Annotated in this window: 105 protein-coding genes and 1 tRNA gene (2 of these 106 cut by a window edge); 85 read left to right on the top strand and 21 right to left on the bottom strand. The window is 46.7% G+C overall.

The window, feature by feature from the left end:
• From FE296_RS09845 to FE296_RS09820, 6 genes are all read left to right on the top strand, one after another.
• Positions 1-1,535 carry the 3' portion of an S-layer homology domain-containing protein gene (locus tag FE296_RS09845; RefSeq protein WP_150364857.1) on the top strand. It extends 562 nt beyond the left edge of the window, so 1,535 of the gene's 2,097 nt are visible here — the last part of the coding sequence; its start codon lies off the left edge, out of view; it ends in the stop codon at positions 1,533-1,535.
• Positions 1,536-1,692: 157 nt separating this feature from the next.
• The gene (locus tag FE296_RS09840) at positions 1,693-2,118 is read left to right on the top strand and encodes a GNAT family N-acetyltransferase (protein WP_150364856.1); all 426 of its coding nucleotides are present in this window, start codon (positions 1,693-1,695) and stop codon (positions 2,116-2,118) included.
• Positions 2,119-2,158: 40 nt separating this feature from the next.
• Entirely contained in the window at positions 2,159-2,593 is a 435-nt protein-coding gene (locus FE296_RS09835) for a GNAT family N-acetyltransferase (protein ID WP_124113636.1), read from the top strand.
• Between the two features lie 108 nt (positions 2,594-2,701).
• On the top strand, positions 2,702-3,124 hold the full coding sequence (locus tag FE296_RS09830) for a hypothetical protein (protein ID WP_223868833.1): 423 nt from the start codon (positions 2,702-2,704) through the stop codon (positions 3,122-3,124).
• 175 nt (positions 3,125-3,299) lie between these two features.
• The gene (locus FE296_RS09825) at positions 3,300-4,520 is read left to right on the top strand and encodes an RtcB family protein (RefSeq protein ID WP_150364855.1); all 1,221 of its coding nucleotides are present in this window, start codon (positions 3,300-3,302) and stop codon (positions 4,518-4,520) included.
• Between the two features lie 210 nt (positions 4,521-4,730).
• Positions 4,731-5,909 carry a DUF4272 domain-containing protein gene (locus tag FE296_RS09820; protein ID WP_150364854.1) on the top strand — a complete coding sequence of 393 codons (1,179 nt, stop codon included), beginning with the start codon at positions 4,731-4,733 and terminating at the stop codon, positions 5,907-5,909.
• Positions 5,910-6,032: 123 nt separating this feature from the next.
• Here FE296_RS09820 and FE296_RS09815 read toward each other — a convergent pair whose 3' ends face one another.
• Positions 6,033-7,070 carry a LacI family DNA-binding transcriptional regulator gene (locus FE296_RS09815; RefSeq protein ID WP_017689723.1) on the bottom strand — a complete coding sequence of 346 codons (1,038 nt, stop codon included), beginning with the start codon at positions 7,068-7,070 and terminating at the stop codon, positions 6,033-6,035.
• 528 nt (positions 7,071-7,598) lie between these two features.
• On the opposite strand from FE296_RS09815, the gene FE296_RS09810 reads away from it, so the two are divergent.
• From FE296_RS09810 to FE296_RS09765, 10 genes are all read left to right on the top strand, one after another.
• Positions 7,599-8,981 carry an ABC transporter substrate-binding protein gene (locus tag FE296_RS09810; protein WP_411860572.1) on the top strand — a complete coding sequence of 461 codons (1,383 nt, stop codon included), beginning with the start codon at positions 7,599-7,601 and terminating at the stop codon, positions 8,979-8,981.
• Positions 8,982-9,106: 125 nt separating this feature from the next.
• Positions 9,107-12,034, top strand: a complete 2,928-nt coding sequence (locus FE296_RS09805) for an extracellular solute-binding protein (protein ID WP_150364853.1) — start codon at positions 9,107-9,109, stop codon at positions 12,032-12,034.
• A 75-nt stretch (positions 12,035-12,109) separates the two neighbouring features.
• Positions 12,110-13,021, top strand: a complete 912-nt coding sequence (locus tag FE296_RS09800) for a carbohydrate ABC transporter permease (RefSeq protein WP_047842211.1) — start codon at positions 12,110-12,112, stop codon at positions 13,019-13,021.
• A 2-nt stretch (positions 13,022-13,023) separates the two neighbouring features.
• Complete coding sequence (locus FE296_RS09795; RefSeq protein ID WP_105597902.1) at positions 13,024-13,887, top strand: carbohydrate ABC transporter permease; 864 nt, start codon at positions 13,024-13,026, stop codon at positions 13,885-13,887.
• 11 nt (positions 13,888-13,898) lie between these two features.
• On the top strand, positions 13,899-15,365 hold the full coding sequence (locus FE296_RS09790) for an NHL repeat-containing protein (RefSeq protein WP_150364852.1): 1,467 nt from the start codon (positions 13,899-13,901) through the stop codon (positions 15,363-15,365).
• Complete coding sequence (locus tag FE296_RS09785) at positions 15,346-15,966, top strand: YIP1 family protein (protein WP_150364851.1); 621 nt, start codon at positions 15,346-15,348, stop codon at positions 15,964-15,966. Before FE296_RS09790 ends, FE296_RS09785 begins: the two co-directional genes overlap by 20 nt.
• A 14-nt stretch (positions 15,967-15,980) precedes the next feature.
• On the top strand, positions 15,981-18,566 hold the full coding sequence (locus FE296_RS09780) for a DUF5696 domain-containing protein (protein ID WP_150364850.1): 2,586 nt from the start codon (positions 15,981-15,983) through the stop codon (positions 18,564-18,566).
• Positions 18,563-19,462, top strand: coding sequence for a carbohydrate ABC transporter permease (locus FE296_RS09775; RefSeq protein WP_124113644.1), 900 nt, complete (start codon positions 18,563-18,565; stop codon positions 19,460-19,462). Before FE296_RS09780 ends, FE296_RS09775 begins: the two co-directional genes overlap by 4 nt.
• Positions 19,463-19,490: 28 nt before the next feature.
• Positions 19,491-20,501: a carbohydrate ABC transporter permease gene (locus FE296_RS09770; protein ID WP_190945116.1), complete on the top strand. Its 1,011-nt coding sequence runs from the start codon at positions 19,491-19,493 to the stop codon at positions 20,499-20,501.
• A gap of 131 nt (positions 20,502-20,632) precedes the next feature.
• Entirely contained in the window at positions 20,633-21,595 is a 963-nt protein-coding gene (locus FE296_RS09765) for a glycosyl hydrolase (RefSeq protein WP_150364849.1), read from the top strand.
• Between the two features lie 151 nt (positions 21,596-21,746).
• On the opposite strand, the gene FE296_RS09760 is transcribed toward FE296_RS09765, so the two are convergent.
• Positions 21,747-22,013, bottom strand: a complete 267-nt coding sequence (locus FE296_RS09760; protein WP_124113646.1) for a SunI/YnzG family protein — start codon at positions 22,011-22,013, stop codon at positions 21,747-21,749.
• A gap of 230 nt (positions 22,014-22,243) precedes the next feature.
• On the opposite strand from FE296_RS09760, the gene FE296_RS09755 reads away from it, so the two are divergent.
• On the top strand, positions 22,244-22,813 hold the full coding sequence (locus FE296_RS09755; protein ID WP_124113647.1) for a hypothetical protein: 570 nt from the start codon (positions 22,244-22,246) through the stop codon (positions 22,811-22,813).
• An 89-nt stretch (positions 22,814-22,902) separates the two neighbouring features.
• Positions 22,903-23,511, top strand: a complete 609-nt coding sequence (locus FE296_RS09750; protein WP_124113648.1) for a DUF1349 domain-containing protein — start codon at positions 22,903-22,905, stop codon at positions 23,509-23,511.
• Positions 23,512-23,537: 26 nt separating this feature from the next.
• On the opposite strand, the gene FE296_RS09745 is transcribed toward FE296_RS09750, so the two are convergent.
• The 3 genes from FE296_RS09745 to FE296_RS09735 all read right to left on the bottom strand — a co-directional run bounded on the left by FE296_RS09745 (position 23,538) and on the right by FE296_RS09735 (position 26,112).
• The gene (locus FE296_RS09745) at positions 23,538-24,644 is read right to left on the bottom strand and encodes an MFS transporter (protein WP_150364848.1); all 1,107 of its coding nucleotides are present in this window, start codon (positions 24,642-24,644) and stop codon (positions 23,538-23,540) included.
• An 89-nt stretch (positions 24,645-24,733) separates the two neighbouring features.
• A complete protein-coding gene (locus FE296_RS09740) occupies positions 24,734-25,264 on the bottom strand; it encodes a TetR/AcrR family transcriptional regulator (protein ID WP_124113650.1) in 531 nt (176 codons plus the stop codon).
• A 77-nt stretch (positions 25,265-25,341) separates the two neighbouring features.
• Complete coding sequence (locus FE296_RS09735) at positions 25,342-26,112, bottom strand: DeoR/GlpR family DNA-binding transcription regulator (protein WP_150364847.1); 771 nt, start codon at positions 26,110-26,112, stop codon at positions 25,342-25,344.
• A 357-nt stretch (positions 26,113-26,469) separates the two neighbouring features.
• Between FE296_RS09735 and FE296_RS09730 the strand changes: the two genes are divergently transcribed.
• The 4 genes from FE296_RS09730 to FE296_RS09715 all read left to right on the top strand — a co-directional run bounded on the left by FE296_RS09730 (position 26,470) and on the right by FE296_RS09715 (position 29,884).
• Positions 26,470-27,435, top strand: coding sequence for a metallophosphoesterase family protein (locus FE296_RS09730; protein WP_124113652.1), 966 nt, complete (start codon positions 26,470-26,472; stop codon positions 27,433-27,435).
• Positions 27,436-27,477: 42 nt separating this feature from the next.
• Positions 27,478-28,335, top strand: coding sequence for a DMT family transporter (locus tag FE296_RS09725; protein ID WP_223868832.1), 858 nt, complete (start codon positions 27,478-27,480; stop codon positions 28,333-28,335).
• 212 nt (positions 28,336-28,547) lie between these two features.
• Positions 28,548-29,099: a nucleotidyltransferase family protein gene (locus FE296_RS09720; RefSeq protein ID WP_317889408.1), complete on the top strand. Its 552-nt coding sequence runs from the start codon at positions 28,548-28,550 to the stop codon at positions 29,097-29,099.
• 53 nt (positions 29,100-29,152) lie between these two features.
• The gene (locus FE296_RS09715) at positions 29,153-29,884 is read left to right on the top strand and encodes a YdcF family protein (protein ID WP_223868831.1); all 732 of its coding nucleotides are present in this window, start codon (positions 29,153-29,155) and stop codon (positions 29,882-29,884) included.
• Positions 29,885-29,984: 100 nt separating this feature from the next.
• Here the strand turns inward: FE296_RS09715 and FE296_RS09710 are convergent, their stop codons facing one another.
• The gene (locus FE296_RS09710) at positions 29,985-31,340 is read right to left on the bottom strand and encodes a M56 family metallopeptidase (RefSeq protein WP_223868830.1); all 1,356 of its coding nucleotides are present in this window, start codon (positions 31,338-31,340) and stop codon (positions 29,985-29,987) included.
• A 9-nt stretch (positions 31,341-31,349) separates the two neighbouring features.
• Positions 31,350-31,724, bottom strand: coding sequence for a BlaI/MecI/CopY family transcriptional regulator (locus tag FE296_RS09705; RefSeq protein ID WP_124113655.1), 375 nt, complete (start codon positions 31,722-31,724; stop codon positions 31,350-31,352).
• 167 nt (positions 31,725-31,891) lie between these two features.
• On the opposite strand from FE296_RS09705, the gene FE296_RS09700 reads away from it, so the two are divergent.
• The 17 genes from FE296_RS09700 to FE296_RS09620 all read left to right on the top strand — a co-directional run bounded on the left by FE296_RS09700 (position 31,892) and on the right by FE296_RS09620 (position 45,826).
• Positions 31,892-32,419, top strand: a complete 528-nt coding sequence (locus FE296_RS09700; protein WP_124113656.1) for a hypothetical protein — start codon at positions 31,892-31,894, stop codon at positions 32,417-32,419.
• Between the two features lie 114 nt (positions 32,420-32,533).
• Positions 32,534-33,427 (top strand): TIGR01777 family oxidoreductase, encoded by an 894-nt coding sequence (locus tag FE296_RS09695; RefSeq protein WP_150364844.1) that lies wholly within the window; start codon positions 32,534-32,536, stop codon positions 33,425-33,427.
• 149 nt (positions 33,428-33,576) lie between these two features.
• Positions 33,577-34,578 carry a beta-ketoacyl-ACP synthase III gene (locus tag FE296_RS09690; protein WP_150364843.1) on the top strand — a complete coding sequence of 334 codons (1,002 nt, stop codon included), beginning with the start codon at positions 33,577-33,579 and terminating at the stop codon, positions 34,576-34,578.
• Positions 34,568-35,860, top strand: coding sequence for an ATP-grasp domain-containing protein (locus FE296_RS09685; RefSeq protein ID WP_223868829.1), 1,293 nt, complete (start codon positions 34,568-34,570; stop codon positions 35,858-35,860). The genes FE296_RS09690 and FE296_RS09685 overlap by 11 nt, the downstream gene beginning before the upstream one ends.
• Complete coding sequence (locus FE296_RS09680; protein WP_124113659.1) at positions 35,857-36,852, top strand: NAD-dependent epimerase/dehydratase family protein; 996 nt, start codon at positions 35,857-35,859, stop codon at positions 36,850-36,852. The genes FE296_RS09685 and FE296_RS09680 overlap by 4 nt, the downstream gene beginning before the upstream one ends.
• Complete coding sequence (locus FE296_RS09675) at positions 36,846-37,706, top strand: MBL fold metallo-hydrolase (RefSeq protein ID WP_150364842.1); 861 nt, start codon at positions 36,846-36,848, stop codon at positions 37,704-37,706. Before FE296_RS09680 ends, FE296_RS09675 begins: the two co-directional genes overlap by 7 nt.
• On the top strand, positions 37,703-39,019 hold the full coding sequence (locus FE296_RS09670; protein ID WP_150364841.1) for a F390 synthetase-related protein: 1,317 nt from the start codon (positions 37,703-37,705) through the stop codon (positions 39,017-39,019). Before FE296_RS09675 ends, FE296_RS09670 begins: the two co-directional genes overlap by 4 nt.
• A gap of 79 nt (positions 39,020-39,098) precedes the next feature.
• Positions 39,099-39,995, top strand: coding sequence for an SDR family oxidoreductase (locus FE296_RS09665; protein ID WP_411860573.1), 897 nt, complete (start codon positions 39,099-39,101; stop codon positions 39,993-39,995).
• 214 nt (positions 39,996-40,209) lie between these two features.
• Positions 40,210-40,791, top strand: a complete 582-nt coding sequence (locus FE296_RS09660) for a DJ-1/PfpI family protein (protein ID WP_150364840.1) — start codon at positions 40,210-40,212, stop codon at positions 40,789-40,791.
• A complete protein-coding gene (locus FE296_RS09655; RefSeq protein ID WP_150364839.1) occupies positions 40,788-41,366 on the top strand; it encodes a GNAT family N-acetyltransferase in 579 nt (192 codons plus the stop codon). The genes FE296_RS09660 and FE296_RS09655 overlap by 4 nt, the downstream gene beginning before the upstream one ends.
• Complete coding sequence (locus FE296_RS09650) at positions 41,363-42,247, top strand: serine/threonine-protein kinase (protein WP_150364838.1); 885 nt, start codon at positions 41,363-41,365, stop codon at positions 42,245-42,247. The genes FE296_RS09655 and FE296_RS09650 overlap by 4 nt, the downstream gene beginning before the upstream one ends.
• Before the next feature lie 107 nt (positions 42,248-42,354).
• Complete coding sequence (locus FE296_RS09645; RefSeq protein WP_317889407.1) at positions 42,355-42,708, top strand: hypothetical protein; 354 nt, start codon at positions 42,355-42,357, stop codon at positions 42,706-42,708.
• 2 nt (positions 42,709-42,710) lie between these two features.
• A complete protein-coding gene (locus FE296_RS09640; RefSeq protein ID WP_150364836.1) occupies positions 42,711-43,427 on the top strand; it encodes a GNAT family N-acetyltransferase in 717 nt (238 codons plus the stop codon).
• A gap of 162 nt (positions 43,428-43,589) precedes the next feature.
• Positions 43,590-43,898, top strand: a complete 309-nt coding sequence (locus FE296_RS09635; RefSeq protein WP_167483519.1) for a GNAT family N-acetyltransferase — start codon at positions 43,590-43,592, stop codon at positions 43,896-43,898.
• A 67-nt stretch (positions 43,899-43,965) separates the two neighbouring features.
• The gene (locus FE296_RS09630; RefSeq protein ID WP_124113667.1) at positions 43,966-44,352 is read left to right on the top strand and encodes a hypothetical protein; all 387 of its coding nucleotides are present in this window, start codon (positions 43,966-43,968) and stop codon (positions 44,350-44,352) included.
• A gap of 115 nt (positions 44,353-44,467) precedes the next feature.
• Positions 44,468-45,250: a glutamate racemase gene (gene murI, locus FE296_RS09625; protein WP_150364835.1), complete on the top strand. Its 783-nt coding sequence runs from the start codon at positions 44,468-44,470 to the stop codon at positions 45,248-45,250.
• 24 nt (positions 45,251-45,274) lie between these two features.
• A complete protein-coding gene (locus FE296_RS09620; RefSeq protein WP_150364834.1) occupies positions 45,275-45,826 on the top strand; it encodes a histidine phosphatase family protein in 552 nt (183 codons plus the stop codon).
• A 71-nt stretch (positions 45,827-45,897) separates the two neighbouring features.
• On the opposite strand, the gene FE296_RS09615 is transcribed toward FE296_RS09620, so the two are convergent.
• Together FE296_RS09615 and coaA are read right to left on the bottom strand one after the other, a co-directional pair.
• Positions 45,898-46,260 carry a DUF423 domain-containing protein gene (locus FE296_RS09615; RefSeq protein ID WP_124113670.1) on the bottom strand — a complete coding sequence of 121 codons (363 nt, stop codon included), beginning with the start codon at positions 46,258-46,260 and terminating at the stop codon, positions 45,898-45,900.
• A gap of 64 nt (positions 46,261-46,324) precedes the next feature.
• Positions 46,325-47,254, bottom strand: coding sequence for a type I pantothenate kinase (gene coaA, locus FE296_RS09610; protein WP_150364833.1), 930 nt, complete (start codon positions 47,252-47,254; stop codon positions 46,325-46,327).
• 194 nt (positions 47,255-47,448) lie between these two features.
• Here coaA and FE296_RS09605 point away from each other — a divergent pair, with 194 nt between their 5' ends.
• The 7 genes from FE296_RS09605 (at position 47,449) to odhB (ending at position 55,341) form a co-directional block, all read left to right on the top strand.
• Positions 47,449-48,237 (top strand): DUF3891 family protein, encoded by a 789-nt coding sequence (locus FE296_RS09605; protein WP_150364832.1) that lies wholly within the window; start codon positions 47,449-47,451, stop codon positions 48,235-48,237.
• Positions 48,238-48,475: 238 nt separating this feature from the next.
• Positions 48,476-48,985 carry an 8-oxo-dGTP diphosphatase gene (locus FE296_RS09600; protein ID WP_150364831.1) on the top strand — a complete coding sequence of 170 codons (510 nt, stop codon included), beginning with the start codon at positions 48,476-48,478 and terminating at the stop codon, positions 48,983-48,985.
• 28 nt (positions 48,986-49,013) lie between these two features.
• Complete coding sequence (locus tag FE296_RS09595; protein WP_150364830.1) at positions 49,014-49,379, top strand: YybH family protein; 366 nt, start codon at positions 49,014-49,016, stop codon at positions 49,377-49,379.
• Positions 49,380-49,634: 255 nt separating this feature from the next.
• Positions 49,635-50,132 (top strand): GNAT family N-acetyltransferase, encoded by a 498-nt coding sequence (locus tag FE296_RS09590; protein ID WP_091014876.1) that lies wholly within the window; start codon positions 49,635-49,637, stop codon positions 50,130-50,132.
• On the top strand, positions 50,133-50,567 hold the full coding sequence (locus FE296_RS09585) for an NUDIX domain-containing protein (RefSeq protein ID WP_124113674.1): 435 nt from the start codon (positions 50,133-50,135) through the stop codon (positions 50,565-50,567). It abuts the gene before it with no gap.
• A gap of 623 nt (positions 50,568-51,190) precedes the next feature.
• Positions 51,191-54,064: a 2-oxoglutarate dehydrogenase E1 component gene (locus FE296_RS09580; protein WP_124113675.1), complete on the top strand. Its 2,874-nt coding sequence runs from the start codon at positions 51,191-51,193 to the stop codon at positions 54,062-54,064.
• Between the two features lie 5 nt (positions 54,065-54,069).
• Positions 54,070-55,341: a 2-oxoglutarate dehydrogenase complex dihydrolipoyllysine-residue succinyltransferase gene (gene odhB / locus FE296_RS09575; RefSeq protein WP_150364829.1), complete on the top strand. Its 1,272-nt coding sequence runs from the start codon at positions 54,070-54,072 to the stop codon at positions 55,339-55,341.
• Between the two features lie 134 nt (positions 55,342-55,475).
• Here the strand turns inward: odhB and FE296_RS09570 are convergent, their stop codons facing one another.
• The 4 genes from FE296_RS09570 to mnmL all read right to left on the bottom strand — a co-directional run bounded on the left by FE296_RS09570 (position 55,476) and on the right by mnmL (position 59,203).
• Positions 55,476-56,456: an alpha/beta fold hydrolase gene (locus tag FE296_RS09570; protein ID WP_150364828.1), complete on the bottom strand. Its 981-nt coding sequence runs from the start codon at positions 56,454-56,456 to the stop codon at positions 55,476-55,478.
• 41 nt (positions 56,457-56,497) lie between these two features.
• Positions 56,498-57,475 (bottom strand): type I phosphomannose isomerase catalytic subunit, encoded by a 978-nt coding sequence (locus tag FE296_RS09565; RefSeq protein ID WP_150364827.1) that lies wholly within the window; start codon positions 57,473-57,475, stop codon positions 56,498-56,500.
• 189 nt (positions 57,476-57,664) lie between these two features.
• Positions 57,665-58,249, bottom strand: coding sequence for a tRNA 5-(aminomethyl)-2-thiouridylate-methyltransferase MnmM (gene mnmM, locus FE296_RS09560; RefSeq protein ID WP_150364826.1), 585 nt, complete (start codon positions 58,247-58,249; stop codon positions 57,665-57,667).
• Positions 58,250-59,203 carry a tRNA modification radical SAM protein MnmL/YtqA gene (gene mnmL / locus FE296_RS09555; RefSeq protein WP_150364825.1) on the bottom strand — a complete coding sequence of 318 codons (954 nt, stop codon included), beginning with the start codon at positions 59,201-59,203 and terminating at the stop codon, positions 58,250-58,252.
• 439 nt (positions 59,204-59,642) lie between these two features.
• On the opposite strand from mnmL, the gene FE296_RS09550 reads away from it, so the two are divergent.
• Both FE296_RS09550 and trmB read left to right on the top strand, forming a co-directional pair.
• Positions 59,643-59,843, top strand: a complete 201-nt coding sequence (locus tag FE296_RS09550; protein ID WP_105597935.1) for a hypothetical protein — start codon at positions 59,643-59,645, stop codon at positions 59,841-59,843.
• A 152-nt stretch (positions 59,844-59,995) separates the two neighbouring features.
• Positions 59,996-60,751 carry a tRNA (guanosine(46)-N7)-methyltransferase TrmB gene (trmB, locus tag FE296_RS09545; RefSeq protein ID WP_150364824.1) on the top strand — a complete coding sequence of 252 codons (756 nt, stop codon included), beginning with the start codon at positions 59,996-59,998 and terminating at the stop codon, positions 60,749-60,751.
• A 127-nt stretch (positions 60,752-60,878) separates the two neighbouring features.
• On the opposite strand, the gene FE296_RS09540 is transcribed toward trmB, so the two are convergent.
• Positions 60,879-63,131, bottom strand: coding sequence for an AraC family transcriptional regulator (locus FE296_RS09540; RefSeq protein WP_150364823.1), 2,253 nt, complete (start codon positions 63,129-63,131; stop codon positions 60,879-60,881).
• Positions 63,132-63,537: 406 nt separating this feature from the next.
• On the opposite strand from FE296_RS09540, the gene FE296_RS09535 reads away from it, so the two are divergent.
• The 3 genes from FE296_RS09535 (at position 63,538) to FE296_RS09525 (ending at position 67,057) form a co-directional block, all read left to right on the top strand.
• Positions 63,538-64,443 (top strand): ABC transporter permease, encoded by a 906-nt coding sequence (locus tag FE296_RS09535; RefSeq protein WP_017689672.1) that lies wholly within the window; start codon positions 63,538-63,540, stop codon positions 64,441-64,443.
• A 96-nt stretch (positions 64,444-64,539) separates the two neighbouring features.
• Positions 64,540-65,403 carry a carbohydrate ABC transporter permease gene (locus FE296_RS09530; protein ID WP_370511436.1) on the top strand — a complete coding sequence of 288 codons (864 nt, stop codon included), beginning with the start codon at positions 64,540-64,542 and terminating at the stop codon, positions 65,401-65,403.
• A 100-nt stretch (positions 65,404-65,503) separates the two neighbouring features.
• Positions 65,504-67,057, top strand: coding sequence for an ABC transporter substrate-binding protein (locus tag FE296_RS09525; protein ID WP_411860571.1), 1,554 nt, complete (start codon positions 65,504-65,506; stop codon positions 67,055-67,057).
• A 140-nt stretch (positions 67,058-67,197) separates the two neighbouring features.
• On the opposite strand, the gene FE296_RS09520 is transcribed toward FE296_RS09525, so the two are convergent.
• A complete protein-coding gene (locus FE296_RS09520) occupies positions 67,198-68,349 on the bottom strand; it encodes an MGDG synthase family glycosyltransferase (protein WP_091032863.1) in 1,152 nt (383 codons plus the stop codon).
• A 50-nt stretch (positions 68,350-68,399) separates the two neighbouring features.
• Positions 68,400-68,927, bottom strand: a complete 528-nt coding sequence (locus tag FE296_RS09515) for a phosphatase PAP2 family protein (RefSeq protein ID WP_017689668.1) — start codon at positions 68,925-68,927, stop codon at positions 68,400-68,402.
• 711 nt (positions 68,928-69,638) lie between these two features.
• Here FE296_RS09515 and FE296_RS09510 point away from each other — a divergent pair.
• The 9 genes from FE296_RS09510 to FE296_RS32685 all read left to right on the top strand — a co-directional run bounded on the left by FE296_RS09510 (position 69,639) and on the right by FE296_RS32685 (position 78,476).
• The gene (locus FE296_RS09510; RefSeq protein WP_036610177.1) at positions 69,639-70,877 is read left to right on the top strand and encodes a glycosyltransferase family 2 protein; all 1,239 of its coding nucleotides are present in this window, start codon (positions 69,639-69,641) and stop codon (positions 70,875-70,877) included.
• A gap of 335 nt (positions 70,878-71,212) precedes the next feature.
• On the top strand, positions 71,213-71,707 hold the full coding sequence (gene infC / locus FE296_RS09505) for a translation initiation factor IF-3 (protein ID WP_017689666.1): 495 nt from the start codon (positions 71,213-71,215) through the stop codon (positions 71,705-71,707).
• Between the two features lie 24 nt (positions 71,708-71,731).
• On the top strand, positions 71,732-71,935 hold the full coding sequence (gene rpmI / locus FE296_RS09500; RefSeq protein ID WP_017689665.1) for a 50S ribosomal protein L35: 204 nt from the start codon (positions 71,732-71,734) through the stop codon (positions 71,933-71,935).
• 88 nt (positions 71,936-72,023) lie between these two features.
• Positions 72,024-72,383, top strand: a complete 360-nt coding sequence (gene rplT / locus FE296_RS09495) for a 50S ribosomal protein L20 (protein ID WP_017689664.1) — start codon at positions 72,024-72,026, stop codon at positions 72,381-72,383.
• Positions 72,384-72,963: 580 nt separating this feature from the next.
• Positions 72,964-74,004, top strand: a complete 1,041-nt coding sequence (locus tag FE296_RS09490) for a BMP family lipoprotein (RefSeq protein WP_124113683.1) — start codon at positions 72,964-72,966, stop codon at positions 74,002-74,004.
• Positions 74,005-74,301: 297 nt separating this feature from the next.
• The gene (locus FE296_RS09485; RefSeq protein WP_124115488.1) at positions 74,302-75,840 is read left to right on the top strand and encodes an ABC transporter ATP-binding protein; all 1,539 of its coding nucleotides are present in this window, start codon (positions 74,302-74,304) and stop codon (positions 75,838-75,840) included.
• Positions 75,833-76,912 carry an ABC transporter permease gene (locus tag FE296_RS09480; protein ID WP_036610168.1) on the top strand — a complete coding sequence of 360 codons (1,080 nt, stop codon included), beginning with the start codon at positions 75,833-75,835 and terminating at the stop codon, positions 76,910-76,912. Before FE296_RS09485 ends, FE296_RS09480 begins: the two co-directional genes overlap by 8 nt.
• Entirely contained in the window at positions 76,913-77,875 is a 963-nt protein-coding gene (locus tag FE296_RS09475; RefSeq protein WP_150364821.1) for an ABC transporter permease, read from the top strand.
• Between the two features lie 211 nt (positions 77,876-78,086).
• The gene (locus FE296_RS32685) at positions 78,087-78,476 is read left to right on the top strand and encodes a hypothetical protein (RefSeq protein ID WP_190945115.1); all 390 of its coding nucleotides are present in this window, start codon (positions 78,087-78,089) and stop codon (positions 78,474-78,476) included.
• A gap of 6 nt (positions 78,477-78,482) precedes the next feature.
• Here the strand turns inward: FE296_RS32685 and FE296_RS09465 are convergent, their stop codons facing one another.
• The gene (locus FE296_RS09465) at positions 78,483-78,926 is read right to left on the bottom strand and encodes a GNAT family N-acetyltransferase (protein WP_237176231.1); all 444 of its coding nucleotides are present in this window, start codon (positions 78,924-78,926) and stop codon (positions 78,483-78,485) included.
• Between the two features lie 603 nt (positions 78,927-79,529).
• Here FE296_RS09465 and ilvB point away from each other — a divergent pair.
• The 4 genes from ilvB (at position 79,530) to FE296_RS09445 (ending at position 84,695) form a co-directional block, all read left to right on the top strand.
• Positions 79,530-81,281, top strand: coding sequence for a biosynthetic-type acetolactate synthase large subunit (ilvB, locus tag FE296_RS09460; RefSeq protein WP_091032851.1), 1,752 nt, complete (start codon positions 79,530-79,532; stop codon positions 81,279-81,281).
• Positions 81,278-81,760 carry an acetolactate synthase small subunit gene (gene ilvN / locus FE296_RS09455; RefSeq protein ID WP_024628317.1) on the top strand — a complete coding sequence of 161 codons (483 nt, stop codon included), beginning with the start codon at positions 81,278-81,280 and terminating at the stop codon, positions 81,758-81,760. The genes ilvB and ilvN overlap by 4 nt, the downstream gene beginning before the upstream one ends.
• Before the next feature lie 261 nt (positions 81,761-82,021).
• Entirely contained in the window at positions 82,022-83,014 is a 993-nt protein-coding gene (gene ilvC, locus FE296_RS09450; protein WP_036669754.1) for a ketol-acid reductoisomerase, read from the top strand.
• A 139-nt stretch (positions 83,015-83,153) separates the two neighbouring features.
• Positions 83,154-84,695, top strand: coding sequence for a 2-isopropylmalate synthase (locus FE296_RS09445; RefSeq protein ID WP_150364820.1), 1,542 nt, complete (start codon positions 83,154-83,156; stop codon positions 84,693-84,695).
• Positions 84,696-84,960: 265 nt separating this feature from the next.
• Here FE296_RS09445 and FE296_RS09440 read toward each other — a convergent pair whose 3' ends face one another.
• Positions 84,961-85,941 carry an aldo/keto reductase gene (locus tag FE296_RS09440; protein WP_036669756.1) on the bottom strand — a complete coding sequence of 327 codons (981 nt, stop codon included), beginning with the start codon at positions 85,939-85,941 and terminating at the stop codon, positions 84,961-84,963.
• A gap of 233 nt (positions 85,942-86,174) precedes the next feature.
• Here FE296_RS09440 and leuB point away from each other — a divergent pair, with 233 nt between their 5' ends.
• From leuB to FE296_RS09370, 14 genes are all read left to right on the top strand, one after another.
• Positions 86,175-87,260: a 3-isopropylmalate dehydrogenase gene (leuB, locus tag FE296_RS09435; RefSeq protein WP_017689651.1), complete on the top strand. Its 1,086-nt coding sequence runs from the start codon at positions 86,175-86,177 to the stop codon at positions 87,258-87,260.
• A gap of 277 nt (positions 87,261-87,537) precedes the next feature.
• A complete protein-coding gene (locus FE296_RS09430) occupies positions 87,538-88,077 on the top strand; it encodes a peroxiredoxin (RefSeq protein WP_036610146.1) in 540 nt (179 codons plus the stop codon).
• Positions 88,078-88,433: 356 nt separating this feature from the next.
• Positions 88,434-88,850 (top strand): hypothetical protein, encoded by a 417-nt coding sequence (locus FE296_RS09425; protein ID WP_017689649.1) that lies wholly within the window; start codon positions 88,434-88,436, stop codon positions 88,848-88,850.
• A 448-nt stretch (positions 88,851-89,298) separates the two neighbouring features.
• The gene (locus tag FE296_RS09420) at positions 89,299-90,405 is read left to right on the top strand and encodes a PAS domain-containing sensor histidine kinase (protein ID WP_150364819.1); all 1,107 of its coding nucleotides are present in this window, start codon (positions 89,299-89,301) and stop codon (positions 90,403-90,405) included.
• A 121-nt stretch (positions 90,406-90,526) separates the two neighbouring features.
• Positions 90,527-91,492 (top strand): AAA family ATPase, encoded by a 966-nt coding sequence (locus FE296_RS09415; RefSeq protein ID WP_124113686.1) that lies wholly within the window; start codon positions 90,527-90,529, stop codon positions 91,490-91,492.
• Between the two features lie 4 nt (positions 91,493-91,496).
• On the top strand, positions 91,497-92,612 hold the full coding sequence (locus FE296_RS09410) for a DUF58 domain-containing protein (RefSeq protein WP_150364818.1): 1,116 nt from the start codon (positions 91,497-91,499) through the stop codon (positions 92,610-92,612).
• Positions 92,609-93,922, top strand: coding sequence for a DUF4129 domain-containing protein (locus FE296_RS09405; protein ID WP_150364817.1), 1,314 nt, complete (start codon positions 92,609-92,611; stop codon positions 93,920-93,922). Before FE296_RS09410 ends, FE296_RS09405 begins: the two co-directional genes overlap by 4 nt.
• 83 nt (positions 93,923-94,005) lie before the next feature.
• Entirely contained in the window at positions 94,006-94,962 is a 957-nt protein-coding gene (locus FE296_RS09400) for an aldolase catalytic domain-containing protein (protein ID WP_047842252.1), read from the top strand.
• 289 nt (positions 94,963-95,251) lie between these two features.
• Positions 95,252-97,378: a bifunctional diguanylate cyclase/phosphodiesterase gene (locus tag FE296_RS09395; RefSeq protein ID WP_091032783.1), complete on the top strand. Its 2,127-nt coding sequence runs from the start codon at positions 95,252-95,254 to the stop codon at positions 97,376-97,378.
• Positions 97,379-97,539: 161 nt separating this feature from the next.
• Positions 97,540-97,610: transfer RNA gene (locus FE296_RS09390), tRNA-Gly, on the top strand.
• Positions 97,611-98,128: 518 nt separating this feature from the next.
• Entirely contained in the window at positions 98,129-100,021 is a 1,893-nt protein-coding gene (gene abc-f / locus FE296_RS09385; RefSeq protein WP_150364816.1) for a ribosomal protection-like ABC-F family protein, read from the top strand.
• Between the two features lie 409 nt (positions 100,022-100,430).
• Positions 100,431-101,465 carry a phenylalanine--tRNA ligase subunit alpha gene (pheS, locus tag FE296_RS09380; RefSeq protein WP_124113690.1) on the top strand — a complete coding sequence of 345 codons (1,035 nt, stop codon included), beginning with the start codon at positions 100,431-100,433 and terminating at the stop codon, positions 101,463-101,465.
• Positions 101,466-101,547: 82 nt separating this feature from the next.
• Positions 101,548-104,001, top strand: a complete 2,454-nt coding sequence (gene pheT, locus FE296_RS09375; RefSeq protein ID WP_150364815.1) for a phenylalanine--tRNA ligase subunit beta — start codon at positions 101,548-101,550, stop codon at positions 103,999-104,001.
• A gap of 138 nt (positions 104,002-104,139) precedes the next feature.
• On the top strand, positions 104,140-106,848 hold the full coding sequence (locus tag FE296_RS09370) for a cell division protein ZapA (protein ID WP_150364814.1): 2,709 nt from the start codon (positions 104,140-104,142) through the stop codon (positions 106,846-106,848).
• A 104-nt stretch (positions 106,849-106,952) separates the two neighbouring features.
• Here FE296_RS09370 and FE296_RS09365 read toward each other — a convergent pair whose 3' ends face one another.
• Both FE296_RS09365 and FE296_RS09360 read right to left on the bottom strand, forming a co-directional pair.
• Positions 106,953-107,345 carry a cupredoxin domain-containing protein gene (locus FE296_RS09365; protein ID WP_124113693.1) on the bottom strand — a complete coding sequence of 131 codons (393 nt, stop codon included), beginning with the start codon at positions 107,343-107,345 and terminating at the stop codon, positions 106,953-106,955.
• Positions 107,346-107,565: 220 nt separating this feature from the next.
• On the bottom strand, positions 107,566-107,925 hold the full coding sequence (locus tag FE296_RS09360) for a phage holin family protein (protein ID WP_017689637.1): 360 nt from the start codon (positions 107,923-107,925) through the stop codon (positions 107,566-107,568).
• 187 nt (positions 107,926-108,112) lie between these two features.
• Between FE296_RS09360 and FE296_RS09355 the strand changes: the two genes are divergently transcribed.
• The 4 genes from FE296_RS09355 to FE296_RS09340 all read left to right on the top strand — a co-directional run bounded on the left by FE296_RS09355 (position 108,113) and on the right by FE296_RS09340 (position 113,000).
• On the top strand, positions 108,113-110,479 hold the full coding sequence (locus FE296_RS09355; RefSeq protein WP_124113694.1) for an endonuclease MutS2: 2,367 nt from the start codon (positions 108,113-108,115) through the stop codon (positions 110,477-110,479).
• A gap of 71 nt (positions 110,480-110,550) precedes the next feature.
• Positions 110,551-110,970, top strand: coding sequence for a DUF350 domain-containing protein (locus tag FE296_RS09350; protein WP_223868827.1), 420 nt, complete (start codon positions 110,551-110,553; stop codon positions 110,968-110,970).
• 119 nt (positions 110,971-111,089) lie between these two features.
• On the top strand, positions 111,090-111,656 hold the full coding sequence (locus tag FE296_RS09345) for a hypothetical protein (protein ID WP_124113695.1): 567 nt from the start codon (positions 111,090-111,092) through the stop codon (positions 111,654-111,656).
• A gap of 129 nt (positions 111,657-111,785) precedes the next feature.
• Positions 111,786-113,000 (top strand): MFS transporter, encoded by a 1,215-nt coding sequence (locus tag FE296_RS09340; RefSeq protein WP_150364813.1) that lies wholly within the window; start codon positions 111,786-111,788, stop codon positions 112,998-113,000.
• Positions 113,001-113,094: 94 nt separating this feature from the next.
• Here the strand turns inward: FE296_RS09340 and FE296_RS09335 are convergent, their stop codons facing one another.
• Positions 113,095-114,315, bottom strand: a complete 1,221-nt coding sequence (locus tag FE296_RS09335; RefSeq protein WP_150364812.1) for an NAD(P)/FAD-dependent oxidoreductase — start codon at positions 114,313-114,315, stop codon at positions 113,095-113,097.
• Between the two features lie 97 nt (positions 114,316-114,412).
• On the opposite strand from FE296_RS09335, the gene FE296_RS09330 reads away from it, so the two are divergent.
• The 3 genes from FE296_RS09330 to FE296_RS09320 all read left to right on the top strand — a co-directional run.
• The gene (locus FE296_RS09330; RefSeq protein WP_091032761.1) at positions 114,413-114,646 is read left to right on the top strand and encodes a hypothetical protein; all 234 of its coding nucleotides are present in this window, start codon (positions 114,413-114,415) and stop codon (positions 114,644-114,646) included.
• 45 nt (positions 114,647-114,691) lie between these two features.
• Positions 114,692-115,087 carry a spore coat protein gene (locus FE296_RS09325; protein ID WP_124113698.1) on the top strand — a complete coding sequence of 132 codons (396 nt, stop codon included), beginning with the start codon at positions 114,692-114,694 and terminating at the stop codon, positions 115,085-115,087.
• A gap of 159 nt (positions 115,088-115,246) precedes the next feature.
• Positions 115,247-115,343: the start of an Lrp/AsnC family transcriptional regulator gene (locus tag FE296_RS09320; RefSeq protein ID WP_024628343.1), read on the top strand. Its footprint extends 404 nt past the window's final position; only the first 97 of its 501 coding nucleotides appear in the window; it begins with the start codon at positions 115,247-115,249; the stop codon falls past the right edge of the window.

Below are 115,343 nucleotides of genomic sequence, written 5' to 3'. Positions count from 1 at the left end.
CTTTGCCAAGTGTACAACAGGCTGTTGAGTTGGAAATCTTGAAAGGGGACAATGGAAACTTTGCGCCGAAGCGTTCTACTTCCAGACAGGAAATGGCCGTGATCGCATTACGCGCAACTGAAGTCATTCAAGCTCTTGATGAAGCTGCGAGTCAAGAGGGCGCCAATTCGGAATCCAAACCTGATGAGCCAGGAAAGGTAACCGAGGTACAGGGTACAACTTCAGGAGGCAATAACGCAGGGAACGGTACAGGAAACGCAAACGGTAATTCCGGGGCGGCACCAGGGAATGGAAATGGAGATGGAAATGGAAATGGAAATGGAAGCACCGGTGGTGGAGGTGGATCTGCGCCAACTACTCCGACGAATCCTTCCACTCCGTCCAATCCAGGTACGGGGAACAGGGCGCCACTGGTTATTAGCGGCGGTTTGCCTGATCAGGAACTTACACTAGATCATGCCGCATTGGACTTGAACGTCTCGACGTATTTTAGTGATCCAGATGGTGATGAATTGCAATTCAGTGTCATAGCCGGAGATGCAACCCTTGTTTCCTCTACTGTCGTAGAAAAAGTGATTCGACTTGTTCCACAGGCTGCTGGAGAAACAACGCTGACGATCAAAGCAGTTGACGTCCAGGGCGCAAGTGTTACGGCACAACTCAAGGTTAAGGTACAGGCCAATACGATAAGTCGCCAATTCCCTGATCCACATTTGGCTGGAGCTATTGCTTATTGGTTGCAAAAGGATGTGGATGATCCACTGACCAAAGATGAATTGGTGGAAGCACTCATTCAGACCAATGGAGGGTTGTATGCGAGAAATGCGGGTATTTCCGATCTGACAGGAGTCGAGATATTCAAAGGATTGAATGTAACCGAAATTGATCTGTCCGGAAACGCCATAAGCAAAGCGGATGCCTCTGGATTCGATCACTTGAATTGGCTTGATTTATCCGGTAACGAACTGACGCAGATTAATGTTACAGGATTGAATCAGCTGGAGTATCTGAAACTCGCGAATAATCGACTTGCTTTATTGGATGTGAGCGGACTAGATTCCTTACAAGAACTAGATCTGAACAGTAATGAGCTTGTTCATTTTCCCGTTGGAATTGCTGAATTGTCTAGTCTGCAATACTTGGATGTGAGTAACAATTCCATAACCCTGAGAGAAGAGCCTGACTTCACACTGCATCACACGTTGCTGCAACGTTTGGATATGTATGATTTTGATGATGCTCCCCCTGTACTGGTGGAGGCACCTGCGGGTAATATCGCTTATGTTCATGGAGATGAGATTGAGATCGACCTGTCCTTTATGTTTGAGGATGAAGATGACGCCAGGTCGACCCTCATCCTACTGGCTGACTCTCCTGATCCACAATTGGCAGATGTCAGAATGGATGGACAGAAACTATACGTTACTGCACTGGGGACGAGTAGTGAGCCTATTCGGATTGAGGTGAAGGTTACGGACCCTCTGGGCAAAGTTGGTGTAGGTTACGTGTACGTTGATCTGAGAGAAATAGAGTAGCGCATTTTAAAACAGCATATGTGAACTAATGCAAGTTACATCAACGTGCCTTCCTGTACAGAAGGTGCGTTGTTTTTATTTTGTAAGGGATAATTTTATGTTAAAATATGCAAGAAATGAATGAGGCTGTGAGTGATGGCGATAGGGGGAGAAGAGGATGTCCCGAATAAATATCAATCCAAGTACTTCAGAGGATTTAGAGTATGTTCGCCAGCAACTTATCGCATTTAATGCTGCACATGTGAGCGAGGAATTAAGGCATCGTTACGAAGAATTGAATTTCAATATCAAAAATGAGACCGGCGAGATTGTTGCAGGTGTGCTTAGTACACTTTGCTGGAACTGGCTGGAGGTTGATATTCTGTGGGTGGACTCTGAACAACGGCATCGGGGATATGGTTCACAGTTGTTGATTGAAGTTGAGCGAATTGCACGAGAGAAATCATGTGATTTTGTCATGTTGAACACTTTCTCCTATCAAGCACCGGAATTTTATAAGAAACATGGCTACGAATTAATCACAACGATCGAGAATGCACCGACTGGACACAGTCATTATTATTTTAAAAAGGATCTTACTTAAGACAAAGCATGTGAAATAGGACAAAATCAGGAGGGGTATGATGGTTACCATTAAAGGAATCGAACTTGAAGATTTACCAGCACTAAGCCAGCTATACAATGAGTTGATGGGAATGCCTACCAATGAACAGCAGATGAAAAAGATGTTTCATTACATACAGCAGAATGGTCATTATCATGTGCTTGGGGCATTTTACAATGGCAAACTGGTTGGGTCCGTCATGGGGGTTGAGTGTATGGATCTGGTGGGGCCATGCAAACCGTTCATGGTTGTGGAGAATGTGATTGTATCGGATCAGCTACGCAGGCAGGGCATTGGGCAGAGGTTAATGCTCCAGATTGAACGAATTGCAAAAGATCTGGGTTGTGCTTACATGATTCTGGTGTCTGGCGATCAGCGTAAGGAAGCACATATATTTTATGAGAAGTTAGGTTTCAAGGATGAGAAGGTTCAGGGTTACCGGAAGCATCTTTAAATATCCAAGCGGATGAAATTTTCTTACACAAGTGGAAGGATTACTTAAGGAACAGGGCGAATAAGGCATAGTCTTAACAAAGGAAACGAATAAGAGGGAGGCACTCTCGTGTTCAAAAAATGGGCTAATGTTTTCATGGTTCTGAGCCTGGTATTCGCCGTATGTTCCCCAACCTCCTATGCTGCTCCCAAAACGGTTAAGGTAACCGTGACGCTGGTGAGCGCAGAGCTTGTCGACAATAACTCTGTCGGTAATGAGTGGGCCATCGGAGCAAGTGTGAACGGCAAAGATCTAGAAGAGGGTTCATCGGTCACCTTAAATCTGAAGCCCACAGGTACGTTGAAACTGGAGGCCATCGCCGAAGAACAGGACAAAATTCCCGATTACGGGAGCAAAAGCACCAACGTCAAACTATCTTCGTTCTCCAAATCAACCAACAAGACGCTTTCCGTGGTGGTGACCGAGAACAGAGGTCGATATTCTGGTAACACAGCGACTTGGGCGTTCAAGTTTAAGATTAGCAAGAAGTGAATAGGAGCCAACCGTGAGAAAAGGGAGCTGAGCTCTCTTTTTTTATGCGTAAATAATTGGTGATCTAAAGGAAGACGACGTTTCGAGCCACGTTGATCTTTGTTAAACTAATGAGAACAACAGTTTAGAAATAAAAGATGTATTTTCAAAAAGTACATAGGAGGTTAACACAATTATGCGTATCGTAGATAACATTAAAGTCTGGGGGGAGCCGCTGGAGAACGCCGTAAGTCAGGCGGTGACTTGCTCAAAATATGGAGATGTATTGGGTGTGGCTCTGATGGCCGACCATCACAAAGGTTACTCGCAACCCATCGGTGGTGTTGTCGCTTATCGGAATATGATCAGTCCGTCAGGTGTCGGATATGATATTGCCTGTGGCAACAAGGCTGTGCGTACAAATCTGATGTGGGAAGATATTCAGGATCAGATTGTAACGATCATGGATGACATCAATTCGACCATTTCTTTCGGCGTGGGTCGTAACAATCCAACACCCGTGGATCATGAACTGTTCGACGACGCGAGCTGGAAGCTGTTTGATACCATTGAACCGGGATTACAACATAAGCTGAAAACACTTGCACGCAACCAACTCGGAACCGTAGGCAGTGGCAATCATTTTGTGGATATTTTTGTAGAAGAGGCCACGGGAAAGGTGTGGATCGCGAATCATTTTGGCAGCCGCGGGTTCGGTCACAAAGTGGCGAGTGGGTTCCTTAACCTTGCCGCAGGGCGTCAGTTCAGTGGCAAAGCGCCGGGCGAGTCCATGGATCAACCCCCTACGTTGTTTGACCTGAACAGCGAGATGGGTGATATGTATTGGGATGGAATGACTATGGCGGGCAGATACGCCTATGCAGGACGTGATTATGTCATTGAACAGGTACTCGGAATTCTCGGGGCAAGTGCTGAATACGCCGTTCATAACCATCACAACTTTGCCTGGAAGGAACAACACATGGGTGAAGAGGTAGTTGTGGTCCGCAAAGGTGCAACGCCACTGGCACCCGGGCAACTCGGTTTTGTTGGAGGCAGTATGGGTGATATCTCGGTAATTGTGGAGGGGATCCACAGCGAGGAGAACACCGAGTCATTCCGCAGCACCGTACATGGGGCAGGGCGCACAATGAGCCGGACCCAGGCGGCTGGCAAAATGAATTACAAGCTGCGCACACGCATGGGCGGCGAGATTAGCGAAGCACAGATGCATGAGGCGATTCGTGCCTATGGTGTCGAGCTGCGGGGAGCGGGCACAGATGAAAGTCCGTTTGTGTATAAGAAACTGCAAGACGTACTGAACGCACATGCGAATACGCTGAAAATCAACCATGTGCTGCGTCCCGTTGGTGTCGCCATGGCCGGAGGTAATGAATTCGATCCATACAAGGATTAGTCATATATGTTCAACTGAACATTTACACGATAACGGAGAGGGCAGAAATAACTTGAAGAAGCGGAGCGTTCGCCTTTAGCACCGGATTTCCCCTTTCAAAAAAAGGAATAAAAAAATCTGGGGATAACAGCGATCGGAAAGTTATTCTGCCATTGGAGTGCCAGTGTAAATATTCATTAGTGAACTATATATAGAGAGAGGGTGAACTTCATGAGAAATTGTGCGATATATGGCTCTCAGTTTGACCTGGATCAGCTGTTTGAAGTGATTCAATCCATTTATCCAGAGGGTATGATTGAACGCCGGGAAGACAAGACCCATATTCAAGTGACTCAGAAAAAATGGCTCAGTAAGAAAACCAAAGGCTTTAATATCATGACCAGCCAGACACATCCTGAGGAATTTACGACAATGATTCAGGGGATGCTTGGATTTTTGAGTCAGATTAAAGGGCGCAATGCTTCGCTCCAGGAAAAGGTATTGATCAAATGTTCCACATTGAATATGGTGGTTGGTATTGAGACGGAAGAGGACATATCGGAAGAATTCTTCGGCGAGTTGTTGCGGTTGGCTGATGCGCTGGATGCTGTTATCTTCTGGGGAGGTGGATCTCTGCTGAACGCACAAGGCCAGTTATTGCTGGATGTGAATGGAGAATCTGAGGTAGAGGATTACACGGTGACAGCGCACACCAGTTTTCTTGACGCTAACAGGCCTCTGTCGGAGTCTGGCATTCAACGTAAAGCGCGTTCAGAGCAACTGTTGACTGAACAAGGCATTCCGTATAATGCAAACTTGCCCGCAAGGGCCGGAGACGAGCACACCACGATTCGGAGTAAAGAGGAAGTTGCGCGTCGTGCGGTTGCCCTATGTCTTGCCGCGCTTAAAGGTGAGTGTCTGGGAGCCGGCGAAAGTACGGATGATACCGCAGCACTGGTTCAGGAAGTGATCGACAAGTATGAGGCGGAATCCTTTTTCTCACCTATAGAGAAGAGGTTTATCGACCAGCACGGAGCAGAGCAACAGGAGATTATTTCCTTCTCTTGGGGATATGAAGCCTACCACGTAATGTTATGGGCGCTTGGTTATGTGAAGGAACTGGGTGCACCAACGGAATTGTGTAACGTAGGGAAGGATGTCGGTTATTTGCAGCAGAAGGATAGTTTTACCGACTTTCTCTCCGATGCATCTCTGCGCAGCAAGAGCGAGATTCTGGATGAAGCAGATCTGATCTACCGTTACAACTGGGTATGCGTGGATAGTCGGGTGAATGACAGAACACCTCCAGCTGGCCTGAATGGCGGAGTGGCTTATGAACGTCACCGTGCATTGAACTGGCTGATCTGTTATCTGGATCAGGCGTGGGATGATGTGCGTACAGATACGTAGAACGGGATGATGTGACGACCTTTTGTAAATAAACAATATACATTAATTACACATCATACAACAATACAAATACCCCTATAACCGCACGAATACGGTTATAGGGGTATTTGATATTCTGCCATATTACCCACTATGCCTGCCAAACTGTTCACGAATAATGACATCAGCAAGAATCAACTTTTTCTCGACGTTGCTCTCTGGATTCGCAATGCGCCATAACATCTGATCCACTGCACGCGCACCGAGCAACTCCTTGTTCACATTGACTGTAGCCAGTAATGGGATATTGTCGTATAGATTATCAAATCCCGTGACAACACACTGATCGGGTACACGAATACCCATACTCTCAAGGGCTTCTATAGTGTATAGCCCATAGAAATCATTCGCACATACAAACACTTCAGGCAGGTTATCCTCACTGATCACCGAAGTGAACGTCTGGCGGAACTCATCCAATGCCTGATTACTCAACTCGGGAATCTGATGTATTTCCATCCCATGACCCATAAGCACAGAAGTGTATGCAATCCAGCGTTCATAGAAGCTATGAGCATCCCCGATATTGCCAACGAACTGGAATGTTTTGAAGCCCTTGCGGAGCAAATAGAGCATGATCTCGCGCATGGATGCAAAGTTATCGGTGAATATGCTGTCACTGTGAAAAACAGGGTCCAGATGATCGACCATCACAACCGGAATACTGAGCCGCTTAATTTCAAGAAGAATCGGGGTCGAGATCGAGCCAACGGTGATGATTCCACGAATTGCATCCGGATTGAGCAGGGTGAACAGCTGGTCTGCAGATGGTTCCGTCAAGGTTAGAATGTTAATCCCTTTTTGGTTCAGCTTGGAAGAAATCCCGTTAAAGACGGGTCCCCAGTATACGGAGTCCTGATTTTGGTATCGAACATTGGGAAACAAAATCAAGATCGTTCCGCTTGAACGTGTGTTCTTCGGTTCCTGAAGTTCATGGCTGTTATACAGTTCACCAGACAACATGCTGTTATCTTTGAAATATCCAAGTTTGCCAGCGGCTTTGAGAATGACATCCCTCGTTTGATCGCTAACTCCCGATTTTCCAGACAAAGCTCGTGATACCGCGAATTTCGACAAACCCGTAAAATGTGCAATCTCCTGAATTGTTACCTTTGTCTTCATCATACCATCCTTACACTCGTAGTTCTGCCGTATTCCTTATTTGGAGCGATATCCAACTGTTCCTAGTATAACATGATGTATTTCTCTTAATCTAATAACGGACAGTGAATTCAAAATGTTAGTGATGCACAGTATTTTAGGATGAACGTTCAACGTGACGGTAAGCATATTTTCAGATAGAATGACGAATTTTGTCTGATGAATTATTATTTTGTTATTTAATAAAAATAACAAAATAAACAAAGTTAGAATCATGGTTTAATAAGTTTGTACTTAGAGTCCTAGATATTGAATAAGCTGTAATACAGCTAAATTGTAGCTTTATCAGCATTTTATCAGAATAAATAGAAAATGTTAACAACAAAAATGTTGACGCTTACATTTTGCTGTGTTAAATTTTGTTTGTCAAAAACAAACAAGAAAATAACAAATGGTGGTGGTCGTTTATTTTCGATTGGTTGATGAGCGGGGTTAATGATTTAGAGTGGACCATGATTGGCATACACATTCGGGGAGGTTGTTAAAATCATGATGAGAAGATGGAATGTTCTACCTCTGATGTTATTGGCTGTGATTCTTTTTGTATCCGCTTGCAGTGGTGGGGGAACAACGCAGACGGGGACTGATGCAGAGGGAACAACGAATTCAGGCAACAGCACCGAAGTCGCTGAAACAGAGAAAGAAGACGTAGCGGAAGAAGTTGTGGCGGATGTGCCTGATCTGGGTGGACGTGTCATCAAGGTTGCGGCCTGGTGGGATCTGAAACCGGCGGGAGAGACGGCCTCGGATAAGGCCAGACTCGATAAAATTGCAGAGGTAGAGAAGAAATACAACGTAAAACTGGAGTTCGTCAACGTACCTTTCGAAGAATACATGAACAAATTCACAACGTCTGCACTAGCCGGCGAACCATTCGCTGACATCGTTCAGATGGAATACAAATCCGCACTACCTGCCATCCTCAAAGGGCAATTGTTGCCCATCTCCGAATTCACTACACCTGAGAACAACATCAATCAAGAGGCAAACCTGATTGCTAAATTCCCTGCTATTGCGGGCAACGAGTACGCCTTCGAATCTCCAACCAGCATCGGTCTGGGACTTCACTATAATCGTGACTTGTTCAAAAAACTGTCATTACCTGACCCGCAGGAACTGTATAACCAAGGCAAATGGGATTGGGACAAATTCATGGAACTCGCCAAACAGGCAACCAAAGATACCAATAACGACGGCAAAATTGACGTATACGGATTTTCAGGCTGGGCGCTTGATGTCGTTCGTCATTTTACCGCAGCCAATGGTGGGACGATCGTGGATGATACCAATAGCAAAGAAGGATTGTCCGATCCGAAAACGATTGAAGCTGCCGAATTTGTCAAACGCCTGTATAACGTGGAAAATGTCGTGAAGGTCAAAACCGGCGACAAAACCAATTGGGAGGAGAGCAATACGTTCAAGGATGGAGATGTAGCTCTGTTCACCGCTGCTGAATGGCAGTTGGGCGATCTCACCTTTGCTGTTGGTGTTGTACCGATTCCGAACGGGCCCCAGGGTAGCAAAGAGGTAACGTATGCAAACAACGCGGCATCGGCGAAGTTCATTCCAAAAGGTGTGGAAGATCCAAAGATCGTCTACCAAATCTATGAAGAGACCTTCGACATCCCGCAGATTGAAGAGTATCCAGGTCAAGATTATCTGGAGAGTCGTTATACCGATGAGAAGGATATCGCCATCATTCGCGAGCACATCGCCGGAACGGGCCGTATCTTGCTGGATGATGCCTACACGGGTTACCCTTTCGGGGATTATGTGAACGATATCATCAAAAACAATGCTTCCGTGACAGCAACAGCCGAGAAATACAAAGCACAGGCACAAGCTGCCATTGATAAACTCGGCAAACAATAACAACACTTATCACCAGCAAACGATTCAGGCAGGGGCTCGTGTCGGCAAGGTTGCACGGAGTCCCTTTTTCCTGAACCACCAAATCGGCATTGCTGGCATCAGCCTTGATGAGGAGGACTCGTAGGATGGCTGGAATTCTACAACGTAAGACATGGATATTGTCCACAGTAATCATCGTGGCGGCAGCCTGTATCATTCTATATGTAACTTCCGGCGCTGATGGAAAGAGTGCAAACATTCCACCTGGCAGTCTGCCTGCCATTGAAGTGGATGCAGTTTTGCAGCAGACCCGGCAGAAAAAGGGATACGAACAGTATCGATCCGGAACGGATCAGGCTACACAGCCGAATGTGGACATCACCATTGAAGCAGGAGATTACATAAAAGCCGAAGGTGAAGACGTCCGCAAACTGACTAATTATGAGGGAATGGATGGTGTATCTCTCCATACCGGAGAGACCGGACAAGTCGATTGGACCATTAACGTGCCGGAGACCGGGCTGTATAACCTGTCCGCGATCTATTTTCCCGTTGAAGGCAAGAGTTCAGCCATTGAGCGTGCATTGTACATTGATGGTGAACTTCCTTTTGCGGAAGCCGCCTATTTGCAGTTTGACCGGGTATGGGCCAATGAGAAAGATGTCGTGGAGCAGGACAATCAAGGCAATGACCTACGCCCGAGACAAGTGGAGCAACCACGCTGGATGGAAGAAACGTTTCAGGACTCCGACGGGTACGAACAGGCTCCATTCAAGTTTTATTTGGAAAAAGGGGAACACACGCTAACGCTAAAATCATCGCGTGAACCCATGGTGATTCGGTCCATTCGCCTTTTCAATGAGAAGACAGCCGTTCCTTACGCGGAGACTGCGGGTGCACAACAATCGGATTCTTCTGGGCAACCGAAGGATGTACTTATTCGCATTGAAGGAGAAGCCGCTGTTGCCAAATCTTCACCTACGTTATACCCGACCAGCGAAAGGTCAAGTTCTGCTGTATCTCCGTATAGCGCTTCCCAGGTACGCATTAATACAATTGGCGGCTTTAACTGGCGTTTGCCAGGACAATGGATTGAATGGGAAGTGGAAGTGCCGGAGAGCGGCCTTTATCATATCGGTTTTACCGCACAGCAGAATTTTGTCAAAGGCATCTATTCTACACGCAAACTGACCATTGACGGTGAAGTTCCGTTCGCAGAGATGGCCAAAGCACCTTTTCGTTATCAAAGTGACTATCGCATTGACGTCATGGGCGGCAAGGAAGCATACAAGTTTCAATTGGAAAAAGGAAAACATGTGCTGCGGCTGGAGAACAGCCTCGGAGATTTTGCGCCTCTTATCCGCAATGTGGAGGACAGTCTGTACAACTTGAACTCCATGTACCGACGCATTCTGATGATCACAGGCACGAAGCCTGATGAATTCCGGGATTATCGGGTGGAAAAGCAGATCCCGAACCTGCTGGAAGTATTCAGCGGAGAAAGTAAACGTCTCAAGGACGTGGCTGCACAGCTTCGTCTCCTGTCAGGACAGTCCAGTGATCAGGAAGCGTTGATCAAGACGATGGCGCTGCAACTGGACGAGATGATCGACAAGCCGGATACCATTCCAAGACGGCTTGCGGCTTATAAAACCAACACGGGTGGTCTCGGAACATGGGTGCAGCAGGCACGAGAGCAACCCCTTGAGATTGACGCACTGTACGTCACTTCGATTGACCAAGATATTCCCGGAACAGGCATGGGACCACTCGCGAAGCTTGGTCATGAAGCCAAGATATTCTATCATTCGTTCTTCATTGATTATAACCAGATCGGCAATGTAGCCACTTCAGAAGATCAGCGCACGGTAACGGTCTGGATTGGTAGCGGACGAGACCAGGCGAATACGATGAAGGCGATGATTGACAAGACCTTCACACCAGACAGTGGCATTAACGTGAATCTGAAGCTGGTCAACATGGGAACCTTGCTGCCAGCGACGTTGTCCGGTGAAGGGCCCGATGTTGCCATGCAGATCGGTAATGACCTGCCCGTGAACTTTGCGATGCGGAACTCGGCTGTAGATCTGACGCAATTCAGCGACTATAGCACCGTAGAACAGGAGTTCAGGGAAAGTGCAATTGTTCCGTATGCCTATGATTCGGGCGTATATGCCCTACCGGAAACACAGACCTTTAACATGCTGTTTTATCGTAAAGACGTGCTCGAAGAACTCGGACTTGAAGTGCCTCAGAATTGGGAGGATGTCGAGGCTCTGCTCGCGATTCTGAGCAAGAATCATATGGAATTTGGTATGCCGATTGTGACCCAGGCGAATATGCAGGGTGTTAATATTCCGCCGAACTCGCAGTATGCCACGATGCTGCTTCAGAACGGCGGCGCCTTCTATCGGAACGATGACAAGGAGTCGGATCTGGATTCCCGGATTGGGATCGAGACGTTCAAGCAGTGGACGGAGTTCTATACCGATTACAAGCTGGAGCGGGAATATGATTTTGCCAACCGTTTCCGGACAGGACAGATGCCTATTGGACTAACGGATTACACCATGTACAACCAGTTGTCCGTATTTGCACCGGAGATTCGGGGACTGTGGGGATTCGTTCCTGTCCCGGGAACCGTTCAGGCGGATGGAACCTTGAATCGGGACGTACCCGGTGGAGGCAGCGCGGTCATGATGCTGGAGGGTGCCAAGGATCAGGATGCGGCGTGGGCGTTCATGAAGTGGTGGACCAGTACACCGATTCAAGCTGAATTCGGGCGGGAGATGGAAGGACTGATGGGTGCCGCTGCCCGTTATCCGACGGCCAACATCAAGGCACTGGATTCCCTGCCGTGGCCTGCGGAGGATTACGCCAATCTCAAGGCGCAATTCGAAACGGTGAAGGGCATTCCTGAAGTACCCGGTGGTTATTTTACAGGCCGCCATCTATTCAATGCATTTTACAAAACCGTTGTTGGCCAAGTGGAAGCCAGGGAATCCATCATGGATTATACCCAATATATTCAGGACGAGATTCGCGTCAAACGTAATGAATTTGGTCTTCCGTAAGCAGAGGGAGGGTTAATCGTGCCACAAATATCACTCCGAGACGGACAAAACAGTCCTCCTGAGAAAGCGTCAAGGATGGGCATGAAATCGTGGTGGAGCTGGAAGCTCCAGGAAATGAAGGCCAGCAAACATTCCTATGTTCTGCTTGCACCTTATATGCTCCTGTTCCTCATGTTTACCGTGATTCCGGTTGTCATCTCGATCATACTCAGCTTCACCTACTTTAACATGCTGGAATTCCCGCGTTTTATTGGCTGGCAGAACTATACTCGCCTGTTTCTGGAGGATGATGTATTCCTGATTGCAATCAAGAATACGCTGCTGTTTGCCATCATTACCGGGCCGATCAGTTATATTGCCTGTTTTGTCTTCGCGTGGATCATTAATGAGTTAACACCGAAATGGAGAGCGTTCATGACGCTGATCTTCTACGCGCCCTCCATTTCGGGCAATGTGTATTTTATCTGGCTGATGATTTTCTCGGGAGATCGTTATGGTATTGCCAATGGGCTGTTGATCAAATGGGGTTTTCTGCTGGAGCCAATCCAATGGCTGAAGACGGAAGCCTACATTATGCCTATTCTCATTCTCGTGCAGCTATGGCTGAGTCTCGGAACCGGATTTCTGGCGTTTATCGCTGGTTTGCAGACGGTGGACCGGACATTGTACGAAGCGGGAGCGGTGGATGGGATCAAAAATCGCTGGCAGGAACTATGGTACATTACCCTGCCTTCGATGCGTCCACAGTTGATGTTCGGCGCAGTCATTCAGCTGACAACCTCGTTTGCCGTGGCCGATGTGTCGATCGCACTGGCCGGGTTCCCGAGTGTGAACTATGCGGCAGAGACGGTGGTCACCCACTTGATCGACTTTGGTACTACGCGGTTTGAGATGGGATATGCATCAGCAATTGCCACCGTACTGTTCATGATTATGGTGGGCACCAACTTGCTGGTACAGAAACTGCTTCGAAGGGTGGGAGAATAGCTATGGCTGCAATTGCGACAGGCAAAAAGCGGGTAAATCGCTCGCTATCGGGAAGTCTCTCCCTGTTTGCCCTTCTGCTCGTATTTGGTGCCTTCATGGTGCTGCCGCTGATCTATGCAATCAACAATGCGTTCAAACCATTGGATGAGATTTTCACCTTTCCACCAACGCTATTTGTCAAAAATCCCACGTTCAGCAACTTTTCAGATCTGCTGAATCTGCTGAGTGACTCGTGGGTACCGTTCTCACGTTATATATTCAACACGGTATTTATTACAGGCATCGGTATCGTAGGCCATGTGCTGCTGGCTTCCGCAGCTGCCTACCCGCTTGCCAAGCACAAGTTTCCGGGCAAAGTATTCATGTTCCAAGTGGTCGTACTGTCATTGATGTTCACACCTGCGGTGACGGCCATTCCGAACTATATGATCATGTCCTGGCTCGGATGGATTGACACGTACTGGGCTGTTATCATCCCGGCATTTGCCTATTCACTCGGGTTGTACCTGATGAAACAGTTCATGGAGCAGATCCCGGATGCGCTGCTGGAAGCAGCCAAGATTGATGGTGCCAGTGAATACCGGATCTTCTGGTCCATCGTCATGCCCAATGTAAAACCAGCTTGGCTTACGTTGATCATTCTGCTGTTCCAGATGTTATGGGGCAGTGATGGTAATGGGTACATCTACAGCGAGCAGCTTAAGACCCTACATTATGCAGCAGGTCAGATTATTCAAGGCGGAATATCCCGGGCAGGAGCGGGTGCTGCGGTAGCACTGATTTTGATGAGTGTGCCGATCACGCTATTTATTTTCTCTCAGAGTCGAATCATTGAGACGATGGCGAGCTCGGGCATGAAGGATTAAGGGGGAACGATATGGCACGCACAGTGAAAAGATGGCTTGTTCTCCTGGCGGCAGTATCTCTGCTGCTGGTGAATGCCGTGCCTGCGGCGGCCTCCCCGGCGCCGTATGAGAGCTATAACTACAACTACTGGAAAGAGGCTGTTCCTTCACCAGATGCCTATCTGCCCGAGCGCACCATTTCAGGCCGTGACCTCGGCATTAGTGAGTTCAAAGACCCCGGTGATGTGAACGTTTCACCCTCTGGGTTGATCTATATTTTGGATAGCGGCAACAATCGAATCATCGTATTGGAACCAGACTTTAAGCTGCTGAGTGTAATCGATGGATTCATGATGGAGGGCAGCAAGGAGACCTTTAACCTTCCAGGTGGATTGTTTGTAGATGAAGAAGAACGCATATACGTCGCCGATACGGGTAACGGTCGTGTGGTTGTCCTGGATGGAGAAGGGACGCTGATTCAAACCATTACGAAGCCCGAGTCGGATATCCTGTCGACCCAATTCCAGTTTCAGCCTTTGAAACTAACGGTGGACCATGTAGGCCGAGTGTACGTTGTGGCGCAAGGGGTCTACGAAGGGATTATGCAGTTTGACGAGAGTGGGAAATTTATCGGATATGTCGGTACCAACAAAGTGGAGCGGGACTACGGAGAATATATCTGGCGCATGTTATCGACCAAAGCCCAGCGCGCACAGATGGTTCTGTTTGTCCCGACGGAGTTCTCCAATGCGGATATTGACCACAAAGGATTTGTGTATGCAACGAATATTGATCCCGGCTCGAATGAACCGATCAAACGGCTGAATCCGTCTGGTGAAGATGTGCTGAAGCGGTTTGGTTATTACGACGTCAAAGGCGATATTCGGTTCCGTAACAATCCCGGTCCATCCAAACTGATCGATGTGAAAGTGCTGGGCGACGGCATGTACAGTGTACTGGATGCGACACAGAACCGGGTGTTCACGTACGACGATGAAGGTCATCTGCTCTACATATACGGCGGTAAAGGAAATCAGGTGGGCACGCTCAAAACACCTGTCGCGATTGAACAATCGGGTGAGCATCACTTGGTTCTGGATCGGGGAAAGAACAACCTTGTTGTCTATGAGCCAACCCGTTTTGGTGCCCGTGTGAATGAAGCGGTGGCCCTCCACTATCGGGGCGAGGACACGGAAGCCGTGAATATATGGAGAGAAGTGCTTAAGCTGAATGCCAACTATGATATTGCCTATATCGGCATCGGCAAGTCCTTATTAATGGAGAAGAAAAACGAGGAAGCGCTAGGTTATTTTGAACTTGGGATGGATCGCAAGAGTTATTCTGTGGCGTTTAAGAGGCATCGGCGGGAGATGATGAAGGAACATTTTGGTACATTCCTGACCGCTGCAATCGCGCTAATTGTCATTCTGATCCTGACCCGTGTGGCGGTTAAATGGAGACGGAGGAGGCAGGTTGATCGTGAAGCAGGATTTCATTAAGTTTCCGCTGCATCTCATTTTTCACCCCATTGATGCATTCTGGGACCTCAAGTCGGATAACCGGGGACGGCTGTTTGTTGCTTTTGCAGCACTCGCGCTTACCATTGTCATGATGATTTTGCAAAAGCAGTATGCAGGATTTCTCGTCAATTACATCGACCCTCGCACGATTAACAGCATCATTGAGATCGCCACAGTTGCGGTGCCTTTCTTTCTATGGTGTACGGCCAATTGGGCAGTAACAACCTTGATGGAAGGGGAAGGCAAGTTCAGGGAAATCGTTCTGGCAACAGGTTACTCGCTCATTCCGGTTATTCTGGTCTATGCCCCGATGATCGTGATTAGCCGGTTCATGGTGCAGGAGGAGACTGCTTTTTATTATCTGTTCAATAGCATTGCGTTTTTCTGGTTTGTACTGCTTCTGTTCATTGGCATGATGACGGTACACCAGTACACGGTGGTTAAAACAATCGTTACAATGGTGCTGACACTCATTGTGATGGGCATTATTGTATTCCTTGGCGCACTGGTCTTCAGCATGCTGCAACAGTTGTACGAATTCGGTTATAACATCTACCGCGAGTTGATTTTTCGGACCTAAAGGAGGCGGCATCCGTGAATAAAAGGCAACGAATATATACGGTGCTGGCTGGTGGTGCAGCTGTAATCATGATTGCAGCCGGACTGCTGTATATAAACAACAGGGGCATTCCTGCCGTAGAAGCCGCGGCTTATCTGGATGCAACAACCAAAGCCATGCCCGTCACGGAGGAACCGTTGCAGTTTCTTGGTGACTCTTCGCAGGGTGTGCCTGGTATGCAGCTGGTCGCCGAAGATCAGGGCTTGGCCCTGTACTATAACGAGGAGACAACGGAAATTGCCGTTCGTGACGGTAACAGTGGAGAGATCTGGTACAGCAACCCGAAAGAACGGACTGAGGACAGCCTCGCTTCCGCATATGAGAAAGAAGTGCTGTCGTCCCAGTTGAACGTGTCTTTCCGGGATTCGATGGGCACACTGGAGAACTTTCCGAATTTCAGTTCGAGTATAAGCAACAAACAATTCACAGTGGGTCAGATCGATCAGGGGATTCGGGTGAACTATACGCTTGGTGATACATCACTTGGTATTGATGCGCTGCCTAAACTGATTAGCAAACAGCGCCTGGAGGAGAAAGTACTTTCCAAACTGGACGCTACTGTCGCAAGGTACACATCTGCCCGATATTATCCAACCAAGAACAATCCGGATATTCTGGAACGGCTGGATGGACAGATTTCGAAGCAGCTTGTGCTGAACAAGATGTTGGGAGCCTTTGAGACGGCGGGTTATACCGCGGATGATCTGGCTTATGACAATCAGGAGAATGGAGTCGAAGGCGGAGGCGTGTCTGATAAGCCAAGCTTTGTTATTTCTGTGGAATACCGGCTGGATCAGGGCGCACTTGTCGTAACCGTTCCTTTGAGTCAAGTTCAGGAAAGTGGGCAATATCGCATTCGGAACGTTGATTTGCTCGCTTACTTTGGTGCTGCGGATACGAAGGGTAAGGGCTACATGCTTGTACCTGACGGTTCAGGCAGCCTGATCCACCTGAATAACGGGAAAACCCAAGAAGAACAGTATGTGCAGCGCGTTTATGGCGCAGACCCAAATGATAATTCACTCAGTCGTCCTCAGGTTAGTGAATCCGCGCATATGCCTGTGTTTGGTCTGAAAAACGGGGAGAATGCCTGGTTTGCAGTCATTGAAAAAGGGGATGGCATAGCCAGTATCTCCGCGGATATAGGAGGCAGGCAGAACAGTTACAATCACGTGCATGCGACCTTCTCCCTGCGGGGTGAGGATGAACTGGAGATGTACACCTCGCAGAAAATGCAGGAGATTCAGCTGCTTGGCGAAGAGCCTTACCGCGGAGATATTCAGGTCCGCTATCATTTCCTTCATGGAGAAGATGCCAGTTACTCGGGTATGGCCCGCCTGTATCAACAGCAGTTAATAGGGCAGGATGTACTGAAACCTCTCGCGGAACAGACAGAGTTGCCGTTTTATGTAGATGTACTTGGTGCAGTGGACAAAAAGGCTTCGTTCCTGAGCGTACCCTATCGGACCACTTTAGCCATGACGACGTACGAACAGGCTACTGAAATGGCGGCGAAGTTGCAGCAGGAAGGTGTAAACCGCGTGCAAATGCGGTATCAGGGATGGTTCGGCGGTGGCATCAGCCATCATACACCAACCCAGGTGAAGTTGGAGAGTGAAGTAGGCAGTCGTTCCGAACTGCAAGCGTTGTCCGCTAAGCTTGAGCAGTCGGGTGGAGCTTTGTTCCCGGATGTGGCTTTCCAGCACATTTATCACGATGATATGCACTTTGCTCCTTCCTCGGATGCAGCACGGTTTGTCACGAAGGAGACAGCAGAACTGTATCCGTACAATCCTGCACTTAATCGCATGGATCAGAGTAGGGACAGCTATTATTTGCTCTCAGCGGCCAAGCTTCCTTATGTGGTTAGTGAGTTTGCTGACAAATTCAATCAATTGGATCTCGGCGGGTTATCCCTTCGTGATCTTGGGCAGGTCCTGACTTCAGATTATCGGGATAGTCGGGTGATTCATCGGGAGACGGCGAAGCACATTGTGAAGGAGCAGCTGGGCAAGCTGGAACAGTCCTATCAGAACCTGATGGTATCCGCCGCAAATAGCTACGCTTGGGGTAGTGCACAACATGTTGTGAATGTACCCGCAGGGTCGAGTCGGTTCAATATTACCGATGAAGAAGTTCCTTTTTATGCGATGGTCATTCATGGGTACATGAACTACGCAGCATCTCCGATGAACACGTCGGGGGATCAGGATCTACGCAAACAGTTACTGCGCAGCCTGGAGCTTGGGGCAGCTCCGTATTTTCAATGGACATATGAACCATCATCCAAGCTGAAGCTGACGAATTATGATTCGGCCTACGCTACCGAGTATAGCTATTGGGTGGATGACGCTGTTGCCTTGTATAAGCAGGCCAATGAAGTGCTGGGAAAACTGGAGAATGAGCAGATCCTGAAGCATGAACGCATCCAGGATGGCGTGGTCCGGATCACTTATACGGGCGGTACATCCATCCTTGTGAATTACAATGCGGACGCAGTAACCGTGGATGGAACAACAGTTGACGGGATTGACTATGTGGTGGAAGGAGTGAACCGATGAGAACCATTCGATTATCGCTGAAGTCACGGAGAGCGCTGCTTGGACTTGCATTTATTTCTCCGTGGTTGCTCGGTTTCATCTTCCTCTTTGCCACGCCACTCCTGCAATCCATCCGGTTCAGCCTGAGTAACCTGTCTGTTGCTCCTGGCGGGTACGTTCTGGACTTCGTTGGATTTAAAAATTTCAAGGATGCGCTTCTGGTTGACGCGACGTTCAACCGGATTCTGGTCGACTCGGTTGGAGCGATGCTGCTGAATGTGCCGATGATTCTGTTCTTCAGTCTGTTCACGGCGACACTGCTTAACCAGAAGTTCAGAGGTAGGACGATGGCACGTGCGATCTTCTTCCTGCCGGTTATTCTGGCTTCCAGTGCAGTCGCAGCAGCAGAGTCTGCGGGATTAATCAATCTGATGGGAGATGCAAGTGCTGTCGATGCGGCCGCTGATGGTGGTGCCTCGTTCAATGTGGTATCCATTGTGCGGATGCTGGCGGATGTGGGATTGCCAATGGCCTATGTGGATTACATTGTAGAAGCCATCATGCGGATCTATGAGATTATTAGCAGCTCTGGCGTCCAGATTCTGATCTTCCTCGCTGCGCTGCAATCGGTGCCGGGATCGATGTATGAGGTTGCGAAGATCGAAGGGGCGACAGCTTATGAATCATTCTGGAAAATTACATTTCCCATGGTCAGTCCGTTGATTCTGACAAATGTCATCTATACGATCATTGATTCATTTGCCGGGAGCCCAGTCACACAGGCCATCTACCAAACCGCATTCAAAACCCAGAACTTTGGCTTAAGCTCGGCGATGTCCTGGCTGTATACACTGGTGATTGGCCTTGTACTGATCGTAGTGGGCTGGGTATTGTCACGGCGGGTTCACTACAACTGACGGTTAACATTAAGGGAGGCTTCAGATTATGGCTGCATCAGGGACAGATCGCATGGTGGTAGTTCCGAAGCAGAATTATCACATGCATCGGGTGCGAAACAAGACATCGGACCTTCTCTATTCCATATTCAGATATGCTTTGGTCATTGGTATTTCATTTATTATTTTATATCCGTTATTTCTCAAAGTTTCAGTTGCGTTCAAGGACAAACAGGATATCTACAATCCAACGATTTATATGATTCCTCAGCACTTTACGCTGGATAATATTCGGCTAGCGGCGCAAGTGATGGATTACCTGCCTCTGCTGGCGAACACGTTATTGTTTGTTACCATCACAACGCTTCTGACAGCGATATCCTGTGCACTTGCCGGATATGGCTTCGCCCGGTTTTCGTTTCCGGGTAGTAATGTGCTCTTCGTGCTGGTGATTCTTACGATTCTGGTGCCGACAAGTACGCTCATGGTGCCGATGTATCTGCATTTCCGCAGCTTTGACTTTATGGGTATCATCCAGTTGTTCACGGGAAAGAATGGCATCAATCTGCTGAATACGTATTGGCCTTCCATGATTACGGCCGCTACAGCGGGAGGGCTGAAGGCGGGGCTGTTCATCTATATCTTCCGGCAGTTCTTCAAGGGGATGCCGAAGGAAATCGAGGAGGCCGCACTGATTGACGGCGCAGGTGGATTCAAGACATTTGCCCGTATCATGTTACCCAATGCAATATCGCCATTGATTACGGTCATTTTGTTCTCCTTTGTATGGCAGTACAATGATACCTTCTATTCGGCATTGTTCATGAGTGAAAGTCCACTGATCTCGCTGAAGGTGGCTTCCTTACCTGCTCAGGCGAACCAGTTGATTCCGCAACTGATGGGCTTTGGCTCGAACTCGGGCATCAAGGCTGATCCGAATTATGTGGCGATGATCGTGGATACAGGCATTTTGCTTGCGATTGCACCGCTGATTATTTTGTACTTGTTTGTACAGCGTTATTTTGTGGAGAGCATTGAGCGCTCGGGCGTTGTGGGTTAAGCAGGTCTTTTATAAGGGTTGCAGTACATTTGTGATTTGATGATGTGATCCTGTGTTGTTGTTGTTGTTGTTGTTGTTGTTGTTGTTGTTTGAAGCGATAAACATGGTAAACCTAGTTGGAGGTGTTAGCGATGACGGTACGTATGATCAACAGTGCTCCGGTGAATGAAGCAGCGACATCCGAAGCGAGAGAACTAATGGCGTTCCTGGTCGAGCGTTATGGGATAGGGATGTTGTCAGGTCAGCAGGACTACAGCAATCTAAACTGGATTAATGAAAATACAGGCCGAAAGCCAGCTGTGATTGGCTTTGATCTCATGGAATATTCGCCATCAAGAACAGAGCGCGGTGCGGTCTCCCAGGAGATTCGGGATGCGATAGACTGGCACAAACAAGGCGGGATCGTGACGCTATGCTGGCACTGGAACGCACCGACGGATCTGATCGATGAACCGGGTAAAGAGTGGTGGCGGGGGTTCTATACGGACGCAACAACCTATGATCTTGCCTCCGCGCTAGCTGATACTGAATCGGAAACATATCAGTTATTGATTCGGGATATCGATGTTATTGCTACACATTTGCAAGAGTTGAAGGATGCTGGTGTACCTGTATTATTCCGACCACTTCATGAAGCAGAAGGTGGGTGGTTCTGGTGGGGAGCGAAAGGCCCCGAACCTGCCATACAGTTGTATCGGTTGTTGTATGATCGATTAGTGCACGAGCACGAGCTGCACAATCTCATCTGGGTCTGGAACTCGGAAAAACAGGAATGGTATCCAGGGGATGATGTCGTGGACATTGTGAGTGTGGATGTATACCCGGAAGCAGGAGATCACAGCCCATTGGCTGCACGTTACACTAATCTGTGTGAGCTTGTGAAGGACCGCAAAATTATTGCACTGGCCGAGAACGGCTCCATCCCTGACCCCAAGCAAATGAAGGAACAGGATGTACACTGGAGTTGGTTCTGTACCTGGACAGGTGGATTCCTGAGAGACGGGACGCATAATGAACTAACGTTTTTGAAGGAATTGTACCATAACAACGAGGTCATTACGCTCGATCAGTTACCGAAGTGGAGTTGGTTATAAGAACCCCACTTCCAACTTGAATTGGAATCAATGAAGCGTTAGTTATTCGCTGTAAGAATTCAGGCGAATACTCACGCTTCTTTCTGGTGGCGTACATATGTAAATGGAGCTATTCCTTGGAGAAACATAAAAATCCGTTTCGAACCACAATCTAGTTTGCCGGTTGTAGCATATCTCGGATATTGGGATATAAATTCACACTGTTCGTGAATAAGATATATGATTGATCAACCGTACGGATCAGAATCCTCTCGCTTGTGCCATTAACCGGACCGATTCGAATGGCGGATGGTTCGCTGCCACCGTATGTATCATCCAGAGTGACCGATGTGATATGTACAATTGGAATTTCGATTTTGGAGAACTGCCAGCGGATGACCAGTTGATCTTCTATTTTTTTGACGTTAACACCAAACATAATAAGACCTCCCTTTAAGCCTGCTGAAGATAAATACTTTTTATTAGTCTACCACTTATTGGTTAATACTTCCTTGATAATAGTGAATTTCCTCCGTGGAATTGAAATGCCCAAGTGTAACTTTATCCACGGGTAATATTTTGCTACAGATATTTCCATAAATGTTGGCATGATGTACACTATGACTAACGAATATGGATACGGAGCGATTTGTTGGAGGTGAGATTCATATGACAGACTTGAACGCGTATCATTATTTTGAAAAAAGTCTTGGTCCTTTCCGAAATCTCTCCAGCCTGTCTAATGAAGAAGCCGAAACAGTTACCCGACAAATCCGGCATGAAGGCCGGAATTTTGCCAGTCAGCGATCAGCAGATTATATGACCATCCGCAGAGCACTTGAACATAAAGCGTACGAGCAGTTTAAGGCCAAGGGCGGAACCCCCACCAAGCCATATCCCCACTATCTGACCCTCGGTGAATGTGAATGGCTGTCATCCTGGTATACCGAACCGGATCAAGTGTGGATTCCGTGGGAAGATCTGTCTGCCGAAGTTGTGAGCTTCACGTATGGAGACCTCTTTCCAACCATGCGTTATACAGATGATAGACCTTACCGTAAGCAGATCTACACCAAGGATGAAATCCTGGAAGTTATTCAGGCCTATGGTTGGCCTCAAGAATGGAACCGTAAAGGCGATCAAGGTCCGGAACGATATATTGAAGTACAAGTATGGGACGAGCGTATCATCCAACGGTACCGATCGGTGTACGATATCGGGGATGGAATATTTAAGTAAAACATACAGGATTAACCACGACATATACCGAATACAAATAGAACAATTGAGCAAGAAGAACTTATACTCCAACACAAAGGGTGTGCCACATGACGAATCTATTCGAACAATGTTCAGGTCAAACATTATCTGCCAATCTGGGATGGCTGAACGAGCCAACAGATTGGTCCATTGAAGACGGCAAAGTAACGATAACCGTTTCGCCGATCAGTGACTTTTTCATTGATCCGGGAGGTGAGCCGGTGAAAGCTTCAGCTCCATTTTTACATACAATAGTCAAGGGAGATTTCAGCATCGTCACTCAAGTACAGGTGGACATGAAAGAACAGTATGATTCGGGCTGCCTGATGGTGAGGGTGGACGATACGAATTGGGCTAAAGTCTGCTTTGAGTATTTTGAAGAACAGCCGTCTATTCTTAGTGTCGTTACTCGTGGTAACTCGGATGATTGTGTATCAGCATCTGTAGACGTCAGCAAGCCTTATTTACGTGTAGCCCGGGCAGGCAACAGCTTTGCATTCCATTATTCTCAGGATGGAGAGAAGTGGAAGCTGGTTCGTTATTTCGGCCTCGACTGCCCGGAAGAGATCAAAGTTGGTATTGTGGCCCAATCCCCCATTGGGCAAGGGACCACGGTTGCTTTTACAGACGTACAGCTTCAACATGGAGTGACCGGAAGTGTTCGCCGGGTAAAATAACAGGGATCAGAAGGTTGTTCTGTCATTTATTTCACCCGAATTAACAATCCAAACAGGCCGAGTACAGCAAAGGCCAGAAATGCCGTTGTATTGGAAAACACTTCGATCGTGTAACCTGCCATGGATGAGCCAAGGAATTGCCCAACACCCAGCGCGAGAAAGGCAAGGCTAATTCCGATGGACACATTTGGACTGAACAGTCTCGTCGCCCAAACGATAAATACACTGGTCAGGAAAATGTAGGTGCTCCCAAACATGATGGCAGAAATTATGCTGGCAGTCATGGATGGCAGAAGGATAACCCCAAGCGAAATAGCCAATAACATTATGCCAATTCGGTAGGACCACCCAATCTGGATCCGTTCAATAATGCGGCCAGCGCATCCGCCGAGTATGCCCATAACCCCCATCACAATCCAGAACAACACGGCTTCCGAATCGGAGGCCCCTTTCTCGTCTGTAAGGAAATTTCGGGCAAAGGTCCAGTAGATTGCAGAACTGAAACCTGTCAACAGACATGCCATGAGCAGAGCAGACCCAGGTCTGGTTGGTTTCATGCATGTCCAGAGAGATTTGGTACAAGGCAGTGTCTTGGTTGCTGGAATGACACGTCTGTTCCACAAAAGAACGACAACACCGATTGCAGCAAACAGGATATAGGTTAGACGCCAGTAATCCGTAAACAGCAAGTAGAGCGGGCCAGATACAACAATCCCGAAGCTGGTCCCTGTATTAATCCAGCTGTTGCCTCTTGCTTGTAGATTAGGAGCCAGTTCGGCATTCACTGCATTGCCAAGGGCCGGGGAAGCCCAGCCTGTGCTCAGACCAGCGAGAAATATGCTGAAAGTAAGCATCCATGCATTCTGAGATAGGGCAATGCCGGTTAAACCTAGCACTGCGCTGATTCCGGCCAGTTGGATGACATAATGATGTCCCTTGCGATTAATCAACAGGGGGGCAGTTAGAAGGGACAGACAGTAGGCAATATACGTGCCTGAGTTAATTGCGCCTGAGGCTGCATCATTTAATTGTAAGGCTTCCGAAATTTCCGGCATAAACAACCCATAACTGAATCGCCCGAATGCATAACATACAGCGATTAGTGCAATGCCTGGAAAGATAATTTTTTTCATTTAATCCACCGCCTTTTTAGATAGAACGATCATTATATTTCTTATGAAATAAAAAAGTGAGTTGAACTACTAACTCACCCGGAATGGTCTTACTTGAAACTGGTTAGCGTCATATGGATCAGTTCACGGCAGACGTCATTTACATTTTCTGTCTCAGCGAGTGCGGTGGAACCCTCCAGCAATATGGAGAATCTCAATAGATCACGTTCACTCGCAGCAGGCGCCAATGTATGAATTAAAGTTCGCATATGTCTTTTATGCGCATTGACAGTCTGGACGATGATATGATCTGCATGACCTCCAAATTCTTCCTTGGCGCGTAAAAATAAGCACCCTCTTGATTCGTGCTCCTTCAGCCATTTTGCATGTCCTTCAGCCAAATTGAGGAACATGGGTTGTGCTTTATTGTCAGCATATTGCCGAAGCTGTTCCAAATAACGCTGTTCGCGTCGCAGGAGCACCTGGACAATAAGATCATCCTTGGACTCAAAGTGATTGTATAACGTCATGATGGCGATCCCGGCATCCGTTATAATTCGTTTCAAGCCAATGGAATGGAAGCCGTGCAGATAGAACAATTCTTCAGCCACGTTCAAAAGCATTTCTTTTTTGCTGCTCATAATCAGGCATGTCCTCCTTTAAAATAAGATAGAACGATCATTATACCTTATAAAGGTATAAAAAATGGCTCACACTGTCAAATCGTGTGAACCGTTTCAATCTCCATTTGATGCAGGGCCTCTACCCATTCTGTCGAACATCCGGAGTCTGTAATGACCATTGATACGTGATTCATGGGGGAGATCTGTGCAAACGTGGATCGACCAAATTTGGTGTGATCGGCTACCAAAATGGACTCTTCTGCTCGTTCCATCATTCTGCGGGAAACAAGTGCTTCTTCCAGTAAATAGTCCGTTACACCATCCATTAACGAAACACCGCCGGCAGAGATGAATGCTTTGTTTACTTTGAACTGACTCAGCAATTCATGTGTGACTGGCCCCGTGGAAGCTTGTACCGCTGAATTGATTTCACCTCCGGCAAAAATGATTTTACCTGCAAAACCTTCCAGCGCACAGGTGAGGATTGGAACTGAGTTGGTGATGACAGTCACCTGTGAACGATTTCTTAGTTGACGCATGATCTCCAGTGTTGTTGTGCCATTGTCCAACATCACGGTTTCACCATCTTCAATCAGAGCGGCAGCTGCTAGGCCGATGCGCTGTTTCTCATTCATCTGAAGCTGCGCACGCTTTTGAAAAGGGGCTTCGATCATTCCTGAACGTACACGAACAGCTCCGCCATAGACTTTACGCAATTCGCCTTCCTTTTCAAGTCGATCCAGATCACGCCGTATGGTTTCTGTAGATACCTGAAACAGATCTGCCAAAGCCTGAACCTGAACTTTTCCTTGGGTAGCCAGACGGGTAAGAATAGTATTTTTGCGCTCCTCATACGTTAGAGACATACGTTGTCGAACCTCCTGTATTGCGTATACATATGTATTTTAAATTTATAATTCGTGTAGTCTTGTGGATTTATGTTGATTTATATAGTTTAAAAGGTCAAGCAAAGCTTGTCAATTTGCCGAAAGTTTACTTTAAATAAAATAAATCTGCACCATCTAAAATCTTGATTATTTTGTTATCCAAGAACATGGGACAGAGATGTGATGATGAAGTTAATGATGTATTGACAGTACTATCATGTGAAGATAAGATCATATAAAACAACATAATATCACAAGAAACAACATACAGAGTGTAACGAGATCAGAATTATATAACATGTATTTTTACTTACTACTAATGAGGGGGTCAAAAGAGTGAAGCGACAGCTGACTTTTCAAAAAAATGGAACGTTTAAAATCGTGCAGTTTACAGATCTGCACTGGAAAGACGGTCGTCCTGAGGATATCAGAACCCGGCAGTTAATGAATACCGTTGTTCAGGCGGAACAACCCGATCTGGTTGTGTTTACAGGGGATGTGATCTATACGGGGCCGGTGGATCAGGGGAAAAAGGCATGTGAGCATCCGGAGCAGGCTTTCCGCGAGGCCGTAGCAGTTGTGGAAGAGTGTGGCATTCCGTGGGCATTTGTGTACGGCAATCACGATACGGAAAATCGAATTACTCCCAATGGATTAATGGATGTCATTCAGGAACATGAGTATAACGTGACAGAGCCTGGTCCAAGCGAGATTGCAGGTATGAGCAATTACACGCTGGAGGTAGCCGATTCGGATGGGAGTCCGGCTGCAGTGTTATACTTCCTCGATTCAGGGAGTTATTCCACAGTTGAGTCTATTCCCGGCTATGACTGGATTCAGCCCAATCAGATCCAGTGGCTGATGTCTGAATCCATACGCGTCAATCCCGGCCGCAGCCGCGGGGATAAGCTACCCGCCTTGGCGTTTTTCCATATCCCGATTCCTGAATACCAGTCCATGTGGGACACGCAGATCTGTTATGGCAGCAAGTACGAGCCTGTCTGTTCTGCCCAAGTGAACTCGGGGCTGTTCTCTGCACTGCTGGAGATGGGCGATGTGATGGGAACCTTTTGCGGACATGATCATGTGAATGATTTTCACGGGAATTACCACGGCATTCGTCTCTCCTACGGGCGTTCGAGTGGGCACAGTACATATGGAAGGGAAGGCATGCTGCGCGGAGGACGTGTCATTCAGTTGAAGGCGGGACAACGCAGCTTTGATACATGGCTTCGTCTGGAAGACGGCTCTGTCGTGAAGGAACAGCCAGAACATCAACCTGAGAGCGCTTCAGCACAATAGATTATATAAAAGAGTAATGGAGTAGAGAGGAACGTTTTGATTATGATTTTACCTACAATGCTGGTACTGGCTTCCGGGATGGCTCATGCCGTCTGGAGCATGTTTACCAAGCGCAGTCTGAACAAAAGTGTGTTTTTGTGGTCCATTATGATGATTCCGACAGTTATATTGCTTCCTGTACTTATTATGGAGTTGGCACGTGAACCCTTATCCATTGCAGCCTATGCGCTGTTAATTCTGTCTATGGGCTTGCAGGCGTTGTACTCTTGGTTGTTGTCTCAGACCTACGAACTCGGCGACCTATCTCAGATCTATCCGATTATGCGGGGAACGAGCACCTTATTGGTGCCTCTAATTGGAGTTACTTTTCTTGGGGAAACCTTATCCTTGTACGGCTGGATCGGCATTGCGTGTATGCTGGGCGGATTTACGGTGCTCAGTGGCGTCGGAAGCAGAGATGTTACGATGGGCTCGCGTAGAACGGGACTGAAGCCCGTTCTTATGGCTTTATGTGTGGGTTTATGTACAACCAGTTACGTGTTCGTGGATAAACTGAATCTGGAACATATCTCACCCTTATCATTACTTGAAGTGACCAACATTGGTTTTGTCGCCGGATTAACGCCTGCGTTGCTGGCTTCTCGTCAATTGCGTCAGGAGTGGAAGGTGAATCGATCGACCATTATGCTTGGCGCGTTACTGAATCCGGGCTCGTACCTGTTGTTTCTGTTTGCGTTACAGCAGGCACCGATGGCAAGATTGGGTCCCCTCCGGGAAGTAGGCACGATATTTGCCGCATTCCTTGGTATTTTGCTGCTGAAAGAACAGCAGGGGAAAAAGCGTATTCTCTGTTCCATCGTTATTTTTGCCGGCATTTTACTGATTGGGATGTGGGGCTGACTTAAAAAAATGAATCAGATTTCTTCATGCAATCCCCTCAGGTGAATGACCTTAAGATGCATCTGTTCAGATGACACTTAGGGTGACCGCCTGAGGGGATTTGTTCATTTTATCGGAGACACCCAAACATGATATATTGGATGGAGGCACAGTAAGCAGGTAGAATAGATTGAGGGAGTGAGTAAAGCATCGGGAGTAAGGAGAAGGATCACTTGTTGCATGAGGAGAAATTCATCCGGGCAATTGCGGAGCACGAGCAATTAATGCATGACCTGCGGAGAGTCCGAGGTCTCCATCTGCCACAATGTTACATAGGTGCAGGATATATTCGCAATTATATCTGGGATGTTCTTCATGGATATGCTGTTCGAGAGCTGCATAGTGATATTGATGTTGTCTATTACGATGCGCAAGATCTGCGAGAGGAACGAGACATACAGTTGGAGTGTCAGCTTCGTGAGTTGACAGGCAATGCCAAGTGGTCTGTCAAAAATCAGGCCAGAATGCATCTGCGCAATGGCACAGATCCTTATCTTTCTACTGAAGATGCTCTTCGCTATTGGCCAGAGATTGTGACTGCCATAGGCGTACAGTTGGATGAAGAAGATCGGGTTAACATCTGCGCTCCTCATGGTCTGTATGATCTGTATGCGTTAATGGTTCGTCGAAGCCCGTTCTTCACGGATGCTGATTATTATAATCAACGCGTACAGAAGAAGTGCTGGCAACAACAGTGGCCCAAACTAACGATAATAACAGACTGAAAGATAAGTGATTTGCGGAAGTGCAGGTACAAGAAGGAGTGTCTACGGAATTGATGAAAAAGTTCTTACAGAAAAATGGACTGATCATTGATCTTGTCCTGTTGGCATGTTTTGTAGCTTTTCTGGTCTTTTGGGGCCAAAGGTTTGCGGTCATGTTTTTCGGAATGATCACGGTGGCTTTTATCGTGCTAAGACGGATTGACTATCAGAAGCATGTTATTCTGAAAAGGATTATCCTTACCGGATTTGGCGTGGTTGCCGTCTCCTTTGTCATTATTGAAGCACTTGTATTCACACAGCTTGGTGCGAATGATCCGGAAGAAGCGGACTATGTCATTATTCTGGGTTCAGGCATTCGGGGAACGGAATTGTCATTGACCCTCAAGCAAAGGTTAGATGCCAGTCTGGATTACATTCGAAGTCACCCTCAGACGCCGGTCATTGTATCGGGTGGACAGGGACCCGGAGAATCGATTCCCGAAGCGCTTGCCATGAAAAACTATCTGATTAAACAGGGAATTAACCCCGCCCAAGTCATTATGGAAGATCGCTCGACGAGTACACAGGAGAATCTGGCCTTTTCCAAAAAAATCATTCATGAATCCGGATTGGAGCACCCTGAGATCATGATTGTCACCAGTGACTATCATATGTTCCGTTCCAAATATATCGCTGCCAAGAACGGGTACGCGGCAGAATACGGCATATCGGCCCCGTCACCGGGATATTTGAAGCCGGTCAACATGATCCGTGAATATTTTGCTACGATCAAAACGTTTATCTAATGCACATGACAGAAAAACGGAAACAGGACGAAGCGGAGATCTATGATCTATGCTTCGTCCTGTTTGCATATAAGGATGGTTATTACTCCTTAACAATAGGTTATTTTTCTGAAGGAGCAGGTACAGTTACTGAAACCTTATCCCCAGGGAGAGCTACCATTTCAGAAGATGAGGCAGGAGAAGGAACGGTTGCGGCCTCGGAAGGGAGGGCTACCATCTCAGAAGATCCAGCAGGAGAAGGAACTGTGGCTGATTCTACAACTTGAGCTTCAGAAGGTTCAGTAGTCGAAGGAGCTGGTACATTTTCTGAAACTTCATCCTCAGGGAGAGCCACGATTTCAGGCGTTTCGGAAGCAGCGGGAGCAGTTACAGCTTCAGAAATTCCGGATTTAGATGGAGAAGCTGCGATTTCAGGAGTTTCAGATACGGAAGGAACAGGCACGGCTTCAGTAGCCTTGGCCTCTACTTTAACCGTATGGTTTGATGCCCATACTGCGGTAGATGTACTTACTCCTGTAATAAGCAATAGGGCCCCCATACTTAACATCCAGTGTTTCTTGTTCAGTTTCTTCACATTAAACATGTTCATCAATCTCCTTTTTAATTGTTTGCCTTCACCCGATAGGGACGAACAAAATTGAGCAGGCATTTTCTTGGTTCCCGCCATCACATTTAAAATTGTCTCACCATATCGTCTTCGTTCTTCGTGGGACATCTCTTTCACCACATCTTCATCACAGGCTAATTCGCTCCAGGTATGAATGTCCCGGCGAATCATATGAATCAGGGGATTGAACCAGTGCAGGGCACTAACCCCCAAGGTCAGAGCCTTGACCCACAGATCTTGATGTTTCAGATGTACTAGCTCATGATGAATCACCATCTTGATGTCCATCTTTACCGTATTTTCGGGTGGAAGATATATTGTTGGTTTAAACAAGCCGACCAGTATAGGGCTCCGTACTGCCGTGCTGTGAGCAAGCGTGATATTGCGTTGGAGCCCCAAAGCCTCTTTGATTAATGGCAGCTGTATAGCGGCTTCACTATCATAGAGAACTGGTGTACGTGTGCGTGATAGTTCATTCAAAAATCTCCGATAACAGTACACCTGCCATGCAGAAAAACCGATGACGCCAATGCTCCATATGCATAACAGGAACCAGGCTGTGCTTACAGAGATGATTTGTGCCGAGATAAATGTCCCTGCAAGTAAGCTTGTAGATGTTGCATGCTCCATACTCGGTACAGTTGATGTAGGAGGGAATGCAAAACCCAAAAGCCATGAAAGGCCAAGAGATACCGGGAGCAGATAGAACAAGAGAGCCATTTTACCGAGTCTGTAGAGCCACTTGGTCGGAAAAACAGATACAGGTATGAGTCGCAGTGCCAACATACATATAGCAACGATACTTCCAGCCACGGTCAGGCTGCACAGAATTTCAAAAAAGATGTTCATGATCTGCACCTACTTTTCCGAAAGCCATTTTTTCAGTTCTGAAATGTCATCGTCTGAAAGCTTATCACCGTCATACATGGCCGAAACCAAATTCTTAACTGAACCTTGATAAAGTCCATCAAGCACGTGCTGTGTTTCCTGTAGTTTGTAGTCATCTGGTTGTAGGAGAGGCTTATAATCATTGATTCTTCCACGCCTCGTCACGGTAAGAGCGCCTTTATCCACCAATCTGGACAGAAAGGTAGACATGGTCTGCGCTTTCCACGCTTTCCCTTTCTCAGCGAATATGTCTAAAAGCTCTGTCGAGGTGACGGGTGGATCGCATGACCATATAACGACCATTAACTCCATTTCTGTTTCGGATAATTTTTGAATCTGGTTCACAGTGAACACTCCTTAACATCGTTATGCGTCCATAACGAGCGTATTACTACACTACGTAGTACGTATAAACTACTACAACTTGTAGTGGATAGTCAAGTTATCCTGATAGATGATTGCCAAACCATGTTATAATATAGGTCATTAATAGAAGAACGATGTAGGAGTGAATGATCATTACAGCATATCAATTACCTGCTCTCTATGAGCAGAAGCGAGTTTCAATGCAAGAGATGGAAGAGATTGTACGCCTGTTGGCCCAAGCCCCGCTACTATATGATGATGGACAGAGCATTCAGGTTCAGGACTATCTGGGAGGATTGGAGGTTGAACTTGAGCATGAGCATGAGGTACGCCTTGCTGTGACTGAATTGTATGCACTGGCTGTTCAGGCCTGCCGCGCCTTCGCCGATCCATTGGCGTACGAACAACTTCAAGATGTGCTTGGGTTACAGGCTGAGTTATGGCAGGAGGAAGTGCTTACTCTTGCGAAGTGGATGGACTGGCTGAAACAGATCAGTGAAGGAAAAAGAACACTGCCCGATTACAATTTTACAGCCATGCTTGGGACTTTGCCGGACGGATTCATGATCCATGACTTTTATGATGAACTCCGATATCAACTGCAACAAAACCCTGCAAACACATGGGCTATCGAAGAGCGGAATCGCTTGTACACGGCGCTCGGTGCGAATTAAATCAAACCAACGGGCCACCAGCGGTGTTTAATCTAATATCTGTATTTTGCACGTATAGAAACAGGTTGATCTATTTCTTGCGAAATCTTTACCCAGTATGGGAAATGAGGGGATATCGTGAAAAAGGTTGTATTGGCTGGTGGAACGGGTTTTGTTGGACAGGATTTTGCCCAAAGGTTCAGGAAGCTGGGTTATGAGGTGCTGATTATCTCGCGTCAGCCCGGTCATATTGCCTGGGAGGATCGTACAGGGATCATAGAGGCACTGGAAGAAGCAGAGATGCTGATTAACCTGGCAGGTAAATCGGTGAACTGCCGTTATACGGATGAGAATCGCAAAGTCATTCTGGAATCCAGAACGCGTACAACACGTATTCTCGGCGATGCCGTCCTGGCTTGTAATCATCCTCCCGAACTATGGATTAATTCGAGTACGGCGACCATATACAGACATGCTGAAGATCGTCCCATGACGGAAAAAGAGGGCGAGATTGGCTCTGGCTTCTCGGTCGACGTTGCCAAAGCTTGGGAACAGGCTTTCTTTGAATTCAGTTTGCCATCTACACGTCAAATTGCACTGCGAATTGCGATTGTGCTGGGCGAGGGCGGCGTGATGGTGCCCATGACGAACCTGGTCCGTTTTGGCCTGGGAGGATCTCAAGGGGCAGGAACACAGCAATTCAGCTGGATTCATATCGAGGATCTGTTCCGCATGGTGATCTATTTGCAAGAGCATCCGCACTTAAATGGTGTGTTCAATGCGTCCTCTCCGCATCCGGTTACAAATCGGGAGCTCATGGCACGTCTGAGAGAACAGATGGGCGTTCGGATCGGGCTGCCTTCTCCTCGCTGGATGCTTGAACTGGGCGCACGCTTCATTCAGACCGAGACGGAATTGGTTCTCAAAAGTCGATGGGTCATTCCCGAACGACTGGAGAGGGAAGGCTTCACTTTCACATATGGAACGTTAGATACCGCTCTTGCCGAGATTTTGAATAAGAAGAAATGACACTTCATAAAAAAGAAAACACAACAGGAAGGGCAGAGGCATCTGCCCTTTATTATATATTTTAAGATTTACTTCATGGCGTTTCGCCATTTGAGGTAGTGTGTAAATTTCATTTAAATCAGTCAGACGAACAGAAAGAGGTTGGGGAAATGCAACTTAGAAGAGTAAGGATCGCAGGAACAGGGAAGTACCTGCCTGAACAGAAAGTCACCGATGAGGAACTGGATCGCCGCTTGGGCGTGCCTGCGGGCTGGGTTAGCAAAGCCACAGGCGTAGGTGTGCGACATTATGCTTCGGGTGAAGAAACCTCCTCTTTCATGGGTGCGCGGGCTGCGGAAGCTGCACTGGCGGATGCAGGATTACAATTCAGTGATATCGACTGTCTGGTGTGTACCAGTGGCACGAAGGAACAACCGTTGCCAAGTACGGCGGTGTTTATCCAGCAGGCCATGGGGCAGCAAGATTCGGGCGTACCTGCTTTTGATATGGATGCAACCTGCCTGAGTTTCCTGAACGGACTGGATGTGATCTCCTATATGGTAGATGCCGGACGTTACCGGCGAGTACTGCTCGTAGCCACCGAGATTGCCTCAGCGGGACTAAATTGGTCGGATAAAGAGAGTGCGGCCCTGTTCGGAGATGGAGCAGCCGCCGTTATTATTGAGCGTTCGCCTGAAGGGTCATCCTCACAGATTGTACATGCTTCCCTTCAAACCTACAGCCGAGGTGCTCGCTTCTCGGAGATAGCAGGTGGCGGTACACGGCTGCATGCTTCGAATTATAATGCAGATCAGCCTGAACCTTACCTATTTCATATGGATGGACAGGCCATCTTCCGCATGGCTTCCAGACTTTTACCCGGATTCATTGGTGGTATGTTGCAGGCTACCGGGAATCGGATGGAGGATTTCCAATTGGTGATTCCCCACCAGGGGAGTGCCATGGCGATGAGACTGATCCGCAAAAAGCTAGGCATTGCTGAAGATCGGTTTATGGACATCACACGAAATCACGGCAATACAATTGCGGCATCGATCCCGATGGGTCTGCATGAAGCGATTAGACAACAGCGGATTCAGCGGGGAGATCGGGTGTTGATGATTGGCACGGCTGCCGGATTATCATTGGGAGGACTCATTTTTGACTACTAGATCTGGGGAAACCGGACATCGTACAGCTGCTTCTCTTCGTGTGCTGCTTACAGGCGGAAGGGCTCCCGTGACGCTCGATCTGGCACGTATGCTTCATCGGGCAGGCCATCGGGTCTATGTTGCGGAGAGCGCCGTACGGCATCTGACCAGATCATCCCGTGCAGTGAAACAGTGCGCTGTGGTTCCATCGCCGCGTCATGACACACGTAATTATCTGGCGGAACTGGAACGGTTGGTACAGGATTGGCAGATTGACCTGCTGATCCCCATGTGTGAAGAAGTCTTCTATGTTGCTCAAGGGGCAGATAGACTGCGTGCATATTGTCGTGTTCTGGTTACAACTATGGAGCAATTACATGAGCTGCACCATAAATACGATTTTATCCGGCTTGCAGGTTCACTCGGTCTTCCCGTTCCCGATACGCGCTTGATCAACAATCAGCAGGAATGGATGGAAGTTCAGTCTGTTCTGGGAGAAGCAGGAGATTGGGTTTGGAAACCGGTGTATTCCCGCTTCGCAGCCAAAGTTCGCATGCCCACACGTTTGATCGATGACGCTGGGGCAGGGACTGCCCAGGAAGGACACACAAGCAAAAAGAAGCATCGACATTTACGTAACAATCCTCCGGAAGAAGGAGAATTATCCCCTGCTTCGCCTTGGGTTGCACAGGCCTACATTCCTGGTCAGATGTTATGTACATACAGCATAGCCCACGAAGGGCAACTGGTTGCGCACGCCACTTACGACAGCCGCTACCGCACAGGAAGCGTGGGGGCCAGTGTGTTTTTTGAACAGGTGGAACATGAGGGTGCCCTTGCATGGGTGAGACAATTTGTGCAGGCAACAGGTTTTAGTGGACAGATTGGGTTTGATTTTATAGAAGGTCAGGATGGGCAAGTATACGCGATTGAGTGTAATCCGAGGGCAACGAGTGGGATTCATCTGTTTCACCCCGGAGATGACTTGGTGCGTGCACTAACTGAACCGGAGACGTTGGTCAAGGAAGGAAGGATGATCACGCCCGCACGGGGCAGTAAAGCCATGCTCTTGCTTCCCATGTTGGGAAGCGGGCTGCAGCAGATCTTCGGCAAAGAAAAGTTCCGGGCATGGGTAGCTGCCTGGCGTGGAGCCCGGGATGTGGTCTATATGCGTAAGGATATCCAGCCTTTATTTGAACAATTTGCAGTGGTGCTGTCCGCCTGGCGTCTGGCAAGATCACAGAAATTCTCGTTGACTGAAGCTTTGACTCACGACATAGAATGGAACGGTGAACAACAATGAACAGAGCATTGGTTACAGGAGCTACGGGATGTCTGGGCAGGCATCTCGCGATACGACTTGCAAAAGAAGGATGGGAAGTCACGGGCATGGGCCGACAGCCCAAGGTTGGTGCAGAACTTGAGTCGGCAGGAATCCGATTTCTGAACGGAGATATACGGGATGAGGCGGCAGTAAATGAAGCGTGTACGGGGCAGGATGTGGCCTTTCACTGTGCGGCGCTGTCCTCACCATGGGGCAAGTATAGGGACTTTTATAGCAGTAATGTGGAAGGGACACAGAAACTCATGGATGGCTGCCTGAAAAATGATGTACAGCGATTCATACATGTCTCGACTCCAAGTATCTATTTTAACTACATACCGCGATTTAACGTACATGAGAATGACCCGTTGCCATCCAAACCAGCCAATCATTACGCAGCCACGAAGCTTCTTGCGGAGCAGGTTGTGATGGAGGGGCATGCGAAGGGACTTCCGTCGATCATGATTCGACCGCGAGCCATCTTTGGTCCATATGACCAGACGTTGTTTCCCAGAATTGTCGCGGCCAACGCGAAATCAGGCGTGCCGATGATTGGCGGGGGACAGGCATTCATCGATCTGACATGTGTGGATAATGTGGTGGACGCGTTGTTGTTGTGCCGTGATGTTGGTGCCACAGCACTCGGCAGAGCCTACAATATCTCCAATGGCGATCCAAGGGCGTTTAATGAGTTGGTAAGCAGCCTGTTTGGCATGCTGGATATGCCGCTGCGTCGCCTTAACATTCCTTATCGGATGGCATATGGTGTGGCAGCGTTGCTGGAGCGAGTCCATGGCTATATTCCTCGGTTGGGTGAACCCGCGCTGACACGGTATACAGTCGGCTCGTTGTCCATCCCGCAGACGTTGGATATTACGGATGCACGGGAGCAATTGGGATACGTCCCTCGGGTGTCTATTAAAGAGGGTTTACAACAATTTGCAGACTGGTGGAGGGCTGAATCATGCTGACGACAACTCCGGTAGAACTATATCTGGGTGCGGCAGGTTACTGTACACATCCAGAGTTTCTGACGCTGCGCGGTGGTCGGTTGAGATCGGTGCCTTTCCCGGCAGGTTTTGCCTGCATCATTCATCCCGTACATGGACCGATCCTGCTGGATACGGGATATAGCTCCCGCTTTTTCAAGGAAACGGCTCATCTGCCCAATGCACTGTATCGTCATATTACACCGGTGGTCTATCGTGAAGAGGATAGTGCCGTTCATTTTTTGGCTCGAATTGGGCTGAAAGCTTCGGATATCCGGTATATCATCCTCTCTCATTTTCACGGCGATCACATCGCGGGTGTACGAGATTTCCCGGAGGCACAATTCATCTATCTGCCAAGGGCTTATGATGCTGTGCGCTCACTTGGTCCAATTGCGGCTGTGAAGGCAGGTTATCTGTCCGGGCTGCTGCCTGAGGATTTTGCGGCCAGATCATTGCCAGTTACGCGTCAGCCTGAGCGGTGGACGAGAGCGGGGGAGGAGTTCCCTTTTGATGAAGTCTACGATATCTTTGGCGATGGCAGCCTGCTGGGGGTGGATGTATCCGGTCATGCGGAAGGCATGATGGGACTTCTGTTGCGTACAGAAGAACATGATTATTTCCTGTGCGCGGACGCGGTGTGGTCGAGTCGGGCTTTTCGTGAACAGCGCAGACCTCATGCGCTCGCGGGTATCATTATGTCTGATCGACAGGAATACCACCGTAACTTTGACAAGCTTGTCCAGCTGCATCAGCAGTTTCCCCACATTCGGATTGTGCCGAGTCACTGCCGAGAGGTACTGGACGCTTGGGGTACAGGAGGGCTGAAACGATGAGCAATACCCTTCGTATTGTGGTACATTATGCGCTTGCACGCGGGCTGCGAACATGGAAAACGCGAGAACAACTGGAGCGCTGGCAAGAGCGCCGGATTATTCGGCATGTCCATCAGATCCGTGCCCGATCACCGTTTTACCGAAAGTGGTGGGGTGGCGTGGACGTATCCAACTGGAGAAGCTTTCCGTTGATTGACAAATCAATCATGATGGAGAACTTTGATACACTGAATACGGTAGGCATTACCAAAGATGAAGCGTTGGCTCTAGCAGGTGAAAGTGAAGAAACGCGTGACTTCAAACCCTCCATTCAAGGCGTGACGGTTGGACTGTCTTCGGGCACGTCAGGGAACCGGGGGATATTTCTGGTGAGTGATCGGGAGCAGGATGCGTGGACGGGTACGGTGCTGGCCAAGTTGCTGCCTGGTGGACTGTGGAAACCTGCCAAGATTGCGTTTTTCCTGCGGGCCAACAGTAATCTGTATGAATCGGTGCAGCGCGGCAAGTTGCAGTTTCAGTACTTTGATCTGCTGGAGCGTGTGGAGAATTTGGTGAAGCGGTTAGAAACCTACCAACCTACCGTGTGGGTGGCTCCTCCATCCATGCTGCGTCTGTTGGCGGACGCCTATGTGGCAGGCCACCTGACTGCTGTACCGGATAAAATCATCTCTGTTGGCGAGGTGCTGGACCCCCTGGATCGCAAGGTGCTGGAGCAGGTCTTCGGACAGACCGTTCATCAAGTCTATCAGTGTACAGAAGGGTTCCTGGGTGCGACCTGTCGTTATGGCACGCTGCATTTGAATGAAGACATCGTGCATATTGAAAAAGAGTTCATTGATCCCTCCACCCGACGGTTCGTGCCCATTATCACAGACTTCTCCAGAACATCACAGCCGATCATCCGGTATCGGCTGAATGATATTCTGACCGAGGCGGCGCTGCCATGTGCCTGTGGTTCCCCGTTTACCACCATTGAGCGGATTGAAGGCCGCTGTGATGACACACTTTATTTTACACAACTACATACGGGTGAGGCGGTACCGATCTTTCCGGATTTCGTCACCCGTTCTGTCATAGCGGGATCGCCAGAGATTGAACATTATCGTGTGGTGCAGCAAGAGGACGGGACGATGGAAGTGTCGCTAGTACTTGGTGGAAATGCAGCACTGGGGCAAGTAAAGGCTGATGTGTTGCAGGAATTGAACAAGTTGGCAGACAGGATGGATTGTACTTTGCCAGAGGTGAGGTTCGTTCCGTATGCGTTCAAACCAGGGGTCACCAAGCTACGCAGGGTGGAGAGACAGCTTGATTGAGCTGGTGAGAAAATATTGCGGGAGAGCAGGTGGCTGAATGACAGTGGTGACATACAAGATAGGAGATGGACAGCAACGGATGCAGACAGAGAATCATAGAAATGAAGAAACGAAGGAAAAAAGAATATCAACATCCGGTGCATATGATCCCGTGGCTCTCATTACAGGCACATCCAGTGGCTTCGGTATGTTAACGGCCATTACTCTTGCCAAGCAGGGATACCTTGTTGTTGCCACAATGCGCGACCTGAATCGAAGAGAAGAGTTGGTCAGACTTGCAGGAGAGGCAGGCATAACAGAACGTTTGGTGTATGAGCAGCTGGACGTTACGGATTCTGAATCGGTGCAAGCAGCTATAACCAAAGTCGTTCAGGATTATGGGCGCATCGACATACTGGTGAACAATGCAGGATTTGCGGTTGGCGGGTTCATTGAGGAAGTATCGATGGAGGATTGGCGACGCCAGATGGAAACGAATCTATTTGGATTAATCGCCGTGACACGTGCGGTCCTGCCTGTAATGCGTGAACAGAAGCAGGGGTTGATTATTAACTTGTCCAGCGTAAGTGGCTTGTCCGGTTTTCCGGGGTATGCGCCCTATGCAGCCTCCAAATTCGCTGTGGAGGGATTCACCGAAAGTCTGCGGCATGAGATGTCTTCGTTTGGCGTTCGGGTGGTATTGGTTGAACCAGGCGCTTATCGTACGCCAATCTGGAATAAAGGTTTGGGTGAGATTCACCGGAGCGAAAACTCTCCATATAAGCATAAGCTGGATGCGGTTCTTCGTTATTCCAAATATGCGAGCGAGACGGCACCCGATCCACAGGAGGTAGCTGATCTGATTGGCCGAATTGCCCGGATGCGTGCACCAAGACTTCGATATGCTCTCGGAAAAGGTTCGCGTATGCTCATCATAGGTAAAGCACTGCTACCGTGGAAGTGGCTGGAGCGGATTATCGCCCGTGGTTTAAAATAGAGATTAGGCAGGAGCCAAAATTGTACAGTTTGCGAATGGGAGGGGTTAGCCATATTCGAATTCATCGTCATTATTTTACTTCTTGCGATTGTGGGTCTGCTCTTTCATATCAATAGCAAGCTGCCAGCGCGTGACCGGGTGAAGGAAGCGATGGAACATGATCGGAATCAGAAACATAATCAGGATGCTCCAAATTAAAACGCGGAGGTTACCAATGAAAATTGCATTCGTTTTGTTTGATGGACTGACTTTCCTTGATTTTGCAGGGTTTTATGATGTGATCAATCGGTTGAATTTCTTTGAACCTACCAAAGGAACGACGTGGGAAACCTGTGCCATGACAGATCAGGTCACGGATGAGTCTGGTCTAACGTTGAAGGTGGATCGAGTGAAGCCTGACCTGTCGGAATATGATCTCGTGTTTATCCCTGGAGGCATGGGAACGCGCAAGCTTCGATATGACGAAGCCTTCGTAGGTTGGCTGAAACAGGCTGAGTCTGTGCCTTTGAAGGTTTCCGTGTGTACAGGCTCTCTGCTGCTGGGTGCAGCTGGTTTTTTATCCGGTAAAAAAGCAACAACACATCCACATGCATATAATTTGCTTGAGCCGTATGTCACCGCGGTGATTCAGAAGCGGATTGTAAAAGATGGAAATGTAATTACAGCTGGTGGAGTAGCCACGTCCATTGATCTGGGGATTTATGTTGTTGGGTTGCTTGCAGGACAGGAAGCGGCAGCGAATGTAAAACTTCAGATCGATTATCCTTATGAGTTGCAGGGAGTGGTCGAAGAATGAATGAAGGCCGAAAGCAAGAGACCTATACCATTCGCAATATTCAGCGGGATGAAGCAGACATTTACTGGCCTTTGCGACTGGAAGCACTGAAAACCCATCCTGAAGCCTTCGGGGCTTCGTTTGAGTTGTCCATTCAACTCCCCATGAGTCAAGTGCATGAGCGAATACATAATGAACCGGATGATTATATTCTGGGAGCATACACAGAAGAAGGAACCTTGGCGGGAATGATGGGTTTCAAAAGAGAGTACGGCCTAAAGCTCAGGCACAAAGGCATGATCTGGGGCGTCTATGTTGCTCCGCCATATCGGGGGAGTGGGCTGGCTTCACGGTTGCTCCGCGAAGTGCTGGATCGGGGAAGACATCTGGAAGGTATCAAGCAGATTAATCTGAGTGTAGTGACAACAAATGAATCAGCCCGACGTTTATACGAGCGATATGGGTTTGAAGTTTATGGCATCGAGCGTAACGCACTGGAAGTCAATGGTCAGGGATATGATGAGGCGCATATGAATTACTTTTATACGGAGCATTCAACATTGAATGAAAATATCACAGCAGGAGGGGTTCTATGACAGATCATATTGAACTTGAGATCGACGGTGTTTCCTTTGTCTTAAAAGAGTCTCATTCTTTCGATTGGTTACAGCCCTTGGGTAAGGTTTTTCGCGTATTCGATCAGCAAGATTCAGGGAATCTCTCTTTTGGTATTGTGCAAAGGGATGGAAAGCGATTGTTCGTTAAATATGCGGGAGCACATACGATTCATGCGAATCATACGGGAAGTCCCCCGGAAGCCATTCGTAATCTGAAATCATCTGTTTCCGTATACGAAGATTTGGCGCATGACACGTTGATTCGACTAACGGATCATTTTGCAACGGATGAGGGCTATGCCTGTGTCTTCGACTGGGTGGATGGGGAGTGTCTGCACTCCCATTGGTATTTCCCACCTCCGGCCAAGTATGAAGATCCGCGTTCGCCCTATTATCGGTTCAGACAGCTTCCAGTGGAGACACGCATTCGGGCGACGGAGGAGATTCTGGATTTTCATATCGAGGTGGAACGAAGAGGTTATGTGGCTGTAGATCTGTATGATGGCAGTCTGATCTATGATTTTGACAGAAACTTTATGAAAATTTGTGATATCGACTTGTATCGGAAGGGCTCTTTTACCAATACCATGGGGCGTATGTGGGGATCTTCCCGCTTTATGTCTCCCGAAGAGTTTGAGCTAGGCGCGCCCATAGATGTGGTTACCAATGTATTCAACATGGGGGCAACGGCTTTTGCGTTGCTCGGCGGGGAGAAAGATCGTTCCTATGAGAGATGGGATGCCGGAGAAGCATTGTATCAGGTTGTGATACGTGCAGTCAGTGCTGATCGGTCCCAGCGGTACGCAACGATTGCGGAACTTGGTGAGGCCTGGGAACAAGCTGCCGTGCAAGGGCAATGAGTGGAGCGGTGTAATTTTCGCAAATATGCATAATCCATTCGTATGTGTGTTCGAAATCCCGTATAATGGAAATTATTAAGGGGGTGCAGACGATGTGCAGATATGCCATGTCAGGACCATATAAAGACATCTATGTTTGTTTCATTTGTCGCAAATCTTTTAAACAAGTTTCCAGACATGACCTGAGCCCTGAGGTGGTGGCACAACTTGAATATAAATGCCCGCAATGTGCCACGTCTATGGTTAGCATGGGACAGGATTTCCAGGCACCCAAGCAAAATGATACCAAACAATGGACCAAAGTGATGATACTGTATCGTCATGGTTATACCTATCATAATTGCGGGTGCGGGGCTGGATATCGCCCGGCTGATTTACGTGAATTATCCGATTTTCTGGATCAGCAAGAAGCTGGTAAAAGCAGTGAAGGCAAACGATTATTGCAAAGGTTAACTTCATAGTTATGGTTCCAAAATCCAACCTGTCGTCTATGGAAATGTTGAAAATACAGGTGAGCACGTTGTATACAATCAATGAGCAGCAGCGTCTATTAAGCATTAACGAGCCGGGTGGTGGGCAGGCTCCAGCCATTTTTATTGGCATGACTTCTGCCGGTTCACTGATCTATTATCATGAGCAGTTACCGCCTAATCTAATGGATGAGTTGGGTAAGGATTGCGAGCTTCCGTTGGATATTCCGAAACTGATTCGAAAGGTGGAAACCTTTGAGCCAGTTAACCATGTATGGATGGGACCCGCCTATGCTTTTCCTGAGTCATCTGACGAGTGGAATCATAAGGTTCAGTTGATTGGTCAGGAGCAGCATTATTTGCTGGCAGAGCATTTCCCTGAATTAACAGACCACTTGCATGAAAAAAGCCCTGTTGCCGCTTATGTTATTGGGGATTCTGCTGTGGCAGTGTGCTGCTCCGCAAGACTCTCCGATCATGGGGCGGAAGCGAGTCTATATACGGCACCCGGTCATAGAGGACATGGATATGCAGCGGAGACGGTAAAGTGCTGGCAGTATTATGTCAAGGAGCGTGGACGCATGCCAATCTACAGTACATCTTGGGATAATCTCGCTTCACAGCAAGTTGCCCGTAAACTGGGATTAATTCAGTTCGGTGTGGATTTCAGTATCACAACTGTAGATTTGAGGAAGGACTGTGATGTCTGATGATCCGCATTTTCGTACAAAAGGATCTGCAGTATGTCATTGAAGCGCATATCCGAATCTATCGAAACGAGTATAATTATGATCATAGCTTTGCTGAATTTATCACCAACGCGGTGAATTCATTTGGACTTAAAGGCAATCATTCGAGGGAGATGTTATGGATTGCCCGAGTTAGATCAGACAGCTTCTGGCTCCATAGGACTTACTCAGGTGAATGAAAATACGGCTCAACTTCGCTGGTTTTTGATCGAACCGGAAGCGCGTGGTGCAGGATGGGGCGGGAAGCTTATCGAACAGGCAGTTCTTTTTGCAAAAGAAAAGGACTACACATCCGTGATCCTGTGGACGAATGAGTCTTTGATCGGCGCGCGTAGATTATATCAATCTGCGGGCTTTGAAGTGAAGGAAGTCCGCAAGCAGATGTTGTCAGGTCAGGAGCTTACCGAAGAACAATGGGAACTTGTTCTGTAGTTGGCCGGGGGCTTGAGCATGAAAGCCGAATCTGTTGTCTTAACTCATTGTTGAAAGGAGTGGCACAGTGAATCGCAGAAGACTGATTCTGGGTTTGTTATCCGTATGCACAGCCTTGACGGTAGTAGCATGTTCGACTCGGACAGAAGACCAAGCATTATCAGCAACCATTGAAAGCAAGTTGCAGCAGATGGTTAGCGACCCTGTCCTCGTGACCAGCAGTAATCCCAATGATTATATTGGTGGTAACCGTGAGGCTTACGACGACATTTTGAATACGGGGGAGGCCGGACTGCTTTTCCTGCTGCAGCAGCTCGAATCCAGTCCGGATAATGGTCTTAAGGAATGGATCATGGCTCAGGCCAGTACTGAACTTCTTGGAGAGCATAACCCCGTAGAGGCATGGCATAGTGGCAAGGACTGGCTCAGGCAGTATAAAATGAACGTAGAATAATGGGTCATCATCCTAGTGTGTGATGAGCCGGAAGTACAAACCTCACCTCCAGTCAGCATGAGCAGCATTGAGAGGTTCTTGGAACCCGAAAGAATACATTATAGAGGTGAAATCCTTGAATAAGAAAATTGCTTTTTTTGATTCAGGCATTGGTGGTTTAACCGTTTTGCATCAGGCATTACAACAGTTTCCGGAAGAAAAATTTCTGTACTACGCGGATACCCTGCATGTCCCGTATGGAACCAAGTCTGCGGATCAGGTTAGAGGACATATTTTTGATTGTGTGGAAGCCATCGTTCAGGAGGATGTTCAAGCAATCGTGATTGCTTGTAATACAGCAACAAGTCTGGCTGTGAAGGATCTGCGCGCCAAGTACGATATCCCGATCATTGGCATGGAGCCTGCGGTGAAACCAGCCGTGGAGATGAATCGTGATAGTGGGAAGAGAGTGCTTGTATTTGCCACGGCCCTCACCTTGAGCCAAACCAAGTATAACGAACTGGTATCACGTGTTGATGATCACCACAGTGTGGATTCCATTGCGCTGCCGGAACTTGTGGAATGGTGTGAACAGCTGGATTTTGATCCGGGCAAAATCGCTGATTATTTCCGCTTCAAGCTGGCAGATCTCGATCTTCATGGGTATGGCACAGTGGTGCTTGGTTGCACGCATTATCCATTCTATACGTCCATTCTGCGCACGGTTCTGCCCGATCATATACAGATTATTGATGGCAGTACAGGTACGGTGAACCATCTCAAGCAGCGGCTTGGACTGGTGGCTCAACATGGAGACAGAACAGGGAAACAAGTCACTTTCCTCAGTTCATCAGGCCGACCGGAAGAGCAGGAGAAGATGTACAGTGCACTCCAATATCTTGAGAAGAACTCCATGTAGGTTACACCATAGGAGGTGATTGCTATGCAGTCCATTTACCTTATCCGTCACGCCAAGGCCACAGGGCAGGAACCCCATGCAGAGCTTACAGATGAAGGGATCAGGCAGTCCGAAAAACTTGCAGATATCTTGGCTCATCATTCCATAACGTATATTGTCTCCAGTCCATGGAAAAGGGCCGTTCAGACGGCTATGCCACTGGGCATAGCAACGCTGCAACGTATACATACGGATGAACGTCTCCAGGAGAGGATACTTAGCTCTCTTGATCTGCCTAACTGGATGGACGTACTGAAACGTACATATGATGATTTGGATTGGGTGGAAGAAGGCGGGGAATCTTCGAGAAACGCGGCTGCAAGGGGGCTGGCACTACTGGAAGAGTTATGGAGCAGACCGGAACAGCACGGAGCCGTAGTTACACATGGGAACTTGTTATCACTGCTTATTCGTGAGTATGAACCATCCTTTGGTTATGAAGAGTGGGCCAAACTGTCTAACCCGGATGTGTATGTGCTGGAGAGACAACGACCGGATGCAGGGATGTCCACCATTCGGAGAATTTGGACAGATTAAACAGTAAAAGAGTGCTCCAGCGATATTATATCAGCCAGAACACTCTTTTACTGTTTATCCATGGGGCATATTTACAATGCGGCAATCATGATCATAACCCATCCAGCCAAAAATGCGACTCCGCCAAGTGGGGTAATGGCTCCCAATTTGCGAACACCCGTTACACTTAAAGCGTACAGGCTGCCAGAGAACAGGATGATCCCGGCGAACATCAGCCATCCGGCAAGCATGACGAGTGAAGAGGATTCGAGACGGTCTGTCAGCAGTCCGATCAGGATGATCCCTAGTCCGTGGATGAGGTGATATTGAACACCGGTTTCATAGATTTTGATCATGTCAGCGGATAGTTTGCGCTTGAGCGCGTGTGCGCCAAAAGCACCCAAAGCAACAGCCAGGAACATCATAATACTGCCGAGTATAATCAGGGTTTGCAATGTGTTTTTCTCTCCTTTTAAGGGTAATTAGTTATAACATCAAAGTGTACTGCACGAGTGTTGTCTACAGTTTACGCAATTGAATCTGCCCAATGGAGTGATCGGCTTCCTTTTTCAGAATCAGTCTGGCACGGCCTTTGGTTGGCAAAATGTTTTCATGCAGATTTTTGGCATTGATATCCCGCCAGATCTGGTTGGCCGTACGCACGGTTTCTTCTTCATCGATATTGGCGAATCGTTGATGGAAAAAGGAATCCGTGTTCTGGAAAGCTGTATTGCGGAGCAGCTTGAAACGCTCAACGTACCAGTGTCGTATATGCTCTTCTTCCGCATCAATGTAGATGGAAAAATCGAAGAAATCACTAACCAGCAAAGGCGTTTCCTTTTTGATCTGAAGTACATTGATGCCTTCAATAATGAGAATATCCGGTTGACAGATCTGCTTCTCTTCCCCTTGAATGACATCGTAGGCGAGGTGAGAGTAGACGGGTGCTTTCACTTCGGGTTTGCCTGACTTCACATCACCCATGAACTGAATCAGGGATTTGATATCATAGCTTTCCGGGAATCCCTTGCGGTTCATGATGCCCTTCTCTTGCAGCACCGCATTGGGATATAAGAAACCGTCGGTTGTGACAAGGTCAACCTTCGGGCTATTCTTACCTCTGGCGAGCAGTGCCTGTAGTAAGCGGGCCGCTGTACTTTTGCCCACGGCAACACTTCCCCCGATTCCAATGATGTAGGGGGTGGGGAGAGCTTCTTTTTTCATAAAGGAGGCCGTCAGTCGATTCAGCTCTCGTGAAACTCTTGCATATAGGTCAATAAAGTGGGTAAGAGGCAAATATATATCTTCGACTTCTTGAATGGATACCTCTTCATTCAATCCCTTTAACTGTTCTAATTCGGCTTCCGTCAGTGGAAGAGTGGTCTGATGTTCTTTAAGTTCAGCCCATTCCTTGCGGTTAAACTCGATGTAAGGAGAGTATAAATTCATGAGATCCCGCTTTCTGTATGTAATATAATTGTGGACACAATCTTTAGTGTATCAAATTTCAGGAAACTGACAACACCTTTACATTGTGCATTTCATAATGCCTTTCGTCAAAATGGAGCGAAAAACAACTTATAGGAAAGTTTAACCCAATTTATGTTAAAGTCAACGTATACCATGCGGAAGGGTGACAGCACATGATCGTATATGAGAGAGAGCATGATTTTGTTTTGACCGCACAGCATGAGCATGGATTAGTAGCCGGAGAGATGGCTTCCCACTGGAAAAATGAATTACTAGCCGATGCTGCGCATCGGGATGAATTGATTCTAGCGGCCAAGGAACATGACCGTGGCTGGATTGAACTGGATTCGTCTCCGTTCTGGAATGATTACAGTCAATCGCCGTATTCGTTTCGTGACTTTCCATTGCGTCCGCGTTTTGTATTCTACCATAAAGGGATTGAAGAAGTTCGTCAGAAAAACCTCTACGCCGGATTATTGTGTAGCTTGATGTACACGGAGCTATTTCAGAAAAATCTGGGGGCCAATGCTCAGGATGATGATGAAATCCGAGATTATCTGCAGCAAGAACACGAACGTCAGCTGGATTGGGAGAAACAGCTTGGTGGTGATGCTGAAGCACTGAAACAGAGGTTGCAAAGTAATGTGGAGATCATGCTTTTCTGTGATCAGCTCAGTCTGTTTCTCTGTATGGAGGAACCTGGAACACCTGCTGCGCGTTATGATTTTTTTGCAGAAGGGCTCAGTTGTACGTTTGATGCCTGTTCCAGACAACCGATTCAGGCAGAGTGGTTATCCAATGAAAAAGTAGGCCTGTCTTTTTTCCCGTTTGATGAGGACTTTACGATCGTTTTGCCTTATAAATCGGTGCCAAAGGCAAGTATCCGCAAATTTGGTATGCAACAGGCTTATCGCCGGGCTGAATGGAAGGAACGCCGGGTGTTGATTACGGAATTGAACTGAGAACAGGAAACTCCAGGTTTGAGGAAAGAGCAGCATAGAATATCACAAAACAGGCGGGCTTCTGATGTACAGGTGTACAGGGCGTCCGCCTTTCGTATGCATATATATCATCATAGACTATAGTATGAGACCGGTGAAAACACCAATGAATCAGAGTGGGAATAAAGAAGGAAAACATAGGTTATTCCCAGAAATGTTAGTGTACAGCAGAGAAGCGCACGTTAGCAGGAGGACGAATATGGATACTAGAATAGAGATATTAACGATGTGTATGGTATGGGACAAAATGAATGATCAGGTGTTGTTAATGAATCGGCCGGATCGCAAAGGATTTCCGGGATACATCGCTCCTGGAGGGAAGGTAGACTTTCCGGAGAGTATCGTGGATGGTGCCGTGCGGGAGGTTCTGGAGGAGACGGGGCTAGCGGTCAATGAGATTACGTATAAAGGGCTTGATGAGTTCTGTGATCCCGAACAAGGATTGCGGTACATGGTATTTAACTATTTGGCGACTTCATTCGAGGGTCAGTTATTGCAAGATCCGCCCGAAGGCGAACTGTTATGGGTACCTATGAAGCGGGTTTTTGAGCTGCCTATGCAGGATTGGTTTGCTGAACGTCTCCCGCGTTTTTTCCAAAAAGGCACTTTTGAGCGGAGCGTGATCTGGGAGAAGTCATCCGGACGTACGCTGCAAGAGACATTTATGGTGTACAGCGATTCGGTACTTGAACAGAGTGGGACCAGATAAAGTTAAAACGTCAGAAGGAGGAAAAATCATGGGATACCAGCATGCCTTGCAAGGATACATTGCGGCGACGAATACACATCAGTTTGATGAAGTCAGTAAATGGTTATCGCCACAAGCTGTATATTGGTTTACGGGAACGTCCTGTACTACCCCTAACGAAATTCGGGCTTATTTTGAGAACGCTTGGAAGACAGTCAAGGAAGAAGTGTATCGTGCTGAAGATGTTAAGTGGATTACGACTAGCAAAGATCAGGCCGTTTGTATTTATACCTACCACTGGAAGGGAATTTATCAGGGAGAGCCGGCTTATGGCAAGGGTCGGGCCACGAATGTATTTGTTGCTGGGTTTGATGGGGAATGGAAATTAATCCATGAGCATTTAAGCTTGGGTTAGGATAAAATAATGCCTCATAATGTATCATCCATATCTATATATTTATATCCAAATATTATGATATAATGAAGTTTACTATTTTTATAGGAGATGACTAGTCTGTGGGTAATAGTGTGTGGGTAATAGTGTGTGATTAATAGATTGAGTAAACTAGTTTGGCGAAATGTAGAATGATATATTTGTGGATTTGCCATACATAGGCTTCTGCAAACAGGACGTAAATGAATATTGTACGATGAAAAGGTGGAGATTGGCATGAAATTGTCGTTCCGGATTTTGGACTGGGAAGAAGAGAGACCCTACGAACTTTTATTAATGGCTGATCCTTCAAAAGCAATTGTGGATGAGTACCTGAGTCGGGGTGTTTGTTTTATTGCCGAGTATGAAGGAGAGATGGTTGGTGAGTTCGTATTGTTGAAGACTCGCCCAGAGACTGCGGAGATTGTTAATATTGCCGTACAGGAAGAACTGCAGGGACAAGGTGTAGGCAAACACATGATTAAGGAAGCGATGGAAGCTGCACGGAGATTGGGCTGCCGGATTCTCGAGATTGGGACGGGCAACTCCAGCTTTCATCAATTGAAGTTATACCAACGTTGCGGTTTCCGCATTATCGGGGTTGATCGTGATTTCTTTGTGAGACATTATGAGGAAGAGATTATAGAGGATGGTATCCGCTGTGTGGATATGATCCGTATGGCCATAGATCTGGATGCTGTTATCGAGGATGAAGACGAAAGGAAGGGTACTTAAGTGAATCGGCATACACATATTGGCGTATATGGTTTGGTCACTTGGGAGCACAAATTCCTGTTGATTCATAAGGCACGCGGGGCATATCAGGGGCAATGGGATTTACCAGGCGGAAGGCTGGAGTTTGGTGAGCAGCCAGAGGCCGCTCTTCATCGTGAGATTGAAGAAGAGACGGGCCTGACCCATCTACAATTAATGATTTGTTCTGCGGAGTCTACGGTTGTGGAATGGGTGCATCAAGGTGAGCCGGAAGAGCTGCACCATATCGGGATGTTGTATGATGTTGTTTTGACCGCAGCCAGTCAGCCGAATCATATCAAAAAAGAACCCGATGGTGAAGATTCGCTGGGCGCGGACTGGTTTACACTGGAGCAGGTTAGAGATCTTTCCCTAACGCCGTTTGCAGAGTATATGATTAGTCAAAGTACGGCTTGATGCGCATCCTCAACTTTTAAATTTGCTGAATTCAAAGAAGCTGCTTGGATAATTTATGTCTGGGCCAGCTTTTTGCTGTGGGTCTCCTGAAGAAAACCCCAATTATTTGTTGAATGTAACGTCAAATGGTTAATGTTTAACTTGACGGTTTGTTTTTGAACATAATGGACCACAATTCAATTAAGGAGGTAAATGGGAGATCGTATGCCTATTTTGTTGTAATTAAGCGTTCGTTGTTCTGCTCAAATTGATCGATTTATTCGATTCATCTAATTTATGCATCAATTGAACTAAAAATAGGAAATGCTCCTGAGCGTAAAAGTTTATAGAATAGATATTAGAACATGGACTTCACTTGAAGAAGAGGAGAAAGTGTAACCTTCGAACGGATCAGGACAGTATTCGACATCTGTGCGACGGTATATACAATCATTGTTTTACTTTGATTTTGAAAACGCAGACAAACCTTGACGGGAGCGTCGGACTAACGTTACTACCACCAACAGCACGATTATTGGACTTCATGAAAAATTTCGCTTAAAATGTTGAACGAACGCAAATTACGGCTTAGTCAATGATTTCCGTCAAAAACTTATGACTAAATCAAGACGGAGGGAACGTCGATGACGATCGTGGAAGGCAACAAGAAGCCCTGGGAAAGTTACTATGGCCCCAATATGGGATACGTACAGGAACAATATGAATTATTTGCTCAAGATCCTGGTTCGGTTACACCGGCCTATCGGGAACTATTTGAACAATGGGGTGCACCGCCGATGTCTGGCAGGGATGCACGCACAACCTTGAATTCCGGCAACGCCCAATCTGCTTCCGGAAGCGTAGATATTCAATTATTACAGAAAGCGGTTACAGCGGGTAAACTGGTATGGAACATCCGTACCTATGGTCATCTTGCTGCAGATATAGATCCGCTTGGAATCAGTGAAGATACAGACACATCTTTGCTGGAACCTCAGCATTTTGAATTAAACGAAGAAGATCTGAAAGCTTTGCCTGCTTCCCTGATCTGGGAAGGTGCAGATGGACAGACAGCAACCGGATGGGATGCAATCCAACGTTTGCGTCAGATATACACTGGGCCCATGGCCTACGAATTCAGTCATGTGCACGAAGTTCAAGAGCGTGAGTGGCTGAATCGTCGCGCGGAATCTCGGACATCACCGGCTCCGCTTACGTCGAAAGAACGTAAGGCTTTGCTGGAACGTTTGGTTGAAGTCGAGCAATTTGAAGATTATCTTCACAAAACATTTGTTGGGCAGAAGCGTTTCTCCATCGAAGGTAACGATGTGCTTGTGCCGATGCTGGATGAAGCTGTTCGCATCATGGCAGAAGCCGGATCAAGCCACATTCTGATGGGGATGGCTCACCGTGGACGGTTAAATGTACTGGCTCATGTTTTGGGCAAACCGTACAGCAAAATTTTCTCTGAATTTCATCATGCTCCGAACAAAGATTTGGTTCCATCGGAAGGTTCGACTGGAATCAACTACGGTTGGACGGGGGATGTCAAATATCATATGGGTGCCAACCGTTTTGTAAAAGACGGAGAAACTGTGCAGGCTCGCCTTACTCTGGCAAATAACCCGAGCCATCTGGAATACGTTAATCCGGTTGTACAAGGGTTTGCACGTGCGGCTCAGGATGACCGTCGTGACCCTGGATATCCGAAGCAGGACGTAACGAAGGCAGCTACCATTTTGATGCATGGTGATGCAGCATTCCCTGGAGAAGGGATTGTTGCAGAGACGCTTAACTTCAAAGCTTTGCCAGGATATCAGAATGGCGGAACCATCCATATTATCGTCAACAATCGTCTGGGTTTCACTACAGATAGCGGTGATTCCCGTTCAACGTATTACGCAAGTGACCTTGCTAAAGGGTACGAAATTCCGATTGTACACGTGAATGCGGACAATCCGGAAGCTTGTATTGCAGCCATTCGTATGGCAGCAGAGTATCGCAATCGTTTCAAAAAGGATTTCCTGATCGACTTGATCGGTTACCGTCGCTACGGCCATAACGAAACCGATGATCCCGAAACAACTCAACCTATCGTTTATGACAAGGTGAAAAACCATCCAACGGTAAGCCACTTGTATCAGGATCAGTTGAAAAAGGAATCGATTATCGATGATGCATCCATTACGAGCATTCGCGATGGAGTAACGAACAAATTAAAAGAAGCTTATGACCAGATGAAGAAAAATGAAGTACATGAATATTACCAACGGAAAATCAGTGAGCCGGAAGCTGTTACGATTACGCCTACTGCCGTACCATTGGAGAATCTGCGCAGCATTAATGCGGACCTGCTGAAATGGCCTGAGAACTTCAATGTGTATCCGAAGTTACAGCGGATTTTGCAACGCCGGAGCACTTCCCTGAACGAAGGGGAAAAAGTGGATTGGAGCCTTGCGGAGACACTCGCATTTGCAACCATTCTGGCAGATGGCAAGCCAATTCGGATTAGTGGACAGGATGCCGAGCGTGCTACATTTGCTCATCGGAATCTGGTATTGCATGATTCAGAGAATGGAGCAAAGTTCTGCCCATTACATCACTTGCCACAGGCAAGAGCATCCTTTGCAATCTATAACAGTCCGTTGTCTGAAGAATCCGTTGTTGGATTTGAATACGGATATAACGTATATTCACCCGATACACTGGTCATCTGGGAAGCTCAATTCGGTGACTTTGCCAACTGTGCACAAGTTATTTTTGACCAGTTTGTATCAGCGGGTCGCGCCAAATGGTCACAAAAATCCAGTCTGGTTATGTTGCTTCCACATGCGAATGAAGGTCAGGGACCTGAGCATACAAGTGCTCGTCTTGAACGCTTCCTGCAGCTTTGTGCAGAAGACAACATGACGGTTGCCAACTTGTCGAGTGCATCTCAGTACTTCCACTTGTTGCGTCGTCAAGCTTCGTTGACTGAAACGGAAGATGCTCGTCCACTTGTGATGATGTCACCAAAAAGTCTCATTCGGAATCCGCGTGTTGCTTCACCGGCAGTCGAATTTAGTGAAGGCAAGTTTGAGCTTGTGCTGGAACAAGCTGGACTGGGGACACAGCCGGATCGCGTAGAGCGCATTATTTTGTGCAGTGGCAAGATTGCCATCGACCTGGAAGATGCTTTTGAAAAAGATAAAGCAGATTGGTCATGGCTTCACATCATTCGAGTGGAACAACTTTATCCGTTCCCGGCAGAAGAGATCAAACGTATACTTGCACGTTTCAGCAATGTAAAAGAACTGGTATGGGTGCAGGAAGAAAACAAAAACATGGGTGCCTGGACATACATGGAGCCTCGTCTTCGTGAAGTTGCCCCGGAAGGCACAACCGTTAGATACGAAGGTCGCCCGGAACACGCAAGTCCTTCCAGCGGTTATCAGCTTGTGCATAGTATGGAACAGCAACAGATTATTACATCTGCGTTGAAACAAACGACGAAGAATAATATTCCACTGGGGAGGTAACAGCTGTGAGTGAAATTAAAGTACCTGCAATGGGTGAGTCAATAACTGAGGGAACTGTATCCAGATGGATGGTTAAAGAAGGGGATACCGTTAATCAGGGTGATGTGCTTCTTGAACTGGAAACGGATAAAGTAAATATTGAGATCAGCGCAGAAGAAAGTGGCGTGCTGGAGAAGATCATACGTCAGGAAGGAGAGACGGTCGAGATCGGTGAAACGATCGGTACACTCTCAGCTGGTTCTGGAGGAGGAAGCGGTGCACCCGCTTCCGAACCAGCAGCTGAAGAGAAAAAGGCCGTTACTCCTGCACCTGAAGCTCCAACACCACCACTAGCACCTGTTGCGGCAGCACCGGAGTCATCCGATAGTGCCAAGACGGCTTCACCGTCTGCTCGTAAGCTTGCACGTGAACGTGGTATCGAGTTAGATCAGGTTCAGAGCAAAGATCCGATTGGACGGGTATACCAAGATGATGTGAAGAGCCATAACAATCAGGTGCCTGCTCCTGCTGCTCCACCTGCGAGTAAAGCTCAAGCAGCACCAAGTGCTCCGGCAGCTGGAAGTTCTACCTATACCAAACCAGTGGAGCGTCAGCGGATGTCTCGCCGCCGTGCGACCATTGCCAAACGTCTGGTAGAGGCTCAGCAGACAGCAGCCATGTTGACTACGTTTAATGAAGTTGATATGACTGCGATCATGGATGTACGTAAACGCCGTAAGGACAAGTTCAAAGAGAAACATGAGATTAACCTGGGCTTCATGTCCTTCTTCACCAAAGCGGTTGTGGGGGCTCTGAAAAAATTCCCTACAATTAACGCAGAGATTGATGGCGAAGATGTTGTGCTCAAAAAGTATTATGATATCGGCATCGCCGTATCTGCGAAGGAAGGACTGGTTGTACCGGTTGTACGTGATGCCGATCGTCTGGGCTTTGCCGAGATCGAGAAGAGCATTGCGGACCTGGCATCCAAAGCTCGTTCCAACACGCTGGCGTTATCTGATCTGCAAGGTGGAACGTTCACCATCACCAATGGTGGAACATTTGGTTCCTTGTTGTCTACGCCAATTCTGAATACACCTCAAGTGGGTATTCTGGGGATGCATAAGATCCAGCTTCGTCCAGTCGCGATTGATGCAGAGCGGATGGAGAACCGTCCAATGATGTACATCGCGCTGTCCTACGATCACCGGATTATCGACGGTAGTGAGGCTGTTCGTTTCCTCGTGACCGTGAAAGAACTGCTTGAAGACCCGGAATCTCTGTTAATTGAAGGTTAATCCATAAAGCTTGTTTATAGCTATTATTCATATCGTTCAACAAGAAAACCCCTGAACTGGAGCGCAGCGTGAGCTGCACATCCGATCCAGGGGTTTCTTTTGCTGTTGCTCATGGTATGTTGCCTTCGACTCTATTAGATAGAGTCAGCCGTCTCAGTAGGGTTCACCGGGCTAGGGTGTGTATTCGATCCAGGGGTATTCCGCTCTAGCCAGTTCACAACATGCTGAGCCACTTCTGTTCGGTTGATCTCATGCAGCATTTCATGGCGTCCATCCGGATACAGGCGATACTCAATATTCTCCAACTGAAGCTTCTTATACTGCGAGACCAGATTAAGAACGCCTTTGCCATGAAGTCCGACAGGGTCCTTTTCACCTGAGAACAGGTATACGGGTTTGTGTTTGGGTATGCGCTCCATATTGTGTGGAAGATGGACTTCAAGCAGTAATTTGAAGAAGTCGCGGAAAAAGCCTGCTGTACAGACTGCTCCGCACAGGGGATCATCAATGAATCGCTGAACCTCTTGTGAGTCCCGGGACAACCAATCAAACGGTGTCGCGGCAGGGCGGAAAGAGCGGTTAAATCCACCAAACACAATCGCGTTGAGCAGCATGCTGGGATGAGTATCCCCCTGAATGCCGCATTGCAAGAAGGCCAGCTTCTCTCCAAACCGGAGCAGACCGCGTCTGCCGTTTGTCCCGGATAAAATAAAGGCATGGTACTGCTCATGATCAGCGTACATGAGATGTTGTACCAAGAATGAGCCCATGCTATGTCCCATGAGAAACAGGGGCACCCCAGGATTCTCCTTGGCGGCTACTTCGCCCAGATTGATCATATCACTCGCCATCCAGCGGAAGGCATCGATACCAGCATTACCAAGCAACTTGGCATGCTCTACAGTTTTGCCATGACCCCGATGGTCATTGGCATAGACCGCATAGCCATTTTCAGTAAGAACGTTGGCAAATTCCGCGTATCGGGCTGCGGTCTCGCCCATGCCGTGTGCAATTTGCACTACACCCTTAACGTTGCATTCCGGATCGGGAAGCCAGCGGTACACATGAATACGGGTACCTTCACTAGCGACCAAGGCAAAGGTAGATTCCTGCATCTCGTGTAATTCCTCCTTCACAGGTTACATATAAGCTTGATTTATGGCAGATAAGAGCGAAGAACAGTGGTATTTCCATCTAATGTATAAGAACCCAGATTGGCTGGCAAGAGATAACATTGTCCAGCTTTCAATTCAATGCTGTCTGATTCAGCATGTGCCCACTCCAAAGTTCCTTCTCCTTCACAGACAACGAGAATCGTGAAGCTGTCAGGATTGGTGGAGAGTTCCCAACGTGTATTCACAACACCTTTTTCAACTACAAAATAAGGGCATTCCGCAAGCTTGAGCCATTCACCAGGAGTAGCGTTATTTGTTTTCATCGTTGAGGCACCTGCGCCCTCATAGGCGGTGACATTTAATGAATCTTCAACATGCAACTCACGTGGTTTGCCATCCAGCCCTGGACGATTGTAATCGTATATCCGGTACGTCGTATCCGAGTTTTGCTGAATCTCAGCGACAACGACACCTGCACAGAGCGCATGCACTGTTCCAGCAGGGATAAAGAACGTATCACCAGCTTCTACAGGCACCTGACGAAGGGTATCCATCACCGTGCCGTTTTCCAATGCTTCTTTTAATGTTGCCCGATCAACGCCTTCATTTAAGCCGTAGATGATGTGTGCGCCCGGTTTTGCGTCGAGTACATACCACATTTCTGTTTTGCCAAGCTCGCCAGGAGGCAGTGCCTCATACTCGTCTGTTGGATGAACCTGAACGGACAGGTCATCGTTGCAGTCAAGCAGCTTAATCAGAAGGGGGAAACGGCCGCCTTTTTCGGAAACGCCTTTGGTTCCAAGCCATTCGGTGCCCAGTTGTTCACGAACTTCATCCAGACCCTTGCCAGCAAGGGCTCCATTTAATACCTTGGTTGTACCGTTTGGATGATCCGCAATCATCCATCCTTCTCCGATATGTCCTTCAGGGGGCGTAAGGCCAAATTGCTCCAGCGCACGACCGCCCCACACACGTTCTTTGAATTCAGGTTGGAATTGTAATGGGTATGGCATAGACATCAGTAATCTCTCCTCTAGTATATGAAGTGGTGGATCGCTTTAATCAGTCATGGGCATGTAGTCGCCATGAGCAAACAAGTGAATACGTTTGCATATGTAGATGTAGAACACAGATCGCAGTAAGAAAAAGCCGTTAATAGCTCACCTTGCGATTGTGTCTAGTTTATTGTATTTGGTGAACAAAGGAAATTATTTTTTCTCAATTCCGATCAGAAAAGGAGAAGTTTCTCGCTGTAATTGGCGATACAGCACAACCTGTGCTTGTTCTACCGGCAGGGAAGAGGACCATTCCAGCACGGCTGATGCTTCCTGTGCGCCTCCGTCATGACCGGGGTAGAGCACAACTGTAATAATTCCGCGAGGACGTAGTAAAGCGAGTGCAGCCTCGAGTGCAGCAATCGTACTGTCAGTCTTGGTTATGATGGAGGAATCTGCATTTTCCGAAGGCAGATACCCCAGATTAAACATGACTGCGCCAACCGCACCAAGCCATGACTCCGGCACGGCTTCTGCCATTCGATCATGACTTAGTTGAAGCATGGAGATGGAGCCAAGCTTGGTTTCGTCGTTTTGTTTTCGAATCCGGGCCTGTGCAAGCGTAAGGGCTTCACTTTGAATATCGAATCCAATGACTTGACCACGTTTGCCTACTTGTTGTGCCAAAAATAGTGTGTCTGCTCCAGTACCAACCGTTGCATCTATGGCCAGATCACCTGGCTGCAGACGGGAAGCAATCCACTGATGAGCACAGCTGAGAACCGAAAGAAAGCCCATCTATGCTCGCCTCCAATACTTACCTTGCCATGAATCCCGCTCTCGCAGCTCACGATCAATGGAGTTTAACACTTCCCATTTGTTGAGGGACCACATCGGTCCAATCAGCAGATTACGCGGTGCATCGCCTGTAAGACGGTGTACGATCATTTCTGGCGGGAGCATCTCCAATGTATCTACGATCAGTTTGATGTACTCATCCTGTTCCAGAAAACGTAAAAGTCCGGCTTCGTATTGCTTCACCATCGGTGTTTTGCGCATGAGATGTAACAGGTGAATCTTGATTCCCTGTACATCCATATTGGCAACTGCCCGTCCGGTGTCCAGCATCATCTCATGTGTCTCTTGAGGCAAACCATATATGATATGTGTACACACTCGTATATTCCGTTTGCGCAGTTTCTCAACCGCTTCTTCGTAACACTTCGTGTCGTGCGCCCGATTAATCAATGTTGATGTGGAATCATGGATCGTTTGAAGTCCCATCTCAACCCACAGATAGGTGCGTTCGTTCAGTTCAGCCAAATAATCAACAACGTCATCTGGCAAACAATCCGGGCGAGTGGCGATGGACAAACCAACAACACCGGGTTGCTCAAGAATTTCTTCAAAATATTCGCGCAGCTCCTCAACCGGAGCATACGTATTCGTATAGGCTTGGAAATAGCCAATATAATGTGCTGTAGGCCACTTGAGGTGCTGTTTATCTCGAATTGTATTGAATTGGGTGACCAGATCTTCACGTCTGCTGCCAGCAAAATCACCTGATCCACGCGCACTGCAGAAGGTGCAACCACCTTTGGCAATGGAACCGTCGCGGTTGGGACAGGTGAATCCAGCATCCAGCATCACCTTGAAAACCTTATTGTTAAATTGATCACGCATCTCATAATTCCAGGTATGGAATCGTTTATCTCCCCACAACAGAGGGGACTGTAATGCAGGTGCATTCATCTTCAGGGTACTCCTTTGGCTGTCGAATTACAGTAATCATACGTGAACAAAAGAAGAAGCGCTATGCGATTTCCGTCATAGACGATGGATTGCGATTATAGGTGTCTTCATGAACTTTAGCATTTTGCATTATTCGATTTGAATCGCTCACGGGTACAAGATATGGACAGGAAAAAGCATCCTGATCCATATCTTGCTGATTGGAAGACGCTTATGGGATTTTTGCAAAATGCTCACTTTATCATTGTATCAAAAAACTAAAAAAAAAGGGAATCGAAACGCAAAAATAGGCCGTAAAATCAAGGTTTTCTCCTTGCTATAGTTTACACCTTATGTTATATTTAAATCAGCGTCAGACACCATCTAGTGGGTATTATTCATCATAGCATTTGAATCAAGATTGACGTCATGGACCATACTATACCGTGAGGTGATATGAATGAATTCCCAAGTTAAAAACAATGAATTGAATCGTGTGTCTGTTGAATTGACGGCAGAAGAAGCACTGGCTTTAACAGGTGTTCGTTTTAATGGAAATCCGAAAGTGAAAGCGGCTGCAAGACAAAAAGTTCGCGATGCTTTCGAAAAGACATTTGATTTTTCACACCAAGATAAGGTAGACTATGAACTACTAAAGTAGTTGGACCCCAATTCCAAATAAATCGAAGAGGGAATCTTTGAGATTTGCCCAAAGTGGCAGATCCGAAGATTCCCTTTTCATTGCTCTTTACAATTTGCCAGTTCTTCGGCAAAATAAGTCTGAGACAAGTATGGGACAAACGGAGGAATAAAATGCGTTTACGTGGCAGAAAAGGGATAAGAGAAAATCTGGAGCAACAAGTTGATCTTGTTGTACTGGACCCCAAGCAACATAAAGGAAAATGGTCTGAACTGTTTGGCAATGACCACCCGATCTTCGTGGAATTTGGAATGGGTAAAGGTCAATTTATCAGCCAAATGAGTTATAAATATCCGGAATTTAATTTCATCGGTATTGATATGTATGATGAACTGGTGCGTCGTGCCAGTGAGAAAGCTCGTAATGCGTGGAGTCAGGCTGATGTGGAGACACCCCCTAACCTGAAGCTTGCGCTGGCAAATATCGAACAGATCGAGGAAGTTTTTGAACCGGAAGAACTGGAGCGCATTTATTTGAACTTCAGTGATCCTTGGCCAAAAGCAAAGCATGCACGTCGTCGTTTGACGCATCCGCGCTTCCTGAAGAAATACACGGAATTGCTTAATCCCAAAGGTCAGATTCATTTCAAAACCGATTCGGAGACGCTGTTTGATTTCTCACTCAATGCCATTGCCGACTTCGGCCTGCAAATGACCAATATTTCTTTGAATCTGCATCGTGATGGTTTGAATGAAGAACATGTGATGACGGAGTACGAGCAGAAATTCATGGGTAAAGGTATGAACATTCACCGGGTTGAAGTGATTGTTGGTGAAGAGGCCCTGCGTGAGTATCAGCAGACACGTCTGGACAAGTATAAAGTTCGTGAAGCTTCTGATGAGTCCGGCGAAGATCAGGAACCGGAATAAATCAAATCTAACTTAAACTTGTTAAAGAAGAGCGACACATGAGGTGAATGATTCATTCTCATAGGTCGCTCTTTTTTTGCATTAACAACAATGTGCAATGCTCCATAAACTCAAGTCTGGTATGATTTCAAAAGTTCTCTGAATGAAACTCTTTGCGACGATAATCGTTTGGTGTAACACCATTAAACTTTTTGAACATGCGATAGAAGTATGAACTGTTGGTGAATCCGGTTCTCTCGGCAATGTCGGCAACGGAGTTCTCCGTCTCCACCAGCAGATGCTGGGCCTTGGCTATGCGGGTTTCGTTAATCACGTCCGTGAGCCCTTTCAGGGTGAGCTGTTTGTAGAGCCTGCTTACATAGATGGGTGACATGCCCAACTCATCTGCGATAGAAGTTAGACATAGATTGGGGTCCGCATAGTCTCGCTCAATAATGCCATTGATTTTACGAATCAACTCTTCGTGCTTAAGTGTACGTTTCTCCTCGACTTTGGAGCCAAGCTCATCAAACATCCGATAGAAGTGTTCATGTACTTCACTGATGTCTTCAGCGTCTTTGACAGGCAGCATTAGACCATCCGAGACTGAATCAAGCGTGAGTTGATTATTCTTCTTGAGGGTATTTCGTACATGGTTCAGTGTCATCGTCAGATGGGATAAGGCTAGCTGGAAGACGGTAAATGGATATGCGGCTGTTTCGCCGACGATGTCTGCATAGACTTGTTTTGCTTCTCGCGTCTTACCTGTCATTAGATGATCAACAAGTTGTCTTTCCTTACCTGCTGGAAATGCGTACTCCTTGGCGTGATAAGCCATGATGTCAGCGGTATAGATCAGACAACCCGGTCCCATGAACAAACGATGCAGTGAGGCTTCGGCTGATCTGGTGTAGGATGCAATACTGTCTTCCAATGAATCTTCTTCAGTACCTATAGTACAGGAGATGGAGCATTTCAAATGGGTCATTACAGCTGCCTGCATCATACGTAGCAGCTCTTCGATCCGGTTATGAGCAGGTTGCCCAGGTTCATGGCTTTCCGCTTTTTCATTGAAGATGAGTGTGATCAGATCACCGCCCATGTCCACAGCTTCCGCATTGTAGTGGAGATCGGCTGTCTCGGTGCATATGTTCATCATGGCGTATTTTACAAGCTGGGTCTCATCACGGTACGTTTCGCAGAATTCGGTAAAATGGTCAATACGCAGCAATACCAGTCTGGATGCATGGTGAACATCAATGGAGGAGCCGTAGAACTTCATCCGTTCTTCCAGCATACCTCCAGTTACTGTTTCGCGGCCCTGTAGGGCCCCTCGTAGAAAATCCTGCCGTAACAAATGAAGACTGCCACGTCGCTCTGCTTCCATCACACGTAAACGAACAAGCACCTTATCAATAGGGTGATATAGTTTTCGGGACACAAGGTAAGAGAGCAGTAACCCTGCGAAGAGAAGTCCAACACAAAACAGAACGGTATGTGTGCGCATACTCCGTATATCTGAGGTAATCAGATCATAAGGTGTTATTCTCACATAACGCCAACCCAGATCATCGGGAGCGGTATAGGTGATGAGAGATTTTTCTCCGTCGACCTTCTCGGTAAAGTAAGCTGACTGCTCCGTATCCTGCATAATTGGCTTTATAAAAGCTTCGCTGGAGAGATTTTTCATCAATGCACGGTCGCCAAAGTCAGATAAAAGGTCTCCATTCTCATTTACGATAAAGGTTTTGCCTGGTTGATCCACAGCATTCATATTCGGACTGAGCCAATCATCCTTGATATTCACGATGACAGCATAGTTTAATTTCGCGTTGTCATTGATTGTGTCGTAACAGAGATAGGTGTAGCTGTTAACCTCTGTTGCTTCGGTAGAGCCGACCTGATATGTACGCGGGATGGGCACAAAAGGTTTATAGTCATGGAAGCGTTGGAGGATGCTTGTAATCCCCTGATCATCGATCTCCGAGATGGACTGCTGCCCATTGCGCACGTTGGAACTGATATAGAATTCATTACTTTTGGAGTTATATACATAGATGGATTCGATAAAGGGTAGGGACATACGGTAGTTGTCTAGCTGCTCCATCGCCGATGTGATCTCATAGATATTTGGTTTGGGATAAAGCAGCAATGAAGAGATGGTGTAGTCCTGATAGATCTGATATGACAATGATTTTGCAGTCTCGGTCATTTTCGCCACTTCACGGCTGGTTTGTGTAAGACTGTTCATATCTGTACGATACACCTGGCGAAGAGCAATCCGATTATAGTTGACGTACAAAATAGTAGAAGCCACAAGTAAGGTAGCGACGGTACTGATAATAATGCCGATCAGAATCCGTGTGAAGACCTTCTGACTGTCCTCTGAACGTTTACGCATTCATCTTCCCCCTCGAACCTCCTGTTTTGGGTGAACAACATAGAATTTCATATACATAAGTGAGGCTTCATATATGGATGAGCAGAAGAGCAAGAGTAACTTGAATTATATATTATGTATGCGTTTACATCAATGCTGGACAGGCCATTTTGCCTGTTTTCTCTACATAAAGTTCAACTTTCGCTGGATTGTTCACTAGGTGTAGCCTATGCACGATATCAACATTTGTGAACGGATGTGTGTGGATGTCTGTTCATTTCATGGTTCGTTCATTTTGTTCATAATTCATTTCGCAGAATCGTTCATTTTCTGATTGGAAGCTTCAGTATTCGTGAGTGAAGAGAGCATCTACAATAAAAAGAGCTCCACCACGCAGCACCGCAAGAAATTCGGGAGGGATCGAGCCATGCTCAAAGAATTGAACAAAAACAAAATCATGTTTCTGATGCTGTTGCCCACGCTGATCTTTTTTCTGATTAACTCGTATTTTCCGATGGTCGGCATCTATTATGCGTTCACCCGGTATGATTTTGAAGGCGGATTATTTGGCAGTCCATTTGTCGGTCTGGAGAACTTTAAGTTCCTATGGCAATCCGGAATGCTACTGAAGCTCACAACCAATACCGTGGGATACAATCTCGCCTTCATTATATTAGGAAACGGTCTGGCGATCTTCTGTGCGATCATGCTTAGCGAAATCCGAGGCAGGTTATTCAAAAAAATTACGCAATCCGTCATGTTCTTGCCGTATTTCATCTCATTTGTACTATTAAGTGTAATCGCTTACAACATGTTTAACTACGAGTCGGGTTTTGTGAACACGGTGCTCAAACGTTTTGAGGCCGGCCCGGTCGACATTTATAACACACCCTGGATCTGGGTGTTCCTGATCATCATCTTTTATCTGTGGAAAAATCTTGGATACAGCATGGTCATCTATCTGGCCGCCATAACGGGGATCAGTGACGAGTATTATGAGGCTGCCCGAATCGACGGAGCCAATATATTTCAGCGGATCTGGTACATTACGGTACCGATGCTGAAGCCAACCTTTGTCATCCTGTTGTTGTTCTCGCTCGGCAGCATTATGAAGGGGCAGTTTGACCTGTTCTATCAACTGATCGGCAACAACGGGGTGTTGTACAACGCTACAGATATTATTGATACGTATGTATATCGTTCGCTCAAAGTCACATTTGATATCGGGATGGCAACGGCAGCTGGTCTGTATCAATCGTTGTTTGGATTCATTTTGATCATGACGGTCAACTATATTATTCGCAAAGTAAATGAGGACTACGCCTTGTTCTAGAGCGCCCGCAGGGCAGGAGGGAGAACAATCATGAACACGCCAATGAATACTCACACTCGTACGAATACGCGTCTCAGAGATTCGGAATTCACTTTCATGTTTCAACTGATTTCCTACAGCTTCATCATCATTTTATCAATCATGTGCTTGCTACCGTTTCTGCTGATCCTATCCGGTTCATTCAGCAGCAACGAGTCCATTGTGAGGGATGGTTATCACCTCTTTCCAACGGACTTTTCCCTGGAAGGTTACAAAATGGTGTTCAAATTCCCGACTCAGGTACTCAAGGCTTATGGGGTAACGGTCTTTACAACGGTGGTGGGGACTACGCTAGGGCTGTTCCTCATCACGATGGCCGGATTTGTGCTCCAGCGTAAGGACTTTAAATATCGGAACACGTTCTCGTTTTTTATCTACTTCACAACCCTGTTTGGTGGGGGACTTGTGCCTTGGTACATTATGCTGGCGAACTACTTCAATCTCACAGATACGTACACCGTACTTATTTTCCCGGGGTTGATGACGCCATTCCTCATTATCCTGATGAAAAACTTCATTCGCTCAGCAGTGCCGGATGAATTGATTGAGTCCGCCAAAATTGATGGAGCGAATGACTTCCGCATCTATTTCAGCATTGTGTTGAAACTGGCGATGCCTGGTATCGCCACCGTAGGTCTGTTTCTGGCACTGGGTTACTGGAATGACTGGTTTACCTCATCCCTCTTCATTAACAACCCGGATATGTACCAACTGCAATTTTATCTCTACAACACGATGAACACGATTACATTCATTGACCAGATGGCGATTGGCACAGGGATCACACTCAGTCAGGATGTGCCTACGGAATCAACCAAGATGGCAATGGCTATCGTTGTAACGGGACCGATTTTGTTCCTGTATCCGTTTGTACAACGTTACTTTGTCAAAGGACTCACCATTGGTGCAGTGAAAGGTTAGAACGTGAACACGCTGTGAGTGTCAGGCCATTGACATCATTTCCGGTCTGAAACATGGCGAGTCTGCGCTAACATATAAAGGTTCACCACAAAAAGGGAGGATGCGTATGCGTAACAAAACAATTCGGCACCTGTCTCTGGTACTTGCTCTGATGTTGTTCGCCGGGGTACTTGCCGCATGTAATAACGGTTCGGGGGGATCGACACAAGGAAGCGAGCAGGGTGGGACATCCGGGAACAAAGGCGAGAAAGTCACGCTCCAATTTTACATGCTTGGGGATGCTCCTAAAGATCTGCCTGTCATTGAATCCGAGATCAATAAGCTGGCGGAGGCTGATCTGAACGTCAATGTGAAATTTAACTACACCTCATGGACCGACTGGGATCAAAAATATAAACTTCTGCTGTCTTCCGGACAGCCGATCGATCTGATCTTCACAGCGGATTGGACATTCTACCAGTCCTATGCCAAGAAGGGCGCGTTCCTGCCACTGGATGAAATGTTGCCTACAGCAGCGCCAGCACTGAAAGCTCATGTACCTGATGACATGTGGAATGCTGTCAAAATCAATGACAAAATCTATACTGTTCCATCAACTTGGATTGAGTATGTAACCGAGGGGATTGCGTACCGTGAGGACTTGCGCGAGAAGTACAATCTTCCAAAACCGGAATCATTGGAGACGCTCGAAGCGTATCTGGGGGGCATCAAAGCCAACGAACCCAATATGATTCCGATTGCGGATAGCAATGCCAACCATACCCATGGTATTCGTCAATTGACATCCAAGCTGGTTAATACAGCAGGTCAACTTCCATATGGACTGGATATTATGTATGACACACCATCAAGCGTGACGTCCTACTGGGGATCCGCGCAACACCTGGAAGACCTGAAAACATACAAACGTTGGATGGATAAAGGATTTTTCCCGAAAAACGTACTGAATGTAAAAGATACATCCAACTCGTTGCTGCAAAATGGAAAAGCGGCTGTTGTTCTGTCCGGGGAAAACCCTAACAAATTTAATGCAGATGTAATCAAGGTGCAGTCTACGCATCCAGATTGGAAACTGGCTTATTTCCCTTACCCGAATGCAAAAGGGTTTGCACAACCGGTTCACCCGATCCACAACGGATTTGCGATTCCGCGTAGCAGTAAAAACCCGGAAAAAGCCTTGGCATTTTATGAGAAACTGGTTACAGATAAACGATATAACTGGTTGACTGAATACGGCGTTGAAGGCAAAAACTTCGAGGTAGATAATGGATACTACAAAATGGTCGGAGATGCACAAACTAACGGCTTCCCGCGTGAAGGCATGAATGGCTGGGCTTGGCGTAATCCGGAATTCATGCTCTATGATAAAACCTTTGATGACGTGCTGACCATGTTTGAAGATCTCGACAAAATCAAAAAGCCGGATATCTTTACAGGATTTGCTGAAGACTGGACTCCGTACCAAGCAGAGAAGGCTGCATTGGAACAAGTGGAAAAACAATATTTGTATCCGCTTAATGTAGGTTTGGTGGCAGACGTAGAGGCTGGATTGAACACATTTATGGAGAAGGCGAAGCAAGCAGGATTGGAAAAAATTCAGGCGGAATACACCAAGCAGTGGCAGGAGTACTTGAAGTCAACAGGCATTCAATAATTTGTACTTTCCTTCATAAAGAAAAGGTGCCTTCAAATCCGAAGGCACCTTTTCAATGTGGTTGCAGGCTTGTTTGAAGCCGTTGGTTAGAGGCATGATTGGACGAAGAATGCGGGAAGCAGCACCTTATTTGGATAAATTCATAAACGGGCCTCTTCTGCGGATGAAGGACGAACGTCCTCCAGCAGATCGATAATACTTTGAGCGCTCTGCATGGGATGAACCTTGGCGATTTCCGCCAGATGACGTTTGCGTTTACGTACAACATCCGGGTAGTGATGCAACAGCTTGTTCATCCATTTGACCACTACGTCGAGCGAAGTTATGGGTTCTCCCAACCCTCTTGCCGTAAAATAATGGACGTTTTCTTCTTCCTGACCAGGTATAGGGTTGTGGAACAACATTGGAATTCCTTTGGCCAAGCCTTCGCTGCATGTCATTCCCCCAGGTTTGGTGATCAGGAGGTCGGATACTTCCATCAATTTGTCCACTTCGTTGGTGTAACCCATAATATGAATGTTTTCTTTGCGATACATGGGGTTCTGTTCCATGCTGATCCGTGCTTTATCATTGCGACCCAGACAAAAAATGATCTGAATATCTTCATGCCAGCGTGTCAGCAGCGGATGGACCAGCTTGTCGCTGAGCATTCCCCAGCCGCCACCCATCACCAATACAGTAGGCATGTTCTTGAGGTTGAATCTGCTTCGAATCTCTTCTCGCCCGGGATGCTCCCAGAAATTAGGATGCACCGGAATGCCCGTGACTCGAATGTTGTCTGTAGGTACGCCGCGTAGCATTAGTTTGGACTTAACCTCATCTGAAGAAACCAGATAAAGGTCTACTTCACGGTTAATCCACGTCCCATGTGCATCATAGTCGGTGATGACTGTGCATAGGGGAACCTGTACACCCAGACGCTTCAGTCTGGATATGACAGCACTTGGAATCGGATGTGTACAGACGATTGCATCGGGACGTAACTGGCGCACAACGCTGCGTGTATGTGTATAGAACAGTTTATGCAGCGCCAGTGTTGTCAGCCTGTTTAATGATTTTTTATATTGGTGTCTGTATACGTATCCGACAAGTTTGGGTTGGTTGGTAACCGTTTTTTTGTATGCTGTTATAATCAGAGGTGCAACCTTGGGATTTAAGAAACTTCCCAGTTCAAGCACTTTTGTCTGCACGTCTGGCGAGAGCTTTCGCAAATTGCTGGACAGTGCATAGGCGGCTTGAGTATGACCCGTACCAAAGCCTTCAGATAATAGTAATACTCTTTTTTTCTCCACGCTTGCTTCACCTGTTCCTGCTAGGTTTTTCTGAGTCTAACATATCGGCTTTAAGACCAGAATGCAACTGTTGCAAGTGCGACTAAAGTACCTATTGTGGCACCTGCCAGAACATCGGAAGGATAGTGTAATCCCAGATAAATTCGAGAGAATCCGACAATAAGGGCCACAGGCAACAAAATTAGCAATAAGATCGGATCAGTGGTCATAAAGGGAACCGTGACCGAAAAAATGGCAGTTGTGTGCCCTGAAGGAAACGAGTGATCCGTCAGGGGATTACGGAACGTAATTGTATCCGGCAAGGCCAGATAAGGTCGAATGCGGGGATACAATTTTTTCGCGATGGCTACAGGAATGTGGCTGACCGCAAGAGCGATACAAGCCTGGAGTCCTGTTGTGCTCCATGGGGCTGGAGCAAGCAGCCAGATTAACAAGGATATTGCAATAGAAGATGTTGCTCCACCTAGATGGGTGAAATAATACAGCCAAAAATTCATAAAACGATTATGAAGTCGGCCGTTGATCCACATAAAAACATTTCGATCATAATCTTGAAACTTTAAGAATAAACGGCTCATATTGGCCTCCTGCCAGTCAGGCCGCCCGTAATGGCGGCATTATTTCCGGTGATTTTCTGCATCCGGTTTCGTCCTGATTAGTATATAACCGTTTTTCATGAACTTGAGGTTATTTCAGGTATATGTTTATCATATTTTTAAATGTTGTCCTTTTCAAGAAGAACCCATGTAAAGAAAGTGAAATTCATGTTAAAGAGTGGATATATACCCATCTTAACTTTTTGACTTGGGTCAGCCAAAAAAGATACAATGATTCAACATGGCTGAAATGAGGTAAAAAAATGTGAGTTCTGTTTCAAACTTTTTGAGGTCTGTTTGCGTTATTTGTTATAGAGCCTCTGATGAAGAATAACATGCTGATGAAAAAAGCAGGGACTTTAGAAATAAAAATCAAGTAAACGGCTGAAAATAAGATATAACAGGCATGAATGCGAGGTTGTGGTATCACGAAGTGTCTATTCAGCGTTTAAAGATCACATTTCTGCTTCAGAAAGTGGAATTGGGGTTTTGACAAATGACTGAAAAGGATACAGAATCGATAAAGCAGCCAACTGATAGCAACCAAGCTTTGAAACATTGCCTGATATATTCACGTAGTACACAAAAGAACAGGGTCATATTCTGCAGATCAAAAAAAAAATAAATTGCAGAATCAGGAAGAGAAATGCTTGAGTAAACTGGGTTTTGAAAAAAAGGGGGTAACAGAGAACGATGTTGGACGCTATATTCGTCACGATGCAGGTCATTCTGGCACTGCTAGCCGTGTACCAATTCACGTTTTCGCTGTTCGGTCTGATTAAGAAAAAGAAAAAGAAACATTATCCGGCGACAAAATCATTCGCTGTACTCGTTGCAGCACACAATGAGGAACAAGTCATTGGTGCCTTGATGGAGAACTTGAAACAACTTGATTATCCGGAAGATCTGTACGATGTGTTTGTCATCTGTGACAACTGTACGGATGGAACGGCTCAAATTGTCAGAGAGCATGGATTAAACGCCTGTGTACGTACCAACGCCGATCTGAGAGGTAAAGGGTATGCCATCGAATGGATGCTTAAGTACCTGTGGAAATTGCCACGTCAGTATGACGCAGTTGTTATGTTTGACGCAGATAACCTGGTTGACCGTAACTTCTTGCTTGAGATGAATGATGACTTGAACAATGGTTCGCGTGTTATCCAAGGATACATTGATACGAAAAATCCGGAGGATTCCTGGATCACTGCAGCTTACGGCGTATCTTACTGGTACATCAACCGTTTGTGGCAGTTGTCTCGTCATAACTTGAATATGGCGAATTTCCTCGGTGGAACCGGAATGTGCTTCGAGACCAACCTGTTGAAGGAAATTGGCTGGGGCGCAACAAGTCTGGTTGAGGATCTGGAGTTTACGATGCGCAGTGTGCAACGTAATGTGTATCCTGTTTTCAACTATGACGCCAAAGTATTTGATGAGAAGCCATTAACATTCAAAGCTTCAGCGAGACAACGTCTGCGCTGGATGCAAGGTCACTTTACAGTTGCGCGTAGATATTTCTTCCCACTGCTCTGGCAGTCCATTAAGGAAAGAAGCCTGGTGAAATTTGACCTTGCTATCTATGGAGCCAATGTCTATGTGGTATTGCTTACGTTCCTGATGACGGCTGTGATGTGGGTAGACATGGCTATATTCAGTGGTCCGCACATTGCTAATATTTATGGATACTTCCCGTTATGGGTTGGGTTCGTGGCTATTGGTTTGAATATTCTGACGTTCCTGTTGTCCATGGCGCTGGAGAAGGTTACCTTTGCCAAAGTTTATCTATATCTGATTTTGTTCCCGATCTACCTGCTGTCTTGGTACCCGATTACGTTCTACGCTTTCTTTACGCAGAACAACAAACAGTGGAGCCACACTCAACATACACGTGTTGTACGGTTGGATGAGGTGCAAAGCAAGCAAGGGTAAGGAACTTGCATGCGATACCTTGTTGACATCTGATATCACAAATGTATAATTCACAAAAATAAGTTGTGAAGAATGTTGACAATGTGTTTTGTGGGTGATATAGTATTCAAGTGCCTTAAAACGAATAGCAATGGAATCACAAGCAGAAGTCCGACTTCTCACCTGATCAACAAACATGTTGGCTGGTCAACGATCCCAATAATTTATGAAGTGTATACTCATGAAGAATTGTGTTGATTACAGGGATGTCGGTAGCTTGACCGGCATCCCTTTTATTTTTGTTTAACTGGATATTCAAAATGACCTGGAGGTGGACGATTATTAGTAAAGATCACATGATTAATGATGAGATTCGGGCGAAGGAAGTACGCCTTGTCGGAGCTGAAGGAGAACAAATTGGGATTACGCCCATTCGCGAAGCACTGCAAATGGCGATTGACCTGAATTTGGATCTGGTCAATGTGGCACCACAGGCTAAACCGCCGGTGTGTCGTATTATGGACTATGGCAAATTCCGCTATGAGCAACAAAAGAAAGATAAAGAAGCCCGTAAGAACCAGAAAATTGTTGATATTAAAGAAGTATGGTTCCGTTCCAATATTGAGGAGCACGATTATCAAACGAAGCTTCGTAATGTAGTTAAGTTTTTGAACGAAGGCGACAAAGTGAAATGTTCTGTTCGTTATCGCGGACGTGAAATTGCACATGCCGCGATTGGTCAACGGATTTTGGAGCGCGTTAAGGTAGAAGTTGCAGAACTTTGTACTGTTGAACGTCAACCAAAATTGGAAGGCCGCAGTATGATCATGATCTTGGCTCCTAAAGCCTGATAACATTGGAGGAGGAAACACAAAATGCCTAAAATGAAAACACACAGCAGTTTGAAAGGACGCTTCAAAATTACCGGTTCCGGTAAGGTCCTTCGTTACAAAGCTCACAAAAACCACTTGCTTTCCCACAAATCCAAACGTGCTAAGCGCGTTCTGAACGGTAACCCAGTTATGGCTGCCGGGGATGTTAGACGTTTGAAACAAGGTTTGGCTAACTTGAAAGGCTAATTCTAATTAGTACATTCCGTATGGGGGATCGGCTACGGCCGTACACATACCACGGATACATTTATATTTATTTGGGAGGTTCTTTAATATGGCAAGAGTAAAAGGCGGTTTTGTAGTACGTCGTCGTCATAAAAAGGTTTTGAAACTGGCAAGAGGTTATTTCGGTTCCAAACACCGTATTTTTAAAACAGCTAACGAGCAAGTAATGAAATCCTTGGTATACGCATACCGTGACCGTCGCAACACGAAACGTAACTTCCGCAGACTGTGGATCGTTCGTATCAATGCAGCAGCACGTATGAATGGTTTGTCTTACAACAAACTGATCCATGGTTTGAAACTTGCTGGTGTAGACATGAACCGCAAAATGTTGGCTGATCTGGCCGTTAACGACATCAATGCGTTCAACTCTTTGGCTACTGTAGCTAAAGGCAAAATCAACGCTTAAATTGTATGATACAAGCCGCCGTACCTATATGGCGGCTTTTTTTACGGCTTGGGAGAAATTCGAAGATGAATCTCTGAATGAGTAGAGCGAATAGGCTGTAGTCTGGAGGGGAACAATGAAACCAGATAACTGGTTGAATAACCGTCCATGAGAATACATAAAATACGAACGGTGAAATAATACAAATAAAAACAGGTAAATCCCACTCATCACTAAAGTTCGCGATATGTTTTTGTGATATAACATCACATCGTTGTAACGTTAGTGTGTTAAAACGCTAAATTATTAAGCGTTTTCAATAAAAAAAGAACAAAAATATGTGATATTTGGTGATGAAACATCTGGATTTTAACACTGGTTGATTGTATAATCACCTCTAGTAGGCTAGTCCTAGATTTTTCTCTCCATGTCATAATGTTCGGTTTTTCGACAGATGATAGGATGCCACAAGGGTGAAAATGCGCTTTTAATGTCGGAGAAACCATACATTCTGCATAAAAGTCATTTCTGCTATCTGTTAACCGTTCAATTGTGGGCTGGATTGGAATGAAGGATATATCATTAAGGGGGAAAAAGAGAAATGAAAAAGATGCTCAGCTTGTCTTTGGTAATGTTGCTGGCGGTATCGGTTATGCTCGCAGGTTGCGGTAGCAAACCGAAAGAAGAAACAAATGCCGGAGGAGATACAGGTGGCACATCCACTGAAGCGAAATCCGATCTCAAAATCGGCATGGTTACTGACGTAGGTGGAGTTAATGACAAATCCTTTAACCAATCCGCTTGGGAAGCTCTGCAAGCGACTGAAACAGAAACAGGTGTAGCTGTTAAATACCTGCAAAGTAAATCCGATGAAGAGTACATTCCGAACTTGAACGAATTCGTCAAAGGTGGATATGATTTGACTTGGGGTATCGGTTTCCAATTGGCTGATGCAATCAAAACGGTTGCTGACCAAAACCCAGATTCCAAACTCGCGATCATTGACAGTGTAGTGGATTCTCCTAATGTTAAGTCCGTAACTTTTGCTGAAGAAGAAGGATCCTTCTTGGTTGGTGTTGTTGCCGGTCTGACAACAAAAACAAACAAAATTGGTTTTGTAGGCGGTATGGAAAGCCCACTGATCAAAAAGTTTGAAGTAGGATTCAGAGAAGGTGTTAAAGCAGTGAACCCTGATGCTCAATTCATTTCTAACTACACAGGTGCATTTGATAAACCTGACTTGGGTAAAGCAGCAGCAGCAACACTTTACAATGAAGGCGTAGATATTATCTTCCACGCTTCTGGCGCAACAGGTAACGGTGTGTTTAAAGAAGCAAGTGCTCGTAAGAACCAAGGTCAAGATGTATGGGTTATCGGTGTTGACAAAGACCAATCTCTTGAGTTTGGTGACGAGATTACTTTGACTTCCATGATCAAAAAAGTTGACGAAGCAGTTAAGCGCGTTAACAAAGAAGTAGTTGATGGTACATTCGCTGGCGGTTCCGAGAACCTGACTTTGAAAGAAAACGGCGTAGGTATTGCTGATACCTCTACAGCCAATGTATCTGCTGATACACTCGCAAAAGTGGAAGAGTACAAAGAAAAAATCATCAGCGGCGAAATCAAAGTTCCTACAGAGTAATTTTGATCTTAGACACAAATGAATAATCATTGGGGCCGGTCTTGACCGGCCTTATGATTGCAAGAACAGGAACATTTGATCAAGTCATCATAACAATTGTACAAGGTCACTGTGCACCAACGCTCCGGTAGGAGCTTTTCTTAAGATAATGGAATTGATATGTTCTTAATAGCTGAACCATTCGATTATCGCAAGAAAAACTTCAGCTAAGCGCGGTCTGTCTTCTTTGAAAGTACGTCGATAGACGTTTTTTTTACGTTTGCGGAACCACACTATATCAGTTATAAGGGTGATTACATGGGTGCAGCAACCCCCGTCGTTGAGTTAAAACAAATTACGAAGCGTTTCCCAGGCATTGTTGCCAACGACGCCATCAGCCTTCAGCTTCGTAAAGGCGAGATCCATGCGCTACTGGGCGAAAACGGCGCTGGTAAGTCAACGTTGATGAATATTGTATTTGGTCTCTATCAGCCAGATGAAGGTTCCATTGAAGTGAATGGCAAGCCTGTCATCATCGACAGCCCTAACCGAGCGATCGATCTTGGCATCGGCATGGTGCATCAGCACTTTAAGCTTGTACAGCCGTTCACGGTAACAGAGAACATTATTTTGGGATCTGAACCAACGAAGGGTCTCAATATTAATTATAAAAAAGCAGCCGCTGAAGTACAGCGTCTATCCGAACAGTATGGACTGAAAGTGAATCCTCATGCCAAGATTCATGATATCTCTGTCGGAATGCAGCAGCGCGTGGAGATTGTTAAGACCTTGTATCGCGGTGCGGACATTCTTATTTTTGACGAGCCTACAGCCGTATTGACTCCTCAAGAAATCAAAGAACTGATGATCATCATGAAGAAACTTGTAGCTGAAGGAAAGTCCATTATTTTGATCACGCACAAACTTAAAGAGATCATGGAAATTTCCGATACGGTAACGATTATCCGTCGGGGTAAAGTCATTGATTCGGTTAAAACATCGGAAACCAATCCAAATGAGCTGGCAGAGAAAATGGTGGGGCGGAATGTCACGTTCAAAGTAGATAAAAAGCCGGCTACACCAGGAGCGAATGTGCTTGAAGTCAGCAAATTAACCGCCAAGAATAAAGAAGGTATTGCAGTACTGAACCAACTTAACCTGAACGTACGTGCTGGAGAAATTGTTGGAATTGCAGGCGTGGATGGTAACGGTCAAAGTGAACTGATTGAAGCTCTTACCGGACTTCGTAAAGTAGAGAGCGGTTCGATTCTTTTGGAGGGCAAGGAGCTGTCCAATCATTCTCCGCGCCATATCTCGGAGTCGGGTGTAGCCCACATCCCGGAAGATCGACATAAACACGGACTTGTACTTGATTTTTCAGTGAGTGAAAATATCGTTCTGGAATCGTATTATAAAGCACCATACACCCGTAAAGGGTTCCTTAACTTCGATGCCATCAAACAGCAGGCGAAGCGGCTTGTTGAGGCTTTTGACGTGCGTACACCAAGCATTGAGACCAAAGCTCGGTCCTTGTCCGGAGGAAACCAGCAAAAGGCCATTATCGCCCGTGAGGTAGATAAAAACCCTGAACTGCTTATCGCTGCGCAACCAACACGTGGTTTGGATGTAGGGGCTATTGAGTTCGTGCAAAAGCAACTGATTGCACAGCGCGATCAAGGGAAGGCTGTTCTGCTAATTTCATTTGAGCTTGATGAGATTATCAATGTATCTGACCGAATTGCTGTTATTTATGAAGGACAGATCGTTGGCGAGGTGCTGCCGGAAGAAACCAATGACAGGGAGCTCGGCTTGATGATGGCGGGCAGCACCCAAAAGAGAGGTACTGCGCATGAATAACGTATTGAAATGGTTTACCCGAGATTCATTTATTTTGCCTGTAGTCGCGATTATTATGGGTCTGATTCTCGGTGGGGTTGTCATGCTGATCGGTGGTTACAATCCAATCGAAGCCTATGGTGCATTGTTCACCAAGGTATTTGGCGACATGTACAACTTTGGTGAAGCCGTACGGGAAATGACACCACTAATTATGACTGGACTTGCATTTGCATTTGCATCACGTGCAGGGTTGTTTAACATCGGGGGAGAAGGTCAATTTCTCGTTGGTATGACCGCTGCAACATTTGTTGGTGTTAAGTTTGCAGGTTTGCCGATCTACCTTCATGCGCCACTGGCTTTGATTGCCGGTGCATTATTTGGTGGTCTGTGGGCCGCTATTGCTGGTTATCTGAAGGCGGCACGTGGGGTCAATGAAGTTATCAGTAGTATCATGTTGAACTGGATTGGTCTGTATCTGGCGAACCTTATCGTACGCCAATTCTTACTGTTGAAGGGCGAGAATCGTTCCGTGGATATCAGCGAATCGGCTTCGATTAGTTTGACATGGCTCTCTGAACTGATGGGCAATTCCCGTGTACACATGGGGACGTTAATTGCCCTTGTGATGGCTGTGCTCTTTTATATCTATATGTGGAAAACAAAACAAGGTTATGAAATCCGCGCGGTAGGTTACAACCCTAATGCGGCTGAATATGCAGGTATGCATGTTAACCGGAATATCGTAAAAGCGATGTTTATCAGTGGTATGCTTGCCGGTCTTGGTGGTGCCTTCCAGGTTCTTGGTGTGTTCCAATACCAAACCGTAATGTCGGGTTCACCGGGAACAGGCTTTGACGGAATTGCGGTTGCCCTGATTGGTTTGAATCATCCGTTTGGGGTGTTATTGGGGGCAGTGTTGTTTGGTACCCTCACGTACGGATCTGCAGGTATGAGTTTTGCTGCGGATGTTCCGCCTGAGATTATTCGGATTGTGATCGGTTCGATTATCTTCTTCATTGCGGCACAAGGCATCGTGCGCTGGATACTTAAACCGTTCTATTCGAAGCGTAAGAAAGAGAAGGTGTTGTAGATGGACTTGTTGACAATTGGGCAAATTATCAATACGACGCTTGTCTTTGCTACGGCATTGATTTTTGCATCACTCGGCGGAATTTTTTCGGAAAAATCAGGGGTAACGAATCTTGGACTTGAAGGTTTTATGGTCTTCGGTGCCTTTGCAGCTGGTATCGGGGCGCATTATGCTCAAGAAGCGGGTATGGGCGGAACGACGTCGGCCTGGATGGGGGTTCTGCTTGCGATTGTATTGGGCATACTGGTATCGTTGATTCATGCCGTTGCGTCTATCACATTTAAGGCAGACCAGATTATCAGTGGTATTGTCATTAACTTTTTGGCAGCAGGAAGTACGTTGTACTTGGTTAAACTGTTGTTCGAAGGTTCTGGTGATTCACCGTTGGTTCAAGGCTTCAACAAGTTTGATGTGCCATTCTTGAAAGACATTCCTTTGCTTGGAGAAGCCTTCTTCAAGAACGTATATCCAACGACATATCTGGCCATTCTGTTTGTATTCCTGACGTATTACATTATGTTTAAAACGCCATTTGGTCTGCGCCTTCGTTCTGTAGGTGAACATCCAAGCGCGGCTGATACAGTTGGTGTTAAAGTACGTCGTTATCGCTACGTTGGCGTTATGATCAGTGGTGCGCTTGCGGCCATTGGTGGTGCTGCAATCACGTTGACGACTACGGGTACATTCTCACACAATACGGTTTCCGGTCAAGGTTATATTGCCATTGCAGCTATGATCTTTGGTAAGTGGAATCCGATTGGTGCGTTTGGTGCGGCTGTCTTCTTTGGATTCTCACAAGCAATCCGAAACTATGTGCAGTTGTTTGAATGGTCACAAAGTATTCCCCAGGAAATTATTTTTATGTTGCCTTACCTGCTTACCATCATCGTTCTCGTTGCAGCGGTTGGACGTTCTTCGGCTCCGTCTGCACTCGGTGAAGCGTATGATCCGGGTAAAAGGTAAACTTGCAATTCAATTTACTATCCCAAAGCTTGATAAAAGGGTCCGCCTTGTGCGGGCCTTTTTTGTTTTCTTGAGCGTTGCCAAGCTACTTTTTAACGTTTACTTTGGTTCTCATGCAGATACCCATATTTTCAGGTAGGGACAAAGAAACAGGCGAATTCAGTGATGGACGAATACACTGTTTTGAACGATCCGAGGAGGAGGGGAAAGTATGAAACAACAAGTTACGCGTGATGAAGCGATGAAATTAATAGGCAAAAATATTGTTGCAATCAAAAAAGACGGCACTCGGGTTACGGGAAAGCTGTTGAAAGTCTCGGGCAACAAACTGGTACTGAAGCGTCTGAATGGCAAAAAAGTACGTACAAAAGCGATTCTGCCACTGGTATTGTTTGATCTGCTCGCTATTGCCACACTGCCTTATGCTTATGGAGGTGGTCCCGGCTTCGGTCCCGGATATGGACCTGGACCAAAACCAGGCCCTGGATATGGTCCAGGCTACGGACCGGGATATGGATCTGGAGGACCTGGTGGGGGATATGGACCTGGTCCTGGATTCGGCCCTTATGGTCCAGGTCCACGTCCGCCAGGATTTTTCTAGGACATTCTATAATGTCTTTTCCAATTCGTAGCAGCGGCTGATCATGATGTATCGAATCGCGCTGTATCCATTTTTTTGATAAAATTGAAGCCCTTTGGTGTTGCCCTCATCCACCATCACTTTAGATCTTCGACAACCTCGAGATGCCGCAAAGCTTTCTGCTTTGAGCAACAAAGTTTGCCCGTAACGTTTGCGTTGTTCTTTCGGACTAACGGCCATCATATCGACATAGAGCAATTCCCCATGCATGAGAAAATGGATGAATGCCACAGCAGCTTTGTCTGGCTCCGGCGAGACAACAAAGGTCATGCCCCTGTTCATTCGCAGGGGTATTTCTTTGCGGATTTTATTAATTTCCTTTTCGCTCATATGGGATAAAGGAACAAGTTGAGTGTCAATCAGCTTCATGATGGCGCCATCATCCAGCTTGGATGTGCGTTGCCGAATCACCATGCGGAGCCTCCTTTCAGGACCAGTCGTGCTGCTCGTATATCCTATGCCCGAAGCAAGATAAAAGGTGACTGAATGAAGCGCTGGGATTAGGGCAACCTTATAGGCTGAAGAGGGAGGAAGGAAGGTTCTCTGAATTTTTATGCAAAACAGGTATTGACTTATCGGTTGGAGGAATCATATAATGTTCCTAACATTTAACGAGAATATTTCATCGGCTATGAAGAGGACGAAGTTTTAAGGGCTCTTTTGCTCAGAGAGTGGCTGGAATTGCTGAAACCACCACCATTATCCCTTATATACGAGCTCACCTCGGAGCTGTTTTCCTGAAAAGCACTGGATGTCACTCCTTTCGCGTATTAGGGAAAATCGTATGTCTGCGTTACAGACAACAGGTATGGGAAACGACTATGTTCGTTTGAGCTATTCGTTTTGTTGTACCTGGTAAGGTCCGTTATTGCGAAATTTCGGGCAAAGTTGGGTGGTACCACGGAAGCGATAACCTTTCGTCCCTCGCAAGCATGAACTTGTTTGCAGGGATGGAAGGTTTTTTTTGTAACTTTAAATGTCAGAATGGTGTAAATTTCGAGAGGAGGATGACTGATGGGAGCTCAAATTCCAGAAGTACGGTCAACAGATGAATTACGTGAAAAATGGATGAAGCCGGAGGTCATTAGCGGATCCGAAATTCTGCTGAGAAGTTTGTTACTTGAAGGTGTCGAGTGCGTATTTGGTTACCCGGGCGGCGCAGTGTTGTACATTTACGATGCGATGTATGGTTTCGAGGATTTCAAACACGTTCTCACTCGTCACGAACAAGGTGCAATACATGCAGCTGACGGATATGCACGTGCCAGCGGCAAAGTTGGTGTCTGCATCGCTACTTCCGGTCCAGGAGCAACGAATCTGGTTACGGGTATTGCAACCGCGTATATGGATTCAGTACCACTCGTAGTCATTACGGGGAACGTTATTTCGAGCCTGATCGGTTCAGATGCTTTCCAGGAAGCGGATATTACCGGGATTACAATGCCAATCACTAAACACAGTTACCTGGTGAAAGATGTAAAAGATCTGTCCAGCGTAATTCATGAGGCATTCCATATTGCCAATACCGGTCGTAAAGGTCCTGTACTGATCGACATCCCGAAAGATGTATCAGCGAACAAAACATTGTTTGAACCAACAACTGAACCTGTTATATTGAGAGGGTACAATCCACGGACAGTACCAAACAAACTGCAGGTTGACCGTTTGGCCCAAGCCATTCAGGAAGCAGAACGTCCTATGATTCTCGCTGGTGGCGGTGTGGTATACTCGGGAGGACATGAAGAACTGTTCGAGTTTGTTGAGAAGACAGGCATTCCAATTACGACTACTCTCCTTGGTCTAGGCGCTTTCCCAAGCGGTCATGAATTATGGACGGGTATGCCAGGTATGCACGGAACGTACACTTCCAATCAGGCTATTCAAAAAGCGGACCTGCTGATTAATATCGGCGCTCGATTCGATGATCGGGTAACAGGCAAGCTGGATGGATTCGCTCCACATGCCAAAATCGTTCATATCGATATTGATCCGGCTGAGATTGGTAAAAACATTGCAACCGATATTCCAATCGTTGGTGATGTGAAGACCGTACTGGAAATAGCCAACAAAGAAGTTGGACGTGCAGAGCGTGCAGATGCATGGAGAGACCAGATCAAACAGTGGAAACAAGAGAAACCTTACAGCTATACGGATTCAGACGAAGTGCTGAAACCCCAGTGGGTTGTTGAAATGCTGAATGATACAACCAAAGGTGAAGCAATTGTAACTACGGATGTGGGACAACATCAGATGTGGGCAGCACAATATTATAAATTTAATCAACCGCGTTCATGGGTAACTTCGGGTGGTCTTGGAACGATGGGCTTTGGATTCCCTTCTGCCATAGGTGCTCAGATGGCCAATCCGGACAGACTCGTTATCTCCATTAACGGTGACGGCGGAATGCAGATGTGTTCCCAAGAACTCGCGATCTGTGCCATTAACAATATACCGGTAAAAATTGTGATCATTAACAATCAGGTACTCGGAATGGTTCGCCAATGGCAAGAGATCATCTATGAGAACCGTTACAGCCATATTGATCTGGCAGGAAGTCCGGATTTTGTAAAACTGGCTGAAGCTTATGGCGTAAAAGGTTTGCGTGCAACCAACAAGGAAGAAGCCCAGCGTGCTTGGCAGGAAGCCTTGGATACACCAGGACCGGTCGTTGTTGAATTCGTAGTACGCAAGGAAGAAAATGTATATCCAATGGTTCCGCAAGGAGCGACAATTGATCAAATGCTGATGGGGGATGCTGACGAATGATAAGACATACGATCTCGATACTGGTAAACGATCAGCCTGGCGTCCTTCAGCGGGTATCAGGGTTGTTCGGTCGACGCGGATTTAACATTGAGAGTATTACAGTAGGTCAATCGGAAGAACCTGGACTCTCCCGGATGGTTATTGTCACCATTGGTGACGATAAAACGCTGGAGCAGATTGAGAAACAATTATACAAAATCATCGATGTCATTAAAGTGGTTGATTTCAGCCTGAAACCGATGGTAGCCCGTGAACTCGCCCTGATTAAAGTGAAAGCAGAGCCTTCCGAGCGTCCTGAAATTCTGGGTGTGGTAGAAACATTCCGCGCATCTGTTGTAGATGTTGGTCCAGGCAGCCTGATTGTGCAGGTAGTCGGAGATACGGACAAAATTGATGCTATGATTGAATTGCTCAAGCCATATGGCATTCGCGAATTGTCCCGTACAGGCATAACTGCATTGGTACGCGGCAACGTATAAAGCTATAATGAATGAAGAGGGACGACGGTTAGCTAACATATACAGTTGATCTTATGTGAGTGTCAGTCCCTTAACAGTTGTAATTTAACATTTTAGTGATGTAACGCTTGAAAATATAGCTACATTCCCGCATTAATGGGCGGGTGTCTGAACGGATCGGTTCAGACCAGAGAGGCTTTTGACACTCCAAGCGAGTCGGTCCCTTGAGACACCCGCTCATTAATGAAGGGTTCTTTACAATACAAAGGAGGACTTATAAACATGCCAGTAACTACTTATTATGAACAAGATGCAGAGCTTAACGTATTGAAAGGAAAAACGATCGCGGTAATCGGTTATGGTAGCCAGGGCCACGCCCAAGCTCAAAACCTTCGTGATAGCGGATTGAACGTAGTCATCGGACTTCGTGAAGGTAAATCCTTCGACACTGCAAAAAATGACGGATTTGAAGTTCTGTCCCCGGCAGAAGCAACAAGCCGCGCAGATGTAGTTCAAATCTTGTTGCCAGACGAAACTCAAGCTTCTGTATACAAAAATGAAATCGAACCAAACCTGAAAGAAGGCGCTGCATTGCTCTTCTCACACGGTTTCAACGTTCATTTCGGTCAAATCGTTGCTCCAAAAAACAGCGATGTATTGCTGGTAGCTCCTAAGTCCCCTGGTCACATGGTACGTCGTACTTATGTGGAAGGTTTTGGTGTACCGGGCCTGATCGCGATTGAGCAAGATGCAACGGGTAAAGCTAAAGAAATCGGTTTGGCTTATGCTAAAGGTATCGGTTGTACACGCGCAGGGGTTATCGAAACTTCCTTCCGTGAAGAAACAGAAACAGATCTGTTCGGTGAGCAAGCTGTTCTGTGTGGTGGTGTGAGTGCATTGGTAAAAGCTGGATTCGAAACATTGACAGAAGCGGGTTACGCTCCTGAAATGGCATACTTCGAATGTCTGCACGAACTGAAGCTGATCGTTGACATGATGTATGAAGGCGGACTTTCAAGCATGCGTGATTCCATCAGTAACACAGCTGAGTACGGTGACTATGTAACTGGACCTCGCGTTGTAACTGAAGATACGAAGAAAGCAATGAAAGAAGTCCTGACAGATATCCAACAAGGTAAATTTGCACGCGACTTCATTCTGGAAAACCAATCCGGACGTGCATTCTTGACAGCAACTCGTCGTAACGAAGCTGAACACCCAATCGAAGTGGTTGGCGGACAATTGCGTGAGATGATGCACTGGATCAAGAAGTAAGCATTAACTTCTAGAACATGCACTTTTAGGTATTCAAGTAAACTTAGAGCTTTAACTGGGAATAGCGGCCGTGCTTATGCGTGAGCCGCTATTGCTGGTTCAGAGAAACATATAATAACAAGTACAGGAGGTGCGAAGCGTGCGTAAAATCTATGTATTTGACACAACGCTGCGTGATGGAGAGCAATCCCCGGGAGTCAATCTGAACACTCGTGAAAAGGTGGAAATTGCCCATCAGCTCGAGCGGCTTGGCATTGACCGGATGGAAGCGGGTTTCCCGGCGGCATCTCCAGGTGATCTGGCAGCTGTCAATGCAGTAGCAAATGCGGTCAAAAATGTGACCGTAATTGGCCTGTCCCGTTCCAGAGAGCAAGACATTGATGCGGTTAAGGAAGCACTTAAAGGTGCGCAGGACCCGTGCATACACGTTTTTCTGGCAACTTCGCCTATTCACCGCCAACATAAATTGCGCATGGACAAAGCGCAGGTACTGGATACAGCTCGTTCCGCGATTCGTTATGCAAAGAAAACATTCTCGAAGATTGAATTCTCACTTGAGGATGCAGGTCGTACCGAGTATGATTTCCTCGTGGAAATGGTGAATATGGCTGTTGAAGAAGGTGCAGCCGTTGTGAATATTCCGGATACGGTTGGTTACCTGAGCCCATATGAATACGGAAACATTTTCAAACATCTCAAGGAGAATGTGCACGGTATTGAAAAGGTACAGCTGAGTGCCCACTGTCATAATGACCTGGGTATGGCGACCGCCAATACACTTGCAGCTATTCTCAACGGAGCCGATCAGATCGAAGGTACGATCAATGGCATTGGTGAACGTGCAGGCAACACGGCGATCGAGGAAATTGCTATGGCGCTGGAGACACGTCAGGAGTTTTTCCAGGCGAAAACTTCACTGCAGTTGTCTGAGATTGCACGGACCAGTCGTTTGGTTAGCCGTTTGACAGGTATGGTTGTGCCAGGAAACAAAGCCATTGTTGGGGCAAACGCCTTCGCACATGAATCCGGAATTCACCAGGACGGCATGCTGAAGGAAAAAACAACGTATGAGATTATGACGCCAGAGTCTATCGGTCTGAAGGAAAGCAAGCTTGTACTGGGTAAACATTCTGGTCGTCATGCCTTCCGTGAGCGGTTGATTGATCTGGGATATGAGCTGGACGAAGAAGCATTGAATCGGGCTTTTGCCCAGTTCAAAGAACTGGCTGATAAGAAGAAAGAAGTTACTGACGAAGATCTGCTTGCCGTGATTGAAGAGAAATTGCAGGATGCACCTGAGGTGTATAAACTGGAATCGATCTTTGTTACGTACGGAGATGAATCGGTACCCACAGCCAAAGTCCGCATTGCGACGCTTGACGGGGATACGGTTGAGAAGCAAGCAGAGGGTAATGGATCGGTAGATGCAATCTACAATGCGATTGACCAAGTGAGTGGGGAAGACGTAACGTTGTCTGACTATTCGATCAAATCGGTAACACATGGTAAGGATGCATTGGGTGAAGTACATGTTGTGCTGACTCAAAATCAGGTTTCGGTACAAGGACGTGGTGTAAGCACAGATATATTGGGTGCAAGTGCACGTGCCTATGTGGACGGTCTGAATCAATTAATTGAGAAACGCAAGACATACACAAATCGTGTAAATGTGAATCTGTAGGCTCCATTCCAGTGCAGCAAGCACAACCCTTCATTGAACTGAACTATAAGCCGAGACACATGTATGCTGCTAGAATAATCAATCTTTAATTTAATTGATTTAGTAGATCGTTTCGGCTTGCATTGTTACGTTTAGTGAGGTACGTAAAGAGTCTGACTCTCCTGTGGAGGGTCAGACTCTTTTGCTTGTAATTATATAATTATGGCAGTAAAACACATTACATTTTCTAAGCTTACCTATTGTATCGGCTTAAGCTATCAAGCTGTTACCACGCATAAGCATTAGGTGCATGTCCACCTGGACCTGGGAAAATCTCATCCAGACGTTTGAGCACCGCTTCATCCAAAGTCACGTCCAGACATTTGAGTGCGGTCTCAAACTGCTCCAGCGTACGCGGTCCGATAATCGGGGCGGTCACTGCCGGATTGGCTGCAACCCATGCCAAAGCCACTGTATCCTGTGGTTCACCGAGATCACGACACAGTGCGGCAAAGTCTTCAAGCTGAGTTTGCTGCTGCTCGATCCGTCCAGCGATGCCCCCGCTGCGTGTTCCTTCCAGCTTCTGCAGAGCGTTACGTCCCAATAAACCACCATCCAGTGGACTCCATGGAATGACGCCGAGGCCCAGCTCTTTGGCAGCGGGCAGTACTTCCAACTCGGGCAAACGACAGTTGAGACTATATTTATGTTGTTCGGAAACCAGGCCGAGGAAATGACGATTCTTGGCTTCGCTTTGAGCGATTGCAATCTGCCATGCAGCAAAGTTACTTGATCCTACATAACCGATTTTACCCTGATGAACGGCATTCTCGAACGAACCCCACAGCTCGTCCCACGATATGGCAGGGTCTACATGATGCATCTGGTATAGCTCGATATGATCGGTCTGTAAGCGGCGGAGGGAACCCTCGAGATGCCGTCTGATTTTGTAAGCGGAGAGGCCAGCTTCGTTGTTGGGGCCATCTGTATCATCATGCATGGAGCCATAGACTTTGGTGGCCAGAACTACTTTTTCACGTCTGCCCCCACCCTGGTTGAACCAGCGTCCGATAATTTCTTCGGTAAGACCGGAATTCTCACCCCAACCGTAGATGTTAGCGGTATCAAAAAAGTTCACTCCTGCATCGAGTGCTGCGTCCATAATGCGAAAAGCTTCTTTTTCATCTGTAGCAGGCCCGAAATTCATGGTACCGAGACAGATTCGGCTGACCTTGAGGCCTGATTTACCCAAATACGAATATTGCATGTTGCTTATCCCTCCTGCGTACCTAATTTGAATTCAGCTATATTTTAACCCAGCCGGGAGGTCAGAACAACTTGGAAAGGCTAATCTCTACTGGCTTATAGGTAAAATCTATTAAAGTCATAGATTGTATATCTTGGTCAAATGACCTTGGAATATGATACAAAAGAGAGAGTTAATATGAGACGTTACTTTATGAATAATTAATGAATGAAATATAAGGAGTGGACAACCCAATGGCAGACGTGAAAAAAATTGCAGTTATTGCAGGTGACGGAATCGGCCCTGAAGTCGTAGCTGAGGCTGAGAAAGTTCTTAAACGTACGGAGGAAGTATTCGGTTATCGTTTTGAGACAGAGCATGCGTTGTTTGGCGGAATTGCAATTGATGAGAAGGGAACACCTCTTCCTGAAGAAACACTGAGCGTATGTAAAAGTGCAGATGCAGTCCTGCTTGGAGCGGTTGGCGGTCCAAAATGGGATAATAACAGCAAGGAGCTTCGTCCGGAAACGGGTTTGCTGGGTATTCGCAAAGCACTTGGATTATTCTCCAACCTGCGTCCGGCTGTTGTATTTGATTGCCTGAAGGATGCTTCAACTCTGAAGCCGGAAGTACTTGAAGGTACAGATCTGATGGTGGTACGTGAATTGACAGGTGGTATCTACTTTGGAGAGAAATTCAGACGTGAAAGTGCACAGGGCGAAGAGGCAGTAGATACATGTGCATATAATGTAACAGAAGTGGAGCGGATCGTTCGTCAGGCATTCGAAATTGCGCAAGGTCGTCGCAAAAAGCTGGCTTCTGTAGACAAAGCCAACGTATTGGAAACTTCCCGTCTCTGGCGTGAAGTCGTGAACCGGGTAGCACCAGATTATCCGGATGTTGAACTGGAGCATGTACTGGTAGACAACTGCGCGATGCAATTGCTACGTCGTCCGTCCAGCTTCGATGTCATCGTAACGGAAAACATGTTTGGAGATATCTTGAGTGATGAAGCAGCGATGTTGACAGGTTCCATCGGTATGCTCGCATCTGCATCACTGGGAGAGGGCAGCTTCGGACTCTATGAGCCGGTACACGGTTCTGCGCCGGATATCGCAGGTCAAGGCCTCGCTAATCCGATTGCAACCATTCTCTCTTTGGCGTTGATGTTCCGCACAACCTTTGGTTATGCAGAAGGTGCGGATGCCATTGAAGCAGCTGTGTCGGATGTATTGAACGCAGGACACCGCACAAGTGATATTGCTGTAGACAAGAGCACAGCGATCAGCACGACCGAAATGGGCGATTTGATCGTGGCGGCTATTCAGAAACAAGCGTAATTTTATTACCAACTACAGGCAGCCCTTTGTTTCCAGTTATGGAATGTACAGAGGGCTGTTCCTTTATTATTTTTGCCACGAAAAATCCTTATTTATAATGATTATAAAAAAATAATGTTTATAATCTTGACTTTGGGAAGTCCGGATGATAACATTTTACTTGTACTTGTTATCAAGTATCAAATCATTTTAATTACAGGAAAAGCGTACGCGTTTTTCTTGATGATGAGCAATCCGCAAGGATGCTTACATAATCCCAAAGGAGGAATTTTTAGTTATGGCAGAACGTTTGGTAGGTAGACCAGCACCGGATTTCGCAATGGAAACAGTATCGGGAGACGGACAAGATTTCGGTTCCGTTAAACTGTCCGATTATCGTGGCAAATGGCTTGTATTCTTCTTTTATCCTTTGGACTTCACATTTGTGTGCCCAACTGAAATTACAGCTTTGAGCGTTGCTTCCGAGCAATTCAAAGCTTTGGATACAGAAATCCTTGGCGTGAGCGTAGACTCCGTACACAGCCACAAAGCATGGATCAACACACCTGTAGACAGCAATGGTCTGGGTCAATTGAACTTCCCGCTGGCTTCTGACATCACGAAGCAAGTGGCTAAAGATTACGGCGTTCTGATCGAAGAAGAAGGCGTAGCATTGCGCGGTCTGTTCATCATCGATCCAGAAGGCGAATTGAAATATCAAGTGGTTAACCACAACGATGTAGGCCGTAGTGTTGAAGAAACACTTCGCGTACTGCAAGCACTGCAATCCGGCGGATTGTGTGCAATGAACTGGAAACCAGGCGACACTAACCTGTAAGCCAGGTTAACTTGAACGGTTTTTGTTCAAGCCCTCATCCCGTTAGGGATTGAGGGCTTTTTGCACCCTTTTGCCGGTAGTTATCACGAAGTTAATTAAAAGTGTTTGAACAAGCAGCTAAGCGTGTTAATAATATATTAGAAGAAAGTCTTCTTTTTATCTGTTGAAAGAGGAATTGATGGCCTTTAAGGCGAATAGGGTATGGAAACCCGGTAAATATTCCGGTGCTCTGCATTTATAATCTGTACATGAATGTGATACACTGATGGAACTATTCCTTTTCGGAAGTGCTGGAAGTGTACGGGATGGCGTTTTAAACAAAAAGTCCCGGCACGTAATAAGGAGGGTGAACAAAAATGAGTTACTGTTGTGGGGCAAGTATGGTTGGAACGAAGGGCACGCTGAAGCATTACCGCACCCAGGTTCATAATGTTCCCCTGCTGTTTTGCCCGGTGTGTCATCGGGTTGAGGTGCATTATAAAGTGGAAAACGAATACGAAATTCTGGCTGAATATGCGCATGGAGACGGTGCATCCGAGATCGACTTTCAAGATTATGTTACAGAAGATGAGGATGCCATTTTCGAAAACTGTGTAAACCGTGAGAGCGAGGATGCCATGGTCATTGTGCAGCGCCAGATTGATATGGCTCTGGATTTGCTCAGGCTCGCCAAGGAAACCAAAGACGAGAAGTGGGAAAGCGAACTTAAACGTCGATTAGCTGTGATGAGTCAGCGCAGACTGAAAATTCAGCATAATAAGACCGGACTATAGATGATCTCGGATATATCACAAATTAAAGATATTAAAAACGAAGCTGATTTGCCTATTGGGTGAAACGGCTTCGTTTTTGTGCTGTATTCTGGAACTAATTCGAGGTTTTTTTAAAAATAATTTCCATTCGACACTTTCTCCGATTGACTCTCTTCTATAAACTTGTCTATGATAAAAACAGACTTGCAAAAGAGGCGGAGCAAAAAAATGTTCGTGTTTGGGAATAGGAGAAGGTCAGAATGGGACAAACGTATATGATTTTCCGGATCGACTGTTGGTTACCGGGAATAGACCAGCTTGAGTTCCGGCCATGCCATCCATATTTTCGGCTCAGCCCCCCAACGAAAGGGCACCGGTAATGAAAAATAAAATCGGCCCTTCCTGTTTCTGTGATGATATGATGTCCGAATGGCAAGTTTATCATTTACGTGAAAAGGAGGAACCTGACATGATTAGTGAATTTCAGGATACAGTGCCTCAACCAACGGATGGTTTCCCGCCTGTGCATCTGGATAACAACAAGTACGAGAATGTACTGGAACATCTGGATAGCGGTATTATGTTGTTTGACAGTCACGGTGTATTGACGTTTATTAACGTTCAGATGGCAAAGTTGTTGGAACTTCCAAGAAGTCTGTTGAGCGGCTGCACCCTGATGCAAATGCTGCATCATCCGCAGATGAGCCGATTCAAGAAAAAGAAAATTTTACGTATCTATCGGGAAACTATTTTTCACCGTAAGCGCTATCATGAGTTGATTGATGAATACGGAAGGCATTGGCTGGTTACTGTGACGTACGGTGATCAGATGGATGGCGACTTCTTGTTCAGCGTCAAAGATGTATCTGATTATAAACAAATTGAACAGACCGCTTATCAAAATGACAAACTTGCGATGCTGGGGCGAATTTCAGCATCTATTGCTCATGAAATTCGTAATCCGTTGACTGCAATCCGTGGGTTCATCCAATTGCTCAGGCCCCATTTGCTGCAGCTCGGCAAAGACGAGTACGCTCGAATCATACTGACGGAGATTGATCGGGCGAATGACATCATCTACGAATTTTTGAATTCTTCCAAACCGTCAGCTCCACAGAAGACCGTGATGTCCGTCGACTCTTTGCTCAAAGAGGTGGTCTTGCTGACCGAAAGCGAAGGTTTGATGAAGGGATGCGAGATCGTACTGGATGAAGGGGATGCCCCGTTGAATGTGTCCATTGATGTCAAACAGATTAAGCAGGTTATTTTGAATATGGTGAAAAACGCAATGGATGCCATTGAGGAAGTCGGCGAAGAACATACGGGTCTAATTCGAATATCTACCGCCACCGAAAACAAGTTCGTGCAGATCTCCATCGCGGATAACGGTCATGGAATGGACCATAACACGCTTGTACGTCTGTTTGATCCATTCTTCACGACCAAGGAGAGCGGAACGGGGCTTGGACTTTCGGTGAGTTACCGAATCATCAAAAACCATGGAGGTACCATCTCTGTGGATAGCAAAAAAGGCGAAGGTACGCGGTTTATGATTATGTTACCTTTGGTATTTTGAGAAGAGCGGGGAGTCAAGGAGTCGGCCATTCGCCGACTCCTTTGTTTTATGTTGCCAATTAGGGTTATAGTTAGTAATGAATGCGAATACATAAGCTCCATAACGGAAGGATGAGATGCAGATGGAAATCCAAGGAATGGAACAAATGAATCAACAATTGATGGATCACGTGGGAAAAGTGATTGTGGGAAAAGAGCATACCATAGAGCTGGTGATGACAGCGATCATAGCGTCAGGACATGTGCTGCTGGAGGATGTACCAGGTACCGGGAAAACGATGCTTGCCAAATCGGTAGCCTCTACATTGGACTGCACATTCCAGCGGATACAGTTTACACCGGACTTGCTGCCCTCTGACTTAACAGGAATTCATTTTTTTAATCAAAAAGAAGGGGATTTTGAATTCCGACCAGGCCCCTTGTTTGCTAATCTCGTACTAGCTGATGAGATTAACCGTGCTACACCGCGTACACAATCAAGCTTGCTGGAGTGCATGGAAGAGCGCCAGATTAGTATCGATGGTTCAACGAGACAGCTGGAACGGCCATTTATCGTTATCGCCACCCAGAACCCTATAGATAACCAGGGAACTTTTCCGCTACCTGAAGCACAGATGGATCGTTTTATGATGAAAATTCGCATGGGTTATCCAAGCAGTGAAGAGAGTGTAGAAATTTTGAGACGTACGGTAGCCAGTCGTTCAGTTGATGATCTCTCGGCGGTGATCAGTCGTGAAGAACTTTTGAAGGCGCAGGATACGTATAAAACAGTGCAAATCAACGAAGATTTGCTGCGATATATCATTCAGTTAACCGAAGCGACAAGGCAACATCCCGAGCTCTCGCTTGGTGTAAGTCCACGAGGGGCTCAGGCATTGCTCAAGGCAAGTCAGGCATGGGCTGCACTGCATGGCAGAGACTTTGTTTTGCCTGATGATATTAAAGTACTGGCGGAACCTGTGCTGGCCCACCGACTTGTATTCCGTAACCGGATCAGACAACAAGAGGGCTTGGCTGAGCGTATCATCCAGGAACTTCTGAATCAGACAGAAGTGCCTACGGAGAATCTCGCTACAAGCGGGCGTTAATCTTATGGCATTATTATGGCTTGTCCTTGTTGGAGGCATTGTCGTAGTTATACATGGTGTGTGGTTTGGACGACCTGCACTGCGAAAGCTCAAGTACAGCAGACAATTCAGCAAGCTGCGTTGTTACGCTGGAGATGAACTTGAGATGGTGGAGACGATATCAAATGAGAAACGAGTCTCCGTTCCGTGGCTCAGACTTGAATCGATGATGCCAGTGTCGTTTGTATTTCGTTCCGGTTCAGGTATGGATATTAGTCAAGGCGAAATCTATCAGAACCATAAGAGTATTTTTACGTTAAAACCGTTTACTCGTATTACGCGTAAGCATCCTTTTACATGTACTCAGCGTGGAATTTATCCATTAAATACAGCGACGATGACAGGTGGGGATCTCTTTGGCGTGTGGCGTTCCACCAAACCGATTCCTTTGCAAATGTCTATGGTCGTGTATCCTTCATTAGTGAATGTAGAGGATCTTCCTGCAATTTATCAGGTATGGCAGGGAGAAGTGGAAGTATCACGATGGATCGTTGAAGATCCTTTCTTGATTCTGGGTGTTCGGCCTTATGGTGCAGGCGACCCCATGAATCGTATTCACTGGAAAGCGAGTGCACGTACAGGTGAATTACAAGTCTACAAGCAGGGATGGACAGCTGATCCGCAATCCTGGATTGTAGTCAACATTCAGGAATCTGCAGATATGTGGAGTGTTGTCACTCGACCGGAAAAGATTGAACGTGCACTACGTTACGCTGCCACGGCTGCAGTGGATGCCATCGGTAGAGGGTTGCCGGCAGGCTTCGCCCATAATGGCTATCATGTGGGTGGAGGCCGAGATACACTTCGGATTGAGCCGGATTATGGCACGCCCCATCTGGAACGGTTACTGGAAGCCATGGCTGAGACAGAGTTGAAATGCATGGTGCCCATGGAGCAATTTCTGAACGATGAAGTACGACTGAATGAAGAAGCACAGCAAATCCGCAGCTATCTGCTGATTACATCCTATGTATCTGCCGCTATGGAGCACGAGATTGCACGTCTGCACGAACAAGGACATCGTGTAACGATTCTCCCGGTAGAGGACGTGAAGGGTAATACAAAGGCGGTGAGTGCATGAGGAACAGACCGGTAGCGACGACCAAAGGACTCATAGCAATGCTTGCCGTCTTGATGGCTGGCATATACCTTTTTCCGATATTTACGCTTGCTTCATTCTACGCAATGGAACATTTGCCGTTCACATTATTCATCCTGGTCATTTTTGTAGGTTGGTTAGGACAGTTCATTCAGCATAAAATTCCAGGTTTTAGCGAGAAGAATACATTCATTCGTGGAGTAACGGCACTCGTTATAGGAATTCTCTTCGCACTCGTTGTTGGGATGAGCCTTATTCTCCCGTTACCGGATATCATCACATTGGTACTGTGTGGAGTCATCTCGGCTTATGCAGGTCTGACCTTCCAGCCAGTCTTTCATTCTGTGTTGTTATGGCGCTTGCAGATTATGGGTGTAATCAGTGCAATCGTGCTTATGATTGCTTCGAATTCGTTAGAATTCATGCAGCCGATACAAACCTATACCCTATGGATTTACATTGCGGGAGTGATCAGCTTTGCCTTTTGGCTGGTTGGACGATATATGCTGCAACTGGATCAGGCAATACTCAATGATGGCAAGAGAAGATTGGTATTAAGAGATTTTGCACGTGCGAATCATCAGCGGTTCATGTGGATGTTTATTGTTATTGTCGTGATCGGTGCTTTCCCAAGTCTGGCTGCCTGGCTGGGGCCGCTGCGTGACCGCTTGCTCGCATGGATCAGGGGATGGTTTGGTCCGATTTCTGGCGAGGAGCCACGATTACCAATGGACAATCCCAATCAGCCGCTAAATATACCGAATGACTGGAGAGAGCCGCCATCCGAGCCCTCAGTCTTCTGGAACATCCTCGGGTGGGTAGTGATGTGTGCTGTAGCAGGAGCTATCCTGTGGCTACTTATGAGGTTGGGACAAAAAACGATAAACAGACTTATGGATCGATTCAAGGGGATGTTACAACCAGGTGAAAAGAAGGCAGAACCACGGACGGAGTATATCGATGTCAGTGAGACGCTTGATGCGCCAGCAAAAGTCCGAAAGAATTGGTTTCGGAAGAAAGAAGCGCCACCTGCACAAGATGCTGAACGTGTTCGGTATTACTATCGGACTTGGATTGAAAGAGCCGCTCATCGAGGCGTGGAAATACAGGGGAAGCACACTCCGCTGGAGGCTGCACAGACCATTATTCAGAATGGTGTGAAGTTAGAAGAAGATGAGCTGTCTGCGAGACTGCCAGATACGTATAATGCCGTTCGTTATGGAGCGAAAGCTCCCGATCGTTCCGATATGGTTGAGATTGACCGAATCTGGAGATCTTATCGAAGTAAATAAGTCCGGAATCCCTTTACTTTTCTTGTCACGTTCAAGTATCATGAGAGGAATACACAAGTTGGTCAGAAAAGGAGCAGACATTAATGAAGACAAATCATTGCAAAATTGTAGATTGTACGATCCGTGATGGCGGATTGGTGAATAATTGGGACTTTAGCGTGGACTTTGTTCAACAGCTATATGCTGGATTGAATGAAGCTGGCGTTGATTATATGGAAATTGGATATAAGAACTCTCCGAAGTTGCTTAAAGGTGCCGAGGAAGCAGGACCATGGCGTTTCCTGAACGATGATTTCCTGCGCAAAGTTATTCCTCAAAAAGGAAATACTAAACTGTCTGCACTGGTTGACGTTGGACGTGTGGACGAAAATGATATCTTGCCTCGCAGTGAGAGCATGCTGGATCTGATCCGGGTTGCCTGCTACAGCAAAGATGTGGACAAGGCACTTGCACTGGTTCAAACATTCCATGATCGTGGATATGAAACTACACTGAATATTATGGCACTCTCCAATGTTATGGAGAATGAATTGCTGGAAGCATTTGAATTGATCAAAGAAAGCGCTGTGGATGTTGTCTACATTGTAGATTCTTACGGTAGTCTGGACCATAATGATGTGAAATATCTGGTAGAGAAGTTCAAGACTCACTTGCCTAACAAGCGTCTTGGTGTTCACACACATAATAATATGCAACTTGCGTTTTCTAACACATTGGTTGCGGCAGAACTTGGCGTTGAGCTGCTTGATGCTTCTGTGTATGGTATGGGACGTGCGGCAGGAAACTGTCCAACCGAATTGCTCGTAGCTCATCTGAAAGGAACGAAATACAATCTGCGTCCAGTACTTGGTGTATTGGAACAGTTGATGGTTCCACTGAGAGAAAAAGAAGAATGGGGTTACATTCTGCCTTACATGATTACAGGTGCGTTGGACGAGCATCCACGTTCAGCGATGGCGATTCGCTCATCGGAAGACAAGGATAAGGTTGTTGATTTTTATGATAAATTAACAACACCAGAAGTGAATTTTGATAAGTAATATAGTCTGAAATACAGTTGTAAAATAGGAAAACATGGACTCTAACTGGAGATCCATGTTTTTTTAGTTCTTAATGCCTTGTTTTTCTCTATATTTATGAATAAATATTCCTAGGAGTAACTATTTTTTAGTTCACGTATACAAAATTAAATGTTATTATGTACCAGATAGCATGTGTATGCATGTGAATTGAACGTTGGTTAATATGTTTTTTGTCGAATCGTGTAGTAAGCTGTTAAGTTTGGTTAATGTAATTCAGGATAGGTGATCCCGGGAAGGAAAACACGGCATGAAGGTTAATCTGCAAGATCAGAGAAAAATAAGTTGGGTCGCTGTGTGCGGCTTATTGTGTTTCCTCGCAAGTCAATGGTTTCGTTCTTCTTCAAGCTCTGATCTGATCATATCGGGTTACCCGGTTTTGACACTCTTGGGTGGATTCGCTGCGGCAGCGGCTTGTATCGGCATCTACAATCAAAGCTGGTTGTTTCGGACACAGAAGCTAACTCTTCGGAGGACATTATTGACAACACTCTTTTTATTGATTGGTCTGTTTGAACTGGTTCATATTGTTTCATTTGCAGAAGAGATTCCAAATGGAGCCATGATGGAATCGGAGTTCTCCTTAATGATGTCAACCATGGGATCTTTGGTATGTTCCGTAGGTTTACTGCTCGTGTATACCTTAAATGAGAAAGAAATTGCATTACCACGCAAATTCTTACTGTTCAGTGGGACATTGGGTACCTTTGTTATTTTGTACATACTGGCTATTCAGGAATGGAGCATGTTACCAAGTATGCTTGATGGGGAAGTGCTTGGTGGAATCTTCACCCGAGTTCATTTTATGGTCGGATTGCTCTATGGCATTATTGCAGTTCTTTTGTTTGTTCAATGGAAAAAAACCAAAGACGGTGATTTACCAACCATTCTATGTGGCATTCTGTGTTTCTTTTTTGGTGAATGTTATTTTGTTTCAGCAACTGGGGTCAACGATCTCAATCTATTATTAGGATTGCTGAGTAATTGTATGGCATATTTTTTTATTCAAAAAGGGTTGTATACGTCCGTAGTGGACACGCCTTTCCTGCAACAGCAGGTCGCGGAAGCCAAGATGAACTATATTGCTCATCATGATGATGTAACGGGACTTCCAAACCGTCGTCGCCTTTCACAGCGGTTGAAAAAGATGATGGATGATGCCGTGGTGCAAGAACAGCTTGTTGGTGTATTGGTCCTGAATATTAATCGGTTCAAAACCATTAATGATTCGCTTGGACAGCAAGCAGCTAACCGGGTTTTGCGTCAGGTAGGTCAACGACTGAAACATTTGTCACTTCCAGGAGAAGAAGTCTTTGGATTGGGAAGAGATGAGTTTGCATTAACGATGACAGATTTCAGTTCAACCGATACGGCGCTGCGCCGGACAAGATCCATTTTGCAACTTTTTGAGAAGCCCGTCTTGGTTGATGGCAATGAGTATCATCTTACACTTGGGATCGGGATGGCCATTTTCCCACATGATGGGGAGTCACCACTGGAGATTATTCAGAATGCAGATACGGCTTTGCACAGTGCTAAGGAACAAGGAATGGAACTGAATCGTTTTGCCCATGCGATGCAGATGAAGGCACAGGAGCGTTTGCAGCTTGAGAATGATCTGCGCAAGGCGTTGGATCGAGGTCAGTTCTACCTAGTCTACCAGCCGCAGGTTAATCTGCAAAGTGGGCTAATCGTTGGCATGGAAGCCTTGGTGCGTTGGCAGCATCCGCAGCGAGGCTCGGTATCTCCGGCGGAATTTATTCCTCTGGCAGAAGAGAGTGGGCTCATTGTGCCACTTGGCGAATGGGTGCTTCGTGAAGCGTGTGCACAGAACAAACAGTGGCAGGAAGCCGGTTATCGTAAACTGTGTGTTTCGGTGAATCTGTCGATGAGACAATTCAGGCACTCCCATTTGTTGGACAATATCAATGGCATTCTCAAAGAGACGGGACTAGAGCCTGTATGGCTTGAGCTGGAGATTACAGAGAGCATGACATTTGATAAAGACCGATCCTTCGAACAGTTGCGCAAAATCAAAGAAATTGGTGTGCATATCAGTATTGATGATTTTGGAACGGGATACAGCTCGTTGCACTATCTGAAGGATCTGCCGATTGATCGGCTCAAGATCGACCGTTCATTCGTTAATGAAGTCATGGAGGACAGCAATAACGCCGCGATCGTATCTACCATCACTTCAATGGCGCATCATTTACAACTGAAAGTTACAGCTGAGGGCGTGGAAAACGAAGATCAGATGGTCTTTCTTCGCAATCAACACTGTCACGAGGCACAGGGTTATTTCTTTAGCAAACCGATTAAAGCCGCTGAATTTGAAAAGCAGTTTTTGAGAGATGTGGATAAGCCTACAGGATAGGGAACAGCGGGGGCGCGAGGGTGCTCCTGCTTTTTTTGATGCATGCGTAATGAAAAAAAATGGGAAATATGACTTGCATGCTATAGAGGATCATGGTATATTATTATTTGTAAAATCAATGTTAAATTCCTAAGGAACTTAACATTTAAATCTTCAATCATGCGGGTGTAGTTCAATGGTAGAACTTTAGCCTTCCAAGCTAATAGCGTGGGTTCGATTCCCATCACCCGCTTAACGAAGCAGTACCGGAGTCCTTGCGATGCAAGGACTTTTTTTCTGTCTTAAAAGAAAATTGAGAATAAAAGTAATCAGAAGGTTGTTTTGTCATCGGAGTGGCGAGTAAGTAAGTATTCTTTAGTTTAATTTATATAACCTTTGCTTTTTTACAATGATCTGGTACAATAACGGAGAAATTGATACTACACATGAATGAGAGGTAACCATACGTCCCATGAAGTAAAACACATGAATTGAACCCCAGTTAACTGCAGACGGTTTTATGACGCAGTCAGCCAGAGCGGCTGAGCAATGAGGGGATTCGTGTGTCCAAATTCAGCTATGGGAAAAGGTATGGAGCAAGTGAGCCTTGAAGGTTTACGTGTACCCTGTGTTTGGGGTTTCTTTGTTCATGCCGTAGCTTACCTTAGATCTGTCTTTGAATGCTTGATCCAACCCTGAATTGCCAAACCGCCGGCTGATGCCAGCGGTTTTTTTTGTTCAGCAAAAAGGATGCAGGAAGGATGAGGCCTCATGATGACATTGGTACGCTTACATGAAGTATCAAAAGAGTGGAACGGTAATGAATTGTTTACAGGATTGAATTTGGAGATTAATGAGGGCGAACGACTCGCCATTCTGGGTCGAAACGGATGCGGCAAGACAACGTTGTTACGCATCATTTTGGGTGAGGAGCATGGTGGCGGACGGATTGAACGTCATATCCCTCAGCAGGAATGGGGGTTCATGCGCCAGCGCTCGGATATTGAGGCCGGGATGAATGTACTGGATGCGGTCCGGCGTGAGAGTGGTCAGATCTATGAAGTAAAACGGAACTTGGAAGAACTGGAACAACGTCTGAGCATCAGCACTGAAGCGGATGAAGAGCTGCTTGCAGCTTATACACAAGTGATGGAGCAATATGAACAGTTGAACGGTTATATGTGGGAGACTGAGGTAGAGAAAGTACTGACTCGCCTTGGATTATCCGCAGAGCATTGGAATAGACCCTATCATTCCTTGAGCGGTGGACAAAAAACAAAGGCTCGTTTGGCGGGACTGCTTGTCAGCAAACCCAAATTCCTGATTCTAGATGAACCGACGAATCATCTGGATGAGGGAAGCATGCGCTGGCTTGAAGAGTGGTTATCCTCATATGAAGGTACACTGTTATTTGTATCACACGATCGTACGTTTATTGATCAGGTAGCAACAGGAGTCATTGAGTTCAGTCCAGATGCACTGGCCAAATACAAGGGCGGATATTCCGACTACAAGCTCCACAAAGAGCGTGAATTACGTGAACAGGAAACGATCTACCGCAGGCAGGTATTGGAACGTAAGGCGCTGGAAGAAACGATTCGAAATTATCAGGAATGGTTCCATAAAGCGCATAATTCGGCAACCGATGTGGAGGTGAAGATCACCCAGAGCTTCTACAAGGCCAAAGCCAACAAAAATATTTCACGATACCATGCGAAACAAAAACAGCTGGAGCGTTTAGAGCGGGAACGGGTGGATAAACCTCGTGAAGCTGCAAAGTTGAACATGGAATTACAGATGAATCCACTGGCTGCACGCCAGCTTCTTGCACTAGAAGAGGTTACTTTCTCGTATACCGGTAAAGAGCTGTTGCTTCGCGACCTTCGAATCACGGTTGAACGTGGAGACCGTCTTGCCGTAAGAGGCCCCAATGGAACAGGAAAAACTACACTGTTGAAGCTGATGATTGGTGAGCTGGAGCCTTCGCAAGGCAAGGTCACACGGCATCCACAGCTGAGAATCGGTTACTTTTCACAGGAACTGGAGGGACTTCCCGAGAATCAGACCCTGCTGGACAGCTTGCTTACCCTTCCATCCATGACACAAAGTGCGGCACGGACCATTCTGGGATGTTTTCTGTTTTCCAGAGATGATGTGTTCAAGCGCATTGGGGATTTGAGCATGGGGGAAAAGTGCAGAGTGGCATTTTTGAGATTGTATTTTGGCGGAGCAAATCTGCTAGTGCTGGACGAACCGACGAACTATCTGGACATTGATACCCAGGAAGTCATGGAGAATGTATTAAAACAGGCTTCAGGTGCTTTGGTGCTTGTATCCCATGACCGGATGCTGACAAAGACACTCGCGAATCGATTGTGCGATCTGGAGGCTGGAGGCACAGCAACTTTGTTTGAAGGAGGCGTGTCGGATTGGGAGCAGTCAAGCAAACTTCGGGAGCATGCGCTGGAGACTCGGGAATCCGATGACGAAAGGTTGCGATTGGAGATGCGCCTGTCGGAGTTGCTGTCTCCTGTGAGCAATGCTGGAAAAGACATTCTGACACAGCGCGAGCAATCGAATGAGCGAGCAGTCGAGGCAGCTGAGATTCGCGAAATCCAGCAGCGCCTAAAACAATTGAAAGATAAGGGTGCAAGCATAAATTAGAACATGGACGGCTTGCTATTTCGATCTATTTTGCATATAATTATGAACGATCATCGATGATTACATCGATATAGGTAAACTAAGCAAACGTGATGATGGAGATAAGTAAGCAGTGCCTCTGGACAGGGAGGAAGCGCCGTAGATTGAGAGCGTTTCTGTAGAACAAGGCTGCCGAAATTCACTCCGAAGCGGTTCCCTGAACCTGTTTGTGTGCAGACACAGAGGCAACAGTAGGGGCAAACGGTTAACGGTCGTTATTCCGTACAAAGTGAGACAGAACAAGTTGCAGGCCAGAAGGCCACGCAGCAATGGATGTCTAACAAGGGTGGTACCACGGTCTTTTCGTCCCTTCAGGGGAGAGAAGGCCTTTTTTTGTTGCAAAAACACCACAAAAAGGGGGCAATTACACATGAAAGAACGTTTAGAGGCATTGAAGATCGAAGCGCTGGAGCAGTTGTCTGGTGTGAATGATCCGCAGACGCTCGGTGATCTGCGTGTAAAGTATTTGGGGAAAAAAGGTGCATTAACTGAGATTTTGCGTGGTATGGGTGCGCTTAGTGCGGAGGAGCGTCCAGTTATTGGTCAAGTAGCCAACGATGTTCGGGCTGCCATTGAGGAAGTCATCGACAGCAAGCAGGATCAGTTCCAGAAGGAAGAGACAGCGAAGCGTCTGCAATCCGAGAAAATTGATGTGACCCTGCCAGGACGTCGTGGACGTCAAGGCGGACTGCACCCACTGACCAAAGTGGTACAGGAGATCGAAGATATTTTCATCGGTATGGGATACCGCATTGCGGAAGGTCCTGAAGTCGAAATGGATTATTACAACTTTGAAGCATTGAATCTGCCGAAGAATCACCCGGCGCGCGATATGCAGGATTCCTTCTATGTTACCGAAGACTTGTTGATGCGTACCCATACATCGCCGGTTCAAGTACGTACCATGCAGAGCATGAAGGGCGAAGTGCCTGTCAAAGTCATCTGCCCAGGTAAAGTATACCGCCGTGATGACGACGATGCGACGCACTCTTTCCAATTCAACCAGGTTGAAGGATTGGTCATTAGCGAAAACATTCGTATGAGCGATCTGAAAGGGACTCTGCTGCAATTCGTGCGCGAAATGTTCGGTTCCCACACGGAAATTCGTCTGCGTCCAAGTTTCTTCCCGTTCACAGAGCCAAGTGCGGAAGTGGATGTAACTTGTGTACAATGTGGCGGTAGCGGCTGTCGGGTATGTAAACAAACAGGCTGGCTCGAAATTTTGGGCGGCGGTATGGTTCACCCGAAAGTACTGGAAATGGGTGGTTATGATCCGGAGAAATACAGTGGTTTTGCATTCGGAATGGGCGTAGAACGTATCGCCATGCTGAAGTATGGAGTCGATGATATCCGTCACTTCTACAACAGTGATCTGACCTTCCTGAAGCAATTCGGACGGCTGTAACTTTACAATAAATAGATCAACGATATAGAGCAAGCGTTATAAACCGGGAACACCAATTTATAGATGAAGGAAGTGAACGTCCATGAGAGTATCGACAGATTGGCTGTCTGATTATATTTCCCTTGAAGGTGTGACGCCACAGGAATTGGCGGAGAAAATCACCCGTGCGGGTGTCGAAATTGATGTAGTGGAGAACCGCAACAAGGGCGTAAATAAAGTTGTTGTGGGATATGTGAAGAGCAAGGAGAAACACCCGGATGCAGATAAACTGAATGTATGTGTCATCGATGCCGGCCAGGAAGAAGATCTGCAGATCGTGTGTGGTGCGAAAAATGTGGATGCAGGCCAAAAAGTAGTCGTAGCCCTGGTTGGAGCGAAGCTCCCTGGTGGATTGGATATCAAAAAAGCCAAATTGCGCGGTGTTGTCTCCCTTGGCATGATCTGTTCTGCGAAAGAGCTGGGTATGAACGACAAATTGCTGCCCAAAGATCAGCAGGAAGGTATTCTTGTTCTACCGGAACAAACAGAGGTGGGCACGCCAATTAGCCAGGTTCTTGGTCTCGACGATCATGTACTTGAACTGGACCTGACACCGAACCGTTCCGACTGTCTCAGCATGCGTGGTGCTGCCTATGAGGTGGGTGCTATCTTGGGTCGTGAAGTGAAGCTGCCGAGTCCCAAAGACCAACTGGTTGAAGTTGGAGATGCAGCTGCGAATCATATCTCTGTAGAGATTAAGGCACAGGAGCAATGCAGTCACTATGCAGCTCGTTATGTAACTGGCATTAAGCTGGGTGCTTCCCCGCTGTGGATGCAAAACCGTCTGATGGCTGCTGGTGTTCGTCCGATCAATAACATCGTTGATATCACGAACTATGTCATGCTGGAATACGGCCAACCGCTACATGCATTTGATGCGGATAAGCTGGAAAAAGGCCATATTGAAGTGCGGATGGCCAACGAAGGCGAAACGATTGTTACGTTGGATGGCCAAGAGCGTAAGCTGGAGCCACATATGTTGCTTATCACAGATGGCGTGAAACCAGTAGCCATCGCTGGGGTTATGGGTGGCGAGAATTCCGAGGTATCGGAAGGCACAGTGAATCTGTTGCTGGAATCCGCCAAGTTCGACGGCGGAACCGTTCGGAAAACGTCGCGCCAACTGGGGCTGCGTTCCGAAGCAAGCATGCGTTTTGAGAAGGAAGTAGACCCGGGTGCGGTGATTACGGCTTTGGATCGTGCGGCTGAACTGATTCAGCGTTATGCTGAAGGTGAAGTGCACCAAGGAATCGTGGAAGCTGGAGCAGAAGCTGTGGAGAAACGTGTAATTCAATTGTCGCTGGACCGACTGAATCGTTATCTGGGAACCGATCTGTCTTTGCTTGAGGTAAAAACTATCTTCGCTCGCTTGCACTTTGCATGTGGTGATGCTGATCAAGGATTGCTGGATGTGGAAGTGCCAACACGCAGAGGGGATATTACGCTCGATGTAGACTTGTTTGAAGAGATTGCACGCCTGTACGGATACGACAACATTCCAACCACATGGATTGAAGGACCGACGACTCCAGGGGCATATACACGCTCTCAAGCGATGCGTCGCACGATTCGTGGATTGCTCTCAGGCAGTGGCTGGCAGGAAATGATCAGTTACTCCTTTGTACACCCGGATAAAGCGACCCTGTTCCCGGCGTTGACACAAGGAAGTAAAGCCGTGAAACTCGCGATGCCTATGAGTGAGGACCGCAGTGTGCTTCGTACGAGTATTTTGCCGCAAATGCTGGATGCAGCGGTGTATAACATGAACCGTAAACAGGATTCACTGGCTGTATTTGAAGTGGGCAATGTGTTCTTCACCGAAGAAGATCAGTTGACCAAACAACCGCATGAAATCCCAGTACTGGGGCTGCTGCTCACCGGGAATCGTGCAAGCCAGCAGTGGAATGTTGGAGCGGAGAAAGTAGACTTCTTCGATCTGAAAGGTGCTCTTGAGCATCTGTTCGCCTATGTGGGTCTTGAACAACGCATTCGCTTGGTAGCAAACAGCCCTGAAGGATTCCATCCGGGACGTTCCGCATCGGTTTATCTGGAAGGCAAGGATGGCGGGGAAGGCACATTGATCGGTACATTGGGTCAATTGCATCCGGAACTGCAACAGCAGTATGATCTGAATGATGTGTACATCGCAGAGATTGCACTTGAATCGATCTACAGCGAAGCAGACGCTGACATTCGTTATCGTGAGCTTCCGCGTTTCCCAGCCATGGAACGTGATATCGCGGTTGTTGTGAATGAGGATGTTGAAGCTGGAGATATGCTGCGCGCCATTCGTGAATCGGCGGGTGAATTGTTACAAAACGTACAGGTATTCGATGTGTTTACTGGAAGTAAACTGGGTGAAAACAAGAAGAGCGTGGCGATGGCACTGGTATACCGGAATCGTGAACGTACACTGACCGATGAGGAAGTTACTGAAGTTCATGCCCGTGTAGTGGCTCGTCTGGAAGAGCAATTCGGAGCGGAATTGCGTAAATAGGACAAAAGAAGATTTTTTGAACAAAGATTAGCAGGAATTGTTTGAAGTCACATCGAATCCTTAGCATTAGAGGATCGATGTGACTTTTTTGTGATTACAGCTTAGAATCAACATACAGACTTGAAGGAGGGCACAACTGTGACTACACCTGATCGTACACGCGTCACCGTAGAGATCTACGGGACTTCCTATAAACTGGTTGGCAGCAGTGCCGACTATATGAAACAAGTAGCTAACCTGGTAGATGAGCGTATGGGCGCAATCTCCAAGCAAAATTCCCGTCTGGATACTCCGCGTATTGCGGTACTGGCGGCTGTACATATGGCTGAACAGTCTCTTCAGACTCAGGAAATCCGTAATGAACTGAAGATGCTCACTGGAGAACGTACAGAACTGAGAAACGAATTGAATCGGTTAAACGCCATACAAAATGAACATCAACAAGAATTGGAACGGCGTGACCAGGCTCTTGCTGATTTGAAACAGCTGAAGATTGAAGCAGAGCAGGCGTTGCAAAAGTCCGAATCGGACAAAAATTCAGAGATAGCCAAGTTGAATAAGCTGCTGGAGCAAGAACGCGCTCAAGCAACGGAGCGATTGCAGAAATTGCAGGCTCAAGCGACGGCACAACTGAAGGAAGCAGAAGCCAAGGGAACGAAACAGTTGAAGGAAATGGAAGAGAAAGCGTCTAACCAGCTTAAAAATGCACAGGCACAGGCTGCTTCCCAGCTCAAAGAAGCTCAGAACCGTTCTGCAGCCGAATTGCAGCAGGCGCAGGCCAAAGCTGCGGCGCAATATAAAGAGTTGCAGGACAAGACTGCAGCTCAATTAAAAGAAGCCGAAAGCCGTGCCGTTGCAGAACGTCAACAGATTGAAGCCAAAGCTGCGCAGCAGGTTCAGACAGCCAAGGAAGAAGCCGAGTCTGCTATTCTGTTAGAATTGGAACAGGCTGAGAACAACCTGAAGAAAGCTCAGGAAGAAGCAGCGCTGCAATATAACGAACTTAAGCAACAGATGGAACTTCGGCTCCAGCAGGCTGAAGAAAAAGCGCTGGAACAGACTCAGGCTCTGACGGATCGAGCGAATCAGGAGCGGGCTGACTTGCAGGAACAAGCGGAGCAGAAGCGCCTGACTGAGATAAATCAGTTGAATGCGGAGTTCAAGGCGTTATCCGAGCAGTTGGAACTCGAATGGATGGAGAAAGAAGCAGCCCTCGAGGAACAATTGCAGCAAGCCAAGGAAGCAGCAGCGTCCCAGGCGAAAGCAGCCGAAGCGGCGGCAGAGGCCTTATTGCAAGAAGAACGGGGCAAGCTCAAGCTGCAACTTGAGGAACAACGTAAACAGGCGGAGACTCGACTATTAGATGTCGAAGAGCAATTAGAAGAAGTAATGACCCAACTCATCAGTGCACAGGACATGGTTGCAGAGCAAGAACAGCAGCTTCAGCACGAGCGTGGTCAATTGGAATCGTTACGTCATGAGCATGGGGTCCGTAAACAGGAGCAGGAAGTTCAGACTCGCCGAATTACGGAACTGGAGCAACAACTTGAGCAGTTGAAAGAGGACCGTTCCCAGTTGCAGGAGCTTCTGCGTGAAACGGAACAGGCTGCCCAGCAATCCCGTGATTCACAGGAACAATGGAAGCAGAAGTATAATGAAACTGTGGATAGAGAAACCTCTCTCACAGCACAGCTACGCAAACTTCAGGAGCAACATGCACAGCTTGAACAGGAAGCCAAAAAGCTTCGTGAGGCTGAAGTGAAGTCGGAAGAGGAACAGCGCAGACTGCAAAAAGTGCTTGAACAGGCTCATGCTGCGGTGCGTACATTGCAGAATGAGATCGGCACGCTTACGGAACGTGAGCAGTCCTGGAAGGACCTTGCTGAGCAGCGATTGGCTGAGATTGGAGACCTGGAGAATCAGATTCTTGAAGTTGCTGAACAAAATGAAACGTTGGAGTCTGGTGTGCAATCCCTTCATGATGAATTGTCCGTGGTGAAGGAAGAGTCTCGCTTCAACCATGAAGAGGCTGTGCAATACCAGAAGGATGCAGAGCTTTTGGAAGAGAAACGCAATCAGCTTGAAGTTGAGCTAAATGTTGTTCGGGAAGAGCTGAACCGACTTCAGGATAACTATAAACAAATTCGTAATGATTACAGTGATGCATTACAACGGGAAGAGAATTACAGTTCCAAGCTGGATGAATTGAGCAAGGAGAAACAAGAGATTGTGAGCGTGCTTGAAGAAGCGAGACAGTCTTCAGCTAAACTTTCCGAGCGCTACTCGGAGCAAGAGAGCCGGCTAGCCCAGACTGAGGAAGAAGCGTTGGAGTGGCAGATCAAATACGAAGAACTGTCAGCCAAACAGACTGAGTTGGCATCCCGTCTGGAGCAGTTGACAAGACGTGAAGAAGAACTTCGCTCAAGCGTTGAACAAGCAGAGCAGAACGACCAGGTATGGCAACGCCGTGCAGATGAATGGGCGGCTCAGGAACAATCCTGGCAGGAACGCTGGGCTGCACTTGAGAATGAACTAACGGTTTGGAAGAGAGAAAGTGCGGCAAGTAGTGAGTTGCTGGAGGGACTGGAGCAAGAACGACAGCAGCTGGACAAATTACGTACAGAAGCGACCCAAGAGAAAGAGATCATGGAAACTGAACTGCTTGAGATGGGGGAGCGTTACGAACTAGCGGCCAATCAATTACGTTTGTTACAGGTTGAACGTGAAATGGAGCAGGAGAAGGCAGAGCAGCTGAACACGGAATATCGTCAGTTGCATGATGAATATACGAAATTGCAGACGGAATATAACGAATGGATTGAATTGATTGAACAGGACCAGACCTAGCGGAATGAATGTAGCAGAACTGGCTCGTGGGCAACGTACTCTGGTACAATTTGTTATACTAAAGAAGGAGCTCCCGTCGCTGCGGGGGCTCCTTGTCTTGAATACTATTCTTCAACGATAATTTTGGAGATCATGCTGCTGTGTCCTGAACCACAGAAGACGGAACAGGACATTTCAAACTCACCAACCTTGTCCGGGGTTATGACTTTGGAGCTATTTCTGGTATCCAGTTGAAGATTCAGCTCAGGCACAAGGATACCGTGATTTCCGTTTTCATTTTCATAAACAATGTTAACTGGAACGCCTTTTTTAAGATGGTACTCAGGTTGATCGAATTCATAGTTACTCGCCTTGATGACCAATTCTTCACTGGCTGTAACTCCAGCATCAGCATCGGATCCATTGCTGCCAGATTCTGCGGACTGTTTCGTCCCTCCACATGCAGTGAGGACCAGAATTAACATACAGGCAGCAAGCCATGTTATGCCTTTCTTCATCATGTGCCTCCTTAAAGCGTGATATGGATAAAATTTGAATGATTGCTCCAGTCATCATACCGCAATATGTGGATGCCTGTACACGCTACGTATGTCGTTTTTTTGAAAATTGAACGTGTACGGCAGAGCGTGCGTACTGCCCGAATGAAATAAACCCCTTCCGGCACAGGGCCTTCAGAGGTTTAGGAGAATTCATGGGGACGTTAAGTTGAAGTGGAGATTAACTTTTGGAGCTTCGTCCGGCATCAAAAGGGGTGGATACCGGGATGAAGAGATCGATAATCCCGATGACCAACGCAGCGAGAATGGCACCGAGCAGGCTGACTTCAACATGATCTACAACATATTGCCCAAGCCAAATCACCAGTGCGCTAACGATAAATCCGACAATACCGCGACCAAACGGGTTGACTCTTTTGCCGAAGATACCTTCAACGATCCAGCCGAGCAGGGCAATGACGAGAGCAAGCAGCAGGGCGCTCCAGAAGCCACCAACGGCGAATCCGGGAACGATCCAGCTAACCACCATTAATACAATTGCAGCGATGATAAATCGCACGACATGTCCCAGAAAATTCATGGTGTTTACCTCCTTTTATTCGGATTGAACTGAGCAGGGCAACTCCAAGGGGATGGAGAGGTTGCACAATCCTGACACCTGTAGTTTGTGGTGCTATGGTTGAAGTTATGTGTGGAAGGATTCGTTAAATAGCGTAAGAAAGTTTCTTTCGTTATAATACAGATATAGTTTGGAAGGAGTTGTACACTTGGATACGAAAATTTTACACACACTGGAATATCGCAAAATTTTAAATACATTGCTTAGCTTTGCTCAGACCACCATGGGAAAAAAGAAAGCGGAGCAACTTGAACCAAGCAGTGAACTTGAAGAAGTGAAGCGGTTGCTGCAGCAAACCGATGAAGCCTTCACATTTGATCGCCTGAAAGGCTCACCGTCGTTTGGGGGGATTGTAGATATTACGGCTTCCATCAAACGTGCTGAAATTGGAGGCACACTTAACCCTCACGAACTTTTGGGAATATCCAATACAACCTTTGCGGCGCGGCGATTGAAACGTCAGATTGGTACTTTACATGAAGATGAGCCCATCGAATCTTTGTTCTATATCAGTGATCAACTGTCAGAGCAAAAAACGCTTGAGGATGCCATCAAAATCTGTATTGACGATAATGCAGAGGTTGCCGACAGTGCAAGCGTAACGTTGGCGCAGATTCGTCGTGAACTGCGAGGCGGAGAAGCGCGGATTCGCGAAAAACTCGATTCCATGATTCGATCCTCTACCGTATCCAAGATGCTTCAGGATCAGCTCATCACCATCAGAGGAGACCGTTTTGTTATCCCAGTGAAAGCTGAATATCGTTCGTACTTTGGCGGGATTGTGCACGATCAATCCGGTTCGGGTGCGACATTGTTCATTGAGCCGGAATCCATTGTTGCCATGAACAACAAATTACGTGAAACCCGGATTCGGGAAGAACGCGAAATAGAAATTATTTTGCAGAAATTGACGGCACTTGTCAGTGAGCAGGGAGAGTGGTTGTTGTATGATGTCGACTTGCTGGGATCACTCGATTTTATCTTTGCCAAAGCACGTTTGGCTCGTGAACTGAAAGCAACATTGCCTCGCATGAATGACCGCGGGTTCCTGAAGCTCAAGAAAGGTCGGCATCCACTAATTGCGATCGAAAACGTGGTTCCAATCGACATCGAGCTGGGCAATGATTACACATCCATTATCGTGACAGGTCCGAATACGGGTGGTAAAACGGTAACGCTCAAAACGATTGGATTGCTGAGCCTGATGGCAATGTCTGGTTTATTTGTTCCGGCTGAGGATGGCAGTCAGTTATGTGTATTTGATGCGATCTATGCAGACATTGGGGACGAGCAGAGTATCGAGCAGAATCTGAGTACATTCTCCAGTCATATGACCAACATCATTCGCATTCTGAAAAACATGACGCCGAAAAGTTTGGTATTGCTCGATGAACTTGGAGCAGGGACAGACCCGGCTGAAGGTTCTGCACTGGCGATCTCCATGCTGGAGCATATGCACCGGACGGGATGTCGCATGGTTGCAACCACTCACTACAGTGAACTGAAAGCATACGCATATGAGCGTAAAGGTGTCATTAATGCCAGCATGGAATTTGACATCAATACACTGAGTCCAACCTATCGCCTTCTGGTGGGTGTACCTGGACGAAGTAATGCATTTGCCATTGCAGAGCGACTTGGACTGCCGGGTTACATTCTCGACTACGCCCGTGGCGAAGTGAAGGAAGAGGATCAACGGATTGAGCACATGATTGCTTCTCTTGAAGAGAACCGTCTTACGGCTGAACAAGAGCGTGAGAAGGCAGAGAGCTTGCGCCAGGATATGGAAAAATTACGCAGTCGTCATCAGACCGAACTGGAGAAGCTGGAACAGCAGCGTGATCGCCGGATTGAAAAAGCAGAAGAAGATGCACGCAGCATTGTGGACAAGGCTCGCGCTGAAGCGGAGAAGATTATAGCAGATCTTCGCCTGTTGGCTATGGAAGAAGGTGCTTCCGTGAAGGAGCACAAACTCATTGCTGCCCGCAAACAGCTGGACGAGGCTGAACCGGAGAAACGCAGAAAAACGGTCAAGAAGACGGCAACCGCGCCGAAGACTCGTGCCATCGGTCCTGGTGATGAAGTGCTTGTCTACAGTTTGAATCAAAAAGGCCATGTTGTAGAGATGTCGGGCAGCAAAGACGCTATGGTACAACTGGGGATTATGAAAATGAAAGTATCCCTGGATGACCTGGAACTGCAGCAATCGGCTCCCGCAGCCAAACCGAAACAAAAACCGGTAACGGGTATGAAACGTACACGTGATGACAATGTGAAAAGTGAATTGGATCTGCGTGGTACCAACCTGGAAGAAGCCCTGATGGAGACAGATCGGTTCATTGATGAAGCTTTCCTTGCCAACCTGGGCCAAGTTTATATTATTCATGGTAAAGGTACAGGAATTTTACGTTCCGGTATTCAGGATTACCTGCGTAAGCATAAACATATTAAAAGCTACCGGCTGGGCAATTACGGAGAAGGCGGGAACGGTGTGACCGTTGCAGAATTGGAATAGCCGGTCCATGAATCAATGATATTCTGCGACCTTATTCATGAAGGTCGCAGATGGGGAGAGGGGAACGGTGCGTGATAGAAAGCATTGACCAATTGCTGTCTCATCCCTTGGGGATGGTACTCGGTTTTTTCTCGGTAGCGATTATGGAGCTGCTTGTATTTCTGGCTTGCTTCGAACTGGTGACCAAGTATAAATGCTGGACGGAGATCAAGAAGGGCAATGTGGCTGTTGCGATGGCTACAGGAGGCAAGATCTTCGGGATCTGCAACGTATTGCGGTTCTGCATACAAGCGAAATCTTCGGTGTATGAAGCCATGACGTGGTCATTTGTAGGGTTTATCCTTCTGCTCATTGCCTATTTTTTGTTCGAATTCCTGACACCCGTGTTCTCCATTGACAAGGAGATCGAAGCGGATAACCGAGCTGTCGGATTGATATCCATGATTATTTCAGTCTCGCTGTCATTTGTTATTGGCGCGAGCATTATCTAGGGGGACCGGTCATGAAGATATTGATACGGATTCTGTTTGCGGCATCGATCGTGTTTTTTGCCATCGGTGTGATCTATATAATGAATACATGATGATTTGAAGAGAGAGGTTGATTCAATATGGAAACAACAATATGCCCTTGGTGTCACACGGAAATTGTATGGGATGAGGAACTCGGTCCTGAAGAAGAGTGTCCATACTGCCACAATGAATTAAAGGGATATCGAACGCTCAACATTAACATCGGTGACGAAGAGAACGATGAAGCTGAGGACGACATCTATGATGTGGATGATGTAAAGGATGAGGAGCAGACTACGGATCTTTCAGATCTGTGGGGGGATGAAGTTGAACTCAAATTGCCGGAGTTGCGAACGTTGACCAAATATGCGGATGAAGGTAATGACCTCATTCAGTATGAACAAGGTGTCCAGAAGCAGCTTGATCATCAGGAAGAAGTGCCGGAGTGCCCGAATTGCCGGGAATTCATGATTCTCGCAGGTACGCAAGCTGCAACGCAGGATAACTTCATGCCAGTAGCTAACGCAGCTTCAGGCGAAGGATCACTACTGTCACCACCGTTTAAAGTATTGACCTATGTATGCTCCGGATGTTTCCAAGTTCAATACAGTCTGTCTGAGGAAGATCGTCTGCGTCTGATTAAGAACCTGAGTTCGCAGGAATAAACATTTCGGAGATTCTAACCAATTTCATAACAATCCTGAAGATTTATCATGTTTTCCTCTTGCTTAGGGCACGTTAACCCTAAGACCTACCTGTGCACAGTTCACTTCAGGTGGATGAAGGAGGAGCAGATGAAGATTACTTTAGGCCGACAATCCATTCTGCTTTTGGGCGTGAATGGATTGTTTGCGTTAGCCGGAGCGCTGTCGGGAACCTTTTTGAATGTGTTTCTGTGGAAAAGCCGTCCGGATTATGCCATGTTGGGGTGGTTCATTCTCAGCCAGCAACTGGCCATTGGACTGACATTCTGGCTTGCTGGCAAATGGGTCAAGGAACATAATAAAATGAGTGCACTACGATTAGGTACTGCGCTGTCCGGCATATTTTATATGATAGTCCTCTGGGCTGGTTCCAGAGCTGTAGACTGGATATGGCCTCTGGGTATACTACTGGGTTGTTCCCTGGGGCTATTCTGGATTGCATTTAATGTTGTGTATTTTGAAATAACAGATCGGGAAAACAGGGATCTATTCAATGGCTGGGTTGGGTTACTTGGTTCGATGACCGGAATTATAGGTCCGTGGTTCTCCGGTCTGATTATTACTCGCATGACAGACAACACAGGATATCGGCTCATCTTCACGGTATCACTCGTTATTTATGTCATAGCGGTAGTTTTCAGTTTTTTTCTGAAAAAAAGAAAGGTGAGCGGTACATACCGCTGGTCAGAACCTTGGATTCAGCTATCCAAGCGGGATAGTCCCTGGAGGACCTTAGGCTTGGGTTTATTCGCTCAGGGTGCCCGTGAAGGAGTCTTTGCCTTCCTGATTGCACTGCTTGTATATTTGGCTACCGCACAGGAGTACAAATTGGGGCAGTTCTCACTCATCACTTCAGCTGTGGCACTAGTAAGTTATTGGGCAGCCGGGAAATGGTTCAAACCACAGTATAGATCAAGAGGCATGTTCATCGGAGCCCTCATTCTGCTCGTTGTGCTTCTTCCTCTCCTCTGGAAAGTGACCTATGGAACGCTGTTAATCATGGGGATTGGGAGTGCTGTTGCGATGCCGTTATATGTACTGCCGATGATATCAGCGGGATTCGACATGATGGGCACAAGTGGCGAAAATGTGGAGAAAAGGGTTGAACTTGTCGTTTTGAGAGAGTTATGCCTGATGCTTGGCAGACTATGTGGGTTGGTCATATTTATTGTGACTGTCTTAAATGCTCCGTCTCTACGCATGTTAACCTGGCTTATTATTGTCCTAGGTGCTTCTCCGCTAATTGGATGGATCTTTATGCGCAAGTTATTGAACCGAACGGAGGGGCAAGAGCCTTCGGCTTAGCAGGTTTCCCAATATACAAACAGGGTACAGCGGCGGGAAAGAGAACTTTCCGTGTGCTGTACCCTGTTTGTAGTTTTATTGGTTCAGTTGTTGGTTATACAGGAGATGGCTTACTTGTACGTGTGAGTGAGAACAGATCCATATCGGGGTTTGGGTTGCCCGTAATGGCATCCACAATCAGGGAGGCAGCAATCATACTATATACGGTACCGTTGCCTCCATACCCTTCAACAAAGTAAGAATTCGGATAGTCTGGGTGTGGACCGATTAACGGAAGACCATCATGGGTGCTTCCAAAGACAGCTTCCCAAGCGTAATCGATTTCGAGATCTGGTAATGGGAAATACTCAGCAATCTTATGAAGCAAAATCTCACCTTTATGAACCGCCTTGATAGCCCGTTGTTCTTCTCGAGGACGATTCTCATCAAGTCCACCTGCAATAATTCTTCCGTCTGGAGTTGTGCGCATATATAGATAAGGTCGTTCGGTCTCCCATATCATGCATTGTTTATGCCAGCTGCTCAGATCCTGTAGTGGCTTGGTAGCGATAGCATATGTGCTTTGAAGGTATGCTCCTCTGTCCTTTTTAATTTCTTGTGTTTCATAGCCTGTTGAGAAAATAACATGTTTGGCACGTACAGTGCCATGAGGTGTGTAACATAGGACGCCATTTTCATCATAATCACAATGGGTGAATTCACTATGAGCATAGACTCTTGCTCCTTGACGTGAGGCTGAGTGGAATAGCGAGTGAACCAATCGATATGGATTAACCTCAGCATCCCCGCTTGTGTATAGTGCAGCAAGTTTGCTGAACGGGAACAGTGCACTTATTTTTTCCTGATCCCACAGCTCCACATCAAATCCATAATGTTTCAGGTTACGATATTCTTCCTCCAGCAACGTTACATCTTCCTCATGACTCGCACAATACAGACTTGTGCGAGGCACAAACCAAGGATCAATCTCAAGCTTCGATGAAATTCTTTCAAGATGGTGCATGGCATCCCGGCATAATTCGTAGAATCGAACACCGGTTTCTTCCCCAAATGTCTGGATACAAGAGGTGAGCGTTTTGTCATTTGCATATTGGAGCAGGCCCGTATTTGCCATGCTGCTGCCATGACCGATATCTCTTTTGTCAATAACAACGGTGTCAATTCCCTGATCCGTCAAAAGCTTCGCAGACAACGCGCCTCCCATTCCACCACCGATGATTAGACATTCACAGGACAGGTTTTCTTGTAAAACAGGATAATGGGGAGGGGAAGCAAAGGTAGTTGGCCAAAATGTTTCTCCGTTAATAAGTTCCATAATTGATCACCTCTGTTGGATGTAGTTGAAGTATACTTTTTCAGGTTAGGGTAACAATAAATTCGCAATAACTTTAGATTAAGGAGGTCAGACATACATGCAAAACTCACAAATGCAAGCACTGAGCCCCAAGGAACTGAACTATATTGCGGATTCAATTTCCAATGAGGAAATGTTAATCAAACAATGTGCAGCTACAGCCTCCATCACACATAATCCGCAAATTCAACAGGCGCTGAATCATTATGTTCGCTCACATGAACAGCATCTGAATACTCTTGTCAATACGTTACAGCAACATCAATCTCTTGCACCGGCGCAATCACAGTAAAGCTCAAAACATGACAAGTTATTTCAAAGCATAGGAGGAAAATAAGTGTACACTCAATCTTTGTCATCTGGTGGGAATTTTATGCAAGAGCAAGATTTGTTGAAGTCGATTCTTGCAGATTTAAGACGAACATCACGTGAATATACAACGGCAACTACTGAATCTTCCTGCCCCACGACCCGGAGAATGTTCAATGATTTAACGAACGATACATTAAGACTGCAAGGTGAACTGTTCAACCTGATGCAACAAAACAACATGTATTCCGCTTCATCCAAGGCACTTCGTCAGGATGTGGACAAACAAATCCAGTCTGCACACCAGACCCAACAGAAGTGTCAGCAATTCATTCAAGAAAAGAACACGCAGAACAGTTCATATAGCCAAGCTCCCAATGTGCCTCAGCATCAACCGAATTACGGTAACCCTTATTACATGTAACCTTTGCAAAAGAGGTTTGAAGCACTAACGGTAAAGGACCATACCACCGCTTGCCTGAATTCAGGGCAGGCGGTCTTTTGTCTATGCATCAACGTCAAATTCATGTAATATAAGTATTAATTCATTTTCAGGAACCTGGATGATGCTGGAGGGAAAACCATGAAAGATTTGAACGATCTGCAATTAAAAGTTCTGGATCTGCTGAAGGAAGACGCGAGAAGGACTCCCGCACTGCTGTCGACGCTGCTGGGGGAGT

Origin of the sequence: Paenibacillus sp. UASWS1643, from assembly GCF_008693195.1 — a bacterium.
Classification (GTDB): domain Bacteria; phylum Bacillota; class Bacilli; order Paenibacillales; family Paenibacillaceae; genus Paenibacillus; species Paenibacillus amylolyticus_B.
This window is presented reverse-complemented; position numbering and strand designations above follow the sequence as displayed.

What these genes read in the sequence shown, in the direction of transcription:
- FE296_RS09360 (WP_017689637.1), bottom strand. Translation starts at nt 107,925, where the DNA reads ATGAATTTTCTGGGACATGTCGTGCGATTTATCATCGCTGCAATTGTA.
- FE296_RS09735 (WP_150364847.1), bottom strand. Translation starts at nt 26,112, where the DNA reads ATGTCTCTAACGTATGAGGAGCGCAAAAATACTATTCTTACCCGTCTG.
- FE296_RS09820 (WP_150364854.1), top strand. Translation starts at nt 4,731, where the DNA reads ATGAGAAATTGTGCGATATATGGCTCTCAGTTTGACCTGGATCAGCTG.
- coaA (WP_150364833.1), bottom strand. Translation starts at nt 47,254, where the DNA reads ATGAATTTATACTCTCCTTACATCGAGTTTAACCGCAAGGAATGGGCT.
- leuB (WP_017689651.1), top strand. Translation starts at nt 86,175, where the DNA reads ATGGCAGACGTGAAAAAAATTGCAGTTATTGCAGGTGACGGAATCGGC.
- abc-f (WP_150364816.1), top strand. Translation starts at nt 98,129, where the DNA reads ATGATGACATTGGTACGCTTACATGAAGTATCAAAAGAGTGGAACGGT.
- FE296_RS09675 (WP_150364842.1), top strand. Translation starts at nt 36,846, where the DNA reads ATGCTGACGACAACTCCGGTAGAACTATATCTGGGTGCGGCAGGTTAC.
- FE296_RS09345 (WP_124113695.1), top strand. Translation starts at nt 111,090, where the DNA reads ATGGAAACAACAATATGCCCTTGGTGTCACACGGAAATTGTATGGGAT.
- FE296_RS09595 (WP_150364830.1), top strand. Translation starts at nt 49,014, where the DNA reads ATGGGATACCAGCATGCCTTGCAAGGATACATTGCGGCGACGAATACA.
- FE296_RS09475 (WP_150364821.1), top strand. Translation starts at nt 76,913, where the DNA reads ATGGACTTGTTGACAATTGGGCAAATTATCAATACGACGCTTGTCTTT.
- FE296_RS09810 (WP_411860572.1), top strand. Translation starts at nt 7,599, where the DNA reads ATGATGAGAAGATGGAATGTTCTACCTCTGATGTTATTGGCTGTGATT.
- FE296_RS09770 (WP_190945116.1), top strand. Translation starts at nt 19,491, where the DNA reads ATGGCTGCATCAGGGACAGATCGCATGGTGGTAGTTCCGAAGCAGAAT.
- FE296_RS09335 (WP_150364812.1), bottom strand. Translation starts at nt 114,315, where the DNA reads ATGGAACTTATTAACGGAGAAACATTTTGGCCAACTACCTTTGCTTCC.
- FE296_RS09550 (WP_105597935.1), top strand. Translation starts at nt 59,643, where the DNA reads ATGAATTCCCAAGTTAAAAACAATGAATTGAATCGTGTGTCTGTTGAA.
- FE296_RS09425 (WP_017689649.1), top strand. Translation starts at nt 88,434, where the DNA reads ATGAGTTACTGTTGTGGGGCAAGTATGGTTGGAACGAAGGGCACGCTG.
- FE296_RS09600 (WP_150364831.1), top strand. Translation starts at nt 48,476, where the DNA reads ATGGATACTAGAATAGAGATATTAACGATGTGTATGGTATGGGACAAA.
- FE296_RS09420 (WP_150364819.1), top strand. Translation starts at nt 89,299, where the DNA reads ATGATTAGTGAATTTCAGGATACAGTGCCTCAACCAACGGATGGTTTC.
- FE296_RS09580 (WP_124113675.1), top strand. Translation starts at nt 51,191, where the DNA reads ATGACGATCGTGGAAGGCAACAAGAAGCCCTGGGAAAGTTACTATGGC.
- FE296_RS09515 (WP_017689668.1), bottom strand. Translation starts at nt 68,927, where the DNA reads ATGAGCCGTTTATTCTTAAAGTTTCAAGATTATGATCGAAATGTTTTT.
- FE296_RS09480 (WP_036610168.1), top strand. Translation starts at nt 75,833, where the DNA reads ATGAATAACGTATTGAAATGGTTTACCCGAGATTCATTTATTTTGCCT.
- FE296_RS09620 (WP_150364834.1), top strand. Translation starts at nt 45,275, where the DNA reads ATGCAGTCCATTTACCTTATCCGTCACGCCAAGGCCACAGGGCAGGAA.
- FE296_RS09525 (WP_411860571.1), top strand. Translation starts at nt 65,504, where the DNA reads ATGCGTATGCGTAACAAAACAATTCGGCACCTGTCTCTGGTACTTGCT.
- FE296_RS09415 (WP_124113686.1), top strand. Translation starts at nt 90,527, where the DNA reads ATGGAAATCCAAGGAATGGAACAAATGAATCAACAATTGATGGATCAC.
- FE296_RS09665 (WP_411860573.1), top strand. Translation starts at nt 39,099, where the DNA reads ATGCAGACAGAGAATCATAGAAATGAAGAAACGAAGGAAAAAAGAATA.
- FE296_RS09840 (WP_150364856.1), top strand. Translation starts at nt 1,693, where the DNA reads ATGTCCCGAATAAATATCAATCCAAGTACTTCAGAGGATTTAGAGTAT.
- ilvB (WP_091032851.1), top strand. Translation starts at nt 79,530, where the DNA reads ATGGGAGCTCAAATTCCAGAAGTACGGTCAACAGATGAATTACGTGAA.
- FE296_RS09815 (WP_017689723.1), bottom strand. Translation starts at nt 7,070, where the DNA reads ATGAAGACAAAGGTAACAATTCAGGAGATTGCACATTTTACGGGTTTG.
- FE296_RS09775 (WP_124113644.1), top strand. Translation starts at nt 18,563, where the DNA reads ATGAGAACCATTCGATTATCGCTGAAGTCACGGAGAGCGCTGCTTGGA.
- FE296_RS09740 (WP_124113650.1), bottom strand. Translation starts at nt 25,264, where the DNA reads ATGAGCAGCAAAAAAGAAATGCTTTTGAACGTGGCTGAAGAATTGTTC.
- FE296_RS09640 (WP_150364836.1), top strand. Translation starts at nt 42,711, where the DNA reads ATGGTTCCAAAATCCAACCTGTCGTCTATGGAAATGTTGAAAATACAG.
- FE296_RS09690 (WP_150364843.1), top strand. Translation starts at nt 33,577, where the DNA reads ATGCAACTTAGAAGAGTAAGGATCGCAGGAACAGGGAAGTACCTGCCT.
- FE296_RS09340 (WP_150364813.1), top strand. Translation starts at nt 111,786, where the DNA reads ATGAAGATTACTTTAGGCCGACAATCCATTCTGCTTTTGGGCGTGAAT.
- FE296_RS09755 (WP_124113647.1), top strand. Translation starts at nt 22,244, where the DNA reads ATGACAGACTTGAACGCGTATCATTATTTTGAAAAAAGTCTTGGTCCT.
- FE296_RS09605 (WP_150364832.1), top strand. Translation starts at nt 47,449, where the DNA reads ATGATCGTATATGAGAGAGAGCATGATTTTGTTTTGACCGCACAGCAT.
- FE296_RS09650 (WP_150364838.1), top strand. Translation starts at nt 41,363, where the DNA reads ATGACAGATCATATTGAACTTGAGATCGACGGTGTTTCCTTTGTCTTA.
- FE296_RS09510 (WP_036610177.1), top strand. Translation starts at nt 69,639, where the DNA reads ATGTTGGACGCTATATTCGTCACGATGCAGGTCATTCTGGCACTGCTA.
- pheT (WP_150364815.1), top strand. Translation starts at nt 101,548, where the DNA reads ATGAGAGTATCGACAGATTGGCTGTCTGATTATATTTCCCTTGAAGGT.
- FE296_RS09660 (WP_150364840.1), top strand. Translation starts at nt 40,210, where the DNA reads ATGAAAATTGCATTCGTTTTGTTTGATGGACTGACTTTCCTTGATTTT.
- rplT (WP_017689664.1), top strand. Translation starts at nt 72,024, where the DNA reads ATGGCAAGAGTAAAAGGCGGTTTTGTAGTACGTCGTCGTCATAAAAAG.
- infC (WP_017689666.1), top strand. Translation starts at nt 71,213, where the DNA reads ATGATTAATGATGAGATTCGGGCGAAGGAAGTACGCCTTGTCGGAGCT.
- FE296_RS09330 (WP_091032761.1), top strand. Translation starts at nt 114,413, where the DNA reads ATGCAAAACTCACAAATGCAAGCACTGAGCCCCAAGGAACTGAACTAT.
- rpmI (WP_017689665.1), top strand. Translation starts at nt 71,732, where the DNA reads ATGCCTAAAATGAAAACACACAGCAGTTTGAAAGGACGCTTCAAAATT.
- ilvN (WP_024628317.1), top strand. Translation starts at nt 81,278, where the DNA reads ATGATAAGACATACGATCTCGATACTGGTAAACGATCAGCCTGGCGTC.
- FE296_RS09490 (WP_124113683.1), top strand. Translation starts at nt 72,964, where the DNA reads ATGAAAAAGATGCTCAGCTTGTCTTTGGTAATGTTGCTGGCGGTATCG.
- FE296_RS09795 (WP_105597902.1), top strand. Translation starts at nt 13,024, where the DNA reads ATGGCTGCAATTGCGACAGGCAAAAAGCGGGTAAATCGCTCGCTATCG.
- FE296_RS09680 (WP_124113659.1), top strand. Translation starts at nt 35,857, where the DNA reads ATGAACAGAGCATTGGTTACAGGAGCTACGGGATGTCTGGGCAGGCAT.
- ilvC (WP_036669754.1), top strand. Translation starts at nt 82,022, where the DNA reads ATGCCAGTAACTACTTATTATGAACAAGATGCAGAGCTTAACGTATTG.
- FE296_RS09710 (WP_223868830.1), bottom strand. Translation starts at nt 31,340, where the DNA reads ATGAACATCTTTTTTGAAATTCTGTGCAGCCTGACCGTGGCTGGAAGT.
- FE296_RS09835 (WP_124113636.1), top strand. Translation starts at nt 2,159, where the DNA reads ATGGTTACCATTAAAGGAATCGAACTTGAAGATTTACCAGCACTAAGC.
- FE296_RS09655 (WP_150364839.1), top strand. Translation starts at nt 40,788, where the DNA reads ATGAATGAAGGCCGAAAGCAAGAGACCTATACCATTCGCAATATTCAG.
- FE296_RS09565 (WP_150364827.1), bottom strand. Translation starts at nt 57,475, where the DNA reads ATGTCTATGCCATACCCATTACAATTCCAACCTGAATTCAAAGAACGT.
- FE296_RS09410 (WP_150364818.1), top strand. Translation starts at nt 91,497, where the DNA reads ATGGCATTATTATGGCTTGTCCTTGTTGGAGGCATTGTCGTAGTTATA.
- FE296_RS09395 (WP_091032783.1), top strand. Translation starts at nt 95,252, where the DNA reads ATGAAGGTTAATCTGCAAGATCAGAGAAAAATAAGTTGGGTCGCTGTG.
- FE296_RS09535 (WP_017689672.1), top strand. Translation starts at nt 63,538, where the DNA reads ATGCTCAAAGAATTGAACAAAAACAAAATCATGTTTCTGATGCTGTTG.
- FE296_RS09530 (WP_370511436.1), top strand. Translation starts at nt 64,540, where the DNA reads ATGTTTCAACTGATTTCCTACAGCTTCATCATCATTTTATCAATCATG.
- FE296_RS09805 (WP_150364853.1), top strand. Translation starts at nt 9,107, where the DNA reads ATGGCTGGAATTCTACAACGTAAGACATGGATATTGTCCACAGTAATC.
- FE296_RS09570 (WP_150364828.1), bottom strand. Translation starts at nt 56,456, where the DNA reads ATGCAGGAATCTACCTTTGCCTTGGTCGCTAGTGAAGGTACCCGTATT.
- FE296_RS09760 (WP_124113646.1), bottom strand. Translation starts at nt 22,013, where the DNA reads ATGTTTGGTGTTAACGTCAAAAAAATAGAAGATCAACTGGTCATCCGC.
- FE296_RS09400 (WP_047842252.1), top strand. Translation starts at nt 94,006, where the DNA reads ATGAAGACAAATCATTGCAAAATTGTAGATTGTACGATCCGTGATGGC.
- pheS (WP_124113690.1), top strand. Translation starts at nt 100,431, where the DNA reads ATGAAAGAACGTTTAGAGGCATTGAAGATCGAAGCGCTGGAGCAGTTG.
- FE296_RS09725 (WP_223868832.1), top strand. Translation starts at nt 27,478, where the DNA reads ATGATTTTACCTACAATGCTGGTACTGGCTTCCGGGATGGCTCATGCC.
- FE296_RS09645 (WP_317889407.1), top strand. Translation starts at nt 42,355, where the DNA reads ATGTCAGGACCATATAAAGACATCTATGTTTGTTTCATTTGTCGCAAA.
- FE296_RS09430 (WP_036610146.1), top strand. Translation starts at nt 87,538, where the DNA reads ATGGCAGAACGTTTGGTAGGTAGACCAGCACCGGATTTCGCAATGGAA.
- FE296_RS09405 (WP_150364817.1), top strand. Translation starts at nt 92,609, where the DNA reads ATGAGGAACAGACCGGTAGCGACGACCAAAGGACTCATAGCAATGCTT.
- FE296_RS09715 (WP_223868831.1), top strand. Translation starts at nt 29,153, where the DNA reads ATGAAAAAGTTCTTACAGAAAAATGGACTGATCATTGATCTTGTCCTG.
- FE296_RS09485 (WP_124115488.1), top strand. Translation starts at nt 74,302, where the DNA reads ATGGGTGCAGCAACCCCCGTCGTTGAGTTAAAACAAATTACGAAGCGT.
- FE296_RS09440 (WP_036669756.1), bottom strand. Translation starts at nt 85,941, where the DNA reads ATGCAATATTCGTATTTGGGTAAATCAGGCCTCAAGGTCAGCCGAATC.
- mnmM (WP_150364826.1), bottom strand. Translation starts at nt 58,249, where the DNA reads ATGGGCTTTCTTTCGGTTCTCAGCTGTGCTCATCAGTGGATTGCTTCC.
- FE296_RS09700 (WP_124113656.1), top strand. Translation starts at nt 31,892, where the DNA reads ATGATCATTACAGCATATCAATTACCTGCTCTCTATGAGCAGAAGCGA.
- FE296_RS09765 (WP_150364849.1), top strand. Translation starts at nt 20,633, where the DNA reads ATGACGGTACGTATGATCAACAGTGCTCCGGTGAATGAAGCAGCGACA.
- mnmL (WP_150364825.1), bottom strand. Translation starts at nt 59,203, where the DNA reads ATGAATGCACCTGCATTACAGTCCCCTCTGTTGTGGGGAGATAAACGA.
- FE296_RS09590 (WP_091014876.1), top strand. Translation starts at nt 49,635, where the DNA reads ATGAAATTGTCGTTCCGGATTTTGGACTGGGAAGAAGAGAGACCCTAC.
- FE296_RS09750 (WP_124113648.1), top strand. Translation starts at nt 22,903, where the DNA reads ATGACGAATCTATTCGAACAATGTTCAGGTCAAACATTATCTGCCAAT.
- FE296_RS09800 (WP_047842211.1), top strand. Translation starts at nt 12,110, where the DNA reads ATGGGCATGAAATCGTGGTGGAGCTGGAAGCTCCAGGAAATGAAGGCC.
- FE296_RS09790 (WP_150364852.1), top strand. Translation starts at nt 13,899, where the DNA reads ATGGCACGCACAGTGAAAAGATGGCTTGTTCTCCTGGCGGCAGTATCT.
- FE296_RS09670 (WP_150364841.1), top strand. Translation starts at nt 37,703, where the DNA reads ATGAGCAATACCCTTCGTATTGTGGTACATTATGCGCTTGCACGCGGG.
- FE296_RS32685 (WP_190945115.1), top strand. Translation starts at nt 78,087, where the DNA reads ATGAAACAACAAGTTACGCGTGATGAAGCGATGAAATTAATAGGCAAA.
- trmB (WP_150364824.1), top strand. Translation starts at nt 59,996, where the DNA reads ATGCGTTTACGTGGCAGAAAAGGGATAAGAGAAAATCTGGAGCAACAA.
- FE296_RS09540 (WP_150364823.1), bottom strand. Translation starts at nt 63,131, where the DNA reads ATGCGTAAACGTTCAGAGGACAGTCAGAAGGTCTTCACACGGATTCTG.
- FE296_RS09365 (WP_124113693.1), bottom strand. Translation starts at nt 107,345, where the DNA reads ATGAAGAAAGGCATAACATGGCTTGCTGCCTGTATGTTAATTCTGGTC.
- FE296_RS09745 (WP_150364848.1), bottom strand. Translation starts at nt 24,644, where the DNA reads ATGAAAAAAATTATCTTTCCAGGCATTGCACTAATCGCTGTATGTTAT.
- FE296_RS09825 (WP_150364855.1), top strand. Translation starts at nt 3,300, where the DNA reads ATGCGTATCGTAGATAACATTAAAGTCTGGGGGGAGCCGCTGGAGAAC.